The sequence below is a fragment of the Streptomyces albireticuli genome, assembly GCF_021228125.1.
GTDB lineage: Bacteria > Actinomycetota > Actinomycetes > Streptomycetales > Streptomycetaceae > Streptomyces > Streptomyces albireticuli.
Window position 1 is genome coordinate 1 of sequence record NZ_JAJQQS010000021.1, and the last position, 114,624, is coordinate 114,624.

Sequence of the window (114,624 nt, forward strand, 5' to 3'; positions counted from 1 at the left end):
CGACTGCACTCAAGTCTGGGCATGACCAGTCCCACCGAGTACGAAGCAGCACACTACGCTGACACAGAACCAGTAGCCGGCTGATCACCGGCCAACAAACCACCGGCAGGAAAGTCGGAACGGTTCATCCCGCTGGTGGGCACGCTCTGGCCACCGCCGCCGCCACCCGCCGGGGCGCCGGCCGTGTCGACACCCTTCATCGTTGCGGCGATCTCCGCGTCCGTGGCACCGGTGGAACGGTGCGTCAGGACCACGGCTTCGCGGACCTGGTCGACGAGGCGACGCACACGGTCGTGGTCGTCGTTCAGGTCCATCTGAGCCTTGCGGAAGGCACGGTGGGCGTCACCCTTCCAGGAACCGCCGTCGAGCGTGGCGATGACGTTCGCGAGCTTGCGGAGGTTCGCGGAGAAGTGGCCGGTGGTCAGGTCCATGGCGTCCGTGAATGCCTTGAACGCCTTGTCATCGACCTTTTGGTTGCTTGTCATGTTCCACCTTTCCCCACAAGGGGTTTTTCTTGGTGCGTGGTTGGTGCCGGACCGTGTTCAGCGGTTTGCCGCCGTTGACGGGCCAGACGTCCGATGAAGTATTACTGCCCGCAGCCCGGGCCGTACGGGGGTGGGGGCGGCGCTGTGGGGGAGTACGGGTCCGCGTACATCGCCTGAGCCGCCGCGCGCTTTCGCTGCCGCACGAGCGCGGCTGTCGCCGCCCCTGCCACCACCACTGCGGCTCCTGCGCCGATACCGATCCAGAGGCCGGTGTTGCCGCTGCTTCCGCTCGCGTTTTCCGTCTTTTCGGGGGCCGGGGCGTGGGCCTTGGAGTCGCTCTTCTTTTCCTGGGACGGCTGGGGGGACGGCTGCTTCGACGTGGACGCGCCGGCGGCCGCGAGGAGAGGATTCACGTCGGCGGGGCCCGGGTCGCCCTCGCCGTCCACGAGGACCTTGCGTGGGCGGACGATGCCGTAGCCGATATAGATGCTGGGCACCTTTCCCGTGGTGGGCTTACCCGCCGTGTCCATCATGACCCGGAGGACCTGGTTGTTGGTCCAGCCGGGGTGCTTGGCCCAGATGAGGGCTGCGCTGGCTGAGACGATGGCGGTGGCGGCGCTGGTTCCAGTCGTGGCACAGAACCCTTCGCTCTTCCTGCAACGGCCCGGAATCTCATCACCAGGGGCCGCGAGTGCCACGTTACTGGCGCTGTTCGACCACTTGGTCACGGTGCCCGACTGATCGATCGCTCCTACCGAAACAACGCCGGGAATGGCTGCGGGAAAGTTCGTGAGGTTTCCGTCTTCCCCGTCATTTCCGGAACCTGCAAAGATCAGGCTTCCCTTGCTCAGGGCGTACTTCACCGCCGCCTCGGTCAGCGGTGAGTTTTCGAGATTTCCTGGCCCAGCCATCGAGATATTGATTACTCGCGCACCGTTGTCCACCGCGTACCGAATCGCCTTACCCCACAGACGATCAGTGGTATCGGGGGCAGTCCTCACAGGGAGGATCTTGACACCCGGCGCCAACCCGTGGATGCCCTCGCCAACCGCCTTGCCGGCGATCAGGGCGGCCATGCCCGTTCCGTGACCGTCCTGATCCTGATTGGCGTCCAGCGGCCTGACGGACATATCAACACCCTTCAGTACCTGGCCGTTCAGCTCGGGGACGGATGAGTCCACACCCGAGTCGAGAACCGCGACGGTCACGCCTTCTCCGCGACTGACCTTCCAAATGTCATCGGCTCGCATTGAGTCCAGGTACCACTGCCTCGCCCTCATGTCCTCCGCCGCAGCGGGAGTCGTGAAGCCCCCAGCCAAGACGGCAAGGGCGCCGAGCAGCGGCAGGGCACTGTGCAGCGCTCTACGGACCGGACGGGGCATAAGGGCGAGGTCTCCTTAGAATCTCGATGGTGCCGACAACAGAGTTACCCGATGACGGGTGGGACGGTATCGCGGCGTCCTTCTGTCCACGTTTCCTCGTCTTCGACGAGGTAATCAGGCCTCTTGCCGTTACGGTGACGGGCGTCGTTACCCGAAGGGACGCCAGTGGGCGGCAACATTCCCATTCCCTGATTCCCCCGCACGAGGCCTGTACCGCCCGGGGTGAACTCCCCAGGCCCTCCACGTGGGGCACGAGGAGCACCAGCAGTGCCTCCCGGTTCGGTGGCCAGCCTGCGACCGGCAGCAGGAACCCGGTGACCTGGAGCCCCTCCGCCAGGGAGCCCGGAGAAGCCGCCCATTCCCATGGGGCCGCGGTTCATCGAGCCGCGCTCCTCTCCGATGACTGTGCCTCGAGGCAGCCTTGGCGCGACGGACCCGGCGACGGGACGGGACGGCGTACCGCCCACAATCCCGTCACGCGCGCCGACGGGAGGCGTCGCACCAGGCCGAGGGCTCGGCAGTCCCCTCTCAGGGCGTGCTCCCGAATCGAAGCGGTGCGCCCCGCCCTCGGACGGAACACGGGGCAGAGCGAGGTTCGGCCCAAGCGTCACCGGTGGTGCGAGGGGACTGATGGATTGCCGCGAGGCGTCCAGTGGCGGCGTGGGGAGGTCCGGTCTGAGGATGCTCTCCGGCGGTGGTGCGATGCCTACTGAATCGATCCTCGTTTCCGGCGCCCGGCGGGGCCCTGAGCCCACAGCGCCAGAATCAGGTGCGCCCGGGTCCGGGTGCACCTCGATGCCAGAGCGCCCAGCCGTCCCTCCTGGCCCCTGGGGCAACAGAACCTCGTGTGTCCCATTTGATCCGACGGAGTTGGAGAAAGAGACTCCACGCGCTCCACCACCTACGCCGTCACCGGCAGAGCTGCCACCGCCGCCAGCCGACGTGCCGTAAGACCGCTCTGAACCGGTGATGGAGTTGTCTACGCCCGGCGGCGGCACGAACGTCGGCTCCTCCAGCTTCCTGAGGTCCTCGTTAACGATGCCGTAGTAGTTGTCCAGCCCGACCAGCAGATCCGCGGCCTCGTCGCGCTTCTTCAGCCGCGCCTTGTCCTTCTCCGGATCCGCGTAACACATCATGTCCGGCTTCGGCATGGCGGACTTGGCCTTGGCGAGACCCTCGCCGGCCTTCTTCATCGCTTCGCCGGCGGATGACACGTAGTGGGCCAGCTTCGCGGTCTGCATGACCGTCTTCTCGCCCCACGTGTGGAACGCCTTGCCGCCCTCGCCCTCCAGCTTGACCTGGGTGAAGTACACCTTCAGGTCATTACTGATGGAGTCGAGCGCGCCGAATGCCTCCTCCAGCGCGTGCGCGACATCGCTCAGCCGGTCAGGGTTGGAGTTCGCCACCATCGCGTAGAGCTGATCGTGGCTGTAGTGGTCGAACTTGCCCTTGCTCTTGTCGTCGCTCATCTACTGATCCCCTAGAACCCGCCGTTGCCTCCGCTGGTGCCCTGTCCCCCTGGGGCACTCGCTTTCTGCGCGGCGGCCCGGTCACGCTCGTACTCCTGCGCACGCTTCTGAATGGCCCGCAGCTTCTCCGCCTCTTCGGCGTCGATGCCGTCGTAGCCGCGCTCGGCGATCACTGCCGCGAGACCTGTCGCCTCCAGCTGATCGCCGAATACCTTGGACAGCGCCAGCAGTCGCTCGTGGACCTTGTCGTAGAGGCCGGCCAGATCCTTCGCCGACCCGAATCCGGTGCCGAAGGCTTCCGTCGACACCTTCTGGTCGCCCATGGACTTCGACGACGCCTTCGACTTCTCCAGCTTGTCGAGGACGTCCTCGATACGGTCCTGGAACGACTTCAGCGTCTCGGGCTCCTTGGCGAGCTTGCCTGCCCCCGAAGGCGTGTACCCGCTGCCCTGATCCTGCCCTGTCACCCCGACCCCCTACCCGTGTAGCCCCCAAGGAGCGCCACAGTAACTGTAGTCACTGACATCCAGGGGCCCAACTGGATACCCGTCAAGACCGTTTGACGGGCGGGCGTCACCCGCTCCGGGAAGCCCGTCGGCGGTGGTCGCGGAGTACCACGGCCGTTCCGGCGATCACCGCTACGAGTACTCCGGCGCCGCCCAGCACGTACGTCGCCAGGCGCTCCTGGCGTTGCTGGGGGGTCTCGCCCAGGGGCAGGGCGGCGGCCTCGGGGGCTCGGACGTTTCGGGCGGCGGCCTTGTCGGGGGTGACCTTGTCGATGGGGTGGGCGTCCTCGGTGAGGGCGCGGACCGGGTCGACGACGCCCCAGCCGACGTAGCGGTCGTGACCGTTGACGGCGCGTTCGGCGGTCTGCTCGATCTGGGCGACGACCTGGTGCTGCTTCCAGTCCGGGTGCTTGGCACGGATGAGGGCCGCGACCCCGGCGACGTAGGGGGCGGAGAAGCTGGTGCCGTTGTCGACGCACTGGCCGCCGAGCGGGACGGTGGAGACCATCTCGACGCCGGGCGCGGCCACGCCGATGAACTCGCCGGGCTGGGAGAAGACGGCGCGCTCGTTGTTGCGGTCCGAGGCGGCCACGGCCAGGACGCCCTTGTACGCGGCGGGGTACGTCTCCTTGACGTTGCCGTCCAGCCCGTCGTTGCCCGCGGAGGCCACGACGACGACGTCCTTCGCCAGCGCGTCCTTCACCGCCAGTTCGAGGTCGGAGTCGGGAAGCAGCGGTTTCGAGGTGTCCTGCGAGATGTTGATGACGCGGGCCCCCGCCGCCACGGCGTGGGTGATCCCCTGCGCGAGGGTCCGGGACGTACCCGTGCCCTTCTCGTCGTTCTGCCGGATCGGGATGATGACGGATTCGGGGGCGATGCCGACGAATCCGCTGCCGGACGACGGGCGGGCGGCGATGATGCCGGCGACCTTCGTTCCGTGGCCCACGAGGTCGAGCGTGGGGTCGGTCTTCACCTCCGGGACCTGCTTTTCCTTCTCTTTCTCCTTCTGCCTCTCTTTCTCCTTCTCCTTCTCCTTTTCCCGCTCCTTCTCCTTCCGGCGCTCTTCCTCCTTCTTCCTCTCCTCCTCCCTCTTTCGTTCCTCTTCCTTGCTCTTCTCCGACGCCTTCGGCGACGGGCTGCCCGAGGGCTTCTTCTCCGGTGTCTTCTTCGCCGGGCTCGTCGGGTCGTCCTGCGGCCCGTCCTTCGTCGCCGCCCTGACGCTCGCCGCGCCCTCCTGGGGCGCTTCCTTCATCCCCGCGAGCAGGTCCACCCCACTCTTGGCGTCGACAGCGTCCTTGAGCTGCGGGTTCCTGACGTCGACACCCGTGTCGATGACGGCGATCCGCACCGGGTTGCCCTGGCTGTCACGGCCCTTGGTGTCCTGCCAGAGGCGGTCGAGGAGCACCCGCTGGAGTGACCAGGGCGTGCCCTTGATGGTCTTCGCCGGATAGCTCGTGCACTCGCCGCTGCCGTCCAGGGCCACGGGGACCCCCGAGGGCCCGGCCGACGCGACCGGCGCGACCGACGCGACCGGCCCTACGGAGGCGGCGGCAGCCATGGCCGGGGCGGACGACAGGGCGGTCAGCAAGGCGGCCGTCAGCGCGGCGGCCGAGGAGGTCGTGGTGCGCGGCATCGATGGCATCAGACGTCTCACGATCCCTGCGGCTGCCTGGCGCTGTTCGCGTCCAGTCGAGGCCCCGTCGGCAGGAACTGCGACCAGTTGGTCGGCACGGCCAGGGGGTTCACGTTCCGGTAGCCGAGCCTGATGCGGGCCTGGTCCGCCTCCGGCTGCGCGGCGGGCTGCGCCGGCTCCTGTGCCTCCGCCGTGCCCGGCGACGGCGCCGCGCTCTCGCCGATCTTCGACTTCCCGGCCGCGCTGTCGTTGTTGGACTGGACCGCGTAGCGCAGCCCGGTGTCCGTGACGAGGAAGACCGAGCCGCTGTTGGTCTGGCGGCCGGTGACCTGGCGGTAGAGGAGGCCCGAGCCGGGGGTGACGTACGCGCTGGTGGCGCCGTCGGGGATGGTGGCCGGGTACTCGGTGCCCGCCCAGGTGGCCAGTTCCGGGGTGCCGGAGGAGGACATGCCGCCGAAGATGCTGCACACGGTGTCCTTGGCCGCGGTGTTCGCGGTCGGGTTCACGCTGTTGACCTGCCGGGGGACCCGGGAGGGCCAGCGGTACTGCCCGTAGAAGTCCTGGTCGTGCGGGGTGAAGGCGGCGGCGCTCACCCGCTCGGGCACTCCGGCCTGGCCCAGTGTGGTCAGCTTCCGGCTGTTGAGGAGCAGCTTGGCGACGAGCTCGGAGACGCGCCGCACCTGGCCGGGCAGCACCACGTAGTGCTGGGTGCCCGTGCCCGTGGGCGCTTCGAGGACCATGCCGACCCGGTTGGCCCGCGGCGGCAGGCTGGCCACGCCCGCGTTCGCGCCGACCTCGTCGCGCATCTCGGGGAAGACGATGGGCGTGCCCTCGTGGAAGGTGTCGAGCCAGTCCTTGGTGACGCGCTGCGGCTGGGCGCCGTCGCTGAACAGGGAGCGGAGGAGCAGGTTCTGGTCGGCGGCGTCGGCGGACTTCCAGTCGTTGCCGCCGAGCAGGTACTTCACGCCCTGGGGGTCGACGAGGTAGCGGGCGTCGTCGGGGCCCTGGACGTACAGCGCCTGGTTGCCGCGCAACCGCTGGTCGCCGGTGAGCTTCTTCAGCTTGGGGTCGTGGCCGGCGAAGAGGAAGACCGCTTTCTGGGTGGTCCGGCCGCCGGCGCCGGGCTGTTCGCAGACGGCCCACTGCTTCTGCTTGCCCGCCTCGGTGGCGCTGGGCATCCGGTCGGGGGCGTACGGGATGCCGACCGTCGGGCCGCGCGGGATGTGGCCGTTGTCGAGCTCGGATTCCTTCACCTTGATGACGGTGGACTTGTCGGGGGTGAGGAGGAGCTTCGCGGACGCGAAGTTGAGCACCGGGTGCAGCTGCTTCTTGCCGTCGGTCTTCAGGACGACGTAACGGGTGGTCGACTGGCTGCCGACGATGACGTGCGCGGCCTCGTCGTCCCAGCCCTTCGGCGCGGTCGGCCTGAACATGCCCCACGCGCCGAAGCCGGCGACCAGCACCGCGCCGACGATGATGCCGGGCAGCACCGCGCGCAGCGGGCGTGGAGCGCCTTCCTCCGTGCCGCTGGGCGAGGGTTGCAGGAACGCCGCGACCGTGCGCTTCTTCGCGAAGGTGTAGGCATTGAGCTCATCCCGCCGTGATGCCATGTGTAGCCGCTTCTCCCCAAGTCGTCGGCGTCGGTGGACAGGCGCTGCCCGCGGTCCGGTTGTCGTACCGGCCCCCTACTATGCCGGTAGCGATCGGCGCGCCCGTCAGGGGATGCCGCTGATCCGGGATGACGGTCACGGGTGTCCGTGACGGGGACGAGGGCTTCGGCGCCGGGCCACGGAGGTGGCGGGGCGGCGGTCCGGTGACGATGGGGGCTTGACGGGCATGGGTGCCGCAACGCGCGTACGGAACCCGGGAGCCGCCGGCTCCGGGGCGGGCGTGGTCGCGCCACGGCCCGTGGCACGGGCGGTGAGCGTGGGGCCCGTGCGGCTCCAGCAGTTGGTCCTGGTCGAGGTGGCCGCCGCCCTGGTGCTGGCCGCGTGGGTCTCCGGGCAGCCGCTGCTGATGGCGCCCGCGGTGGCCGCCGCCGCGCTGCTGGTGCTGCTCGCGGTGGTGCAGCTCGGTCAGCGGCCGGTCGCGGAGTGGCTGGTGGCGGCGGTGACGTTGCGGGGGCGCGCGCGGCGCGTGGCACCCGCGGGCGCGGGCACGGATCCGGGGATCGCCCCGGTCGTGGAGTGCGAACCGGCCTTGCGGACCCTTTCCTTCACCGACCGCGAGCGCCGTGAGATCGGTCTGGTCGGCGACGGCACGTTCGTGACGGCCGTGCTCCGGCTCGACGCCGTGGACGCGCCGCTGCGGCCGCTGCGGGTGGAGAAGGCGCTGCCGCTGGCCCTGCTGCGGGACGCGATGGACGTCGACGGGATCCGGCTGGAGTCCGTCCAGGTGGTGCAGAGCACCCTGCCCTCGCCCGCGCCGCACCTGCCCGCCGAGTCCCTGGCCGCGCGGAACTACGCGCCGTTGCAGGCCCAGTCGGGCTCCCCGGCGGTGCGGATGACGTGGGTGGCGCTGAAGCTCGACCCGGAGCTGTGCCCGGAGGCCGTCGAGGCCCGGGGCGGCGGCCAAGAAGGCGCACGGCGCTGTGTGCTGCGGACGGCGGACCAGCTCGTCAGCCGGTTGCAGGGCGCGGGCTTCCGCGCGGCGCCGCTGTCCGAGGAGGAGCTGACGGCCGCGATATCCACCGCCGCGAACGTCAACCCGGTGGCCTCCGCGCAGGCCGGGCGGGCCGGCGCGCCCGTACGGCGGACGCTGGAGACCGTGCGGGCCTGGCGCTGCGACGACCGCTGGCACACGACGTATTGGGTGGCGCGCTGGCCGCAGCTGGGCCCGACGGCCACTCCCCTGCCGCAGCTGGCCGCGCTGCTCACCTCGCTGCCCGCGCTGGCGACGACGCTCAGCCTCACACTCGGCCGCGGCGGCACCCGGGACGGACGGCACGCGCCGACGATGACGGCACACGTCCGGGTGACCGGCCGCAGCTCCGACGAACTGGCCGCGACGCGGCGGGACCTGGAGCGGGCGGCGCGGGCCGTACGGGCCGGGCTGATCCGGCTCGACCACGAGCAGGTGCCCGGAGTCCTCGCCACGCTGCCCCTGGGAGGTACGCGCTGATGTCCACCGCCTCACCGACGACCGGACCCGCGACGGGACCGGTGCCCGGCACCGGGCCCGCGACCGCTCCCGTCCCCGCGCCCGGGCGGCGGCGCTTCGGGCTCGGCCTGCTCGGCCCCCGGCGCGGGCGGCACGAACTGTCGCCCGAACAGTTCGAGGCGCTGGCCCTGCCTGTCGGGGACGACGGCGTGGTCATCGGCGCCGATCCGCGCGAAGCGCCCGCCGTCCTCGGCCTCGCCCGGTCCACGCCGTTCGACGCGGTGCTGATCGGCGGCGCGTGGACGGCGCAGGTCATCGCCCTGCGTACGGTCGGCACGGGCGCCCGGGTGGCCGTCGAGACCGCCCGCCGCCAGCTGTGGACCGGGCTCGCCCAGGCCGCCAACGGCGGTCAGCAGTGCGTGACCCTGCACGACGTCGGCCGGGTGCCGCCGCAGGGGCCGACGGTGCACAGCCCCGTGCTGGTGGTGCGCGACTGCGGTGTGCGCCCGCCGCGCGGCCGGGTCGTCGCCGCCCCCTGGCAGCCCGTCCTGACCCTTCTCCCCTATCTGGGGCCCGAGGCCCCCCGGTTGATGGACAGCGCGGACCTCGTCGGCGTCCAGCGGGTCTCCCCGGAGGAGGCGCGCCATCTGGGCCGGCTCCTCGGGCTCCCGCAGGAGGACGTCGACGCCCTGCCCACCTTGCGGGACGGGCTCACGCTCTGGTGCGCGGGCGGCACGCGGATGTACGTGGACACCCGCGCGACCGAGCCGGAGACGGGGCTGCTGGGCGCCGCGCGCCGGATGGACTGAGCGGATCGGTGGGCTGACGGATCGGTGGGCTGACGGGCTGGTGGACTGGCGGGCCGGTGCGCTCACGGGCCGCCGAGATGCCGGACCGGTGGGCTGACGGATCGCCGGGACGTCGGCCCGACGGGCGGCTCTGCCCGGCATCGGGCAGGCATCGGGCAGGCATGTCGCGGCCGGTCCTGCCCCTGCCACGGCATGGCCGCAGGTGACGGAGGGTACGGCCGGTGGGCTCGGGACGGGCCTGCCGCGACGATGCGTATGACGATTAGTCTTGGTGGGTGTACGTACTGGAGACCCCATACCGGGCCTCTCCCGTCGCACAAGGGGGAACCCCGGGCGGTCGGACGACGGGAACGGTCGGGCCCGACAGGCAATTCATGGGCGCTAGACCACACCAGCAGGAGGCAATGTGAGCAGCGATCGGGACGCGATCCGCGCGGGCGGGACAGCAGCCGGCGAGGAACGGTCCGACGCGGGCCACGAGAACGAGCCCGAGCAGACGGGCGAGTTCACGATCGACTACACCCCGCCTGCCTGGTACACGCAGAACGCGGCGGCGCCTGCGGCGGGCCCGGACGGCGGTGCCGCGAGCGGCATGGACGTGGCGGCTCCGCCGCCGCCTTCGGGTGAACCCCTCGCGGCGTTCGCCGTGCCGGCGGACCCCGAGCCCGCGGCCGCCCCTGCCCCCTCCTCGCCCTTCTCCGGTTCCGTTCCCGGCGCTGGTGCGGACTCCGCCGGCGCCGAGCCGGTCGCCGGGCCGGACCTGACCGTGGGCCAGGTCGCGGATGCCGATGGGGCGGCCCCGGCGGCTCCTTCGGTTCCGGTGGCTCCGGCCGAGGAGCCGGTGCAGGTTCACGGTGCCGCGTCCGACGCGTCCGTCGATGCCCCGGGCCTGGTCACGGACATCGCCGCGGACGCGTCCGCCGGTGCGGTGACGGACTCCGCCACCGGTTCGGCCCCGGCCGTGGAGCCCGGCCCCGCCGGGGACTCCGTGGACGCCCCGGTCCCGGCCCCCGCCACCGACGCATTCGCGGACTCGGCGTCGGCCGTGGCGCAGGACCCCGCCGACACGGCGAGCGGTGACGCGCGTCGCGAGGGCACCATGCGGTTCTCCGCGGCCGCCCTGCACGAAGAGATCGCGAACCGCGCGTCCGACGAACCGACGAGTGCTCCGGAGGCCCTTGTCCTTCCGGACGCTCCCGACGCCCCGGAGGCCCCGGACACCGCAGAGGCCCCTACTCCAGAGGCCCTCGCTCCGGAGGTCCCGGACGCGCGGGCGCAGTGGACCCCTCCGGCGCCACCCGCGCTGCCCCCGCTGCCCCCGGACTTCCAGCCCGCCGTCGCGCCGCGGCCCGAGGCCGCTGCGGACCCCCAGGGTGGCTACGGCTATCCGCGCCCGGACACGCAGGAAGCTCCCCCGGCGGCTCCGGCGACGACACCGGCACCGGCACCGGCACCGCAAGGCGGCTACGGCTTCCCGAACCCGGACGCACAGGAAGCCCCCGCAGCGCCCCCCGTTCAGGCTCCCGCCCCGGCATCGCAAGGCGGCTACGGCTACCCCGGCCCGGACGCACCGGCGGTCCCCACACCCGCTCCCGCCCCCGCCCCGGTTCCGCAGGGCGGCTACGGCTACCCGCGCCCCGAACTCCACGGCGCACCGGCCTCGCAGGGCGAGCCCGTACCCGGCACCGCCACGCCCGCCACCGGCTACGGCTACCCCGGCCCCGGGCAGCACACCGCGCCCGCGCCCCAGGACGCCCCGCAGCCCACGGCCCCCGCGCCGGCGGCACAGGGCGGCTACGGCTACCCCGCCCCCGAGGCGACCGGCTTCCCGGCACCGCACACCGGTCAGCCCCTGAGCGGCCCCGGCGTTCCCGATGCCCAGGGCTTCCCGCCGCCCGCCTCGCAGGAGGCTCCCACCGCACCGAGCGAGCCCGGTCCGGCGCAGGCGGCGGCCGGCTACGGCCATCCCCGTCCCGAGCTGCCGGCTCCGCACGCCGCCACCGATGGCCCCGGCACCGGCACCGGGGCACCCGGCGGCTACGGCTATCCGCGCCCCGACGCGCAGGCCGCTCCCCCGGCCGCCGCCCACCCGCAGGCGGCGGCGCACGGCGCGCCCGCGCCCCTGCCCGCGCTCGGCCCCGTCCCCGGCGCGGCACCCGCGCCGCAGGCCGTCCCGCCGACCGGCTATCCGCAGGCCGGTCACCCCCAGGCCGGCTATCCGCAGGCCGCCCCGGCGCCCCTCCCGCCCGCCCTCGACGGCTTCGCCGCGCAGAGCGGGCACCCGCTGCCCGGCCAGCCGACCGGTCAGGCGCACCCCGCCGCCGCGGCCCTGCCCCCGGCCGTCGGGCCCGACGCGCACGCCGCTCAGGCGCCCGCGCCGCTCCCGCCGCTCGCCGAGGCCCCGCAGGACCGGGCGTACGACCCGCGGGCCGACGCGGCCCAGGCCGCTCCCCAGGCGACCCCGCAGGCCGACGCGCACCCCGGGATGCCCGTCGACCCGCGCGCCGGCGGCTGGCCGACCGTCTCGCCCGAGCAGCGGCAGCGGTCCGTGCACGGCGCGCCGCTCGGCTTCACCGCCTCCATGGAGCTGTCGTCGGAGCGGCTGCTGCGCAGCAAGCCCAAGCCGAAGAAGCAGATCAGCACCAACCGCTTCAAGTTCGGCGGCAAGAAGGAGGAGGCGGAGCGGCAGCGGAAGCTGGAGCTGATCCGTACGCCGGTCCTCTCCTGCTACCGCATCGCCGTCATCAGCCTCAAGGGCGGCGTCGGCAAGACGACCACGACGACGGCCCTCGGCGCGACGCTCGCGAGCGAGCGCCAGGACAAGATCCTGGCCATCGACGCCAACCCGGACGCGGGCACGCTCGGCCGCCGCGTACGCCGTGAGACCGGCGCGACGATCCGCGACCTCGTCTCCGCGATCCCCAGCCTGCACAGCTACATGGACATCCGCCGCTACACCTCGCAGGCGCCCTCCGGACTGGAGATCATCGCCAACGACGTGGACCCGGCGGTCTCCACCACCTTCAACGACGAGGACTACCGGCGGGCGATAGACCTCCTCGGCAAGCAGTACCCGATCATCCTCACCGACTCGGGGACGGGCCTGCTCTACAGCGCCATGCGCGGCGTCCTGGACCTCGCCGACCAGCTGATCATCGTCTCGACGCCGTCCGTCGACGGCGCGAGCAGCGCCAGCACCACGCTCGACTGGCTGCACGCGCACGGCTACGCCGACCTCGTCTCGCGCAGTGTCACCGTCATCTCGGGGGTCCGCGAGACCGGCAAGATGATCAAGGTGGAGGACATCGTCTCCCACTTCGAGACGCGCTGCCGCGGGGTCGTCGTCGTGCCGTTCGACGAGCACCTGGCCACGGGTGCGGAGGTCGATCTGGAGATGATGCGGCCGAAGACGCGGGAGGCGTACTTCAACCTGTCCACGCTGGTCGCGGAGGACTTCACGCGGGCGCAGCAGCAGCGTGGGCTGTGGACCGGGGAGAATCCGCCTGCGCATCAGGCGCCGCCGGTGCCGGGGGCGTACGCGCCGGAGCAGGCGGCTCAGCCGGGGACGTACGCGCCTGAGCACGCCGCTCAGCCGGGGCCCGCGGTGTACGGGTACGACCCGTACACGGGGCAGCCGTTGACCCAGCCGCAGCCGGGGGCCTATCCGGCGCCCGGGCAAGGCGGGTGGCCTCAGCAGTACCCGCCGCAGCAGTGACGGTGAGGGGGCGGATGTGAGGGGGCGGGGTGGGGATTTTTCCCCACCCCGCCCCTTCCCGCCGCATCCGATGCGCGGCTCCGCCGCGTGAGGGGCTCCGCCCCGACCCCGGTCCTCAAACGCCGGACAGGCTGAAATCAGCCCGCCCGGCGTCGGTCACCTCAAGAGCGGTGCGCTACCGCGCGACCACCTGCGACTCGTGTGCCGTCACCAGGTCGCGCGCCCGCTTCACATCGCCCGCCATGCACAGCAGCAGCGCCTCGATGGACTCGAACTTCTCCATGCCGCGCAGGTAGGCGAGGAAGTCCACGGCCACGTGGAGGCCGTACAGGTCGAGGTCCGTGCGGTCGATGGCGTAGGCCTCGACCGTGCGCTCGGTCGCGTCGAACTGGACGTTCGTGCCGACGGAGATCGCCGCGGGCATGGCCTCCTCGCCGACGACGAGCCAGCCGGCGTAGACGCCGTCGGCCGGGATCGCGGTGTGCGGGAGGGTCTCCACGTTGGCCGTGGGGTAGCCGAGCTCGCGGCCGCGCTGCGCGCCCTGGACGACGACGCCCTCGACGCGGTGCGGGCGGCCGAGGATCTCCATGGCGCCCGCGACGTCGCCCTCGGCGACCAGCCGGCGGGTCAGCGTGGACGAGAACGGCAGCCCGCCGCCCGCCTCACCGGTCACGTACAGGTCGATGACCTCGACGCCGTAGTCGTAGGTGGCGCCGAGCTCCTTGAGGAACTCCACGTCACCGGCGGCGCGGTGGCCGAAGCGGAAGTTGGGGCCCTCGACGACCAGCTTGGCGTGCAGCTTGTCGACCAGCACCTTCACCACGAAGTCGGCGGGCGAGAGCTTCGAGAACTCCGCCGTGAACGGCAGGATCAGCACCGCGTCCACGCCCAGCTCCGCCATCAGCTCCGCACGCCGGTGGTGCGGGGCCAGCAGCGGCGGGTGGCTGCCCGGCCGGACGACCTCGCTGGGGTGCGGGTCGAAGGTCACGACGACCGAGGGCACGCCGAGCTCCCGCGCCCGCTCCACCGCGCGGCCGATGATCAGCTGGTGCCCCCGGTGCACCCCGTCGTACGAGCCGATGGTGACGACGCTGCGCCCCCAGTCCTGGGGGATGTCCTCCAAGCCACGCCAGCGCTGCACTGTGCCCGCTCCTCGCCCGAACCCGAACTTTTGTCTGTCGATTACGCAGGTCTAAGAGTGCCATGCCGGTTCGCGCCGCTCAGCATCGGCCGGTCCACCGACTGTCAGATCTTCGTCATCTTCTTCCGCGGTCAGCCTGATCCGCGCCTGCGGGCCCACCACGACGGCCCACTGCGCGGGCGCGGAGCGCAGCCAGCCGCGCACCTGGCCGCCGAACACGGGGGCCTCACGGGCCAGCTGGGTCAGCCTCCGGTCGAAGCACGCCGCCCCTTCCGCGCTGCGGGCCATGAGCAGGCCGATGCGGTGCACCAGGTCGCGGGTGCGGGCCTCGGCCCGCTCGGCCGCGCCCGTGGCCACCGCGCGCAGCAGGGCGTCGAGGACGGTGATGTCCCGCTCGAAGGGGCCGTACTGCTCGCGCTCCAGCAGCACCTCCAGGAGCTCCTGGCGCAGGGGCCGCGAGAGGGGGGTGCCGGGGGCGGCGAGGACGGGCGCGAGGGCACGGCGGACCTGGGCGGAGCGGTTGCCCAGCAGCTGGACGACGAGCGGGAAGAGGACGGACCGTGCGGCGGGGCCCGCCTCCAGGCGCCGGTCCACGAAGGCCGCCGCGTGGCCGGCGCCCTCGGGGCGGTGCTCGACGTGCTCCCGGACGAGCGAGGCGGCGCGGCGGGCCAGGGCGGGGGTGGTGACGTCGGCGAGGGCGGCGAGGACCTCGCCGGGGCCGTCCCCCGGCTCGTACAGCCGGGCCCGGAAGACGGCGAGGACGGGCTCGGGGTGGGTGGAGAGCGCGGCGGCGAGCGCGCGGGCGGGGACGTGGGCGTCGCCGGCGGCGAAGCGGACGAGGGCCTGCGGGAGGTATTTGCCGCGGGTCTCGTCGTCGCGGACGAGGAGGCAGAGCGCCGTGCCGTGCAGGGCGCCCTCGGCGGGCCGGGCCAGCAGGGCCAGCGCGGAGTAGCGCAGCAGCTCGCGGTCGGCGGTGGTGGTGACGTGGGGGGCCGTCTTGAGGGCGTAGGCGGCCGCGGCGACATGGCGTTCGACGCGGTCGTCGTGCGCCCAGCGGTCGACGGCCCGGCAGATCGCGGACGGCTCGTCCTCGGCGAGGGCGACCAGGAGCTCGTCGGCCCGGGGGTGGCCCGCGTCGACGAGGGACTCGGCGAGGTCGTCGACGGCGTGGTGGCGGTGGGTGTGCAGGAGGACCTGGGCGGCGGTGGAGACCGTGGGGCGCACGCAGTCGCCGTAGGGCGGGCCCTGGAGGGGGCGCTCGTCGGCGAACCAGCGGCACAGGAGGGTCTGCGCGGCGCAGGGGTCCTCGGCGAGGACGGTGGCCACGGTGGGCAGGAAGCGGTCGCTCTGCGGCGGGTGGGCGGCGTGGTGCGCCTGCGGTTCGAGCTGCTGGGTCTGGGCGGCGCCGGGCGGCGGGCCGTCGGCGGGCACCAGCAGCCGGAGCAGGTCCAGGCGGTCGGCGAGGCCGAGGGGCAGCCGGAGCCAGAACCAGGGGCCGAACTCGGCGAGGCCGCCGAGGGAGCCCGCGGGGTCGCTGTCGAAGCCGCCGATGGCGAGCGAGCGGGTGGTCAGCCGCTCGGCCAGCAGCCGCAGGGTGTCCAGGTAAGGGGTGGCGTCGGGGACCCGCAGCAGCGTTTCGCCGAGGAGGTGCGCGGCCCACCAGGCGGGGTCGGGGAGCGCCGGGACGTGCTCGTCGGCCTCGGCGGACGGGCGGGGCGCGAGGGAGAGGGCCTCGGCGGCGTGGATCAGCCCGTCGAGGCGGGTGGCGAGCTCCTCGGGGCCGGAGCGGCGGCCGAGGAGCAGCAGCGCCTGAAGGACGGGGCCGATGCGGTGGCGCGGTACGGGCACGGGCTTGGGCCGCTCCTTGCCGCGCGCCCCGGCGCGGGTGCGGCGGCGGGCGGCCGCCGTTCTGGGCGGCCTGCTGGAGCCGGGCGGCGGCGGGACGTGGCCCTCGGGCGCGGGGCCGCCGCCCGGCCGGGACGGCAGCCGGGGCTCCGTCTCGGCGGGCGGGCCCTCCGGCTCGTACCAGCGGTGGACGAGGGTGTGCAGGGCGGCGTCGAGGTCGAGGTGCGCGCCTTGCAGCCAGTCGGCGAACTCCTCGTGACCGAAGCGGTAGCCCGTGCCGGCCGGGACGAGCATCCCTTCGGTGAGGACGGCGGAGGCCCAGCCGTTGCGCCAGGGGAACAGCTCCTCGAACGCCTCGCGGTCCAGCTCTCCCTGGCCCGGCCCCAGGCACCGCCGGGCGGCTTCGTGGAGCTGGCCCGCCACCCGGGCGGCCAGCCGGCGAACGGCGGTGCCGCGCAGCGGCGGCCTGCGGTCCGCCGAGAGCCTTACGGCGATCCGGAGGCAGATCAGGTCGAGGTAGGCGGCGAAGACACCCCAGCGGTCGGGGGGCGGGGCGGAGCCGTCCTCGCTCCCGTCGGGGACGTCTCCCCCGGCCGCCCAGGCCCGTCCCCCGTGGACCGGGAGGGCCGCCCGGACCTCGGCGAGGAGGCGCAGGGCGAGCGGGTGGGCGGCGTCGGCCTCCTGGATCGCCTCGGCGGGGACGCCGTAGACGGCGCGGGCCTGGGCGGCCTGGCAGGGCGTGAGGTCGGTGAGCCGGACGCAGGCCGGCAGGCCGCGGTGGACGGCCGTGTCCAGGGGGGTGTGGAGGGCGGCGCGCGGGAAGAGGGCTCCGGCGGTCTCCCAGTGCTCCGGGCGGCAGGCGACGACGAGCCGGGCCGCCGTACTGTCCAGCCATTCGGCCGTCGCCGCCGTCCACGACGGCAGGGCGTGGGCGAGGACGGGCGGCACCTCCTCGGGGCCGTCGAGGACGACGAGGAGCGGCCGGCCGACCCGCTGGGCGAGGGCGGCGACGGCTTCCGGGGTGGCCTCCGCCGGGTCGCCGACCGTGCCCGCGGCGCCCGCCGAGGCGGTGACGATCCGGCCGGCCGCCTCCAGGGCACGGGCCACGGCGTCCCGCACGCTCTCGTCGCCGTCCTCCAGGTCGGCGCCGCGCAGCCAGATCGTGGGCGCGGGCTCCGGGCCCCGGGCGCGGCGGGTGGCGAGCGCGCCGAGCTCGGTGGTGCGGCCCGTGCCGGGGCCGCCGACGAGGCCGAGGACCCGGGCCCCGGGCGGGCGGCCTCCCTCCGGGTCCTCCGCGCTCTCCGCTCCCGCCCCGTCCTCCTCCGGTGCGTCGTCCGGGGGGACCTCGCCGGGCGTGGCGCCCGTGTCGCCCTGTACGGGGCTTCCGGGGGCGTACGAGGCGTCGGCGCCGCGCCCGTACGGCTCCTCCGGCTCGTACGGCCCCTCAGCACCGTACGAGCCCTCCGAGCCGTACGGGCCTGCCACCCCGTACGGCCCCTCAGCGCCGTACGCAGCGGCGTCGGGGCCGCCGCAGGTCTCCGCGGGCAGGCCGGGCGCCGGGCCCGCCGCGACGGTCACCTCGCCGTGGACGTCGTGGTCGAGCCCGCAGGGCACCCGCTCGCGCGGGCGCCGGCCGGTGTCCAGGAAACGGGCGAATTCGCGGGCGACCTCGGGGCGGTCGACGGGGTCGCGCCAGACGCGGGAGGTGGTGACGGGGCCGAGCGAGGTCGCCGTGAGCTGGAGGGCGCCCGCGAGGTTGAGGTCGGGGCCGTAGGCCGGGACGGTGGCGCCGTTGTGTTCCAGGAGGCGGGCCAGGGGGCCGTCCGGGCAGGCCAGGGCGGCGGCCCGGAGGGGGATGGCGAAGCCGCCGGAGCGGCGCTCGGCGTGCAGCGCGGTACCGAGGACGGCGACGACGGTGCCGGTGCGGGCGTCGAGGACGGGGCCGCCCGTGGCCTCCTCGCCCAGGCGCAGGCCGTCCCGCTCGCCGACGGAGAGCTCCACGGCGGCGTCGAGCAGATGGAAGCGGTCGGTGGCGGTGTACGTGACCAGGGCCTCGCCGACGATCCGGGCGTTCTGCCAGCGGCCGGCCCGCAGCCGGACCTCCGCGCCGTCCTCCAGATACTCCGCGGCGGCGACGGGGAGCGGCTGGACGCCGAGGCCCTCGGTCCGCACCAGCGCGAGATCGGATCCCGGCAGCGGGGTGACGGCCTCGGCCCCGACGAGGCAGGTGCGCTCCCCGGGCGCGAGCAGGACCAGGCGGGCGAGGCCGTCGACCGCCTCATGGCTTGTGATCATGGTGCCGCGGTCGTCCGCGAGGAAACCCGTGCCGCGCGGACGCCCGGCGAGGTCTCTGATGCGCACCAAGTTCTCGTCCGCATCGGTCCGTCGACCGCTCATCCGCCGAACCTCCCCGCCGTGCACTTACTGCGACGGTAGGCAGCGGATGATCGGCAGGACAGATCGCACCAGGAACGCGCCCCCTTCCACCCCCTCGGTTCACTCCGAGCGCCTGCCCAATGGGGTGAATCCTCAGCACGGGATGGATAGAGAACCGGAGGGAGGGGGATCGTGGGGCGGGAGCGTGTCGCGAAGCGGGCTCCCGCCCCACGGTGAGGCCGGCGCCGCCAAGATCACAGCCCCGGTTGCCCGGCCCACCGCCTGGCCCCGCCGTTGAACGCCTCAGGCGCGGCGGAGCGCCCGGAGACAGCGGAACGGAGACAGCGGAACGCCCCCGGGCGGTCGGAAGACCGCCCGGGGGCGTCCGGACATCGTGTGGTGCCGCCGGCCGGCTCAGCCGAAGACGGCCAGGCTCTTGGCCCGCCCGCCCTGGTTCTCGATCAGCACCAGGAAGCGCCCGTCCGGACCGAAGACCGCTATCGGGCCCTTGGTCTCGAAGAGCGGCATCCTGACCCGGACGCCGTTGGCGAGCAGGCGCGCCTGCTCCTCCGTGACGTCCCAGCGCGTGAAGGCCGCCTCGGCCGCCTCCGCCACGGGCATGATCGTCAGCTCCTCCTGGAGCTGGTCCAGCGTGCGGGCCTCGCCCAGCCCGTACGGGCCGACGCGGGTGCGCCGCAGCGCCGTCAGATGGCCGCCGACGCCCGTGTCCGCGCCCAGGTCGCGGGCGAGGGCACGGACGTACGTACCGGAGGAGCAGACGACGGAGACCAGCAGGTCCTGCACCGGGGTGCCGTCCGCCGCCTCCGCCGGGTGCACCGCGTGCACGGCGAAGGAGGAGACCGTCACCGGACGGGCCGGGATCTCGAAGTCCTCGCCCTCACGGGCCCGCGCGTACGACCGCTTGCCGTCGATCTTGATCGCGCTGACCTTCGACGGCACCTGCATGATGTCGCCGGTGAGCTTGGCCACGCCCGCGTCGATCGCCTCGCGGGTGACGCCGGAGGCGTCGGCGGACGAGGTGATCTCGCCCTCCGCGTCGTCCGTCACGGTGTTCTGGCCGAGCCGGATCGTCGCGACGTACTCCTTCTCGGTCAGCGCGAGGTGACCGAGCAGCTTGGTCGCCCGCTCGATCCCGAGGACGAGCACACCGGTCGCCATCGGGTCGAGCGTCCCCGCGTGGCCGACGCGCCGGGTCCGCGCGATGCCGCGCATCTTCGCGACGACGTCGTGCGAGGTGAAACCGGCCGGCTTGTCGACGATGACCAGGCCGTCCGGCGGGGTCTCCTTGTGCTTCATTCGGCGGCGGCGTCCTTCTCGTCCTCGTCGCCCGGCTTGCGGTACGGGTCGGCGTCGCCCGCGTACGTGGCGCCCGAGGACGCCTCGCGCACCTGCTGGTCCGATGCGCGCGCCTTGTCGAGCAGGTCCTCGATCGTCCGGGCGGTGTCCGGGAGGGCGTCGGCCACGAACGTCAGCGTCGGCGTGAACTTGATGCCGGCGGCACGGCCGACCTCGGAGCGCAGGATGCCCTTGGCGCTCTCCAGGCCGGCGGCGGCGCTGGCACGGTCCTCGTCGTCGCCGTAGACCGTGTAGAAGACCGTAGCCTCCCGCAGGTCGCCGGTGACCCGGGTGTCCGTGATGGTCACGTGCGTACCGAGCCGCGGGTCCTTGATGCCGCGCTGAAGCTTCTGGGCGATCACCTCGCGGATGAGGTCCGCCAGCCTCTTCGCCCGCGCGTTGTCGGCCACTGGTCCGTCTCCTTCTTGTTGTCCATTGTGCTTGTGACGCCCCTGCCGCGCTCAGTCGTCATGGGCGCCGTGGAACCGCCGCCTGACCGAGAGCAGCTCCACTTCGGGCCGCCCGGCGACAAAGCGCTCGCAGCGGTCCAGCAGGTCGGTGAGGTGCCCCGGATCCCCGGAGACCGCCGCCAGGCCGATCTCGGCCCGGCGGTAGAGGTCCTGGTCGCCCACCTCCGCCACACTGACCGCGAACTTGCGGTGCAGCTCGGCGACGATCGGTCGGACGACGGAGCGCTTCTCCTTCAGCGACCGTACGTCGCCGAGGAGGAGGTCGAAGGACAGCGTCCCTACATACATGCGTGACGGGTGAAGCCCACCCGGGAGGCGTGAGGTGTACAGCGTGTACGTGGTGTACGAGCTCTTCGAACCGTACACGTAACGGCCGGGGCCGATCGACGGAAATTACTCCCCGCCGACCGGCCCCGAAACGTTCTGCGCAGATCAGCCGCGCGGCTTCTCCCGCATCTCGTACGTCGCGATGACGTCGTCGATCTTGATGTCGTTGAAGTTTCCGAGGTTGATACCACCCTCGTAGCCTTCGCGGATCTCGGTGACGTCGTCCTTGAAGCGGCGCAGACCCTGGATCGTGAGGTCCTCCGCGATGACCTTGCCGTCGCGGATGAGGCGCGCCTTGGTGTTGCGCTTGACCTCGCCCGAGCGGATGAGGACACCCGCGATGTTGCCCAGCTTGGACGAGCGGTAGATCTCGCGGATCTCCGCCGTACCGAGCTCGACCTCTTCGTACTCGGGCTTCAGCATGCCCTTGAGGGCCGCCTCGATCTCCTCGATCGCCTGGTAGATGACCGAGTAGTACCGGACGTCGACACCCTCGCGGTCGGCCATCTGCGTGGCACGGCCTTCCGCACGGACGTTGAAGCCGATGACGATCGCGTCGGAGCCGGACGCCAGGTTGATGTCGGACTCGGTGACCGCACCCACGCCACGGTGCAGCACGCGGATGTCGACCTCCTCGCCCACATCGAGCTGGAGCAGCGAGGACTCGAGAGCCTCGACCGAACCGGACGCGTCACCCTTGATGATGAGGTTGAGCTGCTGGATCTCGCCGGCCTTGAGCACCTTGTCGAGGTCCTCGAGGGACACCCGGCGGGTGCGCTTGGCGAAGGCGGCGTTGCGCTCGCGCGCCGCGCGCTTCTCGGCGATCTGGCGGGCCGTGCGGTCCTCGTCGACGACGAGGAAGTTGTCGCCGGCGCCCGGGACGTTGGTCAGACCGAGGACGAGGACCGGGGTCGACGGACCCGCCTCTTCCACGTTCTGGCCCTTGTCGTCGAGCATCGCGCGGACACGGCCGTAGGCGTCACCGGCGACCATCGTGTCACCGACGCGGAGGGTACCGCGCTGGACGAGCACGGTGGCCACGGCGCCGCGGCCACGGTCGAGGTGGGCCTCGATGGCGATACCCTGCGCGTCCTGCTCCGCGTTGGCGCGCAGGTCGAGCGAGGCGTCCGCGGTGAGGACCACGGCCTCCAGCAGGCTGTCGATGTGCAGACCCTGCTTGGCGGAGATGTCGACGAACATGGTGTCGCCGCCGTACTCCTCGGCCACCAGACCGAACTCGGTGAGCTGTCCGCGCACCTTGGTCGGGTCGGCGCCCTCGACGTCGATCTTGTTGACCGCGACCACGATCGGCACGTCGGCCGCCTTGGCGTGGTTCAGCGCCTCGATCGTCTGCGGCATGACACCGTCGTTGGCCGCCACCACGAGGATCGCGATGTCGGTCGACTTGGCACCACGGGCACGCATGGCGGTGAACGCCTCGTGACCCGGGGTGTCGATGAAGGTGATCGCGCGCTCTTCGCCGTTGACCTCGGTGGCGACCTGGTACGCACCGATGTGCTGCGTGATACCGCCGGCCTCGCCCGCGATGACGTTCGTCTTGCGGATGGCGTCGAGCAGTCGGGTCTTACCGTGGTCGACGTGACCCATGACGGTGACGACCGGGGGACGGGAGACGAGCATCTCCTCGCCGCCCTCGTTCTCACCGAACTCGATGGAGAACGACTCGAGCAGCTCGCGGTCCTCCTCCTCGGGGCTGACGATCTGAACGGTGTAGTTCATCTCGTCGCCGAGGAGCTGCAGGGTCTCGTCGGAGACCGACTGCGTGGCCGTGACCATCTCGCCGAGGTTCATCATCACGGCGACGAGCGACGCCGGGTTGGCGCCGATCTTCTCCGCGAAGTCGGTGAGGGAGGCACCACGGGACAGGCGAATGGTCTCGCCGCCACCGCGGGGCAGCATCACGCCGCCGACGGACGGGGCCTGCATGGCCTCGTACTCCTGGCGCCTCTGCCGCTTCGACTTGCGGCCACGACGCGCCGGACCGCCGGGACGGCCGAACGCGCCCTGCGTGCCACCACGGGCACCGGGACCGCCGGGACGGCCACCGAAGCCGGGACGACCGCCGAAGCCGCCGCCACCGCCGGGAGCGCCACCGCCACCGGGACGACCGGCGAAGCCGCCGCCGCCACCGGGACGACCGCCGCCACCGGGACCGGCCGGACGGCCGGCGAAGCCGCCGCCGGGACGACCGGCACCGCCGGGACGACCCGCGCCGCCGCCGGGACCGCGACCGCCGCCACCGGGGCCCGGACGCGGGCCGGCAGCCGGACGCTGCGGCATCATGCCCGGGTTCGGGCGGTTACCCGCGGGACCGCCGCCGGGACGCGGAGCGCCACCGGGACCGCCCTGCGGACGAGGCATGCCACCGGGGGTCGGACGGGCGCCGCCCTGACCCTGGGGACGCGGGGCACCACCCGGGCCGCCCTGCGGACGCGGAGCGCCCGGGGCACCCTGGCCGCCGGGGCGCGGCGCGCCACCGGGACGAGGGGCCTGCGGACGGGCCATGCCCGTGGAGCCACCGGAGGTGAAGGGGTTGTTGCCCGGACGGGGACCGGCCGGACGGGCGCCACCGGGGCGCGGGGCACCCTGGCCCTGGCCGCCGGGGCGCGGACCGCGCTCGGGACGGCCGCCGTCACGCTGACCGCCGTCACGACCGGCGGGCGCCGGACGGGCCGGACGCGGGCCGGGGGTGGCGCCGGGGCGCGGGCCGGAGGGGGCCTGCTGGGCCGGGGCGGCCGGAGCCGGCGCGGAGAACTCCGCGGCGGGCACCGGGGTGACCGGCGCGGGCTTGGCCGGAGCCGCCGGAGCGGGCTTCGGGCCGGGGCGCGGGCCGGGGGTCGGCGCGGCACCTGCCGGCTTGGGGGTGCTGGGGGTCTCCGCCGCCGGCTTCGGGGCCGGTGCGGCGGGACGGGGGGCGCCCGGAGTGGGGGCACCCGGCTTGGCGGGCGCGGCCTTGCGCGGCGCCGCCGGCTTCGCAGCGGACTTGGCGTTGCCGCCCGGCCCCTGCAATGCGTCAGTCAACTTGCGGACGACCGGCGCCTCGATGGTCGAGGACGCCGAACGGACGAATTCACCAAGTTCTTGGAGCTTGGCCATGACGACCTTGCTCTCCACTCCGAACTCCTTGGCGAGTTCGTATACCCGGACCTTAGCCACTTCGCTCCTTCTAGGTCCGGGTGTCCACCGGACCGTCGCTACTTCATGGGCGTACTCATCGCGTACTCATCGAGTGCTCATCGCAATCTCGACCTACTTCCAACTCGCGAGGTACCTGACCGCACGGTTTCCCGTGACGTTCTTACTTACGGTGGGGCCATCCCCGCATGCGCGGGGATCTATTCCTCGGCCCGTTCGATGTACTGGCGCAGTTCCGCGGTGCCGAGCGGACCCGGGCTTTTGAAGGCCCGGGGGAACGCCCGACGGCGGACCGCCAGGTCGAGACAGACCAGTGTGGGGTGCACGGAGGCACCCCGGCCGGGCAGCGTACCGCGAGGATCGGGGACGCACTCGCCCTCGATCTTCACGATCCGCAACAGATCGCCCTTGGCCGCTCGCTCCCGGCATCCCACGCAGGTTCGCTCAGGGCATGCGCGGGCATGCGTCCGGCCAGACACTGATTAAGTCTACCTCCCCGCACCGACCCCACCCCTGGGGGGCAGTGATCGGGCACGTATACGTTTCGGCCACTCTGCGCGGCCCGGTCGGGGCCCGCCGTGGCGGGCCCGCCGTGGATCATGCGGGATCCCGGCCCCGGCCCGGTGGGATTCCCCGGGCCGGGCCCTGGTTCCGGCCCTGATCACAGGGTCGGAACCAGGGTGGGATCAGTCCTGTTCCGGCTGCTCGGTGTCCGGCCGGATGTCGATGCGCCAGCCGGTGAGGCGGGCGGCGAGACGAGCGTTCTGGCCTTCCTTGCCGATGGCGAGGGAGAGCTGGTAGTCCGGCACCGTCACCCGTGCGGAGCGCGCGCCGAAGTCCACGACCTCGACCTTGCTCACCCGCGCGGGGGACAGCGCGTGCGCCACCAGCTCGGCCGGGTCGTCCGACCAGTCGACGATGTCGATCTTCTCGCCGTGCAGCTCGGCCATGACGGCGCGGACGCGGCCGCCCATCGGGCCGATGCAGGCGCCCTTGGCGTTGAGCCCGGAGCGGGTCGACCGCACCGCGATCTTGGTGCGGTGGCCTGCCTCGCGGGCGATGGCGGCGATCTCCACCGAACCGTCGGCGATCTCCGGCACCTCCATGGCGAAGAGCTTCTTCACCAGGCTGGGGTGCGTGCGCGACAGCGTCACGGACGGGCCGCGGACGCCCTTGGCCACCCGGACGACGTACGTGCGCAGGCGGGTGCCGTGCTTGTACTCCTCGCCGGGGACCTGCTCCTGCACCGGCAGGATGGCCTCCAGCTTGCCGATGTCGACCAGGACGTTCTTGGGGTCCTTGCCCTGCTGGACGATGCCCGCGACGACGTCACCCTCGCGACCCGCGAACTCACCGAAAGTGATCTCGTCCTCGGCGTCGCGCAGACGCTGGAGGATGACCTGCTTGGCGGTGGTCGCGGCGATCCGGCCGAAACCGGACGGCGTGTCGTCGAACTCGCGGGCCTCCTCGCCCTCCTCCAGGTCCTGCGGGTCCTCCTTGGCCCAGACCGTCACATGGCCGGAGGCCCGGTCCAGCTCGACCCGCGCGCGGCGGCGGCTTCCCTCGGTGCGGTGGTACGCGATGAGGAGGGCCGACTCGATCGCCTCGACCAACAGGTCGAAGGAGATCTCCTTCTCTCGCACCAGACCCCGCAGGGCACTCATGTCGATGTCCACGGCTACGCCTCCTCTTGGCTCTCGTCGGATTCGTCAGCGGCCTTCTCGGCCTTCTCGACGGACTTACGGTTGAACTCGATCTCCACACGCGCCTTGGCGATCTCGCCGAAGGCCAGCCGGCGGGCGGTGGGCTTGCGCCCCTTCACGCCGGGCACCTCCAGGTCGAGCCCCTCGTCGTCCACCGCGACGATGCGGGCGACGAGCTCGCCGCCCTCGGTCAGCTGCGCCTTGAGCAGGCGGCCGGTGGCCCGGACGTAGTGCCGGTGCTCGGTCAGGGGGCGGTCCGCGCCGGGGGAGGTGACCTCCAGGACGTACGGGGCGCCGCCCATGGCGTCGGTCTCGTCGAGCTTCTCGGAGACGGCGCGGCTGACCTCGGCGCACTCGTCCAGCTCCACGCCCGCGTCGGAGTCCACCACGATGCGCAGCACTCGCCGCTTGCCCGCGGTGGTCACGTCGACCTCTTCCAGATCCAGCTCTCGCGCGCTGACGAGAGGGGCCAGCAGCTCGCGCAGCCTCTCGCTCTGGGTGGTGCTCATCCGGGTGACTCCTCGGCCGCGTGTGCTGTTGTGGGAAAGTCGCGTGTCAGGTCAAAGCCTATCTGTTCCGGCAGGCGACTGACGATTCGGTGCCTGGTCCCCGGCCGTGGTGCCGCGCGCCGGTACGCTCGCGTGCGGTGATCATGACCGGACCTGGCGGAACCTGGCGGAAAGAGGATCGTGGCGCGCACGACGACGACGCGGGGCGCTGCCGGCCCGCGCAGACGCAGCGTACTGGCAGGGGGCGCGGCGGCCCTCACGGCGGGTGCGGCGACGCTGCTGACCGGGTGCTCGGACGGCGCCGCCGGACGGGACGGTGCGGCGGACGCCGAGCGCGGCGCCACGGCGGAGCGGCTGCGGGCCGCCGCAGGACGTGACTCGGTGGCCCTGCTGGAGCGGTACGACGCGACGGTCCGCGCGCACGACGGGCTCGCGGAGCGGCTCCGGCCGCTGCGGGACGGTACCGCACGCCACGCGGAGGCGTTCGGGGTGACGGCGCCGGGGCCGGCCCGCTCCGGGGGGACGGCCGGTGCGCCCGCCTCCTCCGGGGCAACGGCCGGCGTGCCCGGCGACGAGAAGGCCGCCCTGGCCGCGCTCGCCGCGGCCGAGCGGCGCACCGCCGACGCCCGGACGGCCGCCCTGACCGGGGCACCGCCCGAACTGGCCCGGCTGCTCGCCTCCGTCGCGGCCGCGGGCGCGGCCCACGCCTACCTGCTCGGCGGTGACGCGTGAGCGCCGCCGTGCGAGCGGCGGGCGCCCGGGCGCTGGAGGCGGCGCAGGCCGCGCTCGGGGCCGAGCACGCGACCGTGTACGGGTACGGGGTCGTCGGCGCCCGGGTCGGCGAGGAGCGCGCGGCGGAGGCCCGCGAGGCGTTCGACGCGCACCGGGCCCGGCGCGACGCGATGCGCCGCGCGGTCCGCGAGCTGGGCGGCGAGCCGGAGGCCGGGGCCGCCGGGTACGCGCTGCCGTTCCCGGTGCCGGACGAGGCGGCGGCGGTGCGGCTGGCGGCGGAGCTGGAGAGCCGGGCCGCGGGGGTCTACGCGGATCTCGTACGGGCCGCGACGGGCGCCCTGCGCCGGGACGCGGCGGCGGCGCTGCGGGACGCGGCGGTGCGGTCGGTGCGGTGGCGCGGCGACGGCGTAGCCTTCCCTGGGCTCGCCGAGCGGGCCGCGGCGGCCGGGCCGGACGCCTCGCCGAGCGGTTCGCCGGACCGGTCCTGACCAGCGGAAGAAGAAAAGGACAGCGCAGGGATGAACAACGCGAACTACCGCCTCGAACCGCCGGAGCGGCTGGTGCGCACCCTGAGCTCGCGGCCCGCGGACGGGGTGGCCCGCCGGTGGCTGGCGACGCTGCCGGAGACCGTCCAGGAGTACCTCACCCGTTGGGAGCTGACGCCCGAAAGGGTGCAGACGCCGGGTGGGCGGACCAGCGTCGTGATCCTGGTGCGCCGGGCCGACGGCACGCCCGCCGCGCTCAAGCTCTGCCCTCCCGACGGCACGGCCGCGCTCGAACACGCGGCGCTGGAGCGGTGGGACGGCCGGTGCGCGGTGCGGGTGCTGCGGGCGGACGCGGGGGCGCTGCTCCTGGAGCGGCTGCACGGTGACATCAGCCTGCGCTCGCTGGCCGAGGCGAAGGCCCAGCTGGAGGCCGCGGCGGTGCTCCAGCGGCTGTGGGTGCCGCCTGTCGGTGCTGCCGGTGCTGCCGGTGCTGCCGGTGCTGCCGATGGGCACCCGTTCCCCGAGGTGACCGCGCACGCCGCCGGCCTGGTGGAGACCCTGCGCGAGCGCCGCGACGCGCCCGCGGCGGCGGACGCGCGGGCGCTGGTCGACGAGGCGCTGGAGCTGGCGTCCGGCCTGGTCGGGAGCGCCGGCGCGGGCGGTGACGCGGTGCTGCTGCACGGCGAGTACCACCAGGGCACGGTCCTGGCCGGCGACCGCGCGCCGTGGCTGGCGGTCGCCCCCCGCCCGCTGGTCGGCGAGCGCGCGTACGACCTGGCCTGGCTGGTCCGCGACCGTGCCGACACCCTCCTCGCCTCCCCCGGCGCGGCGGCCGCGGCGCGGCGGCGGGTCGCCAAGCTGGCGGACTCGCTGGAGGTGGACGCGGAACGGTTGCGGGGGTGGGCGGTGTTCCGGGCGGTGTCGGAGGGGGTCGGGGAGTTGTCGGTGGGGTCGCGTGGGCGGGGTGAGCTTTTGCTGGAGTTCGCGGGTTTGTTGTGACGGGTGCGGGTGCGGGTGGGGCGGGGCGGGGTGCCGCTGCGCGGGGCTTTTTCCCCTACCCGCCCCTTCCCGGAACCGGGGGCTTCGCCCCCGGGCCCCCTTTTCCGCGCTCCGCGCGGTGGCCTCAAACGCCGGCCGGGCTGATTTCAGCCCGTCCGGCGCTTGAGGACATTCGGGAAGGGGCGGGTCGGGGAAAGACCCGCCGTCAGGCGCCCGGCGCCTCAGACCCGCGCCGTCAGCCGCTCCACCGCCTCCGCCACCGTCAGTTCCTCCCGCTCCCCCGTCCGGCGGTCCTTCAGCTCCACCACTCCGGAAGCCGCCCCACGGCCCACCACCAGAATCGTCGGCACACCGATCAGCTCCGCGTCCGTGAACTTCACGCCCGGGGAGACCCCGGCCCGGTCGTCGACCAGTACGCGCACGCCCGCCGCGCCCAGCTTCTCCGCGAGTTCCAGGGCGAGTTCGGTCTGGAGGGCCTTGCCGGCCGCGACGACGTGGACGTCCGCCGGGGCGACCTCGCGGGGCCAGCACAGGCCCGAGGCGTCGTGGGTCTGCTCGGCGAGGGCGGCCACGGCGCGCGAGACGCCGATGCCGTACGAGCCCATGGTGACCCGGACCGGCTTGCCCTGGGGGCCGAGGACGTCGAGGCCGAACGCGTCCGCGTACTTGCGGCCGAGCTGGAAGATGTGGCCGATCTCGATCGCGCGGCCGATCTCCAGGCCGGCGCCGCAGCGGGGGCAGGGGTCGCCCTGCTCGACCACGACGACGTCGAGGTACTGGTCGACCTCGAAGTCGCGGCCGCAGACCACGTTCCGGGCGTGTGTGTCGGGCTTGTTGGCGCCGGTGACCCAGGCCGTGCCGGGGGCCACGCGCGGGTCGGCGAGGTAACGCAGCTTCAGGCCCTGCGGGCCGACGTAGCCGCGGACGAGGTCGGGCCGGCCGGCGAAGTCCTCGGCCGTCACCAACTCGACGACGGCGGGCGCCAGGTGCTCGCCCAGCTTGCCGAGGTCGACCTCGCGGTCGCCGGGCACGCCGATGGCCGTGATCTCGCCGTCGATCTTGACGAGGAGGTTCTTCAGGGTGGCCGAGGCGGGCACGCCGAGGTGCTCGGCGAGGGACTCGATGGTCGGGGTGTCGGGGGTGTCGAGCTCCTCGACGGGGCCGTGCTCCGCGGCGTCCGCGGGGGCGACGACGGCGGTGACGGCCTCCGTGTTGGCCGCGTAGTCGCACGCGGGGCAGTCGACGAAGGTGTCCTCGCCGGCCGCGGCCGGGGCGAGGAACTCCTCGGAGGCGGAGCCGCCCATCGCGCCCGAGACGGCGGAGACGACGCGGTAGTCGAGGCCGAGCCGCTCGAAGATCCGGGTGTACGCCTCGCGGTGCAGGCGGTAGGACTCGGCGAGGCCCTCGTCCGTGGTGTCGAAGGAGTAGGAGTCCTTCATCTGGAACTCGCGGCCGCGCAGAACGCCCGAGCGGGGGCGCGCCTCGTCCCGGTACTTGGTCTGGATCTGATAGAGCATCACGGGCAGGTCCTTGTAGGACGTGCACTGGTCCTTGACCGTGAGGGTGAAGATCTCCTCGTGGGTCGGCCCGAGCAGGTACTCGGCGCCCTTGCGGTCCTTGAGGCGGAAGAGGAGGTCGCCGTACTCCTCCCAGCGGCCGCTCGTCTCGTAGGGCTCCTTGGGCAGCAGGGCGGGGAGGAGGACCTCCTGGCCGCCGATGGCGTCCATCTCCTCGCGGACGACGCGGGAGACGTTCTCCAGCACCTTCTTGCCCATCGGGAGCCAGGTCCAGACCCCCGCGGAGGTGCGGCGGACGTACCCGGCGCGGACCAGCAGCTTGTGGCTCGCGGTCTCGGCGTCGGCCGGGTCGTCACGCAGGGTTTTCAGCATGGTCGTGGACATGCGCTGGACGGGGGCCATCAGATCTCCTGCGGGCTCGGTGGGAATCCCAGGAGATTATCGGCAGCCGCCGGTGGGACGAAAACGGGTTCTCACGGCCGCTCGCGGAGCGGCAGCGGCGCCCCCATCACCACATACGGGCTCGGCGCGCTGGGGAAGATCACCGGGCGTGCGAGGTCGCGGTAGCCGAGGGTGCGGTAGAGGGCGCGGGCCGGGCTCTCCACGTCGATGGCGGAGAGGATGCTGCGCGGCTCGGTCGCGCTCCCGGTGATCGTGGTGATGAGGGCCCGGCCGATGCCCCGCTTCTGGAAGTCGGGGTGGACGTGCAGCTCGGTGATGACGAAGGCGTTGTCGAGCCAGCCGTCGGAGCCGGTGGCGCGCAGATACGGTTCGACGACGCCGGACCACCAGTGGGTGCGGTCGTTGGGCATGCCGTAGACGAAGCCGACGAGCCGGCCGGCCGCCGTGGTGGCCCCGAGGGCCCGTGCGCCCGGTGAGGCGAGGTGCCGGAGCACGATGTGGCGCCGTACCGCGATCTCTTCGTCGCTGAGCCCGAAGGCCAGTGCCTGCACGGCCAGCGCGTCGTCCACCCGCGCGGCGAGGTCGAGGGTCCCGACCGCGATGTCATCCATGCCGGGAGGCTACCCGGGCGGGGCCGCCGAGCGGCGGTCCGGTCAGAACAGGACGCTCATGAACGCGCCGACTTCCCGGAAGCCGACGCGGCGGTAGGCGGCGCGGGCCGCGGTGTTGTAGTCGTTCACATAGAGGCTGGCCACCGGGGAGACCTCGCGCAGGGCGTACCGCAGCACGGCGGCCATGCCGGTCTCGGAGAGGCCGCGGCCGCGGTACTCGGGGGCGACCCAGACGCCCTGGATCTGGCAGGCGTGGGTGGTGGCGGCGCCGATCTCGGCCTTGAAGACGACCCGGCCGTCCTCGATCCGGGCGAAGGAGCGGCCGGCGCCGACGAGCTCGGCGACGCGGGCCTGGTAGAGGAGCCCGCCGTCACCGGCGAGCGGGGAGACCCCGACCTCCTCGGTGAACATCGCCACGCAGGCCGGCATGATCACGTCCATCTCGTCCTTGCGGATGCGGCGGACGTGCGGGTCGGGCCGGATGTCCGCGGGCACGGCGTGCGCGACCATCAGCGGCTGGTGGGCGCGGACCTCGCGGGCGGGGCCCCAGTGCGGTTCGAGCAGGGACCACAGCTCGGCGGTGGCCTCGGCCGGGCCGACGATGGAGGAGCAGCGGCGGCCGGCGCGGCGGGCGCGGTCGGCGAAGGCGCGGACGGCCTCGGGGCCGGCGCAGATGGGGACGAGGTTGGCTCCGGCGTAGCACAGGGATTCGAGGCGGCCGCCGGCGTACCAGCCCCACATCTCGCCGCCGAGCCGCCAGGGGTCGAGGCCCGCGACCTGGACACGCGCGGCGACGAAGGCGTTGGCGACGGGCTCGCGGTCGAGGACGGCGAGAGCGGCGTCGAGTTCGCCGGGCTCCAGGACCTTGGTGGTGGTCGTCGTCAACACGTGTGGGTAAGCCTCACCGTCGCGGGCCGGTGGCCATGGGAACAGGTCTTGGAACTGTACCTCTCCGGGTCCGCGCACACCTCCCCCGCCGGATGCGGACACATCCGGACACGACGATGCCCCGCCGGTGGGGCGGGGCATCGTGATGTCCGGAAGGGGACGGGGCTCAGCCGCTGACGCTGATCTCGGGCTCGCCGGAGGCGACGCCGTCCTTCTCCATCTGCTCGGCCAGCTTGAGGGCCTCCTCGATGAGGGTCTCGACGATCTTGGACTCGGGGACGGTCTTGATGACCTCGCCCTTGACGAAGATCTGGCCCTTGCCGTTGCCGGACGCGACACCGAGGTCGGCCTCACGGGCCTCACCCGGACCGTTCACGACACAGCCCATGACCGCCACGCGCAGCGGCACCTCCATGCCCTCCAGACCGGCGGAGACCTGGTCGGCGAGCTTGTAGACGTCGACCTGGGCGCGGCCGCAGGACGGGCAGGAGACGATCTCCAGACGGCGCTGGCGCAGCCCCAGGGACTCCAGGATCTGCATGCCGACCTTGATCTCCTCGGCCGGCGGGGCCGACAGGGAGACGCGGATGGTGTCGCCGATACCCTCGGACAGCAGCGCGCCGAAGGCCACGGCGGACTTGATCGTGCCCTGGAAGGCCGGGCCCGCCTCGGTGACACCGAGGTGCAGGGGGTAGTCGCACTGAGCGGCCAGCTGGCGGTAGGCGTTGACCATCACGACCGGGTCGTTGTGCTTGACCGAGATCTTGATGTCACGGAAACCGTGCTCCTCGAAGAGCGACGCCTCCCAGAGGGCGGACTCGACGAGCGCCTCCGGAGTGGCCTTGCCGTACTTGGCCAGCAGGCGGGCGTCGAGGGAGCCGGCGTTGACGCCGATGCGGATCGGGGTGCCGGTCTCGCCGGCGGCCTTCGCGATCTCCTTGACCTTGTCGTCGAACTGCTTGATATTGCCCGGGTTCACCCGGACCGCGGCGCAGCCGGCGTCGATGGCGGCGAAGACGTACTTCGGCTGGAAGTGGATGTCGGCGATCACCGGGATCTGCGACTTCTTCGCGATGACCGGCAGCGCGTCGGCGTCGTCCTGGGTCGGGCAGGCCACCCGGACGATCTGGCAGCCGGAGGCGGTGAGCTCGGCGATCTGCTGGAGCGTCGCGCCGATGTCCGAGGTCCTGGTCGTCGTCATCGACTGCACCGACACGGGTGCGTCGCCTCCGACGGCCACGGAACCGACCTGGATCTTGCGGCTGACCCTGCGGTCGGCGAGCTTGATCGGAACGGAAGGCATTCCAAGCGAAATCGCAGTCATCTGGCGAGCAACCCCAAGGTGTGAATCAAGGTCCCGAGATCGGCGGGCTCCGGCCTTCGAGGTTACGGCACCCGGCCCCTTCGGGGCACATTGCGCTGTGGGGACCGGGGTGGTCCCGGGCGTGAACGGTGGGTCTTCGGCCGCGGCCGGTCATTGCCGGCCGTGGCGGCGGGCGTCCCGCGGACGCGTCCTCAAGCTCCCCCGGCTACCGCTGGGAGGTGCCCCCGGACGGGCTGGAATCAGCCCGTCCGGCGCACCCACGCGCCCCGCCGGCCAGGTGTTACGTCAGCCGCACCGGGTTCACCACGTCCGCGATGAGGACCAGCAGCGTGAAGCAGATGAAGATGCCGGCCACCACATAGGCGACGGGCATCAGCTTCGCCACGTCGAACGGGCCCGGGTCGGGCCGGCGGAAGACCTTGGCGAAGGCCCGCCGCACGGACTCCCACAGCGCCCCCGCGATGTGCCCGCCGTCCAGCGGCAGCAGCGGCAGCATGTTGAAGAGGAACAGGGAGAGGTTGAAGCCCGCGACCAGGAAGAGCATGGTCGCGATCTGCTGCGACGGCGGGATGTCGAGGTTGAAGACCTCGCCGCCGACGCGGGCGGCGCCGACCACGCCCATCGGGGAGTCCGCCTTGCGCTCGCCGCCGTCGAAGGCTGCGTTCCACAGGTCGGGGATCTTGCTGGGCAGGGCGATCAGCGACTCCACGCCCGACTGGACCATGTCACCCATACGGTCGACCGACTGCCCGAAGGACTGGGGGACGACGCCGGTGGCCGGGGTGAAGCCCAGGAAGCCCGCGGTGACGTACTCGCCCTTGAGGGGGGTGCCCTTGCCGTCGTACTTCTGGACCTGGTTGGAGATCAGGTTCGCGTGGAGGGTCTTGCGGGTGCCGTCCCGCTCGACGGTGAGGGTGGCGGGGCCGGTGGTCCTGCGGATGTCCTTCTGGAGGGTGGACCAGTCGTCGACCTTGTGGCCGTTGAAGGCGACGATCTTGTCGCGCGGCTGGAGTCCGGCGGCCTTGGCCGGGGAGTCCTTGGCGCCCGGGGAGCACTTGTCCGTCTTGTCCGTGGCCTTGACCACACAGTCCGAGACCGTGGAGACCTGGGTCGTCTGCGTGTTGATGCCGAAGGACATCATCACACCGAGGAAGATCACCACGGCCAGGACCAGGTTCATAAACGGTCCGGCGAACATCACGATCACGCGCTTCCAGGGCTTGCGCGTGTAGAAGAGCCGGGACTCGTCGCCGGGCTGGAGCTCCTCGAAGGCCGCCGAGCGGGCGTCCTCGATCATGCCTCGCCAGGGCGAGGTGGAGCGTGCGGCGATCTTCCCGTCCGCGCCGGGCGGGAACATGCCGATCATGCGGATGTAGCCGCCGAGCGGGATGGCCTTGATGCCGTACTCGGTGTCGCCCTTGCGCCGCGAGAACAGCGTCGGCCCGAAGCCGACCATGTACTGCGGCACCCGGATGCCGAAGAGCTTCGCGGTGGACAGGTGTCCCAGTTCGTGCCAGGCGATCGAGAAGAGCAGGCCCACCACGAAGACGACTATCCCGAGGACCGTCATCAGTGTTGTCATGCGCGGGCCTCCGAGGTTGTCTTCACCGTACGGGCCGCCTTGCGGGCGGCCAGTTCACGGGCCCGGGCGCGGGCCCAGGTCTCCGCTTGCAGGACGTCCGGGACCGTCAGCCGGGTTCCCGAGGCGGGGGTGCCGTGTTCCGCCACCACCTCGGCGACGGTATCGACAATCCCATTGAACGGCAGCGCGCCGGCCAGGAAGGCGTCGACGCACTCCTCGTTGGCCGCGTTGAAGACGGCGGGCGCCGTGCCGCCGAGGCCGCCGACGTGCCGGGCGAGGCCGACGGAGGGGAACGCCTCCTCGTCGAGCGGGAAGAACTCCCAGGTGGAGGCCTTGGACCAGTCGAAGGCCGGGGCCGCGTCCGGGATCCGCTCGGGCCAGCCGAGGCCGATGGCGATGGGGCCGCGCATATCGGGCGGGGTCGCCTGGGCGAGCGTGGAGCCGTCCGTGAACTCCACCATCGAGTGGACGTAGGACTGCGGGTGGACGACGACCTCGATGCGGTCGAAGGGGATGTCGTAGAGCAGGTGCGCCTCGATCACCTCCAGACCCTTGTTGACCAGGGTGGCGGAGTTGATCGTGATCACCGGGCCCATGGACCAGGTCGGGTGCGCGAGGGCGTCCGAAGGGGTGACGGAGGCCAGCTCCGCCTTCGTCCGGCCGCGGAAGGGGCCGCCCGAGGCGGTGACGACCAGCTTGCGGACCTCGGCGCGGGTGCCGCCGAGCAGGGCCTGGAAGAGCGCGGCGTGCTCGGAGTCGACCGGGATGATCTGCCCCGGCTTGGCCAGCGCCTTGACCAGCGGGCCGCCGACGATCAGCGACTCCTTGTTGGCCAGTGCCAGGGTGCGGCCCGCTTCCAGGGCGGCGAGGGTCGGCGCGAGGCCGATGGAGCCGGTGATGCCGTTGAGGACGGTGTGGCACTCGCTGCGGGCGAGCTCGGTGGCCGCCTCGGGGCCCGCGAGGATCTCGGGCAGCGGCTCGGTCCCGTACTGCGCGGCCAGCGCCTCGCGCAGCGCGGGCACCTTGTCGGCCTGCGCGACGGCGACGGCGCGGACCCGCAGCCGCCGGGCCTGCTCGGCCAGGAGCCCCACCCGGCCGCCGGCGGCGGACAGGGCCGTCACCGTGAAGCGGCCGGGGTTGCGGAGCACGAGGTCGATGGCCTGGGTGCCGATCGAGCCGGTCGAGCCGAGGATCACGATCTCGCGCGGCGCCCCGGGGGCGGTGGGGGCGGAGTAGCGCAGATGCGGGTCAGCGAGGGAGTCCGTCATGGGCTCCATTGTTACGTCTTCCGGCCGGTGGGCGGACAGGGATCCCCCCGCCCGCCCGCTGTGGCGGAACTTTTACGTCCGGCGGGCGCCCCGGTCTGCTACCGGGGCCCCGCCGGGTCTCAGCGGATGGGCCGGTGGACGTTGTCGGTGGTGGCGGGGCCCGGGGTGGCGTCCGCGATCCAGGGACCGTCGCCGGAGGGGTCGACGATGCCCGCCTCCAGCCATTCGTACGACCCCGAGAGCACTCCGGAGACGAGCTTGCGGTCGAGGTCGTCGGTGTTGGTCCACAGCCGTCCGAAGAGCTCCTCGACGCGGATCCTGGCCTGCCGGCAGAAGACGTCGGCCAGCTCATACGCCTCGTGGCCGTGCTCGCCCTCGGTGCGCAGCCGCTCGGCGCGCACGCACGCGGCGCTCATGGCGAAGAGCTCGGCGCCGATGTCGACGACGCGGCCGAGGAAGCCTTGCTTGGTCTCCATCCGGCCCTGCCAGCGCGACATGGCGTAGAAGGTCGAGCGGGCGAGCTTGCGCGAGGAGCGCTCGACGTAGCGCAGGTGGCCGGCCAGGTCGCGGTGGCCGGCCGGGCGGAATTCGGCGTACGTGGTGGGCAGCTGGCCGGGGCCCGCCACGAGCTTGGGCAGCCAGCGGGCGTAGAAGCCGCCGGCGCGGGCTCCGGCGCGGGCCTTGTCGCCGAGGGACTTCTCGGGGTCGATGAGGTCACCGGCGACCGAGAGGTGGGCGTCGACGGCCTCGCGGGCGATGAGCAGGTGCATGATCTCGGTGGAGCCCTCGAAGATGCGGTTGATGCGGGAGTCGCGCAGCATCTGCTCGGCGGGGACGGCGCGCTCGCCGCGGGCGGCCAGCGAGGCGGCGGTCTCGTAACCCCGGCCGCCGCGGATCTGGACCAGCTCGTCCATCATCAGCCAGGCCATCTCGCTGGAGTAGAGCTTGGCGAGGGCGGCCTCGATGCGGATGTCGTTGCGGTTCTCGTCGGCCATCTGGCCGGAGAGGTCGAGGACCGCCTCCAGGGCGAAGGTCGTCGCGGCGATGAAGGAGATCTTGGCGCCCACGGCCTCGTGCCGGGCGATGGACTTGCCCCACTGCTCGCGCGTCTCCGACCACTCGCGGGCGATCTTCAGCGCCCACTTGCCGCCGGCGACGCACATGGCGGGGATGGAGAGGCGGCCGGTGTTGAGCGTGGTCAGGGCGATCTTCAGGCCGGCGCCCTCGGGGCCGATGCGGTGCGCCGCGGGCACGCGGACCCGGTGGAAGCGGGTGACGCCGTTCTCGATGCCGCGCAGGCCCATGAAGGCGTTGCGGTGCTCGACGGTGACGCCCTCGGCGGCGGCCTCGACGACGAAGGCCGTGATGCCGCCCTTGTGGCCCTCGCTCTTCGGGACCCTGGCCATCACGACGAGGAGGTCGGCGACGACGCCGTTGGTGGTCCAGAGCTTGACGCCGTCCAGGACGTAGTCGTCGCCGTCGGGGACGGCGGAGGTGGCCAGCCGCGCGGGGTCGGAGCCCACGTCCGGCTCGGTCAGCAGGAAGGCCGTGATGTCGGTGCGGGCGCAGCGCGGCAGGAAGGCGTCCTTCTGCTCCTGGGTGCCGAAGAGCTTCAGCGGCTGGGGGACGCCGATGGACTGGTGCGCGGAGAGCAGCGCGCCGACGGCGGGGCTGACGGAGCCGACCAGGGCGAGGGCCTTGTTGTAGTAGACGGAGGTGAGGCCCAGCCCGCCGTACTTGGTGTCGATCTTCATGCCGAGGGCGCCGAGCTCCTTGAGCCCGTTCACCGTCTCGTCCGGGATCTTCGCCTCGCGCTCGATGCGGGCGCCGTCGATGCGGGTCTCGCAGAAGTCGCGGAGCTTGGTGAGGAACTCCTCGCCGCGCCGGACGTCCTCCAGCGCGGGCGTGGGGTGCGGGTGGATCAGGTCGAGGCGGAACCGGCCGAGGAAGAGCTCCTTGGCGAAACTGGGCTTCTTCCAGTCCTGTTCCCGGGCCGCTTCGGCGACCTGTCGTGCTTCGCGTTCGGAGACCGGTCGTACGGATGGTGCGGTCATGAGGCACCTCGCCGCGTGAGTCGGGGCCGTCCCGGTCGGCTACCGACCGGTGCTACTCGACCGTATCTACCCGATTCGACGTACCTCTACCAGTCCTCGCGCAACGATCCGGCCCCTCACCCGATCAGGCGATCGAGTGAGGGGCCGGATCGCGGCTCCCCGTGCCGTCAGTCGACGGACAGGACGATCTTTCCGGTGGTGCGGCCGGTCTCCCCCAGCCGGTGGGCCTCGGCCGCGTCGGCCAGCGGCAGGACGGTGGCGACCTCGGTCCGCAGCCGGCCGGACTCGACCAGCTCGGTGATGCCGCGCAGGCCGCCGAGGTCGGGCTCGACCATGATGCGGGTGGCGCGCACCCCGCGCTCACGGGCCGCCGCGAGCACCGGCTCGGCCAGGGGCAGCAGGGAGACGAGGGTGCCGCCGGGGCGCAGGGTGGTCAGGGAACGGAGGGGGTAGTCACCGCTGATGGCCTCCAGGACGACATCGACGTCGGCCACGGCCTCGGCGAAGTCCCGCTCGCGGTAGTCGATCAGCTCGTCGGCGCCCAGGCCGCGCAGGAAGTCGTGCTTGGCGGTGCTCGCCGTGCCGATGACGTACGCGCCGCGGGCCTTGGCGATCTGCACGGCCAGGTGGCCGACCCCGCCGGCCGCCGCGTGGATCAGGACGCGCTGCCCCTCGGACACCCCGGCCGTGTCGACGAGCGCCTGCCAGGCCGTCAGCGCGGCCAGCGGCAGGGCGGCGGCCCGGACGTGGTCGAGGCCGCGCGGCCGGGGCGCGAAGTGCCGGGCGGGAGCGGTGACGTACTGGGCGTACGCTCCGGCCGGGTGCGGGAAGCGGGGCATGCCGTAGACCTCGTCGCCCGGCGCGTGGACGGTCACGCCGTCGCCGACCGCCTCGACCGTGCCGGAGACGTCGTAGCCGAGACCGAACGGCGGGGTCTGGCCGGTGTAGTAGAAGCCGCGGGCCCGGGTCTTCCAGTCGACCGGGTTGACCCCGGCGGCACGCACCCGCACCAGGACCTCGCCCACGTTGGGCACGGGGCGGTCGGTCTCGACCAGCTTCAGCACCTCGGGGCCGCCGGCGGTCTCCTGGCGGACGGCGAGCATGCGGGCGGGGGCGGCGGTGTCGTTCATGAGGGGTGGCTCCTTGCGGTCCGGACCGTTCGATGGCTCCAGACTTCCGGAGGCGGCACCGGCCGACGAGTGGCCTGACTGCCATGTAGCGCAAGGATCGGGCCACGTCCCGAAGGTGCCGCGGGAAACGCGGACGGCCGGTTCGGCACCCACCCGGGGTGCCGAACCGGCCGTCCTGCTCATGCTCCCGTGCCGTCCGGCGCGGGCTCCTACAGGGTCAGAGGGCCAGGCCCGTCAGGACCAGCACCCGCTCGTAGGTGTAGTCGTCCATCGCGTAGCGGACGCCCTCGCGGCCGACGCCGGACTGCTTGGCACCGCCGTAAGGCATCTGGTCGGCGCGGTAGGAGGGCACATCGCCGATGATCACGCCGCCGGTCTCCAGCGCGCGGTGGGCGCGGAAGGCCGTCTGGAGGTCGTGCGTGAAGACGCCGGCCTGGAGACCGTAAGGCGAGTCGTTGACGGCGGCGAAGGCGGCCGCCTCGCCGTCCACGCGGGAGAGGGTGAGGACCGGTCCGAAGACCTCCTCGCACGCGATGGTCACGCCGGCCGGGACGTCCGCGAGGACGGTCGGGGCGTAGGTGGCGCCGTCGCGCTTGCCGCCCGCGAGCAGCGTGGCACCGGCGGCGACCGCCTCGTCAACCCAGGACTCGACGCGCTTGGCGGCGTCCTCGCTGACCAGCGGGCCGACGTCGGTGGCCGCGTCGGACGGGTCACCGGTGACCTGCGCCTCGACGGCCGCGACGACCTTCGGGACCAGGCGCTCGTACAGCGAGGCGTCGGCGATGACGCGCTGCACGGAGATGCAGGACTGGCCGCCCTGGTAGTTGGAGAAGGTGGCGATGCGCTGTGCCGCCCAGTCGAGGTCTTCCTCGGAGGACCAGTCGGCGAGGACGACGGCCGCGCCGTTGCCGCCGAGCTCCAGGGTGACGTGCTTGCGCGGCGCGGAGTCGAGGATCGACCAGCCGACGGGGCCGGAGCCGGTGAAGGAGATGACCGGCAGGCGCTCGTCCTGGACCAGGGCGGGCATCCGGTCGTTCGGGACCGGCAGCACGCTCCAGGAACCGGCCGGCAGGTCGGTCTCGGCGAGGATCTCGCCCAGGACCAGGGAGGAGATCGGCGTCGCCGGCGCGGGCTTGAGGATGATCGGGGCGCCGACGGCGATGGCCGGGGCGACCTTGTGCGCGCTCAGGTTGAGCGGGAAGTTGAAGGGCGCGATGCCGAGGACGGTGCCGCGCGGGAAGCGGCGCGTCAGGGCGAGGCGGCCGGTGCCGCCGGCGTCGGTGTCCAGGCGCTGGGCGTCGCCGGCGTTGAACCGGCGGGCCTCCTCGGCGGCCCAGCGGAAGACGGAGACGGCGCGGCCGACCTCACCGCGCGCCCACTTGATGGGCTTGCCGTTCTCGGCGGAGATCAGCTGGGCGATCTCCTCGGTGCGCTCGGTGAGCCGTGCGGCGACATGGTCGAGGGCGGCGGTGCGGACGTGCGCGGGCGTGGCGGCGAACTCGTCACGGACGGCGTGCGCGGCGGCGACGGCCTCCTCGACCTGCGCCTCGGTGGGCACGCTCACGGTGCCGACGAGACGGCCGTCCCAGGAGTTCGTGACGTCGAAGGTCTCCTCGCCGGTGGCCTCGCGGCCGGCCAGCCAGAACGCGTGGGGAGCAGTCACGGTTTTCCCTCCCGGGAGGTGTGGGTGATTACGGCTCCCTCACCGTAGAGGGGGCGGGTCTCGGGGGCCGTTGTCCGGGATGGAGTACGGGTGGGGGTGGGCGCGCCGCAATGGCGGGGTGGGATTGGGTTTTTTTCCCCGCCCCGCCCCTTCCCGATACCGGGGCTCCGCCCCGGGCCCCCTTCGGCGCTCCGCGCGGTGGCCTCGAACTCCCCCGGCTACCGCTGGGAGGTGCCCCCAGCCGGGCTGGATTTCGCCCCTGCCCGAGGCCCGCCTTTCCGGCCCGGTTCCGGGCGGCAACTCAGTCCGTCCGGCGTTTGAGGACCGGGGTCCGGGGCGGAGCCCCGCCACGCGGCGGAGCCACACATCCAGCGCGGCGGAAGGGAGCGGGGCCGGGGCGAAGCCCCTACTGCTGCTGCCCCGATGTCGTCTTCAAGGCCAGCCACAGCTCCATCCGCGCATCCGGGTCGTCCAGCGACCGGCCCAGGATCTCCTCCACCCTCCGCATCCGGTAGCGCAGCGTATGGCGGTGGACGCCCAGGTCCGCCGCCGCCGCGTCCCACTGGCCGTGGCGGGAGAGCCAGGCCCGGAGGGAGGCGACCAGGTCGCCGCGGCCCGTGGCGTCGTGCTCGTACAGGGCGCGCAGCAGGCCGTCGGCGAAGGCGCGGACCGCGTCGTCGGCGAGGAGGGGGAGCACCGACCCGGCGGCGAGCTCCTCGTGCTCCACGAGGACGCGGCCGCGGCGGCGGGCCACCGACAGGGCCTGTTCGGCCTGCCGGTAGGCGGCCGCGGCGGCGATCGGCCCGGCGGGGGCCGACAGACCGACGACGAGGTCGCAGGGGGGCGCCGCCGCGCTGCGGTCCCGCGGCCGGGACTTGGTCCCCCGGCGGGCCTCTATCCCGCGCGCGTGCTCCGCGCAGGCCGCGACCGCCGCGCCGCCGTCGGGCGCGAGGACGATGAGCCGCTCGCCGTCCGGCACGGTCAGCACCGCCTCGGCCACCCGGCCCGCGGCCGTCTCGACCGCGTCCGCGAGGAGGCCCAGCGGGTCGGCCGGGGGCGGCGCGGCCTCGCCCGCCGGCTCGGCGGTCTCCTCGGCGGCGGGCGGCTCGGTCACGGCCTCGGCGACCAGCACGCGGAACGGCGCGTCCAGCAGTCCGCCGTAGAGGTCGCCGGCGACGGCCCGCGCGTGGTCCGGCTCGCCGGCCAGCAGCATCCGCAGCACCGCCGCGCCGAGGCGCTGCTCGGCGTCCTGGAGGGCGCGGGAGCGCTCGGTGGTGAGGGTGAGGAGGGCGATCGCCGACTGGACGGCGTAGCGCTCGGCGGTGCCCAGGGGGGCGGCCGTACCGACGGCGAGGACGCCCCTGGCCCGGCGGCCGGAGCCGAGGGACTGGAGCTCGACGCGGTCCGCGCCCTCCTCGGCGGGGTCGCTGCCCAGGACGGCGGTCGCGGGCGCGGGGCGCTCGCGGAGCCGCTCGACGTCCCGGCCCAGCCGGGCGGCGCGGCGGGCCGCCCAGTCCGGGGCGGCCGCGACGACGGCGCCGGACGCGTCGTAGAGCGCGGCCCAGCCGTCCAGGTGCGCGGCGAGCCGGGCCAGCAGCGCGGCCGGGCCCTCGGCGCCGACGGCCGCCCGGGTCAGTTCGCGCTGGGCCTCGAAGCCCGCGGTGACCGCGCGGTACTGGTCGGCGGCGATGGCGGCCGACACGGCCTTGCTGATGGCGAGGAACGGTGTGCGGCGCGGCACCTCCAGCAGCGGCAGCCCCTCCGCCGCGGCGGCCTCGATCAGCGCCTCGGGCACCTGCTCGTAGTTGACGCCGACGGCGAACCCGAGCCCCACGACACCGGCGCGGACCAGCCGGCGCACGTACCGGCGCATCTCCTGCCGGTCCTCCGCGTCGATCTTCATCGCGGTGATCAGCAGGAGTTCCCCGCCGTCCATCCACGGCACGGGGTCGGCCAGCTCGCTGACGTGCGCCCAGCGGACGGGGGTGTCCAGCCGGTCCTCCCCCGCGAGCACGGCGAGCTTGAGCGCGGAGTGGTGGACGAGGGAGGCGAGCGTAGGAGGCATGACACCTTCGGGAGGGCCGACGACTGCGCCGTCCCGTATGAACGGCTGCTCCCGATTCTGCCTCAGTGGAGGATTCACCGGGCACGCGAACGCGCCCTGACGGCCCGGCCCCGAGGAGCCGGGCGGGGCCGTCAGCGCATCAGGTCGACCAGCACCGGCGGCGCGCTCGCGCCGCGCACGGACGTCACGGACAGCACGGCGTGCCCGGGGGGCACCATGTGGGCCAGCTCCGAGGCGGACCAGCGCTCCCGCTCGACCTTGCGGACGGTCACGGACTGGGCGGTGACGGCCCGGCCGGTGACGGCGCGGCGGAGCAGGTGCGTGGCCCGGGTCAGCGGTTCATGGGCGATGACCTGGCGATCGGTGATGTCACGGGCCTCCACCCACTCCTTGCCCCAGACCTCCGCGAAGCGGGCGCCGTCCCAGGTGGTGACACCGGAGAACGCCATCCGGCAGCCGACGGAGCCGAGCAGGGCGCTGCGCAGCGACTCCGGCACGTCGTCGAGCGTGCGCAGGGTGAGGACGGCCCCGGCGTTGGCCGAGCGCAGCCGGCCGAGGCCGCGGACGGCCTCGGGCGTGACGGCGTGGGTGGCGTCGTCGAGGACGAGGCAGGCGAAGAGCGAGCGGTCGGCGCGGGCGACGGTGGACTCGGTGAACTGGGCGAGGACGAGCCGGGCGAGCATCCGGGACGCCTCGGCGTGGCCGCGCTCGGGCAGGTCGATGCGGACGCGCAGCGGGTGTTCGAGGGTGCGGAGGGAGAAGGTGCGGCCGGGCCGGGTGGTGTCGAAGAAGCGGGCGAAGGCGGGCCGGTCGAGGAGCGCGAGCCGGTCGGCGAGGAGGGGGCCCGCGTCGCCGGGGCGGTGCGCCTGCCGTTCGCGCGCGTCGAGCTCCCGGGCGAGCGCGTCGTGGCCGCCGGCGGCGAGCCCGGCGCGCAGCGCGGCGACGGCCTCGGCCGAGCCGTCGAGGAGCTCCCGAAGCTCCGGCACGGACGGGAAGCGTCCGTGGACCGCGTGGTACGGGCCGAGGATCTGGGCCAGCGCCATCGCGGCCCGCCGGGAGCCCTCCCCGGGCAGGCCGGCGGCGACGTCGCCGATGAGGCCCTCGGCGAGGACGGCGGCGGCCTCGTCGGGGTCCTCCGTGCCGCCGTACAGGTCCAGGTCGTAGGCGGAGTCCGGGCGTCCGATCTTCACCACGATGTCGAACGCCTCGTCCGGGGCGAGCCCCTCCCCCGCCGCGCCGACGGCGACGACGGCCGTGCGGCCGGCGAGCGCCTGGAGGCAGAGCGACTCCAGCACGGGCCGCACCAGGCGGTCCGTCTTCCCGGAGCCGGGCGGCCCGACGGCCAGCAGGGAGGTGCCGAGCAGCCCGGGGTCGAGGGCGCAGCCCGCGCCGCGGTGCTCGTGGGGGTTGCGGTCGTCGTCGGCGGCGGTGCCGATCCGCACCTGGCGGGTGACGAGGTCGTGCCGGGCGACGCGGACGGGCAGGTCGCGGGCGCCGGAGGGGTGCGCGCAGGCGGCGGCGCCGTGGCGCAGCACGGTCTCGGTGAACGCGGCCAGCCGGCCCGGCCGGGTGTGCACCGACTGCCAGGCGCGCTCGATGCGGGAGTGGTCGACGTCGTTCATGGCGCCGGCGTGTGCCTCGGCCGCCAGCCGTTCGGCGGCGTCGTGGGCTCCGGCGGCGCGCAGCTGGGGCCAGTCGGCGGGGTCGCCCTGCGGCTCGGGGGCGCCTGTTCCCAGGGGCCCGGGGGCGTCCGGGGCACCGGGCGGTACGGGGCCGGGCCGCTCGGCGGCGGCGCGGCCGGCCGGTCCGTAGCGGCGCCGGAGCTCCGGCCAGCAGCCGACGCGGCCGGCCACGGCGAGGAGGAAGCCGGCGAAGAGGACGTAGTAGGTGTAGGTGGCGTAGAACGACTCGGGGATCTGCCCCTGCCAGGACTCCGGGGTCAGGTGGAAGAGCGGCCACAGCCACACCCCGCCGAACGCGCCGTTCCAGCACAGCGTCCACACGGTCACGGCGCCGGCCGCGGCCAGGGCGCCGCGGCGGACCAGCACGGGTGCCGGGAGGCGTTCCGGCTCGGGCGGGCGGAGGAAGGCGGGGGCCGGGCGCCAGAGCCGGTCCCACAAGGGCGCGCCGTAGCGGCGCCAGAGCTCCGGCCACCGGCCGATCCGGCCGAAGCCGACCGCGAGGGCGCCCACGCAGAGGGCGTAGTAGATGTACGAGGCCGCGAGCCACTCCTGGGTGCCTTCGGGCCACACGTCGAGGAACATGGCGCGCAGCGGCCAGCGCCAGTACGGCCCGAGGTAGCCGTGCCACAGCAGGGACCACAGGAGCCAGCCGCACAGGAACGCGATCATGGCGCCGACCAGCAGCTGCCGGGTCGGCACCCGGCTGTGGTCCTCGGGCGTCCGGGGCCGGTGGCCGAAGGCCCAGACGCCCGGCCGGGTGGCGGGGCGGGGGGTGCGCAGCCAGGTGACGAAGGGCGCTTCCCGGCCGCCGTCGCGGGCCGGAGCCGCGGGTGGGGCGGCCGCCGGTACGGGGGGTGCGACGAACCGCGGCGGTTCGGCGGGGCGGGGGGGCACGGCCCCGTGGCCCGGCGGTCCCCCCTGTCCCCCCGCACCCCATGTCCCGGGTGCGTCGTACGTGCCCTCTGCGTCCATCGCTGCCCCTTGCCCCCACCAGCCGCGGTCGTCGGCGCCACGCCTGCGCGCCGCCGCTCAATGTAGTGGCGGGAGCCCCGCCATGTCCGGTACGGACAAGGCGGCACGCGCACTTCTCCCTTCCGGAACATGCCGGGGGCGTGATTTCGCCCCTAGCCTGCGACTAAAAGTCCGAATGCCGCACCGTTCCCCCCTGGAGCCCACTCATGACCGAACTGACCGGAGGCCCGTCCCTCCCCCAGGAGCGCCGCATCGTCACGGCGATCCCCGGCCCCAAGTCGCTTGAGCTTCAGGCCCGCCGGACGGCGACGGTCGCGGCGGGCGTGGGCTCGACGCTCCCGGTGTTCACCGCGCGCGCCGGCGGCGGCGTGATCGAGGACATCGACGGCAACTCCCTCATCGACTTCGGCTCGGGCATCGCCGTGACCTCGGTGGGCTCCAGCGCGGAGGCCGTCGTGCGCCGCGCGTCCGCGCAGCTCGCCGACTTCACCCACACCTGTTTCATGGTGACCCCGTACGAGGGCTACGTGGAGGTCTGTGAGCAGCTCGCCGAGCTGACCCCGGGCGACCACGCCAAGAAGTCCGCGCTCTTCAACTCGGGCGCCGAGGCCGTCGAGAACGCCGTCAAGATCGCCCGCGCGTACACCAAGCGCCAGGCCGTCGTCGTCTTCGACCACGGCTACCACGGCCGCACCAACCTGACGATGGCGCTGACGGCGAAGAACATGCCGTACAAGCAGGGCTTCGGGCCGTTCGCGCCCGAGGTCTACCGGGTGCCGGTGGCCTACGGCTACCGCTGGCCGACCGGTCCGGAGAACTGTGGCGCCGAGGCGTCCGCCCAGGCCATCGACCAGATCACCAAGCAGATCGGCGCGGAGAACGTCGCCGCGATCATCATCGAGCCGGTGCTCGGCGAGGGCGGCTTCATCGAGCCGGCCAAGGGCTTCCTGCCCGCCATCGCGCAGTTCGCGAAGGACAACGGCATCGTCTTCGTCGCCGACGAGATCCAGTCCGGCTTCTGCCGTACGGGCCAGTGGTTCGCGTGCGAGGACGAGGGCATCGTCCCGGACCTGATCACGACGGCCAAGGGCATCGCGGGCGGTCTGCCGCTCGCCGCCGTCACGGGCCGCGCGGAGATCATGGACGCCCCGCACGCGGGTGGCCTCGGCGGCACCTACGGCGGTAACCCGGTGGCGTGCGCCGCGGCGCTCGGCTCCATCGAGACCATGCGCGAGATGGACCTCAACGCCAAGGCGAAGCGCATCGAGGAGGTCATGAAGGGCCGCCTCGCCGAGATGCAGGCCAAGCTGGACAACGGCGCGATCATCGGTGACATCCGCGGTCGTGGCGCGATGATCGCGATCGAGCTGGTCGAGCCGGGCACCAAGACCCCGAACGCGGCCGCCGCCGGCGCGCTCGCCAAGGCCTGCCACGCGGAGGGTCTGCTCGTCCTCACCTGCGGCACCTACGGCAACGTGCTGCGCTTCCTGCCGCCGCTGGTCATCGGCGAGGACCTGCTGAACGAGGGCCTGGACATCATCGAGGCCGCGTTCGCCCGGCTGTGACCCCTTTCGCCGTAACCCCGGGTATCGGTTACCGCAGGTAAGGGATGCGCGGAGTGAAGAACCTGTGCGGGGCGGGTGGTGGACGAGTGATCCGGCTGTTCGGGGCGCTCGACCTGCCGTACGGTTTCTTCAGATGAACGCAACACCCCGTCCGCAGGCGACTGCGGACACCGCCGCGCCGGCGCGTCCCCAGCTCCGGTCCGGCCGTGCCTTCGCGCACACCACTGGAGCCTCCGGCTCCGGACATCCTCACCGATCGGATGGCCGCTCGCCCCATACCCCCCGGGGCGCGCGGCACCCCGGTCCCCACGGCGGCCCCGGAACCACCCCCCCTGTTCCGGGGCCGCCGGCATGGACCCGGCCCCGTCGCGGGCTCTTCCCGGCGCTGTGCGTCCTGCTCCTCGCCCTCCTCACCTGGCAGACCGCCGCCCACGGCCCGCTGCGCGCCCTCGACGAGCGGCTCGGCCGTACGGTCGCGGGCTCCGGCTTCCCCGGCGGCCTCGCCCGCTTCCTCTCCGACCTCGGCAACGTCACGGTCGCCCTGCCCGTATTGCTGGCGGCGATCGCCGTGTCCGCGGTCACCACGGCGCGGGCCCGCCGCGTCCGCCGGTGGTGGGCGCCGGCGCTCGGAGCCGCCCTCGCGATGGCCGCCGTGCCGGCCCTGGTCGTCCCCCTCAAGTCCTGGGTCGGCCGCCCGGGGCCGCCCGAGACGGCGGCCTCCGGCGCGCACGACGGCTTCTTCCCCTCCGGGCACACCGCCACGGCCGCCGTCGCCTACGGCGCCGCGACGCTGCTCGTCCTGACCGCCTGCCGCCCCGGCCGCCGCCCGCGTGTCCTGGCCCTCTGCGCGTACGTACTGCTCAACGCCGGTGTGGGCATCGGCCTGGTGCGGTGCGGATACCACTGGCCGCTGGACGTCATGGGCGCCTGGTGCCTGTCCGGCGTGGTGCTGTGGGCCCTGGCCCTCGCGGTCGCCCGCGTCACCCGGGCGGATCCGCCTCCCGGACCGTGAAGTCCCCGGGGCGGTCCGCGCCGGCGAGGTTCGCGGCCGCCTCGTGCATCGCCAGCTCCAGCGCCGCCGGGTCCGTCAGCGTCCCCGTACCGTCGGGCGGCACGACCCAGCGGACCCCGGAGGTGTGCCGGCCGGGGTGCGGCACCACCACCCAGCTGCCGAGGCCCGCGCCCCGGACGCCGGTGGCGAGCCAGCCCGCCGCGGTGCCCGGCGGCACGAAGAACCCCATGCGGCTGTCGCCGAAGTCGGCGAGGACCGGGCCCAGCCGGTCGGTGCACCGGCTCAGCACGTCCAGGGTCGGATAGCCGAGGCCGCTGGAGAGGACGAGGACGTCCCAGACCCGGCCCGCGGGCAGGAGCGCCACCCCGAGGGGGTTGCGCTCCCACTCCCACCGGCACGTTCCGGGGTCGGGTGCCGCCGACGCCAGCCACTCCACCGCGCTCCTCCTCGCGTGGTTCCCGGTATCGCCATTCATGTGCGTTCCTCCGTTCCGTGTGCGCTCGTTCTGCGTTCACGGATGAGAGGCCGCGGGCGGCGGATCATTACGCGGGTTCCCGGCACTGGGGGCGTGCGTAGGTGTGGCGGGGGCGCGGGGGCGCGCTCACGGCCCGTCGGCCGTGGCACACCGCCGGGCGTCAGCTGTCGAAGCCGAGCCCGACCTTGTCCATGGCCTTGAGCCAGAGGTTGCGGCGGCCGCCGTTCTCGTCGGCGCGGGTCATCGACCACTGGGTGATGCCGATGCCCATGGACCGCACGGGCTCGGGCGGGAACGGCAGCGGCCTGCTGCGCACCATGTCCAGCTCGGTCCGCTCGGTGCGCTCCCCGGCGAGCAGGTCGAGCATGACGTCCGCGCCGAAGCGGCTGGCTCCGACGCCGAGGCCGGTGTAGCCGAGCGCGTAGGCGACGCGCCCGCCGTGCGCGGTGCCGAAGAAGGCCGAGAACCGGGAGCAGGTGTCGATGGCGCCGCCCCAGTTGTGGGTGAAGCGCAGGCCCTCCAACTGGGGGAAGCAGTGGAAGAAGTGCTCGGCGAGCTTGCGGTAGGTCGCCGGGTGGTGGTCGTACTCGGACCGGACGCCGCCGCCGTAGTGGTGGACGATGTCGTATCCGCCCCACAGGATGCGGTGGTCGGGCGTGATCCGGAAGTAGTGGAAGTGGTTGGCGGCGTCGCCGAGCCCCTGCCGGCGCCGCCAGCCGACGGCGTCGCGCTGCTCGGGGCTGAGCGGCTCGGTCATCAGGGCGTAGTCGTAGACCGGGGCGATGTACGGGCGTACGCGCTTGACCAGCGAGGGGAAGGCGTTGGTGCCGAGCGCGGCGTGCCGGGCGAAGATCCGCCCGTAGGGGGTGCGGACGGCGACGCCCGGGCCCTGTGCGGACAGTTCGGTGCCGGGCGTGTGCTCGTAGATCCGCACGCCGAGGTCGAGGCAGGCCCGCTTGAGGCCCCAGGCGAGCCGGGCGGGGTGCAGCATGGCGACGCCGGTGCGGTCCCAGAGTCCGGCGAGGAAGGTCGGGGAGTCGACCTCGGCGCGCAGGGCGTCCTGGTCGAGGTACTCGTAGTCGGGGAGGCCGAGCCCGGCCACCTCGTCGGCGGCCTCGCGCAGCTCGGCGACCTGGTGCGGGGCGGTGGCGATGTCGATCTCGCCGGTGCGCTCGAAGCCGCAGTCGATGCCGTGTCGGGCCACGGTGGCCTCGATCGCGTCGAGGTTGCGGCGGCCGAGCCGCTCCAGGGCGGCCAGCTCCTGGGGCCAGCGGGACAGGCCGTTGGCCCAGCCGTGGGTGAGGGAGGAGGAGCAGAAGCCTCCGTTGCGGCCGGAGGCGGCCCAGCCGGTCTCCTGGGCCTCGATGAGGACGACGTCGCGGGCGGGGTCGCGCTCCTTGGCCAGGAGCGCGGTCCACAGTCCGGAGTAGCCGCCGCCGACGACGAGCAGTTCGCACCGCTCGTCGCCGACGAGGGCGGGGAGGGCCGCCGGGCGGCCGGGGTCGTCGAGCCAGTAGGGCCGGGGTGCGGCGTCGGAGAGTGATTTGGCAGGGTTCATGGCACGAGCGGCCATGGTCTCAGCTCCTTTTACGGCGCCCGCCGACCAGCTGACCGACGAGGACGCACAGCACGGCGATGCCGAACATCGCCGTTCCGATGACATTGATTTGAACGGGTGTGCCCCGTTGTGCGGCTCCCCAGACGAACATGGGGAAGGTCACAGTCGAGCCCGCGTTGAAGTTCGTGATGATGAAGTCGTCGAACGACAGCGCGAAGGCGAGCAGGGCGCCCGCCGCGATGCCGGGGGCGGCGATCGGGAGGGTCACCCGCAGGAAGGTCTGGAGCGGGGTGGCGTAGAGGTCCTGGGCGGCCTGTTCCAGGCGGGGGTCCATGGACATGACCCGGGCCTTGACCGCCGTGACCACGAAGCTCAGGCAGAACATGATGTGGGCGATCAGCACGGTCCAGAAGCCGAAGGTGACGCCCATGTTGAGGAAGAGGGTGGCCAGCGAGGCGGCCATGACGACCTCGGGCATGGCCATCGGCAGGAAGAGCAGGGTGCTCACCGAGGAACGGGCGCGGAAGCGGTAGCGGGCGAGCGCGAAGGCGATCATCGTGCCGAGGACGGTCGCGCCGACGGTGGACCAGAAGGCGATCTCCAGGCTCAGGGAGAGCGAGCCGCACAGGTCGGCGACGCCGCAGGGGTCGGTCCAGGCGTCGGTGGAGAAGCGCTGCCACTCGTAGTTGAAGCGGCCGTTGGGCTTGTTGAAGGAGAAGACCGTGACGACGGCGTTGGGCAGGATCAGATAGCCGAGGGTGGCCAGGCCCGCGAGGACGACGAGGTTGCGGCGCAGCCAGCGCGACGTCCTGCCGGGCGCCCTGGTGGGCTTCCCCGCGGGCGTCCCCGCGGGCTTCTTGGTGAGGGCGGCCATCAGACCAGGTCCTCCGTTCCGGACTTGCGGATATAGAGGGTGACCATGGCGAGGATGGCGGCCATGAGGATGAAGGAGAGGGCGGCGGCCGTCGGGTAGTCCAGGACGCGCAGGAACTGCGACTGGATGACGTTGCCGATCATCTTCTGGTCGGTGGAGCCGAGCAGCTCGGCGTTGATGTAGTCACCGGTGGCCGGGATGAAGGTGAGCAGGGTGCCGGCCACGACACCGGGCATGGAGAGCGGGAAGGTCACCTTGCGGAAGGTGGTGAGGGGCCTCGCGTAGAGGTCTCCGGCCGCCTCGTGGAGCCTGGGGTCGATGCGTTCGAGGGAACCGTAGAGCGGCAGGATCATGAAGGGCAGGAAGTTGTAGGTCAGGCCGCAGACGACGGCGAGCGGGGTGGCGAGGACGCGCTGTCCCTCGGTGACGCCGAGCGCGTCGGTGAGGTCGAGGACGTGCAGGGCGCCCAGGGCGGAGACGACGGGGCCGCCGTCGGACAGGATCGTCTTCCAGGCGAGGGTGCGGATCAGGAAGCTGGTGAAGAACGGCGCGATGACGAGGACCATCAGGACGTGGCGCCAGCGGCCGGCCCGGAAGGCGATGAGGTAGGCGAGCGGGTAGCCGAGGGCGAGGCAGAGCGCGGTGGCGGTCGCGGCGTAGGCGACGGAGCGCAGGAACTGCGGGTAGTACTCGGTCAGCGCGTCCCAGTAGGTGGCGAGGTGCCAGGTGACCCGGAATCCCTCTTCGAGGGAGCCGGTCTGCACGGACGTGGACGCCTGGTAGACGAGGGGGGCCGCGAAGAAGACGAGCAGCCAGAGGATGCCGGGGAGCAGCAGCCAGTAGGGGGTGAGCTTTCCGCGGCGGCCGGCGGCGGCCGGCGCGGGGGTGACGGCGGGGGGTTCTTCCTGGGTGCCGATCAGTGCCATCAGGTGCCCTCCCCCGCGTCCGTGCCGGCCTCGATGCTCTGCGCGGCGTCCAGGCCGAAGCTGTGGCCCGGGTTCCAGTGCAGGACGACGTCGGCGCCGGGGACGAGGCGGCCGTCGCGCTCGATGTTCTGCTCGTAGACGGACAGACCGGTGCCCACGGGGCCGTCGACGAGGTACTGGGTGGAGACGCCGGTGAACCCGGCCTCGGTGATGCGGCCGCGGACGCGGTTGCGGCCGTCAGGGATGGTGCCCGCGTCGTCGGCGTGGGTCAGGGTGATCTTCTCGGGCCGTATCCCGACGATGAGTTTCTCGCCCGTCCGGGCGGTGGCGGTACATCGGTGCGCGGGCAGGGCGAGTTTGGAGTCGGCCGCGCGCAGGACGATGTCGTCGCCGGAGGTGTCCAGGACGTCGGCGGTGATGAGGTTGGAGGTGCCCAGGAAGTTGGCGACGAAGGTGGTACGGGGGGTGTCGTAGAGGTCGGCGGGGGCGCCCATCTGCTCGACCCGGCCGCCGTTCATGACCGCGACCGTGTCGGCCATGGTCATGGCCTCCTCCTGGTCGTGGGTGACGTGCACGAAGGTGATGCCGACCTCGGTCTGGATGCGCTTGAGCTCCAGTTGCATCTGGCGGCGCAGCTTGAGGTCGAGGGCGCCGAGGGGCTCGTCGAGGAGGAGCACCTGGGGGTGGTTGATCAGGGCGCGGGCGACGGCGACGCGCTGCTGCTGGCCGCCGGAGAGCTGCTGGGGCTTGCGGCGGGCGAAGTCGCCGAGCTGGACGAGGTCGAGCATGTCGCCGACCTGCTTCTTGACGGACTTCACCCCGCGGCGGCGCAGGCCGAAGGCGACGTTCTCGTAGATGTCGAGGTGCGGGAAGAGCGCGTAGCTCTGGAAGACCGTGTTGACGGGCCGCTTGTACGGGGGCAGACCGGTGACGTCCTTGCCGCCGAGCCGGACGGTGCCGGTGCTGGGGTCCTCCAGGCCGGCGATCATGCGCAGGGTGGTGGTCTTGCCGCAGCCGGAGGCACCGAGGAGGGCGAAGAAGGAGCCGCCGGGGACGGCCAGGTCGAGCGGGTGCACGGCGGTGAAGGCGCCGTAGCGCTTGCTGATGCCGGTGAGGCGGACGTCCGTGCCGCTGCTGTCGCTGCTCGGGGTGCCGGTCGGGGCGGTTGTTGTCATGGGTCTGGTCCAGGGGTGTCGGGGGCGTGAGCACGTACGGCACGTACAGCCGCGTACGTTCTCATATGTCCGGGGTCGGGCGCCGCGCCGGTGGCCCGTTCGGCGGGGACCAGAAGATTGTCGCTAATGCGGGGGTGCTCAGCGCCCACCGAAGACGGTGCGGTGCCAGTCCTTCCGGGCGACCGCGGTGTTGTCGGACATCACATGCTTGACCTGCGTGTACTCCTCGAAGGAGTAGGCCGACATGTCCTTGCCGTAGCCGGAGGCGCGGTAGCCGCCGTGCGGCATCTCGCTGACGATCGGGATGTGGTCGTTGACCCAGACGCAGCCGGCCCTGAGTTCCCTGGTGGCGCGGCCGGTGCGGTAGACGTCCCGGCTCCAGACGGAGGCGGCCAGGCCGTAGGGGGTGTCGCCGGCGAGCGCCAGGCCCTCGTCGTCGCCGTCGAAGGGCAGCACGACCAGGACGGGGCCGAAGATCTCCCGCTGGACGGCCTCGCTGTCCTGCGGGGCGCCGGTGAGGAGGGTGGGGAGGTAGTAGGCGCCCTCGGCGAGCGCGCCGGCGGGGGCCGCGCCGCCGGTGACGACGGTGGCGTAGGAGCGGGCGCGGTCGACGAAGTCGGCGACGCGGTCGCGGTGGGCGTGGGAGATGAGGGGGCCGAGGTCGGTGGCGGGGTCGAAGGGGTCGCCGGGACGGACGGTGGTCATGAGGTCGGCGACCCCGGCCACGAACGCCTCGTAGAGGGGTCGCTGGACATAGGCGCGGGTCGCGGCGGTGCAGTCCTGGCCGGCGTTGATGAGCGAACCGGCGACGGCGCCGTGGACGGCGGCCTCCAGGTCGGCGTCGTCGAAGACGAGGAAGGGGGCCTTCCCGCCGAGTTCGAGGTGGAGCCGCTTGACCGTGCGGGTGGCGATCTCCGCGACGCGCCTGCCGACGGGCGTGGAGCCGGTGAAGGAGGTCATGGCGACGGACGGATGGCCGACGAGGTGCTCCCCCGCGTCCTCGCCCGCGCCGCTGACGACGTTCACCACACCGTCGGGGACGCCCGCGTCGGAGGCGGCCTGGGCGAACATCAGGGAGGTGAGCGGGGTGAGCTCGGAGGGTTTGAGGACGATGGTGTTGCCGGCGGCGATCGCCGGCAGGACCTTCCAGGCGGCCATCTGGAGCGGGTAGTTCCAGGGCGCGATCGAGCCCACGACGCCGATCGGCTCGCGGCGGACGTACGAGGTGTGGTCGGCGCTGTACTCGCCGGCGGAGCGGCCCTCCAGGTGCCGGGCGGCGCCCGCGAAGAAGGAGGTGTTGTCGATCGTGCCCGGGACGTCGAACTCGGTGCTGAGCCGGATGGGCTTGCCGCACTGGGCGGTCTCGGTGCGTGCGAGGTCCCCGGCCCGTTCGGCCAGGACGTCCGCGAAGCGGTGCAGCGCGCCGGCGCGCTCGCCGGGGGTGGCCCCGGCCCAGCCGGGCAGGGCCCGCCGGGCGGCGGTCACCGCGGCGTCGACGTCGGCGGGCCCCGCCGGTTCGTAGCCGAGGAGTTCGGCTCCGGTGGCCGGGTCGACGACCGCGTGCCGACGGCCGGAGGTGCCGGCCCGCAACCGGCCGCCGATGTACTGCGCGCCGTCGGCGAACCGCTCCGTCACATCGAACCGCTGGGCCATCGCACACTCCTCGACCGATCGCGTTGGTTGCAGATCTTGGCAGAGGAGAGGGTCAGCAACAAGGGATTCCGTCGCGGTGTTTTGTCATCACGACGGATTCGGTGACTTAGCGGCCGGACCGTCACGCCCCCCAGGAACTGGCGGTGAGGAGGCTCGCGAAGAGCGCGACCCACAGGATGAGGATCACGAGGGCCGCGACGCCGAGCACGATTCCGGCGGTGGCGGCCTGGCGGTTGGTCGCCTCCCCCTTCGTCACCTTGGAGCGGCCGACGGCGCCGAAGATGATGCCGAGGATGCCCAGGACCAGGCCGAAGAACCACAGGAAGACCAGCAGACTGCAGACCGTGCCGACGATTCCGCAGACCAGACCGGCGGTGCCCGTGCCGTTGTTGGGCTGCATCGGTGCGGCGTAACCGACGGGGTAGGGCTGGACCGGGGGCGCGGTCGGGTAGCCGCCCTGCGCGGGGTAACCCTGGTTCTGACCCTGCGTGGGGTAGCCGTACCCCGGCGACTGCGGCTGCTGGGGCGCGCCGTAAGGATTCTGCTGGTAATCAGACATAAAGATGTCCCCTCCGTTGGACTGCGTCGGGCAATGCTATGGGGAAGATTTGACGGTCAGTAATTGAGTTCACTCTCGGTGTCCGGCTTGTCAGAATGGCCGGATGACGATCAATGGGGAGACCGGGACGGCGGGCCGCGCGGACGGGCCTCGCACGGTGGCGGAGCTGACGGCCGCCCTGGAGCAGGGCGAGCGGGTCAAGTACGTCTACTTCTGGGGGCACCGGCCGAGGCGCGACGGCGGCATCGGAGCGAGCTGTTTCAGCCAGTGGTGGCCGTCACCGTTCACGGTGGACGGCACCGCGTACGCCACGGCCGAACACTGGATGATGGCGGGCAAGGCCCGGCTGTTCGACGACGCCGAGGCGGAGGCCCGGGTCCTCGCGGCCACGCACCCCAAGCAGGCCAAGGACGCGGGCCGCACGGTGCGCGGCTTCGACGAGGAGCGCTGGCGCGCCCACCGCTTCGACCTGGTCGTCGAGGGCAGCGTGCACAAGTTCGGGCAGGACCCGGCGCTCCGCGACTACCTGCTGGGCACGGGCGGGAGGGTGCTCGTGGAGGCGAGCCCGCTGGACCGGATATGGGGCATCGGCCTCGCGGCCGACGACGAACGGGCGGGGGACCCGGAGCGGTGGCGCGGCGAGAACCTGCTGGGCTTCGCGCTGATGGCGGCACGGCAGCGGCTGGCGGAGGGGGCCTAGTTTCCCCTGCCCGCCCCTTCCCGTGACCGGAGGCTGCGCCCCCGGACCCCCGGTCGCGCTGACGCGCGGTGGCCCCGAGCGCCGGCCGGGCTGGATTTTTTTCCCGTTCGAGGCCGCCTTTCCCGCCCGGTTGCGGGCAACGACTCGGCCCGTCCGGGGGCGCCTCCTGGGGGCACCCCCAGCGGTAGCCGGGGTAGTTCGAGGACCGGGGTCCGGGGCGGAGCCCCCCGGTTTCAGGAAGGGGCGGGGCCGGGGAAAGGCCGCCCGCCGGGCACACCAGGCGGGGCTCAGCGGCCCGCGCCCGCGCCCCCGCCCCCCGGCCACAACGGCGCCGACACATACGCCCCGTACGTCGCCCCCGGATCCTCCTCCGGCACGTTCCCGTCCTCCTCGTCCGCCACGCTGATGTAGACGAAGAGCATCACCGCCGACAGCACGAACGCCAGCGCCCCGAGTATCAGCCCGGTCAGCGCCTGACCGCCGTTGAACGCCCGGCCGCTCTTCACCTTGGCCCGGCCTATCGCGCCGAAGACGACGCCGAGGATGCCGAGCAGCGCCCCGAAGAGCACCGTGACGGACATGACCGTGCCGACGATGCCGAGCACCAGGGCGGCTATGCCGAAGCCGCTGTCCGAACCCAGGGTGCGCGGGTCCTCGCCGTAGAACGGCACGGGGTAGCCGTACGAGCCCGGCTGGTACGGGATCTGACCGTAGGGCACGGGCCCGCCGTAGGGCGGTGCGCCGTAGGGGACCTGGCCGCCGGGGGCCGCGGGGTAGCCGTAGCCGGTCGTGGCGTAGGGGGCGTGAGGGTACCGAGGGTCCTGCGGGTGGACACCTTGGGCGTACGGGCCCGGCCCGTAGGGACCACCCGGATACGCGCTCGGCGTCCCGGGACCCGTCGGCGCGGGAGGCACCGGCGGCACCGCGGAGGACACCGGCGCGACCGGCGGCCCGGCACGGTGGGCGGGAGGCGCCGCGGCGTGCGGCGGCACCGAGTGGCCCGGTCGCGCCGGCGCGGCGGCCGTCCGCTGCTCGGGCACCGCCTCGGTCGTCGGTTTGTCCAGCGGCACCCGCCGCTCCGGCGGCGCCCAGGGGTCGCGGTCCCGCGACTCGGGCTGCTCGTCGGCCGTGGCGGCCCCGTCGGCGCGGTCGGCCCTCTCGGACATGGCCCTCCCCAGTCGGTACTCCGTCATGCTAAGGCCTGAGCACGGCCCCCGTACCCGCCGCGCATACGATGATCACCCCGTCGTCCGAGCAGCCCTGGAGGCGCGCATGTCCGTTCTCGACTCGTTCATCGCCGGGCTCCCCAAGGCGGAGCTGCACGTCCACCACGTCGGCTCCGCGTCCCCGCGGATCGTCGCCGAGCTGGCCGCCCGGCACCCGGACTCCCCGGTGCCCACCGACCCCGAGGCGCTCGCCGACTTCTTCACCTTCCGCGACTTCGCCCACTTCATCGAGGTCTACCTCTCGGTGGTCGACCTGATCCGCGACGCCCAGGACGTTCGGCTGCTGACGTACGAGGTCGCGCGCGACATGGCCCGGCAGAACATCCGCTACGCCGAGCTGACCGTGACCCCGTACAGCTCGACCCGGCGCGGCATCCCCGACGTCGCGTTCGTCGAGGCGATCGAGGACGCCCGCAAGGCGGCGGAGGCGGAGCTGGGCGTCGTGCTGCGCTGGTGCTTCGACATCCCCGGCGAGGCCGGGCTGGAGGCCGCCGAGGAGACGGCCCGGATCGCCTGCGAGCTCAAGCCGGAGGGCCTGGTCTCCTTCGGGCTGGGCGGCCCCGAGATCGGTGTGCCCCGGCCGCAGTTCAAGCCCTACTTCGACCGGGCGATCGCCGCCGGTCTGCACAGCGTCCCGCACGCCGGGGAGACCACGGGCCCGCAGACGATCTGGGACGCGCTGACCGAGCTGCGCGCGGAGCGCGTCGGGCACGGCACGAGCGCCACCCAGGACCCGGCGCTGCTGGCCCACCTCGCCGAGCACCGGATCCCGCTGGAGGTCTGCCCGACCTCCAACCTCGCCACCCGGGCCGTGACCGACCTCGACGCGCACCCCCTCAAGGAGATGGTGGCCGCGGGCGTACTGGTCACGATCAACAGCGACGACCCGCCGATGTTCGGCACCGACCTCAACCGGGAGTACGGGGTCGCGGCCCGGCTGCTGGACCTCGACGCCCGGGGCGTCGCCGAGCTCGCCAAGAACGCGGTCGAGGCGTCCTTCATGGACGAGGCGGGCAAGAGGGCGCTGCGCGCGGAGATCGACGAGTACACGGCGGCCTGGCGGGGCTGAGCGGTGCGGGGCGCGTCCGGGTCCGGGGCTGAGTCCGGGTCCGGGCCGGAGCGGCGCTGAACGAGGCGGCGCACGACCGGGGCAGGGCCCGACGGGGGCGGCGCGGGCCGGGACGGTGCGCGGCCGGGACGAGCCGGGGCGCGGCCTGGACGAGCCAGCGCGCGGCCGGGATCCCGGCGGGCCGCCCGGCGGGCCGCCCGCGGACCGGCGGCCCCTCCTTCCACCGGTCCTGACGCGGCCCCGGCGGGGACCGGCGGTGAGAATGGCCCCATGTCCTATCCGACGCGCGCAGGCGCGGCCGCGACCGCGGCCCCCGAGTTCACCGCCGTCGCCCACCGCGGCGACCCGTACGTACACCGTGAGAACACCCTCGCCTCCCTCGGCTCGGCGCTCCGGGCAGGGGCGGGCGCGGTGGAGGCCGACGTCCGGCTGACGCGGGACGGCGTGCCCGTCCTGCTGCACGACACGACACTGGAACGGCTGTGGGGCCGTACCCGGCTGCTGGACTCCCTGTCGGCCGGGGAGCTGGACGAGCTGACGGGTGGTGGGGTGCCCACCCTGCGCGAGGCGCTCGCGCTGTTCGAGGACGGCGGGGCGACGGCTCCGGCGCCACGTCTGTTCGTCGACCTTCCCGATCCCGCCGCCACGGAGGCGGCGGTCGCCGAGGTCCACGCGAGCGGCGCGGCCGGGCGGGTGTACTACTGCGGCGGCCCCACGGCGATGCTCGCCGTGCGCCGCGCGGACCCCGACGCCGAGATCGCGCTCACCTGGACGACGCTCGTGCCGCCCCGCGCGGAGCTGCTCGCCGCGGTCCGGCCGCGCTGGATGAACTACCGCTTCGGGCTGGTGAGCCCGGAGCTGGTCGCCCGCGACCACGCCGCGGGCATGCTGGTCTCCGCGTGGACGGCGGACACCCGCTTCACCATGCGGCGGCTGCTCGCCGCGGGCGTCGACGCGATCACCACGAACCGCATCGACGCCCTGCGGTCACTGCTGCCCCGCTGACCTCCCGGTGGGGACGGCGGCACCGTCCCCGCTCAGCGGTTTCTCCGCGTCCTCCGGCGTGGCGTCCCCTTCCGTCGTGGAGAACACCACGACCGCTCCGACGATCAGCACGGCGCCGGCGAGTGCCGCGCCCGTCAGCCGCTCGCCGAGGAGGACCACGGCGCAGGCGACGCCGAAGACGGGGATGAGGTTGAGGACCATCGCCGCCGTCGTGGCCCGTACGGCCTTGATCGCGTAGTTGTAGAGCAGGAAGCTGGCGGCGTAGCCGACGACTCCGGACAGCGCGGCCGCGGCCCAGGCCCCGGCCGAGGCGTCCGTGGGCAGGGACTCCGCGCCGGACGCCCAGCGCGTCACCGCGAACGGCAGGGTGAACAGCAGCCCGGAAGAGAACTGGTACGCCGTCATGGTCAGCGCGTCCACGTGCTCGGCGGTCCGCGCGGCCAGCATGACGTAGCTCGCCGCGCAGACCACCCCGGCGAGCACCAGTCCGTCCCCCGGGTGCGGCGCGAAGCCCGAGCCGAGCCCCTCCAGCGTGGCCACCCCCGCCAGGGCCAGGACCAGGGCAGCGCAGGCCCGGCCGGTGAGCTTCTCGCGCAGGAAGAGACAGGCCATGCCGATGGCGAAGAACGACTCCAGGCCGGTGAGCAGGGAGGCGTTGGACGCCGTGGTGCGGGTGAGTCCGAAGGTGAAGAACGCGTAGGCGAGGGCGGGTTCGAGCAGGCCCAGGAGGCCGAGGCGGACGACCCACTTCCGGCCGGGTGGGCGCCGTGGGCCGCGGATCAGGAGCACCGCCCAGAGCACGGCCGTCGCCGACGCCAGCTGGATCACCAGCAGCGTCAGCGGCGGCACCGCGTCCAGCGCGGACTTGGTGAAGGTGGCCGAGCCGCCCCAGAAGAGGGCGGCCGACACCAGCGCCACCTGGTGGCGCGAGAGCCGGGCGAGGCGCGCGGGCAGCGGAGGGTTCACCGGCCCGGGGTACCCATCCGCCACAGCGCGCTGTCCGCCCAGGCGCCGACGATGGCCTCGTCGGGGTCCTGGCCGCGCAGGGCGGCGTAGCGGTCGGCCAGCAGCTGGAGGCGTACGGTCATGGGGATCTGGGCGAGGAGCGGCGGCAGCGGGTCACCGCCGGGCGCCTCCAGGGTGGCGGTCGCGATGCCCTCGCGCCGGGCGGCGTCCGCGAGGGCCGCGGTCAGCCCGTCGGGGTCGGCGGCCGGTTCGAGGACGACGAGGCCGTCGGCGGCGGTGTAGGGCACGGCCGAACCGTGCAGGAAGCGGTCGGAGTCGAAGCCCTCCGCGAGGATCCGGGCCCCCTCGCGGATCTTCAGGGCGCCCTCGCGGGCGGTGACGCCCCAGGGGCCGCAGCCGATGACCGCGAGGCTGCGCGCGGGGACGGCGATGTGGCCGACGCCAGGCTCGGCGCAGACGGCGCGCACCTGCTCCGCCGTGCGGCGGAGGTCGTCGGCGGAGCCCTCGGGGGCGCCGGCGAGGTGGGCGAGGCGGGCGAGGACGCCCAGCGCGGAGGTGTAGCTGACGGTGTAGGTCTCGGACTCCTCGGGGGCGACCGTCCCGATCGCCTCCGGCCAGCTCCGGCCCGTGCCGGTGACGGAGACGACGGGCACCCCGGCCTCCTGGGCCGCGGCCCGCGCGCGGACCGCGAAGGCGGTCTCCGCGGTGTGGGTGATGACCAGGAGGACGTCACCGGGCCGGTGGCCCGCGCTCCAGCGGGACCACTGGACGGCGGGCACCCAGCGGGCGTCGAGGCCGGCCCGCTCCAGCATCGCGGCACCGAGCTCGGCGGCGTGCTGGCTGGTTCCGGTGCCGGTGACGACGACCCGGCGGGCGGCGGCGAGGACGGCGGCCCGCTCGGCCAGGTCGAGGCCCGCGACGTGCTCGAGGGCGGCGGCCTGCTGGTTGATCATGCGGTGGAGTGCGGTCGGCATGGTGATCGGATCGCCAATCGTGAGGTGAGGTGACGTCAGGGGCGTGACGTCCGAGGGAGACGTCAGAGGGTCTGACGTCAGGGGGTGTGACGTCAGGGGTGTGCGGCCTTGAGAGGGATTCCGGGGCTCACGGGACTTCCGGGACTTCCCGGACTCAGGGGTTTCAGAGGGCGGGTGGGGCCGAGGCGAGGACGACGACGCTGGGCGCGTGGACGGTGAACGGCGAGCGGTCGTAGTCCCCGTGCACCGCCTCCACACGGAGCCCGGCGGCCCGCAGCATGCCCACGAGCTCGTGGGCGCTGAAGACGCGGTAGTCGGCGGTGGACGAGCGCCCGGTGGCGGGCTCGGTCACGGTCCAGCGGATGCGGCTGGTCAGCGGGTCGAAGACCTCCTCGTGGAGGAACGTCCGGCCGGTGGAGCTGTCGAAGTTGCGGATGACGTACTGGTCCTCGGGGACGCCGAAGACCTCGCTGGTCTGCCGGAGGAAGGCGTCCCGGTTGACGACGTCGAGCAGGAAGCGGCCACCGGGCGCCAGCACCCGGCGCACCTCGTGGAGGACGCGCATGTCCTCGGCGCCGTCGTGGAAGAAGCCGAAGCTCGTGTGGAGGTTGGTCACGGCGTCGAAGGAGCCGTCGGGGAAGGCGCCGAGGTCCCGCATGTCGGCCCGTACGAAGGCGACGTCGCGCCCGGCGGCCGCGGCGCGGCGGCGCGCCTGACCGAGATAGTCGGCCGACAGGTCGGCCCCGGTGACGCGGTAGCCGGCGCCCGCGAGCGGCACGGCGTGGCGGCCGGTGCCGCAGGCGAGGTCGAGCAGGCGGTGGTGGGTGGCGGGCGGCACCAGCGCGGTGACGCAGTCGACCATGGCGCGGGTGAGGCCCGGGTCCTGCTGTTCGATGTCGGAGTCGGTGTAGATGTCGCCGAAGAAGGCGGTCCACCAGTCGCCGGGCTCCGCGGTCCCGCCGGCCTCTCCGGCCCCTTCGTCCTCTCCGGACCCGTCCTCAAGGGCCTCCGCGCCGCCCAACGGTGTCCCGACACCCACGAGCCAGGGTCCTTCCGGGCTGAAGCGGGCCGCGGCGACCCGCCCTTCCGGGCCCTCGTACTCACGGTGGACCAGGCGGCCGGCGGCCGGCAGGTCCAGGCCGAACCGGCCCTCCGTCACATAGCGGGCCGCACCGCGCGCCGTCTCGGTCAGGACCGCGCCGCGCAGCGTGGCGGACGCGAGGTCGAAGCCCGCCGTGGTCGCCTCGGAGCGCCGCCAGAGCGAGAGGCGGGGGTCGCCGCCCAGGGTCTCGACGGCCAGCCAGGACGTCTCCGAACCGTCTTCCAGCAGGACTTCGAGCCAGGTCTCCTCGTGATCGGTGGCCACCACCCGGCCGGCGACCCGCCACTTCCGGCCCCGTACGGCCACGTCGGCGCCGGGCGTCAGCCGGTCGGCGACGGCGGCGCAGACGGGTGTCCAGGGGTGCCGGGGGTATTCCCGCTCCCGCCCGTCCTCCCGCCGGGTTTCGCCCGCGATTTCGCCTGCGTGCGAGGGCTCGTACGCGGCCTCGTACAGCCGCTCGTCTGGGTGTCGCTGCTCGCTCATGACTGTTCTCCCGGTGGTTCTCGGTGTGCCCCCGGCGCCGCGGGGGCCCCGCGCAGGGCGAAGCGCGGGAGCGGCTCGGCCGTCCCGTCGAGGACGTCGGCCACATGACGGGCCCAGGCCGGCCCGTGTTTGAAGCCGTGTCCGGAGTCGCCGCCGACCAGCCAGCCGGCGCGGGTGCCGGGCAGGCGGTCGAGGATGAAGTGCTCGTCGGGCGACCAGGCATACGCGCACTCCTCGCGCCGCTCGACGGGCGCCTCGGCGAGGGCGGGGAAGCGGGTCGTGACGTAGCGCCGCGCGTGCGCGGGGAGTTCGGCGGCGGCCGCGGAGGCGTCGAGGCGCGCGGGATCCGCCGTGGCACCGTCCGGCACGAGGCGTGCGGGATCCGGCACGACGCCGTACGGCACGAGGTGCGCGGCATCCGGCACCACGCCGTCCGGCACGATCTTCACGGTGGCCGCGCCGCCGAGCGCCGGCACGCCGTACATCTCCGCCGAGCGGTCGATCCAGGCGGGCCCGCCGCCCGTCGCCCAGGGGCCGCGCGCGGTGAGCCAGTAGCTGTCCTGCCGTTCGGAGACGACCCCGGTGAGGCCGGGGAAGAGCGTGGGCAGGGCGGGGCCCACGGCCCAGACGACCAGGTCGGCGGTGTACGTCCGGCCGTCGACGCGGGCGCCGTCGCCGTCGGGCACGGCGGTGCCCACGGTGGTGCGGACGCCGCGCCGCGCGGCGGAGGCGGCGAGGGCGCGCATGGCCGTACGGGCCGCGAGCACGGCGCCGCCGGGTTCGTGGACGGCGAAGGAGACATCGTGGGCGGTGAACCCGGGGAAGCGGCCGGGCAGGGCGGCGGCCGGCACGTGTTCCACGGGGATGCCGAGGTCGCGCAGGGTGTCGAGGCCCGCGCGCTCCCAGCCGGTGTCGGGTCCGGTGGCGAGCAGCAGCGCTCCGGTGGGGTGGAGGAACCGCTCGCCGGTCTCGGCCTCCAGCTCCCGCCAGAGCGTCCGGGCCCGCCAGGCGGAGCGGGCGTAGAAGCGGTCGGGGCCGTGGGCGCAGCGCAGGATGCGGGTGTCGGCGTAGGAGGGGCCGCTGCCCGCGCCGGCCGGGCAGGGGTCGACGAGGTGGACGGAACGGCCCCGGCCCGCGAGTTCGCGGGCGAGGGACAGGCCGAAGACCCCGGCGCCGATGACGAGTGCGCGGCTCATGCGCGGGTCCGGGTCATCCGCCCATCACCCGGGTGTCGATGTCGGCGGGCAGCGGGGTGAAGAAGGTGTGGGGGCCTGGGGCGACGGGGTGGGACCCGGTGCCGGGGAGCTCGGCCCGCGCGGCGTCCCGGGTGGGCTCGTCGGGCAGGCCGAGGGCGTGCCAGAGCTGCCGGGCGAAGTCCGGCATGAGGGGGTGGGCGCAGGCGGCCAGGGTGCGGGCCGCGCGTGCTTCGAGGGCGACGGCCGTGCGGGCGCGGTCGTCGGCGGGGCGGGCGGCGAGCAGGCGGGACTGTCCGGCGGCGAAGGCGGTGGCGAGGCGGACGAGTTCGCCGAGGCAGCGGGTGGCCCGTTGCGGGGAAAACGTTTCGGCGGCGAAGGCGGCGAAGCACGCGTCGGCGAGCGCGTCGACGGCGGAGGCGAAGGCGGCCTGGGAGGGGGTGGGTGTGCCGGGCTCGGGGACCCGGCCGCCGCCGACGGTGGCGACGCGCCGGAAGAGGCCGTCGAGCCAGCCCTGCCAGGCGCCGGCCAGTTCCTCGTCGGCCAGGCGACGGAAGCGGTCCCAGGTGAAGGAGGTGCGGGCGGTCTCCGGGCGGTCGTGGGCGAGCGCGAAACGGACGACGCTGCCGGGCACCTCGGCGAGCAGGGCGTCGGCCCAGATGGCGTGGCCGCGGCTCTTGGAGAACTTGGCGTCGTCCAGCTGGAAGAACTCGTTGGTGACGAAGGCGTCCGGCAGGCGCAGTCCGTCGTCGTAGGCCATCATCAGGGCCGGGAAGAGGACGGTGTGGAAGTAGCCGTTGTCGAAGCCGAAGAACTGGACGATCCGGGAGGCGTTCCACTCCTCGCGCCAGCCGGCGGGGTCCGCCCCTTCGGCGCGCAGGGCCTCCTGGAGTTCGGCGAAGTAGCCGGGGACCATCTCGGCCCAGACGTAGACGCGCTGGCCCTCGAAGCCGGCCACGGGGACGGGCAGCCCCCAGTCGGTGGGGTGGGTGACGGGGATGTCGGGGAGCTCGCCGGCCAGCAGACCGGCGCAGAGTTCCTCCAGCTGGGGGCTCATCGCGGTGCCGGCGTGCAGGGCGCGCAGCCGGTCGGTGTACTGGCCCAGGGGGAAGACGAGGCGTTCGTAGGTGCGCGTGACCGGTGTGGCGCCACAGGTGTTGCAGACGGGGTCGACGAGGTCGGTGCAGACGTTGGGCCAGGCGCACTCCTCGCAGGAGTTGCCGTCGCTGTCGGCGCCGCAGCGGGGGCAGCCGCCGCTGACGTGCCCCTCGAAGAGGTAGCGGTCGCAGGCGGCGCAGTGGAGGCCCTCGGCGGTGCGGGGCACGATCCGGCCCGCGCGGTGGAGGGTGGTGACGAAGTCCCGTACGGCTTCCCGGTGGAGGCGGGAGTGCTGGGGGCGGACGTAGGTGTCGGCCTCGAAGGCGGCCGAGGCGAAGATGGCGGCGACGACGTCCGCGTACCGGTCGGCGAGCGCGAGGGGGTCCTCGCCCAGGGCGCGGGCCTTGAGGGGGACATAGCTCTGGTGGACGTCCGAGCCGGTGAGGTAGCGGACCGGCGTGCCCTGGAGGCGGAGCGCCCGGGTGTGGATGTCGGCCCCGGAGTAGGGGCCGGAGAGGTGGCCGAGGTGCAGGTCGCCGTTGGGGGTGGGTGGTGCCGCGGTGACGAGGGTGCGCGTGAGCATGTGCGGGATCTCCGGGGTGGGGAGCGCGGGCCGGTGGAGCGCGGGTCAGAGGTCGAGCGGGCCCATGGCGGGCGGCCAGTAGAGCGAGAGGAAGACGAGCGGCTCGGTGTCGCTGGCGTTCCTCAGCTGGTGGCGGGAGCCGTTGGGGATGAGCACGGCCGAGGGCGCGGAGACGGGCCGCGTCTCGTCGTCGATGACCATGACCCCGCTGCCCGAGAGGAGGACGAACGCCTCGTGCTCCTCGTGGTGGTCGTGCGGCTCGGTCTCGCCGCCGGGCGGAATGACGGCCCGGCCCAGGCCCCAGTCGGCGAGGTCCTCGCCGCCGTGGGGATAGACCTGCTGGTAGCGGATGCCGTAGGCGTCGGTGAGCCGGCTGTCACTCATGTCCCTGATGAGCATGGAGGTCTCCGTCCCGGCGGGGCCCGCCGCGGGTGGTCAGTAGTTGAAGTCGGGGGTGTTGGCGGCGACGACGGGCTCCCAGGGGTTGGTGAGCAGGGCGTCGGGCTCGATGGGCAGGCCGTTGGCCCAGCCGTGGTCGGGGTCGCCGACGGAGAAGTCCTTCGCCGTGAGGTAGTCCAGCCGCAGTGAGGGCCAGATCTCGTCCTCGCGGTGGGCGCCCAGGCGCAGGGTGTCGTCGCCGACGACGTCCTTCTGAACGAGGACGTCGATCTGGTAGGTGGCGGAGAAGGTGTCGGCGGGGCAGCCGGGGCCGGCGGGGTTGTGCCAGCTGCTGGTGAGGCGGGCCGGATGACCGATGCCGCCGTTGCCGATGGTGCGGTGGGCGCTGTCCCGGACGAAGTCCATGGCCGCGCCGAGGTCGGACATCAGGCCGCGGGTGACGAGCGAATGGGCGTAGTGGCCCGGGGCGTTGACCGAGATGACCACGCCGCCGGGGATCCTGCGGTCGTGGTTACGGCGCTGGTGGGCGCCGGTGTAGAAGAGCTGGGTGCTGGCCTTGAAGAGGACCAGGGAGCCGTCGGGCTGCTCCAGCGGCACGGCCTCGGCGTAGACGGTGTCGAAGACGAGGGGTGCCCATTCGGAGAGGTAGGTGTCGGCCAGGCTCCGGCACAGGTCGGCGAACTCGGGGCCGGGCAGGGCCCGGGCGAGCCGCTCGTCGTTGAAGACGATCAGGAAGGCGCTGCTCTGGCCGGTGACCGCCCGCCGCTTCCAGGCCGCCCGCGCGGTCCAGATCCGGGCCGCGAGGTGCGCGTGGCCCCGGGCCAGGTCCTCCGGGCCGAACCAGCAGATGTCGACGCCGAGTCCCTTGGAGGCGCCCGGCCCCTGCCAGGACCTGGCGGCGAGGCGCCCGAAGAGGCAGGGCTGCGACCGGCGCAGCCAGCCGAGCAGGGCGGTCTCCCGCTCCTCGGCCGTGGCGTCGGGAGCCAGCAGCACCTCGTGCGCCGCGTCGATGTCCGCTCCGAAGCCGGCCGCGCCGGTGTCCTGCGGCAGGGCCGCCAGGGCCTCGGAGAGGGCGGCCCTCGCGGGCAGGCTTGTCTTGCCGTCCAGTGCGATCACTCCCCCGTAGTGGTCTGCACGCCGATGGCTCGTCGGCGACGGCGACAGTCTGACGATGCACAAGATCGCCGGTCAAGACCTTGACTTACGACGGAATCCGTAGTGCGGGGGCATGGCGAGCATGGATTCGGGCAGCCTCAACGGTCTTTCACAGAGGCCGCCTTGGGGAAGACGGCGGCCGCGCCGCTCAGAGGCCGACGATCTCGTTCCACTCCTTGGCGAAGGCGGGGCGCTCCCTGGAGGTCATGTCGCGGGCGGTCCCGAGGCGCTTGCGCATGTCGTCGCTCGGGAAGATCAGGGGGTTCTCGGCGAGCTCGGCGACCTCCTTGTCCCGGGAGGAGGCGAGGACGTCCCGCGCGGCGGGCACGGGGCAGACGTAGTTGACCGCGGTGGCGAGCCGGGCCGCGACCTCGGGCTGGTAGTAGTGGTCGATGAGCCGCTCGGCGTTGCTCTTGTGGCGGGCGAGGTTGGGGATCATCAGGCTCTCCGCCCACAGCTCGGCGCCCTCCTCCGGGACGACGAACTCGATGTCGGGGTTGTCGGCCTGGAGCTGGATGATGTCGCCGGAGTAGGCCTGGCAGGCCAGGACGTCGCCGGAGGAGAGGTCCTTGATGTAGTCGTTGCCGGTGAAGCGACGGATGTGGCGCTTGCTCACGAGCCGGCGCAGCTGGTCGGTCATGGTGTGGAAGTCGTCCGCGGTCCAGCGGGTGACGTCCGCGCCGTTGCCCTGCATGAGCAGGCAGAACGCCTCGTCCAGCCCGGCCAGCAGGGTGACCCGCCCGCGCAGGTCGTCCTTCCACAGCTCGGAGGTGCGCCGGATCTCGCGGCCGAGCTTCTTGCGGTTGTAGGCGATGCCGGTGATGCCGGACTGCCAGGGGACGGTGTGCCGGCGGCCGGGGTCGAAGGGCGGCTTGCGCAGCAGCGGGTCGAGGTTGCGGGCGACGTTCGGCTGCCGGGAGCGGTCCATCTCCTGGACCCAGCCCAGGTGTACGTAGCGGGCGCACATCCAGTCGCTGACGACGACGAGATCCCGGCCGGTGTCCTGATGGTTCATCAGGGCTGGGCTGATCTTCCCGAAGAACTCGTCGTTGTCGTTGATCTCCTCGGTGTACTTCACCGAGATCCCGCCGGCCTTCTCGAACTCCGCCAGCGTCGGGCGGAGCTGCGCGTCCTCGTCGTCGGTGTCGATGTAGAGCGGCCAGTTGGCGAAGACGAGCTTCTTCTCCCGGGCGGAGCGGTCCTCGGCGGCCCGGTCGCCGGGCTCGACATAGGCGGCGGGGACTCCGCAGCCGGCGAGTGCGGCGGCGCCCGCGCCGGCGCCGAGCGCGCGCAGCAGGGACCGGCGGGACAGGCTCTTCACGGGGCTCACTCGCATTTCGGCAGCTTGACGGGTCAGATCTTCGCGGACAATGTACGGCCTGTCCGGGAGCTGTCCGCGCCTCCCGACACCTTGACGGGCCCGGCCGGGGCGAGCAGCAGGTGGACGGTGACCGCACCCAGGGCGCACAGGGCCGCGACCGACCAGAGGACGATGTGCCAGGCGTCGGTGAACTGCGCCGCGTGCAGCGCCTCGGCGGGTCCGGAGAGGTCACCGGCGGCGATCTTCCCGGCCAGCTCGGCCGAACCCGTACGGGCCTGGATCAAGCTGGTCAGCACCGCGCCGACCACGGCCACCACCAGGGCGTTGGCGCCGCCCTTGACGGTGTTGAGGAATCCGGCCGCCATGCCGACCCGGGCAGGCTCCACCAGGCTCATCGCCTGGGCATCGATGATACCGACCACCAGGCCGTTGCCGACGCCGATGGTGAGGAGGGGGCCGAGCAGGGCGAGGGCCGATATGCCGGGGTGGAGCACGGTGAGCCAGGCATTGCCGCCGGCGAGGAGCACCAGGGCCAGGCCCGCCAGGAGGCGGGCGGGTATCCCCCGGTTGACCAGGCGGCCGCCGGCGGCGGGGAGGAAGAGCACAGGAGCGGTCAGCATCAGCATGCTCAGTCCGGCGTCCCGGGCGGAGAGGCCGTTCACACCCTGGAGGTAGGTCGGCAGGAAGACCAGCACCCCGGAGGAGCCCACGGGCACCGCGAGGGCGGCCAGGCTCCAGCCCATGAAGCGCCGGTCACGGACCAGGGTCAGGTCGAGCACCGGGTGGGCGCTGCGCCGCTCGACGGCCGCGAACACCACCAGCAGCAGGATCCCGGCGCCGACGGGACCGAGCACCCGCGGGCTGCCCCAGCCGGCCTGCGCCCCCTGGGTGATGCCGAACATCAGCAGCGCCAGGCCGCCGATGAAGCTGGCCACGCCCGGCCGGTCGACCTTCGGACTGCGGTCGGCCCGCGACTCGCCGATGAAGACGGTGCCCAGGAGGATCACCAGTCCGGCCGCCGCGAAGACCCCGAAGGTGGTGCGCCAGCCCAGACCGCCGACCATCCACCCGGAGAACGTCGGGCCGATCGCGAGACCGATGCCGCCCATGGTGCCCATGGCGGCGAAGGCCCGGGTCCTGGCCGCGCCCTGGAAGGCGGAGGCGAGGATCGCACCGCCGCCCGCCATCACGCCGGCCGCGCCCGCGCCGGAGAGCGTACGGGCCAGGTCCAGCAGCAGGATGTCGTTCACGACGGCGCTGCCGAGGGCCCCGGCGGTGTAGACCGCGGCGCCTATGGAGAAGATCCGGCGACGGCCGAAGAGGTCACCGAGCGAGCCGGAGACGAGCATGAGGGAGGAGGCCGTGAGGAAATAGCCGGTCACGACCCATTGCAGGGAGGCGCCGGAGGCGTGCAGGTCCTCACCGATGCGGGGGATCGCGACGGTCGTGCCGGACATGGACATGGGCAGCGTGAGGAAACCCAGCAGGACCACGAGCACCGTCATGACGGGGCTGGGCCGCCGGGTCCGCGGGGACTCGGAAGGCATACAGGTAAACTACACCGTGCAGTGCAACAGGTAAACCGAACAGTGCAATTTTTCGCGAGGCGCGCTTCGCGACCCTTGGAGAGGAGCGGCGATGCCCGCAGCACAGGAGCCCGCGGCCGGACGTCCCCGCCGCGGCATGGCGGAGAAGCGGCAGGCCATCACGCGCGCCGCCCGGACGGTCTTCGCCCGGGACGGCTTCAGCCGGGCCAGCGTGGACGCCATCGCCGCCGAGGCCGGGGTGTCGAAGCGCACGATCTACAACCACTTCCAGGACAAGGAGGAGCTCTTCCGCTCCGTCGTCATCGAGAGCGCGGGCTCCGTCACCGCCTGGCACCGGACCATGGTCGAGCGCCACCTCGGCAAGATCACCGACCTGGAGCGGGACCTCACCTCCTTCGCCTTCGACTGGGCCTCGCCGCCGCCCGAGTTCGCCGACCACTTCGCGCTCGTACGCCAGATCCACGCGGAGGCGTCCCATCTGGAGCCCGCCGTCATCGAGGCGTGGCAGGAGGCCGGCCCGCGGCCCGCGTTCCGGCAGCTGGCCCACCGGCTGGGCGAGCTGGCGGAGGAGGGGCTGCTCGACATCGACGACGCCGGCGTGGCCGCCCGCCACTTCGCCCTGCTGGCCGTCTCGGACGTCAGCCAGGGCTCCCTCTTCGGTGCCGTGAAGATGCCCGAGACCGAGGTCGACACCATCGTCAGCGGCGGCGTGCGCGCCTTCCTGCGCCTCTACGGCCCGCCCGGCACAGCCCGGCGCACACCCTGACCCGCCCCGGGTCGCCTCGTCCGCGGCGAGCCGCAGCGGCCCGCCGGTGCCGGTGCCCGAGGGAACGGCGGTGGCCCCGCCGGAGGATCCGGCGGGGCCACCGCTGCGCTGCCGTCGGGTCTCAGCCGAGCGACGTCATCACGTGCTTGATGCGCGTGTAGTCCTCGAAGCCGTACGCCGAGAGGTCCTTGCCGTAGCCGGACTGCTTGAAGCCGCCGTGGGGCATCTCGGCGACCAGCGGGATGTGGGTGTTGATCCACACGCAGCCGAAGTCGAGCCGCTTGGACATCCGCATGGCGCGGGCGTGGTCCTTGGTCCACACCGACGAGGCCAGGGCGTACTCGACGCCGTTGGCGTAGCCGACGGCCTGCTCCTCGTCCGAGAAGGACTGGACGGTGATGACCGGGCCGAAGACCTCGTGCTGGATGATCTCGTCGTCCTGCCGGAGGCCGGAGACGACGGTCGGGGCGAAGAAGTAGCCCTTCTCGCCGACCCGGTGACCGCCCGCCTCGACCTTGGCGTGCGAGGGCAGCCGCTCGATGAAGCCCGACACCTGCTGGAGCTGGTTGGCGTTGTTGAGCGGGCCGTAGAGCACGTCCTCGTCGTCCGGCTGGCCGGTCTTGGTGTCGGCGGCGGCCTTGGCCAGCGCGGTCACGAACTCGTCGTGGATCGACTCGTGCACGAGGACCCGGGTCGCGGCCGTACAGTCCTGACCGGCGTTGAAGAAGCCCGCGACCGAGATGTCCTCGACGGCCTGGGCGATGTCGGCGTCCTCGAAGACGACGACCGGGGCCTTGCCGCCGAGCTCCAGGTGGACCCGCTTGACGTCCTTGGAGGCGGACGCGGCGACCTGGATGCCCGCCCGCACGGAGCCGGTGATCGAGGCCATGGCCGGCACGGAGTGCTCCACCATCAGACGGCCGGTCTCGCGGTCACCGCACAGGACGTTGAAGACGCCCTTGGGGTGGCCGAGCTCCTCCAGCACACCGCCGATGATCTCGGCCATGAGCAGCGTGGAGGCCGGGGTGGTGTCCGAGGGCTTGAGGACGACGGTGTTGCCCGCGGCGAGCGCCGGGGCGAACTTCCACGTGGCCATCATCATGGGGTAGTTCCACGGCGCGACCTGCGCGCAGACGCCGATCGGCTCGCGCCGGATGATGGAGGTCATGCCCTCCATGTACTCACCGGCGGAGCGGCCCTCCAGCATCCGGGCGGCGCCCGCGAAGAAGCGGATCTGATCCACCATCGGCGGGATCTCTTCGCTGCGGGTGAGCGCCAGGGGCTTGCCGGTGTTCTCGGACTCGGCGGCGATCAGCTCCTCGGCCCGCGCCTCGAAGGCGTCGGCGATCTTGAGGAGCACCTTCTGACGCTCGGCGGGCACCAGATCGCGCCAGGCCGGGAACGCCGCCTGGGCCGCGGCCATGGCCGCATCGACATCGGCGGGGCCGGACAGGGCGGCGACGGCGTACGCCTCACCGGTGGCCGGGTTGACCACCTCCGTGGTCCGCCCGTCAGCGGCCTCCCGGAACTCTCCGTCGATGTAGTTGCGAAGACGACGCAGCTCGGTGGTCACGTGCGCCACCCCTTCTTTCAGGTCCATTGGGTGAGACGCCCAGCCTAGTCAGTAAGGCAACGCTTTCGACATACCCACTACCCATGAACAACGGAATCAGTTCTTCAAAAGGTTCCTCGCAACGAATTTCATCGATTCAGGGTTGCCACACGGACGAGTCCCATGCACAGTGGACTCCGTGGCCACTCGTAGTGCAGACCCCAAGAGCGTGCAGGGCACGCAGTCGATCGACGCCGTCTCCCTGGCGATCATCGAGCAACTCCAGGAGGACGGCCGCCGCCCCTACGCGGCGATCGGCAAAGCGGTCGGTCTGTCCGAGGCGGCCGTCCGGCAGCGCGTGCAGAAGCTGCTCGACCAGGGCGTGATGCAGATCGTCGCCGTCACGGACCCGCTCACCGTGGGATTCCGGCGCCAGGCGATGGTCGGGATCAACGTCGACGGCGACCTCGACCCCGTCGCCGACGCCCTGACCGCGATGGACGAGGTGGAGTACGTCGTGGTGACGGCCGGCTCCTTCGATCTCCTCATCGAGATCGTCTGCGAGGACGACGACCACCTCCTGGAAACGATCAACAAGCGCGTCCGGACCCTCCCCGGCGTGCGCTCCACCGAAAGCTTCGTCTACCTCAAGCTCCGCAAGCAGACCTACACATGGGGAACCCGATAGCCGTGAGCAAGGACCTCTCCCAGACGGCGTACGACCACCTGTGGATGCACTTCACCCGCATGTCGTCGTACGAGAACGCCCCCGTGCCGACCATCGTGCGCGGTGAGGGCACCTACATCTACGACGACAAGGGCAAGCGCTACCTCGACGGTCTCGCCGGCCTGTTCGTGGTCCAGGCCGGCCACGGCCGCGCCGAGCTGGCCGAGGCCGCCAACAAGCAGGCGCAGGAGCTGGCCTTCTTCCCGGTGTGGAGCTACGCCCACCCCAGGGCCGTCGAGCTGGCCGAGCGGCTGGCCCACTACGCACCCGGCGACCTCAACAAGGTCTTCTTCACCACCGGCGGTGCCGAGGCCGTCGAGACGGCGTGGAAGCTGGCGAAGCAGTACCACCAGCTGACCGGCAACCACCGGAAGTACAAGGTCATATCGCGGTCGGTCGCCTACCACGGCACCACCCAGGGCGCCCTGTCCATCACCGGCCTGCCGGCCCTCAAGGCCCCCTTCGAGCCGCTGGTACCCGGCGCGCACAAGGTCGCCAACACCAACATCTACCGCGCCCCGGTCCACGGCGACGACCCGGAGGCCTTCGGCCGCTGGGCCGCCGACCAGATCGAGCAGCAGATCCTCTTCGAGGGCCCCGACACCGTCGCCGCCGTCTTCCTGGAGCCCGTGCAGAACGCGGGCGGCTGCTTCCCGCCGCCGCCCGGCTACTTCCAGCGGGTCCGCGAGATCTGCGACAAGTACAACGTCCTGCTGGTGTCGGACGAGGTCATCTGCGCCTTCGGCCGCCTCGGCACGATGTTCGCCTGCGACAAGTTCGGCTACGTCCCGGACATCATCACCTGCGCCAAGGGCATGACCTCCGGCTACTCCCCCATCGGCGCGGCCGTCATCTCCGACCGGATCGCCGAGCCGTTCTTCAAGGGCGACGCGACCTTCCTGCACGGCTACACCTTCGGCGGCCACCCGGTCTCCGCCGCCGTAGCGCTGGCAAACCTCGACATCTTCGAGCGCGAGGGCCTCAACCAGCACGTGCTGGACAACGAGTCGGCGTTCCTGTCGACCCTGTCCAAGCTGCACGACCTGCCGATCGTCGGCGACGTCCGCGGCAACGGCTTCTTCTACGGCATCGAGCTGGTGAAGGACAAGGCCACCAAGGAGTCCTTCACGCCCGAGGACTGCGAGCGGCTGCTCTACGGCTTCGTGTCGAAGAAGCTGTTCGAGAACGGGCTGTACTGCCGGGCCGACGACCGCGGCGACCCGGTCATCCAGGTCGCGCCCCCGCTGATCGCCGACCGGTCCACTTTCGACGAGATCGAGCAGATCCTCCGCGGCGTCCTTACGGAGGCCTGGACGAAGATCTGATCCTTACGGTCCGAGCGACGGCCCCACCGGCCGCCCGCACCGACCCGGACGGCGACCGGCCCGCCGCCGGCACCGTCCCGCCGCCGTGGCCCCGCGCGACCCCCTTCGCAGTACGCGCGCGTGGGCCACGGCTTTCACCATGTCCACCCGCTTTCACCAGGTCCGCCCGCGCCCCTGCCGCGCATCCGCTCCCCGGCCGTGCGCGTACGCGCTCCGACGCTTGGGCGACGGCCGGGGATGAGGCCGACCGGAGGAAAGTGAGGCACTCCAGCGCCGAGCCTGGGAGAGGGCTAGGATCCCGGTTCCGTACGGTGCCAGTGACCCAATGGCCTCCGGTTCGTTCAGCCGGTCAGGGGAACGGACCCTTCAGCGACCCGAGGTGCTCGATATGGTGGCCCCGCCGGACAACGACGTGCTCTGGGCACGCGGCCTGCATTACGCATACAGCGGTTCCCCCGCACTCGCCGGAGTCTCCCTCGGCGTGCGCGAAGGCGAGATCCTCGCCGTCACCGGACCACGCGGCTCCGGGAAGTCCACCCTGCTCAAGTGCCTGTCGGGACAGCTCGTACCCGCACCCGGCGAGGTGTGGTTCAACAGCGCGCCCGTGCACACCCTCTCGCGCTCCGCGCGCGAGCGGCTGCGCCGGGAGCGGTTCGGCTGGATCGACAGCGAGCCCCACCTCGTACCGGAGCTGTCCGCCTGGGAGAACGCGGCCCTGCCGCTGCTGCTGCGCGGCATCAGCCACCGGGCCGCCAAGCGGACGGCCGGCGAGTGGCTGGAGCGCCTCGACGTCGGCGACTGCGCCCGCAAGCGGCCCGGCTCGCTGCTCATGGCCCAGCGTCAGCGGGTCGCCATCGCACGGGCGCTGACCACCGAACCGACGGTGATCTTCGCGGACGAGCCGACCGCCCCGCTGCACAACGCCGACCGGGCCCAGGTGCTGCGCACCCTCACCACGGCCGCGCGCTCGCACCAGATCACCGTCGTCGTCGCCGGCCTGGACGAAGAGGTCGCCACCCTGGCGGACCGCTCCGTCACCCTGGTCGACGGCCGCCGCACGAGCGGGATCCCGTCTCCCGAGGCGTCCGCGGGCGAGGGCAGGGCCGCGTGCTCAGTCTCCGCCTAGCGCGCGGCGCGCATCCGCTCGTCCTGCTGCGGCGGCTGCTGGTCGTGGCCGCCGCGGCGGGCGTCGGATTCCTGCTGCTGTGCACGCTCGGATACGCGGTGGCCCATCCCAAGGCCACCGGGGAGTCACTCGTCCGGCTGGTGTGGTGCGCCGTGCCGCTGGCCGCCGTCGTGCAGTTCGCCCTCGCCGTGGCCCGTACGGACCCCGCCACCCGGCCCCGCGACGGCCTGGACGCCATCGGCCTCGGCCCGGTGCGGCTGTCCCTGCTCGCGGCGGCCTCCACGGCCCTCTCCTGTTCCGTCGGCAGCGGCATCGCCCTGCTGGTCTACCTGGAGCTCCGCGGCGACCTCGGCGGCACCCCGCTGAGCGGTTCCGCCTCCCACCTGCTGGACGGGAACGCCTCCCTGCCCTGGGGCGGCACGCTGACCCTGCTGGGCCTGCTGCCGGCGCTCGCCGCCGGCACCTGCGCCCTCGCCCTGCGGCCGGGCGCGGGCGGCGAGCGGCGCGCCAGGACCGCACAGGACACCGCTGACACCGCCGGCACCGCCGAGGCCACCCAGGACTCCGCGGACGCTGTCGCCGCCCCCGTCCCTCCCGTCGTCCCCGCACCACCGCCCGCCCCCAAGCCCACCTACACCGGCCTCCCCTGGGGCATCACGATCATCACGGTCGGCCTCGCCATGGAGGCGTATGTGGCCCGTGGCCCGGCCCCGGCACCCGACGCCCTTCTCGCCCTGCCCGGTTCGGACGGCGCCTCCCCCGGCGTCATCGGCGGCTGGCTGCTGGCCTCTCTGGGGCTCGTCCTGGCCGGGCCCGGACTGACCCACTGGTGCGGGGTCCTGCTGGCGGCCGGACGGCCGGGAGCCGTACGGCTCCTCGCCGGGCGCATACTGCAGGACGCCGCCACCCGGATCGGCCGGCCGCTCGGGGTGCTGTGCGCGGTGGCCTCGGCGTCGCTCGCCGCCGCCCAGCTCTACGGCGCGGCGTGGGAGGCCGACGGATCGCGGCCGTTCGGCCCGCTCACCGGGCTCGGCGCGGGCCTGGTGATGTCCTGTGTCACCGCCACCGCCATCACCGCGGCCCTCGACAGCCGCCAGAGCCGCGCCGGCACCACCTCGGCGCTGAACCGCCTGGGCATCCCCCACTCGCTGCTCCGTGGCGCGGCCGTGCTGCGCACCGGCGTACTGCTGGCCGTGCTGACCCCGCTGACCTGGGCGATCGCCGAGCTGGCGGCCCTGCCGATGACGCGGTGACGGCCGATGGCCGCCCCCGGTGCCACGGAGGAGATCGAGTCGCTGGAGGAGTTCGACCGGGTCGTCTCCACCACCGGCTCGCTCGCCGGACACCGGGTGCAGTCCGTCGACCTGACGGCCCGTACCGCCGCCCTGCTGGCCGTCGACACGTCCGGGACGGTGTTCCTGGGCTGCCCGATGGAGCGGGAGGCGGCGGCGAAGGTGCGGGCCGGCGGCGCGTTGGTCTTCCCACCGGTGCCGCATCTGCCGTTCGACCCTTACCGGGGCACGCTCTACCGGCCCGAGGAGCTCTACGAGGGCCTGGAGAAGGGCTACGGGAACACGCCCGACGCGCTCGCGTACGCGTGGTACGAACAGACCAGGGCGAACGGCGACGTCGTCGCCTCGATGCTGCGCGGCATCCATGACGACGCGGTCTCCGACGCCCTGGACGAGCTGCTGGTCGGGGAGCGCGTCGTGGGCGTCATGGGCGGCCACGGCGTCCGCCGCGACGCGCCGGAGTACGCGGGCGCGGCCCGGCTCGGCCGGGCGCTGGCGCGCTCCGGGCTGATGGTCGCCACGGGCGGCGGGCCGGGCGCGATGGAAGCCGCGAACCTCGGCGCGTACGCCGCGCCGTTCGAGGACGGCATGCTGGACCGCGCGCTGGCCGACCTCCGTGGCGTCCCCGGCTTCACCCCGTCGGTGGGCGCCTGGGCCGGGGCGGCTCTCGCCGTAAGGGCGACGCGGCCCGACGGCGGCCCCTCGGTCGGCATCCCCACCTGGTTCTACGGGCACGAGCCGTCCAACGCCTTCGCCGGGCACATCGCGAAGTACTTCGCCAACGCCATCCGCGAGGACGGGCTCCTCGCCCGCGCCGACGCCGGGGTGATCTTCCTTCCGGGCGCCGCGGGAACCGTCCAGGAGATCTTCGGCAACGCCACCCCCAACTTCTACGGTTCGCGGGGCGCGGCGAGACCCATGGTTCTCGTGGGGCGCGCCCACTGGACGTCCACGCTGCCCGCCTGGCCGCTCCTGGAGGCCCTGGCCAGGGGACGGCCGATGGCCGGGCGCATCGCGCTGGTGGACACCGTGGAGGAGGTGCCGGCCGCGCTGACCCGGCTGGCGGGGCATCTCGGCGGGTGACCGGTCGGCACCCCGGTTTTTGACCTTTTCTTGACCCAAGGCAACTTCCACGCCGAAAACCGCGTCTGGCTTTGGAGCACGACGGTTTATCAGGCGAACGGAGCTATTGGTGATCATCGGCCTTCTGACGGCTGTCGCGGCCTCGGCCTGTTATGGAACAGGTTCGGTCCTGCAAGCCGTGGGATCGCGCAAATCGGCCCGCCGGGAGGCCGAGGCGGCCTCCACCACGGGCACCACCCAGCACGGCGGGCCGAGCCTCTCGTCCACCGCCAAGGCCGCGGTGACGTGGGAGTTCATGGTCGGTACGGTCCTGGACTTCGTCGGCTTCGCCCTCGGCGCCCTGGCCGCCCGGATGCTGCCGCTCTTCCTCTCCCAGACGGTCATCAGCGCCAACCTCATCGTCACCGCGCTGCTGAGCATCAAGCTGCTCGGCATCCGGCTGACCAGGAAGGAGTGGATGTCGATCGGCGTCGTCTGCTCCGCGCTGATCCTGCTGGCGACCGCCGCGGGCCACGAGGGCAGCGGCGAGGCCGCCCGCTCCACGCACTGGTGGCTGCTGATCATCTCCGTCGTGCTGATGGGCGGCGGCTGGGTGGCCGTCCACTTCCTCGGGGCGAGGGCCGCCATCCTGGCCGGTCTGCTGTCCGGCCTCGGCTTCGGCGCGATCGGCGTGGGCGTCCGCATCCTCGACGGCATCGACCCGTTCGACCTGCCCACGATGCTCGCGGACCCGGCGCTGTACGCGATCCTCATATCCGGCAGCGTCGGCATGTACCTGCACACCGTCGCTCTCCAGATCGGCTCGGTCAACGGCGCCACCGCCGCGCTCGTCGTCGGTGAGACGGTGCTGCCCGGCATCATCGGCGTGGTCTGGCTCGGCGACACCTCCCGGTCCGGCTTCGCCTGGATGGCGATCCTCGGCTTCCTGCTGGCCGTGGCGGGAGCGGTGGCGGTCGCCTGGTTCGGCGAGCCCGAGGGCGCCCCGGAGGCCGAGCCGGAGGCGAAGAAACTCGCACCGACCGCCACGGGCTGACGCCCGGCGCGCGTACGAAGGGCCCGCCGCCCCGTCCTCCGTGGACGGGGCGGCGGGCCCGTCTCGTTCTCCTCAGGGACCGTCCGTTCACCCTCGGGCGCCGTCCGGCCCCCTCGGAGAGACCCCTCAGGGGCCGTCCAGCACCACGACCTCGCCGGCGTCGAACACGACGCCCACCCGGTCCCCCACCTCGGGCGCGCCCCGCAGGCCGCACGCCGCCTCCAGCTGCGGCCCGTCGGCCGGCCGCAGCAGCACCACGACGTGGTCGCCCCGGAACGTCCGGCCGGTCACCGTGCACGGCAGCCCGCCCTCTTCCCTCGCGTCCGGCACCAGCAGCACCCCCGCCGGTCGTACGAGCAGCCGGTGCTCGCCCCCGGACGTACCGGCGGGCACCGGGACCCTGCCCCACACCGTGTCGGCGCTCCCCCCGCTCACGCGCGCAGCGACCACGTTGTCGAAGCCGAGGAACCGGGCCACGAACTCCGACGCCGGCCGCTGCCACACCTCCAGGGGCGTCCCCGTCTGGGCGACGCGTCCGTCGCGCATCACCACCACCCGGTCGGCGAGCGCGAACGCCTCGCCCTGGTCGTGGGTGACGGCCAGCACGGTGGTGCCCAGCCGGCCGAAGAGCTCGCGCAACTCGGCCACCAGCCGCTCGCGCAGCCCGCGGTCGAGCTGGCCGAGCGGCTCGTCGAGCATCAGCAGCCGGGGGCGGGGCGCGAGCGCGCGCGCGAGCGCCACCCGTTGCTGCTCACCGCCGGACAGCGCCGCGACGGCGCGCCGCCCGGCGCCCGGCAGTCCCACGAGCTCCAGCAGCTCGGCGACCCGGCGCTCCGTCTCGGCGCGGCCCGTCTTCCGCATGCGCAGGCCGAAGGCGACGTTGCCGCCGACGTCCCGCTGCGGGAAGAGCTGGTGGTCCTGGAACATCAGGCCCACCTCACGCCGGTGCGTGGGCACGCCGTCCTGGTCGTTCCCGGAGAGGAGCACCCGCCCGGCGTCCGCCCTCTGGAGCCCGGCGACGACCCTCAGCAGCGTGGACTTGCCGCTGCCGCTCGGGCCGAGCACACAGACCGTCTCGTGCTCGGCGACCTCCAGGTCCACCGCGTCCAGGGCGGCGCGCTCCCCGAAGCGGACCGTGACGCCGTCCAGTCGCAGCAAGGACATCAGAACTCTCCCGAACGGTCGGTGCGGATGCGCTCCAGAACCAGCAGCGCCGCCGCGCACACCAGCATCAGGATCGTGCTGAGGGCCATGGCCTGCCCGTAATTGAGCTCACCGGCGCGGCCCAGCAGCCGGGACACCGCCACCGGCAGGGTCGGGCTGTCGGGGCGGGCGATGAACACGGTCGCGCCGAACTCTCCCAGGGACACCGCGAACGCGAAGCCCGCGGCGACCGCCAGCGCCCGGCCGACCAGCGGCAGGTCCACCTCGCGCCACGCACGCAGCGGGGACGCGCCGAGCACCGCGGCGGCCTCGCGCAGCCGGTCGTCCACGGCGCGCAGCACGGGCAGCATGGTCCGGACGACGAAGGGCACGCCCACCAGCGCCTGCGCCAGCGGCACCAGGATCCAGGACGCGCGCAGGTCCAGCGGCGGCTCGTCCAGGGTGATCAGGAAGCCGAAGCCGACGGTCACGGCGGAGGTGCCCAGCGGCAGCATCAGCAGCGCGTCGAAGCCCCGGACGAGCCTGCCCGCGCGCCGGGTCAGCGCGGCGGCGGCCAGTCCGCCGACGAGCAGGGCGATCCCGGTGGCGGCCAGCGCGTACGCCAGGGAGTTGCCGATGGCCTCCAGGGGGGCGACGGTGAACGTGCCGCCGCTGCCGCCGGCGGAGGCCAGGGCACGGTAGAAGGTCAGCCCGTAGCCGTCGGGCCCGTCGAAGGAGCGCAGGACGAGCACGACCAGCGGCACCAGGACCAGCAGGGCGATCACCGTGAGCACGCCGCCCAGGAGCGCCCACTGGGCGGCCCCGCGCGGACGGCGCGCGGTGTGCGCGGCGTCGACCAGCTTCAGGGCGGACTCACGGCGGCGTACGGTCCAGGCGTGCACGCCCAGCAGCACGGCGACCGCGACGAACTGGACGAGCGTGAGCACCGCGGCCGTCGGCAGGTCCAGCAGCTGCGCGGTCTGCTGGTAGATCTCCACTTCCAGGGTGGCGTAGCGGGGTCCGCCGAGGATCTGGACGGCGCCGAAGGAGGTGAAGGTGAAGAGGAAGACCATCAGGGAAGCGGCGGCCACGGCCGGCGCGAGGGCCGGCAGGGTGACCCGCCGCCAGGCGGCGAAGCGCCCGGCGCCCAGCACCCGGGCGGCCTCCTCCTGGCGGGGGTCGAGCTGTGCCCACAGGCCGCCGACGGTCCGGACGACCACGGCGTAGTTGAAGAACACGTGCGCGAGCAGGATCGCCCAGACGGTGGTGTCCAGCCGGACGCCCCAGAGCTCGTCCAGCAGCCCGCCCCGGCCGAGCAGCGCCAGGAAGGCCGAGCCCACGACGACGGTGGGCAGCACGAAGGGGACCGTCACCACCGCCCGCAGCAGCCGCTTCCCGGGGAAGTCGAAGCGCGCGAAGACGTACGCGCCGGGGAGGGCGAGGGCGAGCGTCAGGGCCGTGGAGGCCGCCGCCTGCCAGGTGGTGAACCACAGGACGTGGCCGATCGCGGGGTCGGTGAGCACCTCGCCCAGCCGCCCGAAGTGCCACCGGCCGTCGTCCTTGAGACCGCGGAGGACGATGGCGGAGACGGGATAGGCGAAGAAGACGCCGAAGAAGGCGAGCGGCAGGACCATCAGGCCGAACCGCACCGCCGTCTGCCGGAGCGCCGGCCGGGAGCCCGGCCGGCGGGGTGTCCGGAGGGCGTCTACTTCAGGACGATCGAGGACCATGCCTTGACCCACTGCTCCCGGTTCTTGGCGATCTTCTCCGGGTCGAGGGTGTGGGGATCCGTGACCTTCACGCCGTACTTGGTGAACAGCTCGGGAAGCGCGGCGTCCTGGCTGGCGGGCCGGACGAACATCTGGAGGGGCATGTCCTCCTGGAACTTCTTGCTCAGCAGGAAGTCGATCAGGGCCTTGCCGCCCTCGGTGTTCTTCGCGCCCTTGAGCAGGCCGGCGAACTCCGTCTGCCGGAAGCAGGTGCCGGTCGCGACGCCCGTGGGGGCCTCCTTCGGCTCCGGCTTCACGCCCATCACCTCGGCGGGCGGGCTGGAGGCGTAGGAGACGACCAGCGGCTTGTCGCCCTTGGCCTTCTTGCCGCCGGCCGAGCCGGAGAAGCGCTCGCTGTACGCCTGCTCCCAGCCGCTCACCACCTCCACGCCGTTGGCCTTGAGCTTCTTCCAGTAGTCCTGCCAGCCGTCGTCGCCGTACTCGGCGACGGTGGCGAGCTGGAAGGCGAGGCCGGGCGAGGACGTGGCGGCGTTCTCGGTGACGAGGAGGTTCTTGTACTCCGGCTTGATCAGGTCGTCGAGGGACCGCGGCGGTGCCAGCTTGTGGTCGGCGAAGTACGCGCGGTCGTAGTTGACGCAGATGTCGCCGGTGTCGACCGGGGTGACCCGGTGCCGGGCTGCGTCGGCCTGGAGGTCCTTCGGCACCCGGTCGAGGCCCTTGGCCTCGTAAGGCGTGAAGAGGTCCTGGTCCAGCGCCCGGGAGAGCAGGGTGTTGTCGACGCCGAAGAAGACGTCGCCCTGCGGGTGGCTCTTGGAGAGGATCGCCTGGTTGACGGCCGAGCCGGCGTCGCCGCTCTTGATCACCTTGACGGTGTAGCCGCTCTCCTTCTCGAAGTCCTTCAGGACGCCGTCCGAGACGACGAAGGAGTCGTGCGAGACGAGGGTGACGGTCTTGCCGCCCTCGCCTTCCGTGCCGCCCGAGCCGCCGCAGGCGGCCAGCACGGGCAGGCCGAGCGCGGCGACGACGGCCGCCCCGAGGGCACGCCGGAGATTGGTGTTCATGATGATGCTGACTCCCTACGCCGGTATGACCCGGATCAGGTCCGAGGGTCTGCGGCCTGTGCCGCACTCTCAGCGCTCGCGCGCTCCCCTGTCGGATTGTTCATTTGTGCGAAGGCACAGTATCAGTGCGCCTCCGGCGGGCCGAGCTCAGCGCTCGGCGGCCGCCAGCTGCCCGCAGGCGCCGTCGATCTCCTGGCCCCGGGTGTCCCGGACGGTGACCGGCACGCCGTGGGCGGCGATCGCCTCGACGAAGGCCCGCTCGTCCTCCGGACGGGAGGCCGTCCACTTGGAGCCCGGGGTGGGGTTCAGCGGGATGAGGTTGACGTGCACCCGCTTGCCCTTGAGGAGCCGGCCGAGGAGGTCGCCACGCCACGCCTGGTCGTTGATGTCCCGGATCAGGGCGTACTCGATGGAGATCCGGCGGCCGGACTTCTCGGCGTACTCCCACGCGGCGTCGAGGACCTCGCGGACCTTCCAGCGGGTGTTCACGGGCACCAGGGTGTCGCGCAGCTCGTCGTCCGGGGCGTGCAGCGAGACGGCGAGGCGGCACTTGAAGCCCTCGTCGGCGAAGCGGTGCATCGCCGGGACCAGACCGACGGTGGAGACCGTGATGCCGCGCTGGGACAGGCCGAGACCGTCCGGCTCGGGGTCGGTGAGGCGGCGGATGGCGCCGACGACCCGCTTGTAGTTGGCGAGGGGCTCGCCCATGCCCATGAAGACGATGTTGGACAGGCGGGCGGGGCCGCCCGGGACCTCGCCGTCGCGCAGGGCGCGCATGCCGTCCACGATCTGGTGGACGATCTCGGCGGTCGACAGGTTACGGTCCAGACCCGCCTGGCCGGTGGCGCAGAACGGGCAGTTCATGCCGCAGCCCGCCTGGGAGCTGATGCACATGGTGACCCGGTCGGGGTAGCGCATGAGCACGGACTCCACCAGCTTGCCGTCGTGCAGCCGCCAGAGGGTCTTACGGGTGGTGTCGTCGTCGCACGAGATGTGCCGGACGACGTTCATCAGCTCCGGCAGCAGCTCGGCCGCGAGCTTCTCGCGGGCCGCCGCCGGGATGTCCGTCCACGCCGCGGGGTCGTGCGCGTACCGGGCGAAATAGTGCTGCGACAGCTGCTTGGCGCGGAACGGCTTCTCGCCGATCGCGGCGACCGCCTCACGGCGCTCGGCGGGCGAGAGGTCGGCAAGGTGCCGCGGGGGCTTCTTGGCCCCACGGGGGGCGACGAACGTCAGTTCTCCAGGCGCGGGGGCCATGAGCGGAAACTCCTCGTTGACGACTGCGGATGATCTCCGCGATCGCGGAGCCGGCGGCACGGCGGAGCCGGAACCCGGAGACCTCACGGGAGCACCCCCGCGGGCGCGGGACCGGAAAAGGGCCCGCCGCGCAGCGACGAGCCCTTCCAGGGTACCTGGCCCGGCTCAGGAGCCGACGAAGACGACCATCAGCAGCCACACCACCGGTGCGGTCGGCAGCAGGGAGTCCAGCCGGTCCATGATCCCGCCGTGGCCGGGCAGCAGCGCGCCCATGTCCTTGATGCCGAGATCACGCTTGATCATGGACTCACCGAGGTCGCCCAGCGTGGCGCTGGCCGCGACGGCGAGACCGAGCAGCAGACCCTGCCACCACGCCCCGTCGTCGATCAGGAAGTGCATGCACAGAGCGCCCGCCACCATGGCGAACGCCACCGCTCCGAACAGACCCTCGCGGGTCTTGCCGGGGCTGATGCGCGGCGCCAGCTTGCGCTTGCCGAACTTCCAGCCCACCGCGTACGCGCCGGTGTCGCTGACCACCGTGAGGATCAGGAAGGTCAGCACCCGCCACGCGCCGTCGTCCGCGGCCAGCATCAGCGCCACGAAGGTGGCGAGGAAGGGCACGTAGAACGCCGCGAAGATGCCCGCCGTGACGTCCTTGAGGTAGTCGTCCGGCGGCTCCGTCATACGCCATACGAGCACGGCCAGCGCGGTGAAGGCCATGGCCACCCACGCGCCCTCGGCGCCGTTCACATAGCCCGCGATGACCATCGCGGCACCACCGAGCGCCAGCGGCACCAGGGGGGCCCGTACGGCCTTCTTCTCCGCGAGCCGGGAGGTCAGCTCCCACAGCCCGACGACGACGGCGAGCACGATGACGCCGAGGAAGACGGGCTTGTAGATGAACAGGGAGGCGAGGATGACCGCGCCGAGGCCCAGTCCCACCCCTATCGCGGCCCGCAGATCGCGGCCCGCGCTCTTCTTCCCCGTCTTCGGGGCCTGCGGGGAGGCGGGCACCGGGGGCGGGTCCTGGGGCCGGATGTCGGGCTCCTGTTCATCGCGGAACAGGGGGCCGCGAAGGTGGGCGGCCCCCTGGTCACGGTCGTCCTGGTCTCCGCCTGCGGCGGGCACGATGGGCATGGGGCGAGTCTGCGCCGCGTCGCCCGCCTCGCGCACAGGACCCGCCGAGGGGGCCGCGGAGGAGGGCCCCCGGTCGGTGGACCCCCAGTACGCGGCGCCCTGCGGGGTCCCCCAGGATGTCTCGTTCATCAGACCTCGAGGAGCTCGGCTTCCTTGTGCTTGAGCAGCTCGTCCACCTGCGCGACGTACTTCGCGGTGGTGTCGTCGAGCTCCTTCTCCGCGCGGCGCACCTCGTCCTCGCCGGACTCCTTGTCCTTGACCAGCTTGTCCAGGGCGTCCTTGGCCTTGCGGCGGATGGAGCGGATCGAGACCTTGGCGTCCTCGGCCTTGGTCTTGGCGACCTTGACGTAGTCCCTGCGGCGCTGCTCGGTCAGCTCCGGGAACGTCACCCGGATGATGTTGCCGTCGTTGCTCGGGTTGACGCCGAGGTCCGAGTCACGGATCGCCTGCTCGATGTTGCGCAGCGCGGTCTTGTCGAACGGCGTCACCACGGCCATGCGCGGCTCCGGCACCGAGAAGGACGCCAGCTGGTTGATCGGCGTCAGCGCACCGTAGTAGTCCGCCACGATCTTGTTGAACATCGCCGGGTGCGCACGCCCGGTGCGGATCGCCGCGAAGTCCTCCTTGGCGACCACAACGGCCTTCTCCATCTTCTCCTCGGCCTCGAGGAGGATCTCTTCGATCACCACTTGCTCCTGGTGTTATCAGTAAGCAGAGCCTCGCCCCTGCGCGCGTCTTCTCCTGCACGGTGTCCGACCGGCAGGCCGTTGTCCATCCCCGTGCCGAGGTCTTCCCACGGCACGGAGTTGCCGTCCGCATCGGGCCCGGGAGCCACGGACGGCGGTGCGGGCCGTCAGGCCCGCGTGCTCTCGTCGCTCACGAGCGTGCCGATCTTCTCACCCTTGACCGCACGGGCGATGTTGCCCTCGGCCAGCAGCTCGAAGACCAGGATCGGGAGCTTGTTGTCCATGCACAGGGAGATGGCGGTGGCGTCGGCGACCTTGAGGCCGCGGGAGAGCACCTCGCCGTACTCGAGGGCGTCGAACTTCACCGCGTCGGGGTTCTTCTTCGGGTCGGAGTCGTAGACCCCGTCGACGCCGTTCTTGCCCATCAGGATCGCCTCGGCGTGGATCTCCAGGGCGCGCTGGGCGGCGGTGGTGTCGGTGGAGAAGTAGGGCATGCCCATGCCGGCGCCGAAGATGACGACGCGGCCCTTCTCCAGGTGGCGCACCGCGCGCAGCGGGATGAACGGCTCCGCGACCTGGCCCATGGTGATGCCGGTCTGCACCCGCGTCTCGATGCCTTCCTTGACCAGGAAGTCCTGGAGGGCGAGGCAGTTCATGACGGTGCCGAGCATGCCCATGTAGTCCGACCGGGCCCGGTCCATGCCGCGCTGCTGGAGCTCGGCGCCGCGGAAGAAGTTGCCGCCGCCGATCACGACGGCGATCTCGTACCCGTCGCGGACGACCGCCGCGATCTCGCGGGCGATCGCGTGCACGACATCGGGGTCGACACCGAGGCCCCCGCCGCCGGCGAATGCCTCGCCGGACAGTTTCAGCATAAACCGGCGGCGTTTGCCGTGGTCAGCGCTCTTGTCGTCGGCGGTCTGCCGGGCGTCCGCACCCTGATTCATTGGAGATCTCCTCGTGCACATACGAAGAAGGCCATTGCCGGACGGGTCCTTATCAGATCCCTCTGCGGCAATGGCCTCCTCGTCACATCAGCGGCCGACCGGTGACGGGCCGGCTGCATACGACCCTAGCGGGTCGCAGGTCAATCGCTGCCCTGCTACAGGCTCAGGCGCCGACGCGGATGCGCGCGAAGCGCTTCAGCGTGACACCGGCCTCGTCCAGGATCTTCTGGACGGTCTTCTTGTTGTCCTTCGCGAAGGGCTGGTCCAGGAGGACCTGCTCCTTGAAGAAGCCGGTGACGCGACCCTCGACGATCTTCGGCAGGGCGGCCTCGGGCTTACCCTCCTCGCGAGCGGTGGCCTCGGCGACGCGGCGCTCGTTCTCGACGACGTCGGCCGGGATGGCGTCACGGGTCAGGAACTTCGGCGCGAAGGCGGCGATGTGCTGCGCGACGTCCTTGGCGACCTCGGCGTTCTCCTTGTCCAGCTCGACCAGCACGCCGACCTGCGGGGGCAGGTCCGCGGCGGTGCGGTGCATGTAGGAGTAGACCTTGCCGTCGGCGTACTGCGCGAAGCGGTCCACGACGATCTTCTCGCCGAGGGTGGCGTTGGCCTCGTCCACGAAAGCCTGGACGGTCTTGCCGGCCTCGATCTCGGACGCCATGAGCGCCTCGAGGTCGGCCGGGGCGCTCTTGGCGATGTGGGCGGCCAGAGCGTCGGCGACGGTGATGAACTTGTCGCCCTTGGCGACGAAGTCCGTCTCGCACTTCAGCTCGACGATGACACCGGAGGTGTTGTCGTCGGCGATGGAGGTGACGACGGCGCCGTTCTCGGTGGTGCGGCTCTCGCGCTTGGCCACACCCTTCAGGCCCTTGACGCGGACGATCTCGACGGCCTTCTCCAGGTCGCCGGCAGCCTCGTCCAGCGCCTTCTTGCAGTCCATCATGCCGGCGCCGGTGAGCTCACGGAGCTTCTTGACGTCAGCGGCGGTGAAGTTCGCCATGGTGAATCTCTCTCGAAAGTCGTTGACTACGGGTGCACGGCGGGGGGCGGCGCTGTACGCGCCGACCCCCGCCGTTCAACTACCGGGACTGAGGTGTCAGGCCTGCTCGGCGTCGGCCGCCGGAGCCTCGGCCGGGGCCTCGGCGGGCTTCTCGGCCTCGTCGTCGGCCTTCTTCTCGCCCTCGAGCAGGTCGCGCTCCCACTCGGCGAGCGGCTCGCCGGCGGCCTTGTCGGCCTTGGCGTCACCGGTGGCGGCACCGGAACGGGCGATGAGGCCCTCGGCGACGGCGTCGGCGATCACGCGGGTCAGCAGGGTGACGGAGCGGATCGCGTCGTCGTTGCCCGGGATCTTGTAGTCGACCTCGTCGGGGTCGCAGTTGGTGTCGAGGATCGCGACGACCGGGATGCGCAGCTTGCGCGCCTCACCGACGGCGATGTGCTCCTTCTTGGTGTCCACGATCCAGACGGCGCTGGGCACCTTCTGCATCTCGCGGATACCGCCGAGGGTCTTCTCCAGCTTGCTCTTCTCGCGGGAGAGGACGAGCAGCTCCTTCTTGGTGAGACCGGAGGCGGCCACATCCTCGAAGTCGATGAGCTCGAGCTCCTTCAGGCGCTGGAGGCGCTTGTAGACGGTCGAGAAGTTGGTGAGCATGCCGCCCAGCCAGCGCTGGTTGACGTAGGGCATGCCGACGCGCGTCGCCTGCTCGGCGATGGCCTCCTGGGCCTGCTTCTTCGTACCGACGAACATGATGGAGCCACCGTGCGCGACGGTCTCCTTGACGAACTCGTAGGCGCGGTCGATGTACGACAGCGACTGGAGCAGGTCGATGATGTAGATGCCGTTGCGCTCCGTGAAGATGAAACGCTTCATCTTCGGGTTCCAACGACGGGTCTGGTGACCGAAGTGGACGCCGCTCTCCAGCAGCTCCCGCATCGTGACGACGGCCATGGCCGCGCTCCTTGAAATACTCGGTTCCACGGCGGCCGGGCGGCCGCCGCTCCTGACGCCCCGACGTGCCCGCCGCGGTAGGTGCCTTTGCGAGGAACCGTTCCGCGGACCGAGTGACACGGCCACCGGGCTGCCCGAAAGGGACTGACGCGCCGGTAGCGGGGCGTGCGAAGTCGATCCGGTCACCCGGATCGCCATGAGAAGTGTACGGGACCGGGGAAGGCCCGGGTGACGGCGTTGTCCACAACCCGCGAGTAGTCCACCGGTCACGGACAAGATCCCCGCGGCTCGGCGGAGTGCGCGACGGTGCTGTCATGACCTTCGCACCGCTCCTCCCACGCCCCGCCCGAAGAGATCCACGGCGGCCCGCCCGGGCGCCCGGCCGTCTCTTACGAGCGGTCACTCTCCGTGTATTACCGCTGGTCATCGCATGCGTCGCATCTGTCACAGGGCTCACGCAGGCCACAGGACTCCCTGCGGTGAGCGCCTCGGCCGCCAGGCTTCCGGTGGAGCCCGACCGGGCCACGGGCGAGCGTTCCTGGCCGGTGGGCGGGGCCCGCGGGCCCCGGCCGGTGATCGTCCGGGCATGGGACCCGCCACCGGTCCCCTGGGCCTCGGGACACCGCGGCGTGGATCTCGACGCCCGCGCGGGTCAGCCCGTCAGGGCGGCCGCCCCGGGGACGGTGTCCTTCGCCGGCACGGTCGCCGGGCGCGGTGTGGTCGCCGTGGAGCTGGCGGGGAGCGGTGAGCCACCGCTGCGCATCACCTACGAGCCGGTGCGGCCGTCGGTACGGAAGGGCGACGCCGTGTCCGCGGGGACGCCGGTCGGCGGTCTCCAGGCGGGGCTCTCCCACTGTCCGGCGGGGTGTCTGCACTGGGGGCTGCTCCGGGGCGGAACGTACCTCGACCCCTTGAGCCTGCTGCCACCGTGGATGCTGCGCCGGCCGCCGTCCCGGCTGCTGCCGCTCACCGGCCCGCTGGGGACACCGTCAGGGGCGGCGTCGTGGCCCGGGTCCTGGCCCGTCTCCTGGCCCGGGTCCTGGAAGGCGCCGTGGGGAGTATCAGCCGCGGACGCCGCGCAAGGCCATGGCGACGGCCGCCTCGGTGATCCGCTCCGGCTCCTCGGCCGCGCCGAGCTCGATGCGGCGGACGGCGGCGTCCACGACGCCCTGGAGGAGCATGGCCGCCAGCCGGGGCTGGTCGTGGCCGAGGCCGACGAGGGCCTCGACGACCATGGCGATCAGACCGCCGTGGGCCGCGCGGATCTTCTCGCGGGCGCCCGCGTCCAGTTCGCCGGCGGAGATGGCGACCACGGCCCGGTGCCGGCGGTCGCCGACGAGCGCGAGCTGCCGTCGCACATACGCCTCGATCTTCGCCTCGGGCGTGTCCTCCCGCTCCATGGCGGCCTCGACCTCCGCCGCCCAGACGGGGAAGTCGACGGCGCACAGCTCCTCGACCACGGCCGCCCGGGAGCGGAAGTACTCATAGACCGAGGACCGGGCGAGGCCGGTGCGCTCGGCCAGCGCGGGGAAGGTCAACGCCTCCGTACCGCCTTCGGACAGCAGGGAGCGGGCAGCGTCCAGCAGGGCGTCGCGCTGCATAGTCCGGTGCTCGGCCACTGAGGCCGCTCGAATCCTGGGCACGGCTCCACTTTACGGATATCCCCTGGCCGGGACGACGCTGGTGGGAGGTTTCTCTCGCCGTCAGCGCCCGATGTCCGCGAGCTTCGCCCTCAGCTGAAGCACGGACTTGGTGTGGATCTGGCTGACCCGGCTCTCCGTGACGCCGAGCACATGACCGATCTCGGCGAGCGTGAGGCCCTCGTAGTAGTAGAGGGTGACCACGGTCTTCTCCCGCTCGGGGAGGGTATTGATGGCGCGGGCGAGCAGCCTGCGCAGCTCGCGGTCCTCGGCGACCTCCACCGGGTCGTCCGCGGCGGTGTCCTCCAGGGTGTCCATCAGGCTCAGCCGCTCGCCGCCGTCCACGCCGACGTGCAGCAGATCCTCCAGGGCCACCACGTTGGCCAGCGACAACTGGCTGAAGACGGCGTGCAGTTCCTCGACGGCGATGCCCATCTCGGCCGCCACCTCGGTCTCGGAGGGCGTGCGCCGCAGCGCCGCCTCCAAGGTGGCGTAGGCGCGCTCGACGGCCCGGGCCTTCTGGCGGACCGAACGCGGGATCCAGTCCAGCGCCCGCAGCTCGTCGATCATCGCCCCGCGGATACGGGTGATGGCGTAGGTCTCGAACTTGATCTCCCGCGCGGGGTCGAACTTCTCGATGGCGTCGATGAGTCCGAAGACCCCGGAGGACACGAAGTCCGCCTGCTCGACATTGGGCGGCAGGCCGACGCTGACCCGGCCCGCCACGTACTTCACGAGCGGCGAGTAGTGGAGGATCAGCTGCTCCCGCAGCCGCTCGTCGCCCGAAGCCTTGTACGACCGCCACAGCTCATCGAGGGTCGAGGGAGCGGGAGGGCGCACGGGGCCGCGCGCCGCGGGTGGCGCCGCCGCGCGATCGGACCCGGAGGTGTGCTGGGGCATTCGTCGTCTTGAGCCGTTCTGCTGTGACGTGAAGGGAGGGGTACGAATGGCTGGATTCCCGTGAGCGTAGCGTGACTATGGCGCTGCGGTGCGCGAGGAGGGCCCCTTCGGTTGATATGCAGATACGTTCCACTGTCCGTGCCCCCGGTGTACGGCGGCCAGGGGGTTCGCTGACCGTGCCGGGCCCGCCGTATCGGTTCCCACGGTCGTCCTCTTAACCCTTTCACCCGATCGCCCCAGGTCAAGAACCGCCTCGCCGCGTGGTGGGGCGCCGTCCGAGGGGCTTGGGGGTGCCGAATGTTGACGGCGGTCCGGCCAACTTCCATTGATCACCTCGGCGTTCGACGAAGCCCAGGGCCTGGAGTTCGTAGAGGCCGCCGAGGGTGCGATCCCTGCTCAGACCGGCGTTCCGGGCGATGAGGGCGGGGTCGCCACCGGGTCCCCCGGGGACCGCTTCGAGGACGGTGGCCGCCGCGGGCGGCAGCAGGTCGCGTGCCACGACGGGGCCTCGCCGCTCGGGGGCGAGCTCGCCCACACCGCCGACGAGCTCCACGATCTCGTCGGCGTCGGTCACCAGATGGGCCTCCTCGCGCAGCAATTCATGGACCCCCGCCGAGAGCCCCGAGGTGACCGGCCCGGGGATGCCCATCGTCTGCCGCCCCAGCCGCCGGGCGCACCGCGCCGTGACCAGCGATCCGCTGCGGTACTGGGCCTCGACGACCACCGTTCCCCTGGTCAGGGCGGCGATGACGCGGTTGCGGAGGATGAAACGGCTGCGGGTGGGGTGGCCGCCGGGTGGCAACTCCGCGAGCACCAGACCCTGTTCCGTGATGCGGTCGATCAACTCGGCGTGTCCGCGTGGGTAGGGCACGTCCACCCCCGAGGCCAGCACGGCCACGGTGGCCCCGCCGGCGGCGAGGGCTCCTCTGTGCGCCGCCCCGTCGACCCCGAAGGCGGCGCCGGAGACCACCACCCAGCCGCGCTCGGCGAGGCCGGCGCCGAGGGTGGCCGCCACGTGCGAGCCGTAGTCGGTGCAGGCCCGGGCACCGACCACGGCGACCGAACGCAGGGCCCAGAGCCTGAGGTCGGCGATGCCGCGCACCCAGAGGCCGAGGGGGCGGGCGTCGCCGAGGTCGTCGAGCTGCCGGGGCCACTCGGGGTCACCGGGGACGAGGAAGCGGCCGCCCAGCCGGGCGACGGCGTCGAGGTCGCCGTGGGGGTTGAGCGCGGCGGCCCTCGCCCGGCACCCCGCGAGCCGCTCCTCCCCCGCGCCCGGCGGCGCGGGCCCGGACCCAGCCAGCCCCCGCGCCAGTGCCTCGGGCCCCATCTCGCGCAGCCACCGCCCGACCCGCTCGTCCCCCGGCTCGGTCAGCCGCGTGAGCGCGGCCCGCGCCAGGCGGTCCGGGGCGGGGGCGGTCACGACGGCCCCTCCGCCCGCGCCGTGCCCCGGCTCCCGCGCCCGTCCGCGACGGTCATCAGCGCGCCCCCGCCTCGGCCGGCACACCGCGGCTGACACCGGTGCGCAATTGCAGGGCCTGTGCCACGTCGTCCGCGTCCGGCCGGGGGTGCCCGGCCAGGTCGGCCACGGTCCAGGCGACCCGGAGCACGCGGTCGAGCCCACGGGCGGTCAGCAGGCCGCACTCCATGTCGCGCTCCGCCTCCGCGAGCGCTCCGGGCAGCGGGTGCCACCGGGTCCGCAGCTCATGGCCGGGCACCTCGGCGTTGGTCTTCCAGGGCGTGGCGCCGAGTCGGGCCGCCGCCCGCTCCCGTGCCTCGCGCACCCGCGCGGCGACCGTCGCGGTGTCCTCCACCGCGCCGTCCCGGCCGGTGAGTTCGGCACGGGTGACGGCCTCGACGCGGACCCGCAGGTCGACCCGGTCCAGCAGGGGCCCCGAGAGCCTTCCCTGATAGCGGCGGACGGCCGCCGGAGGGCAGTCGCACCCCTCCCCGAACTGTGAGTGGCGGCCGCAAGGGCAGGGATTCGCCGCGAGCATCAGCAGGAAGCGGGCGGGCATCCGCATCATCCCGGCGGAGCGGGCCACCACGACGCTGCCGGACTCCAGCGGCTGCCGCAGGGCGTCCAGCGCCCGCCCGCTGAATTCGGGCGCTTCGTCCAGAAAAAGTACGCCTCGATGAGCCAGGGACACCGCGCCGGGCCTCGGCTGGCCGTTCCCCCCGCCCACCAGGGAGGCCATCGTCGCCGAGTGGTGGGGCGCGCAGTACGGCGGGGCGTCCACCAGCGGCTTGCCGGGTGGCAGGACTCCCGCGACGGAGTGCACCGCCGTGACCTCCAGGGCCTCCTGCCGTGTCAGCGGCGGCAGCAGGCCGGGCAGCCGCTCCGCCAGCAGGGTCTTGCCCGCTCCGGGCGGGCCCTTGAGATAGAGGTGATGGCCGCCCGCGGCCGCGATCTCCAGGGCCTTGCGGGCCTGCCGCTGGCCCGCGACCTCCGCCAGATCGGGCACCCGGGAGGCGCCGTCCGCGCCGCAGAGGATGCCCGCGCCCAGGCCCAGCCCGGGCACCGACAACCCCGCCAGCATCGGGTCCGGCCGCCCCTCCTGAGGCGGGTCCTCCTCCTCTTCGGGGACCGGTTCATCGGTCAGGACGGCGATGAGCTGACGCAGGCTGCGCACGCCGAGGACCGAGACACCGGGGACGAGAGCGGCCTCCGCCGCCGTGCGCTCGGGGACGACGACCTGGCGGTACCCCGCGTCGGCGGCGGCCAGGACGGCGGGGAGGACCCCTCGGACGGGGCGGACCCGGCCGTCGAGACCCAGCTCGCCGATCATCATCAGGTCGGCGATCTCGCGCGGGTCGACGCGCTCGGCGGCGGCGAGCACCGCGCAGGCCACCGCCAGGTCGAAGCCGCTGCCGCCCTTGGGGACGGAGGCCGGACTCAGACCCACCGTCAGCTTCTTCTGGGGCCACTCGGCCCCGGAGTTCACCACCGCCGCGCGGACCCGGTCACGGCTCTCCGAGAGGCTTTTGTCGGGGAGGCCGACCAGGGTGAAGGCCGCGACGCCCGGCTCCAGATCGGCCTGGACCTCCACGACCACGCCCTCGACGCCGACCAGGGCCACCGAGCACGTACGGGCGAAGCCCATCAGGCCACCCCCTTGACGTGCTCGACGGCGGGAGCGCCCCGGTCGGGGACGACCACACCCACCACGTCGATGCGGACCCCGCCCGGCGGCGGGCCGCCGTTCCGCTCCAGCCAGCGCTCGGCCAGCAGCCGCAGCCGGTCGGCCTTGGCCGGGGTGACGGCCGCCATAGGGTGTTCGTACGCACCGGAGCGGCGGGTCTTGACCTCGCACACGACCAGGGTGTCCGCGTCGAGGGCGACCAGATCGATCTCGCCCTCCCGGCACCGCCAGTTCCGCTCCAGGATGACGATCCCGGACTCGGCGAGCAGCCGGGCGGCCAGTTTCTCGCCGTAGCGACCGAGGGCTCCTCGGGCGTTCATCGGCACCACCTCCGGCACCGACTCTGCCGCCACCGCCCCGATCTATTGGATCTTGGTGGACAACCCGGCGGTTGTGGACAACTCAGCCACCCGGAAGGTCGAGGTCGCTCTTGTTGAGCTCCTCGATGTTCACGTCCTTGAAGGTGAGCACCCGCACCTGCTTCACGAAGCGGGCCGGCCGGTACATGTCCCACACCCAGGCGTCGGCCATCGAGACCTCGAAGAAGACCTCACCCTGCACCGAGTGCACCTGCATCTCGTAGTCGTTGGTGAGGTAGAAGCGCCGCTCGGTCTCGATCACGTATTTGAACAGTCCGACGACGTCGCGGTACTCCCGGTAGAGCTTCAGCTCCATCTCGGTCTCGTACTTCTCGAGGTCCTCGGCGCTCATGGCATGTTCCCCTTCAGCCGTGCGTCCCCCTATTGTGCGTCAGGCGCGCTCCGTCTCCAGAAGCACCGGCGTACGCGGGGGCCCCTCGTCGAGCAGCGTACGCAGCAGCCCGGCGAGCTTGGTCGGATACACCGTCTCACGGGTCGCGAGAAGTTCCTCGCACGTCCACCAGCGCAGGCCCGTGACACTGCGCCGCTCCAGTTCCGTCTCCCCGCCGGTCCACACGGCCGGCTGCCGGGTGCGCGCCAGGTAGTAGCACTCGTCCTGGTCCCAGTGGCGGCCGTCGAACGGGAAGGAACAGGCGCGCCGCCACAGCAGCGGACCCAGTTCGATCTCCGTGACGCCCGTCTCCTCGGCCAGCTCCCGACGGGCCGCCTGCTCCCAGCTCTCACCTGCCTCCAGGCCGCCGCCCGGGGTGAACCACCAGGTGTTCGAGGGATCCTCCGGCTCGAAGCCGTGCATCAGCAGGACGCGGTCGTCGGGGTCGAGGAGGACGACCCGCGAGGCCTTGCGAGGACTCTCATCGCACACGTTCCGCGGTCCCTTCCTTCCTTTTCCCGCCGCTCCCCCCGGTCGCGCGCCGGGGCCCTAGGCGGGTCGCGACCGGTCCGTACGCCGCGCCGCCCAGGATGAGCACCGCGCCGCCGGCGACCGCGGCCAGCACCAGCGGCAGCGGTCCCGGCCGGGACGTACCGCCCGGCAGGGCGGCGAACGACTCCGGCCTGTCCATCATGCCCCAGCCGTCCATCGGCCAGGCCGTGGCGTCCACCCGCCCCTTGACGGCCTCGCGCGGCACCGAGCCGTGGGAGGCGTCGGTCAGGCGGGAGCGGGAGTCGACCGAGGTCATGCGGTGGTCGCCGATGAGGAAGAGCTGCCCCTCGGGCACCTCGGCGGAGAACTCGGTGGGCGAGGCCGGGCCACCGCCCGGCAGATACGGTTCCTCGACCGGCTTCCCGCCGATCGTCAGCCGCCCCCGGTCGTCACAGCACCGGACGCTGTCGCCACCCACGCCCACCACGCGCTTGATCATGGGCGCGTCGCCCCATGCCTTGTCCTTGAAGACGACGATGTCGCCCCGCCGCACCTCGTCGCCGCCGACGCGCTCGGCGAGCACCCGCGCGCCCTGCCCGATGGTCGGCGTCATCGAGTCGGTGGGAACGGTGTACGGCTGGTACAGCAGCGCCCCCCAGACGAATCCCCCCAGGAAGAGCACACAGCCGACGGCCACGGCCAGCCCGGACAGCACCCTGCCCGCGCGGCCGTGACCGTCGCCCGTACGTCCCGCTCCGCTCATCCCCCAGCTCCCGCCCGCCTCGAAAAGACCGGATCCCCCGCCCGAGGGCGGGGGATCGCACACTACCGGGCGGTACGGACGCCGGTCAGCCCTTCGACGAGGTCCTGTCCGCGGCGCTCTTCACGGCCGCGACGGACGTGGTCCGGCCGAGCAGCCGGCGCCGGCGCCACAGGACCAGCGGCACGGCGCCCGCGAGGCCGAGCGCCGAGGGGGCGGCGGCTGCCGCGGCGTTCAGCCCCGGCTGGTCGAAGGTGCCCGGGACGGGCAGGAAGGACCAGCGGTTGACCGGCCAGGCGACGACGATGGCACGGCCGACGACCTCGCTGACCGGCACCGTGCCCTCGTACAGGGTGGGGTGGTAGCGCGAGTCCAGGGAGTCCTGGCGGTGGTCGCCCATCACCCAGATGTGGTCCTTGGGCACCTTGATCGGGCCGAAGGGCTTGTCGTCGCAGGGCGAGTTGCCCGGGAAGATGTAGGACTTCTCGTCGAGGGCCTTGCCGTTGACCTTCACCGGGCCGCCGGCGCCCTGGCACTCCACGGTGTCGCCACCGACGGCGATGACCCGCTTGATGAGGTCGCGCTCCTCGGCGGAGGGCATCAGCCCGATGAAGCTGAGGACCTTCTGGACGCCGCCGCCCAGCGGACCGGTCTCCTGCGGCCCGGTCTCGGGGCCGAGCCAGCTCTCGCTGCCCTTGCCCGGATCGTGGAAGACCACCACCTCGCCCCGCTCGGGCTTCGCCCCGAACCACGGCGTCAGCTTGTCGACCAGCACGCGGTCGCCCCGCTGGAGGGTGTCCTGCATCGAGTCGGAGGGGATGGAGAACGCCTGGACCAGGAAGGTCTTGATGATCAGCGCGAGTACCAGGGCGATGCCGACCAGGATCGGCAGTTCCTTCCAGAAGGATCGTTGCTTCTTCGGCCGGGTCGCGCTCGGGCCCTCGCCGTCCTCGTCGGGCGCCACGCCGCCGCTCCCCGTGTCCTTCGGCCCGTCCGGGCCCTCCACCGCGTCACCGGATGCCTGGGCCGTCACGGGCGCCTGGGACAAGGCCGCTTCAGGCGCTTCGCCACCGGGCGTCCCGCCGCTCCCCTCAGCCCCTGCGGGCCCCTCGGGTCGCTTCTCGGGCTCTCCGTGACCGGAACGTGCGCCGACCGCCAAGTCCCCCACATCCGCTCCTCTCTCCACTCTGCTGCCTGTCGCACATACGACGCAGGCCCACCACTCCCATAACGAGCGGGAGTTCCGCAGGGGTCGGGAGCCGGATCGATCCGTTCTGATCCATGGAGGACACACTATTCGGCGAATCATCCGCCCGCGCCCCCGCGCGCGGCGCGTCCCCCACGGAAACAAAGGTGTCCGGTTCCGACAGGCTCCGCCAGTGGCCCAGCGGCCAGGCGATCACCGCGGCCCGTCCGACCACCAGCTTCTCCGGTACGGTGCCCTGACCCGGACCGTCCAGGTGATAGCGCGAATCAGCGGAATTCGAGCGGTGGTCCCCCATCACGAACAACCGCCCTTCCGGAACCCGCACGGTGAACTCCAGCTTCGACGGCGGATTTCCCGGATTGATATACGGCTCGTCGAGCGGGGTTCCGTTGACGGTGATTTTGCCGTTCCTGTCACAGCACTTGACGGTGTCCCCGCCCGTACCGATGACCCTCTTGATCAAATCCTGCTCGTCGGCCGACGGCAGCAGTCCGATGAACGTCAGGGCCTGCTTCACCTGCTTGATCCCCACCGGGTCCGGCCCGGCCTTGGTCTCCTCGCCCTCGAGCCAGCCGCCCGGGTCCTTGAAGACCACCACGTCGCCCCGCGCCGGCCGGGAGCCGAACCAGGGCGTCAGCTTGTCCACCAGCACCCGGTCGCCGATGCGGATCGTCTGCTCCATCGAGCCGGACGGAATCACAAAGGCCTGCACCAGGAACGTCTTCAGCACCAGCGCGATCAGCAGGGCCACCGCTATGAGGATCGGCACCTCCTTGACCACGGACCGGCGCCTACGGCGCTCGACCCGCCGCGCCGCCTTCCGGCGCGCCGCGCGGCCGGCCCCGCGACCTGGGCCCGCGCCGTGCCGGCCACCCGGCGGAGCGCCCGGCCAGCCGGCCGGCCCGGCCACCCCGGGGGCATCGGCGGCGCCCGTACGCCCGTGGCTACCCATGCGGCCGGGGCCCCGCCCCCGCGGAGTGCCCCGAACCCGGGGGCGGTACGCCGTCGAAGGCATCGGGGTGGCCCAGCGAGGACATCCGGCCGAACGGCCAGCCGATCCAGTCGGCCCGCCCGATCACCTTGCCGACCGGAACCGTGCCGCCACCCGGCTCGCCGAGGTGGTCACGGGAGTCCCGGGAATCGCCGCGATGGTCGCCCATCACCCACAGCCGCCCCTGCGGCACCACGATGTCGAAGGGCACCTCCGAGGGATCGTCACCCGGGTGGAGGTAGTCCTCGCTCACCGGCCGGCCGTTCACCATGAGCCTGCCCCGCGCGTCGCAGCAGGTGACCCGGTCACCGCCCACGCCCACGACCCGCTTGACGTAGTCGGTCTGCGCCGGGCGCATCAGGCCGACGGACGAAGCGCCCTTGCGGATCATCGCCGCCACCGGGTTCTCGGCGGGCGCCTCCTGGACGAAGGAGCCCCGGCCGTCGAAGACCACGACATCGCCGCGCCGCGGCTCGTCACCGAAGCGGTAGGCGAGCTTGTTGACCAGCACGCGGTCCCCGATCCGCAGCGTGTTCTCCATCGAGCCGCTGGGGATCAGGAAGGGCTGGACGACGAAATTGCTGAGCAGGAGCAGAAAGACCAGGCAGGCCGTGAGCAGCAGGCCCGCCCGGCGCAGCGCCCCGCCGCCCCTGAGCCAGGCCCCGGCGGCGCGCGCCGCGGAGCCCGGGGAAAAACGCGAGGAGCGCGACCCCTGCTCCTCCCCCTCAACGGGTTCTGGAGAGCGGTCGCGCTCCGAAAGCTGTACGTCGGTGTCCATCGAGCCGAAAGCCTATCCGGCCACGGCCGGGCCCGGACAACGACCTCAGGCTCAGTTGTCGCGCTTCTCCTTGATCTTCGCGGCCTTGCCGCGCAGCTCACGGAGGTAGTACAGCTTGGCGCGACGGACGTCACCGCGGGTCACGAGCTCGATCTTCTCGACGATCGGGGTGTGCACCGGGAAGGTACGCTCCACGCCGACGGAGAAGGAGACCTTGCGGACCGTGAAGGTCTCGCGCACGCCGTCGCCCTGACGGCGGATGACGACACCCTTGAACTGCTGCACACGGGAGCGGTTGCCCTCGATGACGCGAACGTGGACGTTCACGGTGTCGCCGGGGCGGAAGGACGGGACATCGGTGCGCAGCGAAGCGGCGTCGACGTTGTCGAGAAGGTTCATGACCGTCTGCTCTCCTCGCTGATGCCACAGGTCATCAGCGGAAAATCGAAATGATGATGGGGGTGGTGCGTCACACCGGGCGGACGTCGTTCCCCCTGTGGCAGGGGCGCGCGCCGGGCGCAAGGCAACGGCTTATTCTTCCACGTCCGGGGCCACTCGCCAAAATCGGCCGTCGGGGCCCGGGCCCCAGCCCAGGATCGAGAGCATCTCGCGGTCCTTCTTGTCGAAGACCGACGGGTCCGCGCGCTCGATCAGGTCGGGCCGGTTCGCGACCGTGCGCCGGAAGGCCTCGTCGCGGCGCCAGCGGGCGATCTTGCCGTGGTGGCCGCTGAGCAGGACGTCCGGGATGCCCCGGCCGCGCCACTCCGGCGGCTTGGTGTAGACGGGGCCCTCCAGCAGATCGGCCATGGCGCCGGGCGCGAAGGAGTCGTCGCGGTGCGACTCGGCGTTGCCGAGGACACCGGGCAGCAGCCGGGCGATGGCCTCGACCATCACCAGGACGGGGGCCTCGCCGCCGGCCAGCACGTAGTCGCCGATGGAGACCTCGCGGACGTCCAGCCGGTCGCCGTACTCCTCGATGACACGGCGGTCGATGCCCTCGTAGCGGGCGGGCGTGAAGACCAGCCACGGCTTCTCGGACAGCTCCACGGCGAGCGCCTGGGTGAAGGGCCGGCCGCTGGGCGTGGGCACGACGAGGACGGGCCTGTCCTCACCGGTGCCGGACTCGATGACCGCGTCCAGCGCCTCGCCCCAGGGCTCGGGCTTCATGACCATGCCGGGGCCGCCGCCGTACGGGGTGTCGTCGACGGTGTTGTGCTTGTCGTGGGTCCATTCCCGCAGGTCGTGGATGCGGACATCCAGCTGGCCACGGGCCCGCGCCTTGCCCACGAGCGAGACGTTCAGCGGCTCCAGGTACTCCGGGAAGATGGTGACGACATCGAGTCGCATCAGGCGTCACCCTTCTCACCGGTCGTGTCGGCCGTGTCGGCCTTCTCACCGGTCGCGTCGGCCGGGTCGGCGCCCTCGGCCTCGCGCGCGCTCGCGACGACGGCCTCGGCGCTGTTGATCAGACCGGGCGGCGGGTCGATGACCGCGCGCTGCCGCTCCAGGTCGATCTCCGTGACGATCTCCTCCACGAAGGGGATCATCACCTCGGCGCCGTCGGGGCGCTCGACGATGAACAGGTCCTGCGCGGGCAGGTGCGCGATCTCCGTGATCCGGCCGATCTCCTCGCCGTCGACGGTGACGACGTCCAGGTCGATCAGCTGGTGGTCGTAGAACTCCTCGGGGTCCTCGGGACCCTCCTCGGGGTCGACCTCGGCGATCAGGAGGATGTTGCGGAGCGCCTCGGCGGCCGTGCGGTCCTTGACGCCCGCGAAGCGCAGCAGCAGCCGGCCGCTGTGGACCCGGCCGGTCTCGATGGTCAGCGGACCCGCACCGGCGGGGTCCGTGGCCAGGACTGCGCCGGGGCCGAGCCGGAGCTCGGGCTCGTCCGTACGCACCTCGATGCTGACCTCGCCCTTGATCCCATGGGCGCGGCCGATCCTGCCGACGACAAGCTGCACTTTCTGTACCTCTGCTTTTCCGTACGAACGCGACAACGGGCCGGGAAGGGCCGTAACCCTTCCCGGCCCGTGCCGGTGCTCAATCGCTTCTCAGCGGACCTGGTCGACGTCGACGAGGTCGACGCGGACGCCACGGCCGCCGATGGCGCCCACGACGGTGCGCAGTGCGCGCGCGGTGCGGCCGTTACGGCCGATCACCTTGCCGAGGTCGTCGGGGTGGACCCGGACCTCCAGCACACGCCCGCGCCGCAGGTTGCGGGACGCGACCTGCACTTCGTCGGGGTTGTCGACGATGCCCTTCACGAGGTGCTCAAGGGCCTCCTCGAGCATCCTCAGGCCTCGGTCGACTCAGCGGACTCGGCCGCGGCGGCCTCGTCCTTCTTCTCCGACTTCTTGGCCTTCGGGGTGATGGCCTCACCCTTCGCGGCGCCGGCCTCGAGACCCTTGGTGAACTCGTCGAACGCGCGACGCTTGTCCTCCTTGGTCGCGGGGAGGAGCATCGGGGCCGGGGCCGGCAGACCCTTGAACTTCTGCCAGTCGCCGGTGACCTTGAGGATGGCCAGAACGGGCTCGGTCGGCTGCGCGCCGACGCTCAGCCAGTACTGGGCACGCTCGGAGTCGACCTCGATGCGCGAGGGGTTCTGCACCGGGTGGTACAGACCGATCTCCTCGATGGCCCGGCCGTCACGGCGGGTGCGGGAGTCGGCGACGACGATGCGGTAGTGAGGCGAACGGATCTTGCCCAGACGCTTCAGCTTGATCTTGACTGCCACTGGAGTGGTGTCTCCTGGTCTTGACGTGGTTGGGCACAACGGGATGCCACGTGGGGTTGCGGCACTCGGAGTGCCCGATGGACGCGTCAGCCGGAGGAGAGAGGGGTCCTGTGCGACTGTCGAGTACAGCGACCCATTGTGCCACACCGCTCCAGGTCAGCCGACCGATACCGCCTCGGGGATCCGGAAAGGCTGACCGCACCCACCGCACATGATCGGCGCCTGCGCGAGCACGGAGGGCACGACCCGGACATTACGGCCGCAGTCGCACACCGCCTTGACGCGCACCCCTCCACCGGACGACCCGTGCCGCGCGGCGGGGCCGCGGAACGTGCGCGAGGTGTCGGCCGCCGTGGTGGCGACCGTGTGCGCCTTCAGGGCCCGCTGGAGTCTGTCGATGGTCGGGCGGTAGCGCTTGCGCGCCTCCGGATTGAGTACGACCAGCGAGAAGCCGCTGCTGGGATGCGGCTCCTCGCTGTGGTCGAGCCCCAGCTCCTCGGCGATCGCCAGGAACCGGCGATTGTGGTAGCGGCCGGCTCGCGAGGTGTCACGGACACCGCGGGCGGCCGCGATGCCGTGCACTGCCTCGTGCAGCAGCCGTTCGAAGGAGAGCTCGGCGCCGCATGCGGACGACGACTCCCCGATCAAGGATTCGGGCGCGGCAAGATCCGGCAGCTCGGGGTGGTACCGCTGAATGTCGGCCCACGCCTGCGCCAGCTCTGCGGCGAGAACAGGTGGTGTCGTGCTCACGTCGTGACAACGAGCGGGGGTGGCCCGGTGTTCCGATACCGGGCCATCCCAAATATTTTGCACGTACCAGTCAGTTTCACGCTCATGCGTCGCGACGAGGGCGGGTGCGCAGATCTATGGAGAACCCGCGCACCCGTTCGCAAGCCGGGACGTACTGACTCCCCGGTAAGCGCGCATCACGGGGGCGTACCGATGGGGGGACGCCCCCGCGCGCGGGGGCGTCAGTAGGCGCGGGCCACGATGGCGATGGTGCCCGGCGCGTCGTCCGCGTCCGGCACGGAGCCGTCCTCGCCGACCAGGCAGCGCACGGACACGGCCTGCTCGGCCAGCTTGGCCTCGCCCTCCGGGCCGAGGTCGGCCCACGGGATACGCGCCCAGCCGCCGGCCACGGCGGCCTCGGCGGCCTCCTCGATGGTCGCCACGTCGGTCGTACGGGCCTCACGGCGCTCGCGCGACTCCGCCAGCAGCGTGGCCTGGTCCTCCTCCAGGACCTTCGGCAGCAGCGCGACGAGCTCGTCGAGGCGGACCGGCGCCTTGCCGCCCGGGATGCGGCGGGCCAGCATCGCGGTGCCGTTCTCCAGGTCGCGCGGACCGACCTCGATGCGCACCGGTACGCCCTTGAGCTCCCAGTCCACGGCACGGCGGCCGAAGGGGGTGTCGGTGCGGTCGTCGACCTGCACGCGGATGCCCGCGGCCTTGAGCTGGTCGCCGATCTCGCGGACCTTGGCGATCACGGCGTCGTCGCCCTTGATCGCGAGGACCACGGCCTGGACGGAGGCCAGGCGCGGCGGGACCCGCAGGCCGCTGTCGTCGCCGTGGGACATGATCAGACCGCCGACCATCCGGGTCGAGACGCCCCAGGAGGTCTGCCAGACCATCTCCTGCTGCCCGTCCTTCGACAGGTAGGAGGTGTTGAACGCCTTGGCGAAGTTCTGGCCCAGCTCGTGGCTGGTGCCCATCTGGAGGGCCTTGCCGTCACCCATCATGCCCTCGAGGGTGAGGGTGTTGATGGCGCCCGCGAAGCGCTCCTTGGCCGTCTTGCGACCCAGGACGACGTCGATGCCCAGGACGTTGACCATGAAGTCGTAGTAGACGTCGCGGTGGATCCGGGCGGCGTAGTCGCGGGCGTCCTCGTACGTGGCGTGGGCGGTGTGGCCCTCCTGCCAGAGGAACTCGCTGGTGCGCAGGAAGACGCGCGGGCGCATCTCCCAACGGACCACGTTGGCCCACTGGTTGATCAGCAGGGGCAGGTCGCGGTAGCTCTGCACCCACTTGGAGAAGTACTCGTTGATGATCGTCTCGGAGGTGGGCCGGACGACGACCGGCTCGTCCAGCTCCTTGCCGCCGCCGTGCGTGACGACCGCGAGCTCGGGCGCGAAGCCCTCGACGTGCTCGGCCTCCCGCGTCAGGTAGGACTGCGGGATGAAGAGGGGGAAGTACGCGTTGGAGGCGCCCGCGTCCTTGATGCGCGCGTCCATCTCCTGCTGCATGCGCTCCCAGAGCCCGTACCCGTACGGGCGGATGACCATGGTGCCGCGCACCGGGCCGTTGTCGGCCAGCTCGGCCTTGTTGATCAAGTCCTGGTACCAGCGCGGGAAGTCGTCCGCCTGGGGGGTGAGAATGGGAGCCTTTGCCATGGTGCGAATGGTACGGGGCCGATCCGTCCGAGCGTGAATCCTCTCCTCACCCACCCCCGCGGCGGACCGCCCGCCGGGGCGCGCGCCACCCCCGGCTTCCCGTGCGCGGGCACGCGGCACATGCCATCGTGGGCATACGGGCAGTGTTCTCGCGCCACCCTCTGGACTCGGGGACGGAAGCGGAGTTCTCTGGCAATACGGGGGTGCTTCACAGCAGCGCGCACGGCAGCACATGGGGGCGGGGCAGATTCGGGCACGCACACGTCTCTCGGCGGATTGGGGCGCTTTCGATGACACCAACGCTCGTGCGGCGGCACCTGCCGTCCTCTTCGTCGCCCGGGTCCATGACCCGGGCCCGCGACTGGGCGGAGATCCAGGAACGGATGCTGGTGCCGCTCTACGAAGCGGTGTACGAACGGCTGGAGGTCGGCGCCGGCACCCGGCTGCTCAGCCTGGGCTGCGGTTCCGGGCTGGCCCTCCTGATGGCGGCGGGCCGCGGCGCCTCGGTCCGCGGGGTCGACGCCGACGAGCGGCGGCTGACACTGGCCCGTGAGCGCCTGGTGCCGGAGGGCGCCCGCGAGGACGGCGCCCGCCTGGGGCACGGCGGCCCCGAGTCCGTCGTGGACCCCGGCGGTCCGGCGTTCAACCTCGTCACCGCCTTCGACCCGCTGTACTGCGCGGGCGGCAGCGCCCGCGGCATGGCCGGGGCACTCGCCCGGGCGGCCGACTTCGCCGAGCACGGCGCCCCCGTCGTCCTGGCCGGCTGGGGCCCCCAGGAGCGCTGCGCGGCCTCCGGAGCGCTCAGGGTCGCGGCCCGGCTCGCGGACCCCATGTGCGCCCCCGCGCGCTGGCGCCCGAGCGGGCGCGACGACCTGGAGGAGCTCGCCCAGCGGGCCGGACTGCGCCCCGACGGCTCGGGCCGGGTGGCGTGCCCGTACGGCTACGCCGACATGGGCAGCGCGGTGCGCGGCATGCTCTCCACGGGCGCGTTCGACGCGGCGGCGCGGGCCACGGACGAGGAGCAGGTCACCAAGGAGCTGGCCGAGGCGCTCCACCCGTACCTGCGCCGTGACGGCACGGTATGGATGCCCAACGTCTTCCGCTACCTCATAGCCCGGGTCTGACGCACACCGTTCCCGGCACACACCGTAAGGACGCGCGCGAGCCTTACGGCACGAGTGGACGCGCGCCCGGTCACCCACCGCGCCGTACGACGGAAGCCCCCCGCGGCCGACCGCGAGGGGCTTCCGGCTGTCCGTAAGGTCAGCCCATGAACTTCTTGAACTCGTCCGGCAGTTCGAAGTTCTGCGCGGGCTGGCCGCCCTGCGGCAGGCCCAGCGGGTTCTCCGCCTGCTGCTCGCGGCGCGCGGCCGCGGCCTGCTCCTCGGCCTTGCGCTTCATCGGGTTACCGCTCTTGCGCTTGCCCTTGGCCTGCTTGACCTGCTTCTTCTTACGGGCCGCACCGCCACCCATGCCCGGCATACCGGGCATCCCGGGCATGCCGCCGCCCTGGGCCATGCGGGACATCATCTTGCGGGCGTCGAAGAAGCGCTCCACCAGGTTCTTCACGGCGCTGACGTCCACGCCGGAGCCCTTGGCGATACGGGCGCGACGGGAACCGTTGATGATCGTCGGGTCCTGGCGCTCGGCCGGGGTCATCGACTTGATGATCGCGGCGGTGCGGTCGACGTCGCGCTCGTCGAGGTTGTTGATCTGGTCCTTGATCTGACCCATGCCGGGCAGCATCCCGAGCAGCTTGCTGATGCTGCCCATCTTGCGGACCTGCTCCATCTGGGACAGGAAGTCGTCGAGCGTGAACTCCTTCGGCCCCTTCGCCAGCTTGGCCGCCATCTTCTCGGCCTCGTCCTGGCTGAAGGTCTGCTCGGCCTTCTCGATGAGGCTGAGCATGTCGCCCATGCCGAGGATGCGGGACGCCATGCGGTCCGGGTGGAACGCGTCGAAGTCGTCCAGCTTCTCGCCGTTGGAGGCGAACATGACCTGCTTGCCGGTCACGTGCGCGACCGACAGCGCGGCACCACCGCGGGCGTCGCCGTCGAGCTTGGAGAGCACCACGCCGTCGAAGCCGACGCCGTCGCGGAAGGCCTCGGCGGTGTTGACCGCGTCCTGACCGATCATCGCGTCGACGACGAAGAGGACCTCGTCCGGGCTGACGGCGTCGCGGATGTCCGCGGCCTGCCGCATCAGCTCCTGGTCGATGCCGAGGCGGCCGGCGGTGTCGACGATCACGACGTCGTGCTGCTTGGAGCGGGCGAACTCGACGGAGTCCTTGGCGACCTGGACCGGGTCACCGACGCCGTTGCCCGGCTCCGGGGCGTAGATCGCGACACCGGCGCGCTCGGCGACGACCGCGAGCTGGTTGACGGCGTTGGGGCGCTGGAGGTCACAGGCGACGAGCAGCGGGGCGTGGCCCTGGCCCTTGAGCCAGTGGCCGAGCTTTCCGGCCAGCGTCGTCTTACCGGCACCCTGGAGACCGGCGAGCATGATGACGGTCGGCGCGGTCTTGGCGAAGCGCAGGCGCCGGGTCTCGCCTCCGAGGATGCCGATGAGCTCCTCGTTGACGATCTTGATGACCTGCTGGGCGGGGTTGAGCGCCTGGGAGACCTCGGCGCCGAGGGCCCGCTCCTTGACCTGCTTGATGAACGAGCGGACGACGGGCAGGGCGACGTCGGCCTCGAGCAGGGCGATGCGGATCTCGCGTGCGGTGGCGTCGATGTCCGCCTCTGACAGGCGGCCCTTGCCCCGGAGGTTCTTGAACGTCGCTGCGAGGCGGTCGGAGAGGGTATCGAACACGGTGGTCGCGGATCCTTCTTGTCGGGTCTCAAGTCGGCGGCTGACCCCCAAGGGTATCCGCACACTCCTGGTGCGGTCAGCCGCCCAGTACCTGCTCCACCTCCAAGGCCACGGAAGCGGCCGCTCCGGACGTCAGCGGAACCCCCTCCCCCGTCGTCACGTAGAACGCGTCCACGGCATTGGAACCCAGCGTCGAGACGTGCGCGCTGCGCACCCACACCCCCGCCGCCTCCAGGGCACGGCCGATGCGGTGCAGCAGGCCGGGGGCGTCCTGGGCGCGCACCTCCAGCACCGTCGCGTCCCGCGATCCGCCGGTGGCGACGGTCACCCGGGGCGGCGCGTGCGTGATTCCCCTGCGCCGGTCGCTGTACGCGGCCTCGCGCTCGGCCAGCCGCGCCACGGCGTCGAGCGAGCCGTCCAGCACGCGCACGAGGTCGTTGCGCAACTGCGCGGGCTCCGGCAGGGAGCCGAACTCCGTCGCCACCCGCCAGTTCATGAGCAGCGCGCCGTCGACGGCCCGCAGTTCCGCCGCGCGGACGGTGAGGCGGTGCAGGGCCAGCAGCCCGGCCGTCGCGGGCAGCACCCCGGGCTGTTCCGGGACGGCGATCGTCAGCTCGACGCCGACCGGGACGGCCTCGTCGTCCGGGGCCGTGCCCTCCGGGCGCGAGCGCAGCCGGACGGCCGGGCCGCCGGTGCGCAGCGCCTCGGCGACGACGCGGGCGTCCTCGGCGGAGGGCGGGCCCGGCGCGGGGCGGTCCGGGGCGGCGCCGTCCGCGAGGGCCGCCGCCGCGCGCCGCGCCAGGTCCGCCACCAGCGAGGCGCGCCAGGCGCTCCAGGCCGCGGGGCCGGTGGCGAGGGCGTCGGCCTCGGTGAGGGCGTGCAGCAGCTCCAGGGTGCCGGGGTGCGCGACGGCGTCGGTGACGGCGCGGACCGTCGCGGGGTCGTCGAGGTCGCGGCGGGTGGCGGTCTCGACGAGCAGCAGGTGGTGGCGGACGAGCGTGGCCAGGACCTCGGTGTCGGCGGGGCCGAAGCCGATCCGGGCGGCCGCCTCCCGGGTGAGGGCCTCACCGGCCGTGGAGTGGTCGCCGGGCCGGCCCTTGCCGATGTCGTGCAGCAGAGCGGCGACGAGCAGCAGGTCGGGGCGACCGACGCCGCGCGCGAGGGCCGCCGCGCGGACGGCCGTCTCCACGAGGTGGCGGTCGACGGTCCAGCGGTGCACGGGGTTGCGCTGCGGGCGCGAGCGCACGTGCTCCCACTCCGGCAGCAGCCGGGAGACGAGGCCCTCGGCGTCGAGGGCCTCCCAGACCGCGACGGCCGGCTCGCCCGCGCCGAGCAGCGTGACGAGCGCCTCGCGGGCCTCGGCCGGCCAGGGCACCGGCAACGGGCCCGCGGTGGCGGCGAGCCGGCGCGCGGCGTGCGGGGACAGCGGCAGGCCCGCCTGCGCCGCGGCCGCGGCGGCGCGGAGCGGCAGCACGGGGTCGCGCTCGGGCCGGGCCGTGCGGGCCAGCACGGCCTCGCCGTCCTGCTCGACGACGCCCTCGGCCAGCGGCACCCGCTCGGGCTCCACGAACCCGCCCCGGCCCCCGCGCCCGCCGAGGATCCGCCGCAGCCGGGGCCGGCCGGAGCGGGCGCGCAGCACGCGGCCGACCTCGCGCCAGGTCACGTCGGCGGCGTACGAGACGGTGCGCGCGGCCTCGTAGACCTCGCGCAGGAGGGCGTCGGCACCGGACAGGCCGAGGGCCGTGGCGATCTGGTCCTGTTCCTGGAGGGCGAGCCGATCGGTGGCCCTGCCGGTGACCAGGTGGAGGGCGTCACGGGTGTCGAGCAGCAGGCCGCGGGCCCGCTCCAGGCCCTCGCGCGGGGCGTCCGCCAGCCAGGAGGCGGCGACGGCGCGCAGGGCGGTGGCGTCGCGGAGCCCGCCGCGCGCCTCCTTGAGGTCGGGCTCCAGCAGGAACCGCAGCTCGCCCTGGCGCCGGGCCCGGTCCTCGCCGAGTTCGCGCAGCTCCGGCAGTCTGAGCGGTGCCTGGGCCCGCCAGTCGGCGTAGGCGGTGGCGCGCAGGGCGGCGGTGAGCCGTTCGTCGCCGCCGAGGTGACGGGCGTCGAGCAGGCCGAGGTGGACCTTGAGGTCACCGGCCGCGGTCTTGCGGGCCTCGGCCGGGGTGCGCACGGAGTGGTCGAGCGCGAGGCCCATGTCCCACACCGGGTACCAGACGCGGTCGGCGATCGCGGCGATCTTCGAGGCGTCCGCGGAGCCGTCGTGCAGCAGCATGACGTCGAGGTCGCTGCGCGGGGACAGCTCCCCGCGCCCGTAGCCGCCGACGGCCACGAGGGCGACGCCGTGCGCCTCGCCGAGCAGCGCGGCCAGCCACTGGTCGGTGAGCCGGGCGAGCGCCGCGCGGCGGGGCGGCCCGGTCAGCGCGCCCTGGTGCAGGAGGCGCAGCCGGGCCGCCGCGTAACCGTCGGGGCGGGAGTCGCTCGCCGTGGTGGCCGGGGTGTCCGTCAACACAGGCTCCCTCCTGGGTTCACAGCGCGTCGGGTCCGCGCTCGCCGGTCCGGACGCGGACGACGGTCTCGACCGGGACCACCCAGACCTTGCCGTCACCGATCTTTCCCTGGTCCCCCGAGCGGGCGGCGCGGACGATGATGTCGACGACGCTGTCGGCGTCGCCGTCCTCGGCGAGGACCTCTATGCGGATCTTCGGTACGAGGTCGACGGTGTACTCGGCGCCGCGGTAGACCTCGGTGTGGCCGCGCTGGCGGCCCGAACCGCTGGCCTCGCTGACGGTCATGCCCCGGACGCCGTAGGTCCGCAGTGCGGCCTTGATCTCGTCGACCATGTGCGGCTTGACGACCGCGGTGATGAGCTTCATGCGTCCACCTTCTTGTTCGCCTTCTTGTCCTGCGTCCCGCCCTGATCGTCCCGGTCCCCGTCCCGGTCGGTGCGGCCGGGACCCGCGGGGTGTCCGCCGCCGCGGGTGGCGGAGACGCCGCCGACCGCGCTGAAGTCGTAGGCGGTCTCGGCGTGGAACGCCTGGTCGATGCCGCCGAGCTCGTCGTCCTCGTCGGCCCGGAGGCCGATCGTCTTGTCGACGAGCTTGGCCAGGAGCCAGGAGGCGACGAAGGAGTAGGCCATCACCGCGAACGCCCCGGCGGCCTGCCGGCCGAGCTGGGTGAGGCCGCCGACGCCGCCGGTGGCCAGGAGGCCGACGAGCAGGGTGCCGATGACGCCGCCGACGAGGTGCACGCCGACCACGTCGAGGGAGTCGTCGAAGCCGAGCTTGAACTTGATCCCGACGGCCCAGGCGCAGACGGATCCGGCCACGAGGCCGATGAGGACGGCCCCGAAGGCGTTCACGGCCGCGCCCGCCGGGGTGATGGCGACGAGGCCCGCGACGGCTCCGGAGGCGGCGCCGAGCGTGGTGAACGCGCCGTGCCGGACGCGCTCGTAGGCGAGCCAGCCGAGCATCGCGGCGCCGGTCGCCACCTGGGTGTTCAGCGCCATGTTGGCGGCGGTGCCGTTGGCGGCGAGCGCCGAGCCGGCGTTGAAGCCGAACCAGCCGAACCACAGCAGGCCCGCGCCGAGCATCACCAGCGGCAGGCTGTGCGGGCGCATCGGGTCCTTCTTGAAGCCGATGCGCTTGCCGACGACGAGGACCGCGGCGAGGGCGCCGACTCCGGCGTTGATGTGGACGGCCGTGCCTCCGGCGAAGTCGATCACCTTGAGCTTGAAGAGCCAGCCGTCGGCCTGCCAGACCCAGTGGGCGACGGGGAAGTAGACGATGCTCACCCAGAGGGTGATGAAGACCGCCCAGGCGCTGAACTTCACCCGGTCCGCCAGCGCCCCGCTCATCAGCGCGGGGGTGATGACCGCGAACATCAGCTGGAAGAGGGCGAAGGCGAAGACCGGGATGCCTTCCTTGCCGCCGGTCAGGGTCTCCGGGCTGATGCCCTTGAGGCCGACGTGGTCGAAGCCGCCCAGCAGGCCGGCGCCGATGTCGTCGCCGAAGGCGAGGGAGTAGCCGTAGAGGACCCACAGCACGGTGACGATGCCGAGCGAGACGAAGGACATCATCAGCATGTTGAGGGCGCTCTTGACCCGCACCATGCCGCCGTAGAAGAAGGCCAGTCCCGGTGTCATCAGCATGACGAGCGCGGCACTGATCAATACGAAAGCGGTATCTGCGCCATTCACGGTCGCGTCCCCTCACAGCGGCGGCCCGTACGGGCAGGATCTCAGCGGGCCGGTTTTCGCCATGAGGTTCGCGCAGCGGGATTTCAGTCGATGCGGCCGGTTGTTTCGCGTCAGTGACGATGGCTCCGCGCGTGTTACGCCCGGATGAACCGCGGGGGTGCGGGGTTCCGCTCGCCGTCGCCCCCGTGTCATCGGACGACCGACCGCGACGACCGCCCTGTGTGACCTGGCGTGGGGGAGCCGAGTCGGGCTGTACGGGAAGTCGCCGCGGCCGGGATCAGGGGCCGGAGGAAGCTCAGACCGCGTGCACGGCCTCCGCCGATTCCGGCAGGTGGACGCCCAGCTGTTCGGTGAGTGCGATGACCTCGGCGACTTCGCCGAAGTCCCGGACGGCGTTGTCCACGGTCTTGCGGAGGCGGTTGTTGACCCGCTCCGAGCGGACCTGCTTGGCGATCTTCAGGGCCTTCCCGGCGAGGACCGTGGACTGCTCGGGCTCGCGCTCCATCAGGTGCACGGTGGCCATGCCGATGAGGTTGAGCGCATACGACCGGTGGTGCTCGGTGTCGTGCTCGAAGAGCTCGACGGCCCGCTCCATCTTGGGGCGCGCGAGGGAGGCGTAGGTCGGGCTGCGGCCGGCCACATAGGCGAGGTCGCGGTAGGAGTGGGCGTTCTCGGCGTTGAGCTCGGCCTCGGAGAAGAAGCGGATCCAGTCGGGGTCGCCGTCACCCGCCGCGCAGTCGGAGAAGCAGTCCTCCGCCATGTTCACCGCGCGCTTGCACTTGGCGGGCTGGCCCATGTTGGCGTAGGCGCGGGCCTCGACGGCGTAGAGCATCGCCTGGGTGCGGGAGGTGGCCGTCTCGCGGGAGCCGTACTGCCCGAGGTGGATCAGCTCCAGGGCGTCGTCCGGCCGGCCGAGGTGGATCATCTGGCGGCTCATGCTGGAGAGGATGTACGAACCGAGGGGGCGGTCTCCCGCCTCCTTGGCGGCGTGCAGGGCCAGGACGAAGTACTTCTGCGCGGTGGGGTGGAGGCCGATGTCGTAACTCATCCAGCCGGCCAGCTCGGCCAGCTCGGCGGCGGCCCGGAAGAGCCGCTTGGAGGTGGCCTCCGGCTGGGGCTCCTGGAGCAGGTCGGTGACCTCGTGGAGCTGGCCGACGACGGCCTTGCGGCGCAGGCCGCCGCCGCACTGGGCGTCCCACTGCCGGAACATCATGGTCGTGGACTCGAGGAGATCCAGCTCGGGCGCGGAAAGGCGGGACGCGCGCGTGGCGGACTGCCCGTCGCGGAGGTCGCGGCCGGAGAGGCCGGGGGCCAGCCAGCGCTGCATGGGCTCGATCAGCGCGGGGCCCGCGGAGAGGGCGAGCGAGGCGCCGAGGAAGCCCCGGCGGGCCAGCATCAGGTCGCTGCGGGAGAACTCGCTGATGAGCTCGACGGTCTGGGGGCCCGCCCAGGGCAGGTCGACCCCCGAGACGGAGGGCGACTGATGGGCGGTGCGCAGGCCGATGTCCTCGATGCCGACGACGCAGCCGAAGCGCTCGGAGAACAGCTCGGAGAGGATCTTGGGGATCGGCTCGCGCGGCTGCTCGCCGTCGAGCCAGCGGCGGACGCGTGAGGTGTCCGTGCTGATGTGGTGGGCACCGAGCTGTCGTGCTCTGCGGTTGACCTGACGCGCCAGCTCGCCCTTCGACCAGCCGCTGCGCAGGAACCAGGAGCCCAACTGCTCGTTGGGACGCTTCTCGGGCCGATCCGACCTGTCGGCCTTGTCGGCCCTCTCGGCACCTTCGGTGCCGCTGCCGTTGCCGCCCACCTGGAAGCCCCCATCCCGAACTCTGCTCTGTGCGTGAACCGCGGACAGCCCGCCGTCCGTCGTGGCGGCGCGTCCGGCGATGCAACACCCCGGTCAGGGGTAGTAACGACCGAGCGGTGGAACGGGCCACGCCCTCCGGCGTACCCGTCCGTGGGTGCATCTCCTTGGCTCCGTGCACCGAAAGTAATCCTACGATCACCGCTCCCGCGAGTGCAGTCCAGTAAACGCCACCATTCGCCACCCCAAGGAATGAACTCAACCGCACCTCTACGCGATTGACTTGACACATGGCGATCAGGGCGGGGGCGGACCGGAGCACGTCATGGCGCGCGGCCTGTTCCGCACCACCGGTCGCGCACCGTCACGCCGCCACGGAAAGGGATTCGGCAACCGTCCGTGTTCGAGACACTCCGAGTCGTAACCATCGGCGAGCACGACCCGTTGGAGGGGGCATGGGCTTCACAATCGGCGGCATCCGGGACCTGCGCTCGAGCTCTCGGCGCCGCGGACGCGCGTCGGAGTACGCGACCACGGTGGCGGAGTACACCGGCCTGTGGGGATGGGACGTGGTCCCGGGCGCCCGCGCCACCCGCGGCGGGGGCGTGATGTGTTCGTGCGGCGCCGCCGACTGCCCCTCCCCCGGCGCGCACCCGTTGTCCTTCGCGCCGCCGGTCCCCGCGGGCGCCACGCTCGACGCCGCGGCGGCCGCGTGGGCCGAGGTGCCGGGCGCCGCCGTGCTGCTGCCCGTGGGCCGCTCGTTCGACGTCCTGGAGGTCGCCGAGCCGGTCGCCCGGCACGCGCTGGCCCGGCTGGAGCGGATGGGTCTGCCGCTGGGCCCGGTGGCGCTGACGCCGCACGGCCGGGCGCTGTTCTTCGTGGCGCCCGGCGCCGCCGCCGAACTCCCCCAGCTCCTCTACCGCATGGGCTGGGACGACGCCCGGCTCGATCTGCGCTGCCTGGGCCCCGGCGACCACATCACGGCCCCGCCCTCCGACCACGCGGGTCTGGGCCCCATGCGCTGGCTGCGCCCGCCGACCCTGGACACGGCGGGCCGCCCCCCGCAGGCCCGGCTGCTGCTGGGCACCCTGGCGTACGTCTGCCACCGCACGCCGTCCCGCGGTTGAGCTTCCCGGGAGCCGAGGGCGGAGCGCCGCCCGCACAGACGTCGGGGCCCCGCCGCAGCTGCACCTGCGGCGGGGCCCCGACATGGTCCGGGAGGGTGTGTCCCTCCGGATGATCCGGCGGC

At 72.8% G+C, this 114,624-nt stretch carries 96 protein-coding genes, 1 pseudogene and 1 riboswitch; of the genes and pseudogenes, 21 read left to right on the forward strand and 76 right to left on the reverse strand.

What is annotated here, in order from left to right:
• Positions 1 to 53: 53 nt before the first annotated feature.
• The 6 genes from LUZ64_RS30320 to eccB all read right to left on the reverse strand — a co-directional run bounded on the left by LUZ64_RS30320 (position 54) and on the right by eccB (position 7,085).
• Positions 54 to 485: a WXG100 family type VII secretion target gene (locus LUZ64_RS30320; protein WP_095583635.1), complete on the reverse strand. Its 432-nt coding sequence runs from the start codon at positions 483 to 485 to the stop codon at positions 54 to 56.
• A gap of 101 nt (positions 486 to 586) precedes the next feature.
• Positions 587 to 1,693, reverse strand: a complete 1,107-nt coding sequence (locus tag LUZ64_RS30325; RefSeq protein WP_232389977.1) for a S8 family serine peptidase — start codon at positions 1,691 to 1,693, stop codon at positions 587 to 589.
• Between the two features lie 218 nt (positions 1,694 to 1,911).
• On the reverse strand, positions 1,912 to 3,336 hold the full coding sequence (locus LUZ64_RS30330) for a hypothetical protein (RefSeq protein ID WP_143593391.1): 1,425 nt from the start codon (positions 3,334 to 3,336) through the stop codon (positions 1,912 to 1,914).
• A gap of 11 nt (positions 3,337 to 3,347) precedes the next feature.
• Positions 3,348 to 3,803, reverse strand: a complete 456-nt coding sequence (locus LUZ64_RS30335) for a DUF2563 family protein (protein ID WP_095583633.1) — start codon at positions 3,801 to 3,803, stop codon at positions 3,348 to 3,350.
• Positions 3,804 to 3,909: 106 nt separating this feature from the next.
• Positions 3,910 to 5,475, reverse strand: coding sequence for a type VII secretion-associated serine protease mycosin (gene mycP, locus LUZ64_RS30340; protein ID WP_095583632.1), 1,566 nt, complete (start codon positions 5,473 to 5,475; stop codon positions 3,910 to 3,912).
• A gap of 17 nt (positions 5,476 to 5,492) precedes the next feature.
• Positions 5,493 to 7,085, reverse strand: a complete 1,593-nt coding sequence (eccB, locus tag LUZ64_RS30345; RefSeq protein WP_095583631.1) for a type VII secretion protein EccB — start codon at positions 7,083 to 7,085, stop codon at positions 5,493 to 5,495.
• Positions 7,086 to 7,311: 226 nt separating this feature from the next.
• On the opposite strand from eccB, the gene eccE reads away from it, so the two are divergent.
• The 3 genes from eccE to LUZ64_RS30360 all read left to right on the forward strand — a co-directional run bounded on the left by eccE (position 7,312) and on the right by LUZ64_RS30360 (position 13,098).
• A complete protein-coding gene (eccE, locus tag LUZ64_RS30350; RefSeq protein ID WP_095583636.1) occupies positions 7,312 to 8,595 on the forward strand; it encodes a type VII secretion protein EccE in 1,284 nt (427 codons plus the stop codon).
• Positions 8,595 to 9,383, forward strand: coding sequence for a hypothetical protein (locus LUZ64_RS30355; RefSeq protein WP_095583630.1), 789 nt, complete (start codon positions 8,595 to 8,597; stop codon positions 9,381 to 9,383). The genes eccE and LUZ64_RS30355 overlap by 1 nt, the downstream gene beginning before the upstream one ends.
• A gap of 406 nt (positions 9,384 to 9,789) precedes the next feature.
• A complete protein-coding gene (locus LUZ64_RS30360; protein WP_232389976.1) occupies positions 9,790 to 13,098 on the forward strand; it encodes an SCO5717 family growth-regulating ATPase in 3,309 nt (1,102 codons plus the stop codon).
• 175 nt (positions 13,099 to 13,273) lie between these two features.
• On the opposite strand, the gene LUZ64_RS30365 is transcribed toward LUZ64_RS30360, so the two are convergent.
• The 9 genes from LUZ64_RS30365 to rimP form a co-directional block, all read right to left on the reverse strand.
• Positions 13,274 to 14,239 (reverse strand): bifunctional riboflavin kinase/FAD synthetase, encoded by a 966-nt coding sequence (locus LUZ64_RS30365; RefSeq protein ID WP_087925985.1) that lies wholly within the window; start codon positions 14,237 to 14,239, stop codon positions 13,274 to 13,276.
• A 51-nt stretch (positions 14,240 to 14,290) separates the two neighbouring features.
• Complete coding sequence (locus LUZ64_RS30370) at positions 14,291 to 18,481, reverse strand: trypsin-like peptidase domain-containing protein (protein ID WP_170116676.1); 4,191 nt, start codon at positions 18,479 to 18,481, stop codon at positions 14,291 to 14,293.
• Positions 18,482 to 18,874: 393 nt separating this feature from the next.
• Positions 18,875 to 19,777, reverse strand: a complete 903-nt coding sequence (gene truB / locus LUZ64_RS30375; RefSeq protein WP_095579424.1) for a tRNA pseudouridine(55) synthase TruB — start codon at positions 19,775 to 19,777, stop codon at positions 18,875 to 18,877.
• Positions 19,774 to 20,226 (reverse strand): 30S ribosome-binding factor RbfA, encoded by a 453-nt coding sequence (rbfA, locus tag LUZ64_RS30380; RefSeq protein ID WP_095579425.1) that lies wholly within the window; start codon positions 20,224 to 20,226, stop codon positions 19,774 to 19,776. The genes truB and rbfA overlap by 4 nt, the downstream gene beginning before the upstream one ends.
• 51 nt (positions 20,227 to 20,277) lie before the next feature.
• A complete protein-coding gene (locus LUZ64_RS30385; RefSeq protein ID WP_095579426.1) occupies positions 20,278 to 20,574 on the reverse strand; it encodes a DUF503 domain-containing protein in 297 nt (98 codons plus the stop codon).
• 144 nt (positions 20,575 to 20,718) lie between these two features.
• Positions 20,719 to 23,790 (reverse strand): translation initiation factor IF-2, encoded by a 3,072-nt coding sequence (infB, locus tag LUZ64_RS37615; RefSeq protein WP_232389975.1) that lies wholly within the window; start codon positions 23,788 to 23,790, stop codon positions 20,719 to 20,721.
• A 179-nt stretch (positions 23,791 to 23,969) separates the two neighbouring features.
• Positions 23,970 to 24,248 (reverse strand): YlxR family protein, encoded by a 279-nt coding sequence (locus LUZ64_RS30395; RefSeq protein WP_087925990.1) that lies wholly within the window; start codon positions 24,246 to 24,248, stop codon positions 23,970 to 23,972.
• 207 nt (positions 24,249 to 24,455) lie between these two features.
• A complete protein-coding gene (nusA, locus tag LUZ64_RS30400; protein ID WP_095584909.1) occupies positions 24,456 to 25,445 on the reverse strand; it encodes a transcription termination factor NusA in 990 nt (329 codons plus the stop codon).
• 2 nt (positions 25,446 to 25,447) lie between these two features.
• On the reverse strand, positions 25,448 to 25,981 hold the full coding sequence (gene rimP / locus LUZ64_RS30405; RefSeq protein ID WP_095584908.1) for a ribosome maturation factor RimP: 534 nt from the start codon (positions 25,979 to 25,981) through the stop codon (positions 25,448 to 25,450).
• Between the two features lie 180 nt (positions 25,982 to 26,161).
• Between rimP and LUZ64_RS30410 the strand changes: the two genes are divergently transcribed.
• From LUZ64_RS30410 to LUZ64_RS30420, 3 genes are read left to right on the forward strand one after another with little or no spacing between them, the layout of a single operon-like run.
• On the forward strand, positions 26,162 to 26,713 hold the full coding sequence (locus tag LUZ64_RS30410; protein WP_095584907.1) for a hypothetical protein: 552 nt from the start codon (positions 26,162 to 26,164) through the stop codon (positions 26,711 to 26,713).
• On the forward strand, positions 26,710 to 27,201 hold the full coding sequence (locus LUZ64_RS30415; protein ID WP_095584906.1) for a DUF4439 domain-containing protein: 492 nt from the start codon (positions 26,710 to 26,712) through the stop codon (positions 27,199 to 27,201). The genes LUZ64_RS30410 and LUZ64_RS30415 overlap by 4 nt, the downstream gene beginning before the upstream one ends.
• Before the next feature lie 30 nt (positions 27,202 to 27,231).
• Positions 27,232 to 28,197 carry an aminoglycoside phosphotransferase family protein gene (locus LUZ64_RS30420; RefSeq protein WP_232389974.1) on the forward strand — a complete coding sequence of 322 codons (966 nt, stop codon included), beginning with the start codon at positions 27,232 to 27,234 and terminating at the stop codon, positions 28,195 to 28,197.
• 221 nt (positions 28,198 to 28,418) lie between these two features.
• On the opposite strand, the gene LUZ64_RS30425 is transcribed toward LUZ64_RS30420, so the two are convergent.
• The 11 genes from LUZ64_RS30425 to LUZ64_RS30475 form a co-directional block, all read right to left on the reverse strand.
• Positions 28,419 to 30,116: a proline--tRNA ligase gene (locus LUZ64_RS30425; protein ID WP_095583177.1), complete on the reverse strand. Its 1,698-nt coding sequence runs from the start codon at positions 30,114 to 30,116 to the stop codon at positions 28,419 to 28,421.
• A 71-nt stretch (positions 30,117 to 30,187) separates the two neighbouring features.
• Entirely contained in the window at positions 30,188 to 30,727 is a 540-nt protein-coding gene (locus tag LUZ64_RS30430; protein ID WP_095583176.1) for a GNAT family N-acetyltransferase, read from the reverse strand.
• A gap of 42 nt (positions 30,728 to 30,769) precedes the next feature.
• Positions 30,770 to 31,615, reverse strand: a complete 846-nt coding sequence (locus LUZ64_RS30435) for a GNAT family N-acetyltransferase (protein ID WP_095583175.1) — start codon at positions 31,613 to 31,615, stop codon at positions 30,770 to 30,772.
• A gap of 166 nt (positions 31,616 to 31,781) precedes the next feature.
• Positions 31,782 to 32,939, reverse strand: coding sequence for a flavodoxin-dependent (E)-4-hydroxy-3-methylbut-2-enyl-diphosphate synthase (ispG, locus tag LUZ64_RS30440; protein ID WP_087925999.1), 1,158 nt, complete (start codon positions 32,937 to 32,939; stop codon positions 31,782 to 31,784).
• A gap of 280 nt (positions 32,940 to 33,219) precedes the next feature.
• A complete protein-coding gene (locus LUZ64_RS30445) occupies positions 33,220 to 34,521 on the reverse strand; it encodes a M50 family metallopeptidase (protein ID WP_087926000.1) in 1,302 nt (433 codons plus the stop codon).
• A complete protein-coding gene (dxr, locus tag LUZ64_RS30450) occupies positions 34,518 to 35,789 on the reverse strand; it encodes a 1-deoxy-D-xylulose-5-phosphate reductoisomerase (protein WP_087930379.1) in 1,272 nt (423 codons plus the stop codon). Before dxr ends, LUZ64_RS30445 begins: the two co-directional genes overlap by 4 nt.
• 119 nt (positions 35,790 to 35,908) lie before the next feature.
• Complete coding sequence (locus LUZ64_RS30455; protein ID WP_095583174.1) at positions 35,909 to 37,843, reverse strand: acyl-CoA dehydrogenase family protein; 1,935 nt, start codon at positions 37,841 to 37,843, stop codon at positions 35,909 to 35,911.
• 167 nt (positions 37,844 to 38,010) lie between these two features.
• A complete protein-coding gene (locus LUZ64_RS30460; RefSeq protein ID WP_170116853.1) occupies positions 38,011 to 38,973 on the reverse strand; it encodes an NADP-dependent oxidoreductase in 963 nt (320 codons plus the stop codon).
• Positions 38,974 to 39,190: 217 nt separating this feature from the next.
• Entirely contained in the window at positions 39,191 to 40,636 is a 1,446-nt protein-coding gene (locus tag LUZ64_RS30465; protein ID WP_095583173.1) for an aldehyde dehydrogenase family protein, read from the reverse strand.
• Positions 40,637 to 41,042: 406 nt separating this feature from the next.
• On the reverse strand, positions 41,043 to 42,701 hold the full coding sequence (locus tag LUZ64_RS30470) for a PucR family transcriptional regulator (protein WP_095582327.1): 1,659 nt from the start codon (positions 42,699 to 42,701) through the stop codon (positions 41,043 to 41,045).
• A 131-nt stretch (positions 42,702 to 42,832) separates the two neighbouring features.
• Positions 42,833 to 45,355, reverse strand: coding sequence for an ATP/GTP-binding protein (locus tag LUZ64_RS30475; protein ID WP_232389973.1), 2,523 nt, complete (start codon positions 45,353 to 45,355; stop codon positions 42,833 to 42,835).
• 206 nt (positions 45,356 to 45,561) lie between these two features.
• Here LUZ64_RS30475 and gabT point away from each other — a divergent pair, with 206 nt between their 5' ends.
• Entirely contained in the window at positions 45,562 to 46,920 is a 1,359-nt protein-coding gene (gene gabT, locus LUZ64_RS30480) for a 4-aminobutyrate--2-oxoglutarate transaminase (RefSeq protein WP_095581387.1), read from the forward strand.
• A 133-nt stretch (positions 46,921 to 47,053) separates the two neighbouring features.
• A complete protein-coding gene (locus LUZ64_RS30485) occupies positions 47,054 to 47,932 on the forward strand; it encodes a phosphatase PAP2 family protein (RefSeq protein WP_095581388.1) in 879 nt (292 codons plus the stop codon).
• On the opposite strand, the gene LUZ64_RS30490 is transcribed toward LUZ64_RS30485, so the two are convergent.
• The 7 genes from LUZ64_RS30490 to LUZ64_RS30520 form a co-directional block, all read right to left on the reverse strand.
• On the reverse strand, positions 47,901 to 48,407 hold the full coding sequence (locus LUZ64_RS30490) for a hypothetical protein (RefSeq protein WP_095581389.1): 507 nt from the start codon (positions 48,405 to 48,407) through the stop codon (positions 47,901 to 47,903). The genes LUZ64_RS30485 and LUZ64_RS30490 overlap by 32 nt on opposite strands.
• A gap of 160 nt (positions 48,408 to 48,567) precedes the next feature.
• Positions 48,568 to 49,980 (reverse strand): NAD(P)/FAD-dependent oxidoreductase, encoded by a 1,413-nt coding sequence (locus LUZ64_RS30495; protein WP_232389972.1) that lies wholly within the window; start codon positions 49,978 to 49,980, stop codon positions 48,568 to 48,570.
• Positions 49,981 to 49,984: 4 nt separating this feature from the next.
• On the reverse strand, positions 49,985 to 50,839 hold the full coding sequence (locus LUZ64_RS30500; RefSeq protein ID WP_232389971.1) for an ABC transporter permease: 855 nt from the start codon (positions 50,837 to 50,839) through the stop codon (positions 49,985 to 49,987).
• Complete coding sequence (locus LUZ64_RS30505; RefSeq protein ID WP_095581391.1) at positions 50,839 to 51,765, reverse strand: ABC transporter permease; 927 nt, start codon at positions 51,763 to 51,765, stop codon at positions 50,839 to 50,841. The genes LUZ64_RS30500 and LUZ64_RS30505 overlap by 1 nt, the downstream gene beginning before the upstream one ends.
• A complete protein-coding gene (locus LUZ64_RS30510) occupies positions 51,765 to 52,940 on the reverse strand; it encodes an ABC transporter ATP-binding protein (RefSeq protein WP_095581392.1) in 1,176 nt (391 codons plus the stop codon). Before LUZ64_RS30510 ends, LUZ64_RS30505 begins: the two co-directional genes overlap by 1 nt.
• A 138-nt stretch (positions 52,941 to 53,078) precedes the next feature.
• Entirely contained in the window at positions 53,079 to 54,593 is a 1,515-nt protein-coding gene (locus LUZ64_RS30515) for a gamma-aminobutyraldehyde dehydrogenase (RefSeq protein ID WP_095581393.1), read from the reverse strand.
• A gap of 121 nt (positions 54,594 to 54,714) precedes the next feature.
• The gene (locus LUZ64_RS30520) at positions 54,715 to 55,152 is read right to left on the reverse strand and encodes a DUF4190 domain-containing protein (RefSeq protein ID WP_095581394.1); all 438 of its coding nucleotides are present in this window, start codon (positions 55,150 to 55,152) and stop codon (positions 54,715 to 54,717) included.
• Positions 55,153 to 55,255: 103 nt separating this feature from the next.
• Between LUZ64_RS30520 and ybiA the strand changes: the two genes are divergently transcribed.
• Positions 55,256 to 55,852 (forward strand): riboflavin biosynthesis intermediates N-glycosidase, encoded by a 597-nt coding sequence (ybiA, locus tag LUZ64_RS30525; RefSeq protein WP_095581395.1) that lies wholly within the window; start codon positions 55,256 to 55,258, stop codon positions 55,850 to 55,852.
• Between the two features lie 287 nt (positions 55,853 to 56,139).
• Here ybiA and LUZ64_RS30530 read toward each other — a convergent pair whose 3' ends face one another.
• Positions 56,140 to 57,018, reverse strand: a complete 879-nt coding sequence (locus LUZ64_RS30530) for a DUF4190 domain-containing protein (protein WP_095581396.1) — start codon at positions 57,016 to 57,018, stop codon at positions 56,140 to 56,142.
• Between the two features lie 106 nt (positions 57,019 to 57,124).
• On the opposite strand from LUZ64_RS30530, the gene LUZ64_RS30535 reads away from it, so the two are divergent.
• Together LUZ64_RS30535 and LUZ64_RS30540 are read left to right on the forward strand one after the other, a co-directional pair.
• On the forward strand, positions 57,125 to 58,147 hold the full coding sequence (locus LUZ64_RS30535) for an adenosine deaminase (RefSeq protein ID WP_095581397.1): 1,023 nt from the start codon (positions 57,125 to 57,127) through the stop codon (positions 58,145 to 58,147).
• A 270-nt stretch (positions 58,148 to 58,417) separates the two neighbouring features.
• The gene (locus LUZ64_RS30540; RefSeq protein ID WP_095581398.1) at positions 58,418 to 59,152 is read left to right on the forward strand and encodes a glycerophosphodiester phosphodiesterase; all 735 of its coding nucleotides are present in this window, start codon (positions 58,418 to 58,420) and stop codon (positions 59,150 to 59,152) included.
• On the opposite strand, the gene LUZ64_RS30545 is transcribed toward LUZ64_RS30540, so the two are convergent.
• The 9 genes from LUZ64_RS30545 to LUZ64_RS30585 all read right to left on the reverse strand — a co-directional run bounded on the left by LUZ64_RS30545 (position 59,135) and on the right by LUZ64_RS30585 (position 69,973).
• Positions 59,135 to 60,118 (reverse strand): DMT family transporter, encoded by a 984-nt coding sequence (locus tag LUZ64_RS30545; RefSeq protein ID WP_143593127.1) that lies wholly within the window; start codon positions 60,116 to 60,118, stop codon positions 59,135 to 59,137. The genes LUZ64_RS30540 and LUZ64_RS30545 overlap by 18 nt on opposite strands.
• A complete protein-coding gene (locus tag LUZ64_RS30550) occupies positions 60,115 to 61,092 on the reverse strand; it encodes an SIS domain-containing protein (RefSeq protein WP_095581400.1) in 978 nt (325 codons plus the stop codon). The genes LUZ64_RS30545 and LUZ64_RS30550 overlap by 4 nt, the downstream gene beginning before the upstream one ends.
• A gap of 163 nt (positions 61,093 to 61,255) precedes the next feature.
• A complete protein-coding gene (locus LUZ64_RS30555) occupies positions 61,256 to 62,677 on the reverse strand; it encodes a DUF4178 domain-containing protein (RefSeq protein WP_095581401.1) in 1,422 nt (473 codons plus the stop codon).
• Positions 62,674 to 63,873, reverse strand: coding sequence for an FAD-dependent oxidoreductase (locus LUZ64_RS30560; protein WP_095581402.1), 1,200 nt, complete (start codon positions 63,871 to 63,873; stop codon positions 62,674 to 62,676). The genes LUZ64_RS30555 and LUZ64_RS30560 overlap by 4 nt, the downstream gene beginning before the upstream one ends.
• Positions 63,874 to 63,886: 13 nt before the next feature.
• The gene (locus tag LUZ64_RS30565; protein ID WP_095581403.1) at positions 63,887 to 65,551 is read right to left on the reverse strand and encodes a methionine--tRNA ligase; all 1,665 of its coding nucleotides are present in this window, start codon (positions 65,549 to 65,551) and stop codon (positions 63,887 to 63,889) included.
• A 45-nt stretch (positions 65,552 to 65,596) separates the two neighbouring features.
• The gene (locus tag LUZ64_RS30570; protein ID WP_095581404.1) at positions 65,597 to 65,950 is read right to left on the reverse strand and encodes a cupin domain-containing protein; all 354 of its coding nucleotides are present in this window, start codon (positions 65,948 to 65,950) and stop codon (positions 65,597 to 65,599) included.
• A gap of 36 nt (positions 65,951 to 65,986) precedes the next feature.
• Entirely contained in the window at positions 65,987 to 67,066 is a 1,080-nt protein-coding gene (locus LUZ64_RS30575; RefSeq protein WP_095581405.1) for a hypothetical protein, read from the reverse strand.
• Positions 67,067 to 67,253: 187 nt separating this feature from the next.
• Positions 67,254 to 68,417: a polyamine ABC transporter substrate-binding protein gene (locus LUZ64_RS30580; RefSeq protein ID WP_095581412.1), complete on the reverse strand. Its 1,164-nt coding sequence runs from the start codon at positions 68,415 to 68,417 to the stop codon at positions 67,254 to 67,256.
• 41 nt (positions 68,418 to 68,458) lie between these two features.
• Positions 68,459 to 69,973 (reverse strand): MFS transporter, encoded by a 1,515-nt coding sequence (locus LUZ64_RS30585; protein WP_095581406.1) that lies wholly within the window; start codon positions 69,971 to 69,973, stop codon positions 68,459 to 68,461.
• Positions 69,974 to 70,064: 91 nt separating this feature from the next.
• Between LUZ64_RS30585 and LUZ64_RS30590 the strand changes: the two genes are divergently transcribed.
• Complete coding sequence (locus tag LUZ64_RS30590) at positions 70,065 to 70,739, forward strand: TetR/AcrR family transcriptional regulator (protein WP_232389969.1); 675 nt, start codon at positions 70,065 to 70,067, stop codon at positions 70,737 to 70,739.
• Between the two features lie 121 nt (positions 70,740 to 70,860).
• Here LUZ64_RS30590 and LUZ64_RS30595 read toward each other — a convergent pair whose 3' ends face one another.
• The gene (locus LUZ64_RS30595; protein ID WP_095581413.1) at positions 70,861 to 72,312 is read right to left on the reverse strand and encodes a gamma-aminobutyraldehyde dehydrogenase; all 1,452 of its coding nucleotides are present in this window, start codon (positions 72,310 to 72,312) and stop codon (positions 70,861 to 70,863) included.
• A gap of 169 nt (positions 72,313 to 72,481) precedes the next feature.
• Between LUZ64_RS30595 and LUZ64_RS30600 the strand changes: the two genes are divergently transcribed.
• The 6 genes from LUZ64_RS30600 (at position 72,482) to LUZ64_RS30625 (ending at position 78,877) form a co-directional block, all read left to right on the forward strand.
• Positions 72,482 to 72,979 carry an Lrp/AsnC family transcriptional regulator gene (locus LUZ64_RS30600; RefSeq protein ID WP_095581408.1) on the forward strand — a complete coding sequence of 166 codons (498 nt, stop codon included), beginning with the start codon at positions 72,482 to 72,484 and terminating at the stop codon, positions 72,977 to 72,979.
• Positions 72,964 to 74,343: an aspartate aminotransferase family protein gene (locus tag LUZ64_RS30605; RefSeq protein ID WP_095581409.1), complete on the forward strand. Its 1,380-nt coding sequence runs from the start codon at positions 72,964 to 72,966 to the stop codon at positions 74,341 to 74,343. The genes LUZ64_RS30600 and LUZ64_RS30605 overlap by 16 nt, the downstream gene beginning before the upstream one ends.
• A 388-nt stretch (positions 74,344 to 74,731) precedes the next feature.
• On the forward strand, positions 74,732 to 75,469 hold the full coding sequence (locus LUZ64_RS30610; RefSeq protein WP_095581410.1) for an ABC transporter ATP-binding protein: 738 nt from the start codon (positions 74,732 to 74,734) through the stop codon (positions 75,467 to 75,469).
• Complete coding sequence (locus LUZ64_RS30615) at positions 75,451 to 76,722, forward strand: hypothetical protein (RefSeq protein WP_232389968.1); 1,272 nt, start codon at positions 75,451 to 75,453, stop codon at positions 76,720 to 76,722. Before LUZ64_RS30610 ends, LUZ64_RS30615 begins: the two co-directional genes overlap by 19 nt.
• A gap of 6 nt (positions 76,723 to 76,728) precedes the next feature.
• The gene (locus LUZ64_RS30620) at positions 76,729 to 77,844 is read left to right on the forward strand and encodes an LOG family protein (RefSeq protein ID WP_095579132.1); all 1,116 of its coding nucleotides are present in this window, start codon (positions 76,729 to 76,731) and stop codon (positions 77,842 to 77,844) included.
• A 109-nt stretch (positions 77,845 to 77,953) separates the two neighbouring features.
• Positions 77,954 to 78,877: a DMT family protein gene (locus tag LUZ64_RS30625; protein WP_095579131.1), complete on the forward strand. Its 924-nt coding sequence runs from the start codon at positions 77,954 to 77,956 to the stop codon at positions 78,875 to 78,877.
• Positions 78,878 to 79,003: 126 nt separating this feature from the next.
• Here LUZ64_RS30625 and LUZ64_RS30630 read toward each other — a convergent pair whose 3' ends face one another.
• The 9 genes from LUZ64_RS30630 to rpsB all read right to left on the reverse strand — a co-directional run bounded on the left by LUZ64_RS30630 (position 79,004) and on the right by rpsB (position 88,786).
• Complete coding sequence (locus tag LUZ64_RS30630) at positions 79,004 to 80,041, reverse strand: ABC transporter ATP-binding protein (protein ID WP_095579130.1); 1,038 nt, start codon at positions 80,039 to 80,041, stop codon at positions 79,004 to 79,006.
• Entirely contained in the window at positions 80,041 to 81,654 is a 1,614-nt protein-coding gene (locus LUZ64_RS30635; protein WP_095579136.1) for an ABC transporter permease, read from the reverse strand. Before LUZ64_RS30635 ends, LUZ64_RS30630 begins: the two co-directional genes overlap by 1 nt.
• A 71-nt stretch (positions 81,655 to 81,725) precedes the next feature.
• Positions 81,726 to 82,811 carry a thiamine ABC transporter substrate-binding protein gene (locus LUZ64_RS30640; RefSeq protein ID WP_095579129.1) on the reverse strand — a complete coding sequence of 362 codons (1,086 nt, stop codon included), beginning with the start codon at positions 82,809 to 82,811 and terminating at the stop codon, positions 81,726 to 81,728.
• A riboswitch (TPP riboswitch) is annotated at positions 82,807 to 82,911 on the reverse strand. It overlaps the preceding gene by 5 nt.
• 47 nt (positions 82,912 to 82,958) lie before the next feature.
• On the reverse strand, positions 82,959 to 84,068 hold the full coding sequence (gene rlmN, locus LUZ64_RS30645; protein ID WP_095579128.1) for a dual-specificity RNA methyltransferase RlmN: 1,110 nt from the start codon (positions 84,066 to 84,068) through the stop codon (positions 82,959 to 82,961).
• Between the two features lie 165 nt (positions 84,069 to 84,233).
• Positions 84,234 to 85,334: a phosphatidate cytidylyltransferase gene (locus LUZ64_RS30650; RefSeq protein ID WP_095579127.1), complete on the reverse strand. Its 1,101-nt coding sequence runs from the start codon at positions 85,332 to 85,334 to the stop codon at positions 84,234 to 84,236.
• Complete coding sequence (frr, locus tag LUZ64_RS30655; RefSeq protein ID WP_087926038.1) at positions 85,334 to 85,891, reverse strand: ribosome recycling factor; 558 nt, start codon at positions 85,889 to 85,891, stop codon at positions 85,334 to 85,336. The genes LUZ64_RS30650 and frr overlap by 1 nt, the downstream gene beginning before the upstream one ends.
• Before the next feature lie 167 nt (positions 85,892 to 86,058).
• On the reverse strand, positions 86,059 to 86,838 hold the full coding sequence (gene pyrH, locus LUZ64_RS30660) for a UMP kinase (RefSeq protein ID WP_095579126.1): 780 nt from the start codon (positions 86,836 to 86,838) through the stop codon (positions 86,059 to 86,061).
• A gap of 163 nt (positions 86,839 to 87,001) precedes the next feature.
• Positions 87,002 to 87,838 (reverse strand): translation elongation factor Ts, encoded by an 837-nt coding sequence (tsf, locus tag LUZ64_RS30665; protein ID WP_095579125.1) that lies wholly within the window; start codon positions 87,836 to 87,838, stop codon positions 87,002 to 87,004.
• Positions 87,839 to 87,934: 96 nt separating this feature from the next.
• A complete protein-coding gene (gene rpsB / locus LUZ64_RS30670) occupies positions 87,935 to 88,786 on the reverse strand; it encodes a 30S ribosomal protein S2 (protein ID WP_087926041.1) in 852 nt (283 codons plus the stop codon).
• Positions 88,787 to 89,100: 314 nt separating this feature from the next.
• On the opposite strand from rpsB, the pseudogene LUZ64_RS30675 reads away from it, so the two are divergent.
• Positions 89,101 to 89,637: pseudogene (locus tag LUZ64_RS30675) on the forward strand (peptidoglycan DD-metalloendopeptidase family protein); the annotation flags it as partial.
• Positions 89,638 to 89,847: 210 nt separating this feature from the next.
• Here the strand turns inward: LUZ64_RS30675 and LUZ64_RS30680 are convergent.
• The 18 genes from LUZ64_RS30680 to proS form a co-directional block, all read right to left on the reverse strand.
• Positions 89,848 to 90,387, reverse strand: a complete 540-nt coding sequence (locus LUZ64_RS30680; RefSeq protein WP_170116659.1) for a TetR/AcrR family transcriptional regulator — start codon at positions 90,385 to 90,387, stop codon at positions 89,848 to 89,850.
• A 102-nt stretch (positions 90,388 to 90,489) separates the two neighbouring features.
• Entirely contained in the window at positions 90,490 to 91,326 is an 837-nt protein-coding gene (gene whiG, locus LUZ64_RS30685; protein WP_095579123.1) for an RNA polymerase sigma factor WhiG, read from the reverse strand.
• Between the two features lie 241 nt (positions 91,327 to 91,567).
• Positions 91,568 to 92,746, reverse strand: coding sequence for a DNA-processing protein DprA (dprA, locus tag LUZ64_RS30690; protein ID WP_095579122.1), 1,179 nt, complete (start codon positions 92,744 to 92,746; stop codon positions 91,568 to 91,570).
• A gap of 55 nt (positions 92,747 to 92,801) precedes the next feature.
• A complete protein-coding gene (locus tag LUZ64_RS30695; protein ID WP_095579121.1) occupies positions 92,802 to 94,427 on the reverse strand; it encodes a YifB family Mg chelatase-like AAA ATPase in 1,626 nt (541 codons plus the stop codon).
• Positions 94,427 to 94,786 carry a YraN family protein gene (locus LUZ64_RS30700; protein ID WP_095579120.1) on the reverse strand — a complete coding sequence of 120 codons (360 nt, stop codon included), beginning with the start codon at positions 94,784 to 94,786 and terminating at the stop codon, positions 94,427 to 94,429. Before LUZ64_RS30700 ends, LUZ64_RS30695 begins: the two co-directional genes overlap by 1 nt.
• Positions 94,787 to 94,868: 82 nt before the next feature.
• On the reverse strand, positions 94,869 to 95,177 hold the full coding sequence (locus LUZ64_RS30705) for a DUF2469 domain-containing protein (protein ID WP_009714730.1): 309 nt from the start codon (positions 95,175 to 95,177) through the stop codon (positions 94,869 to 94,871).
• Between the two features lie 39 nt (positions 95,178 to 95,216).
• Complete coding sequence (locus tag LUZ64_RS30710; RefSeq protein ID WP_095579119.1) at positions 95,217 to 95,708, reverse strand: NUDIX hydrolase; 492 nt, start codon at positions 95,706 to 95,708, stop codon at positions 95,217 to 95,219.
• Positions 95,698 to 96,471: a signal peptidase I gene (gene lepB / locus LUZ64_RS30715; RefSeq protein WP_095579118.1), complete on the reverse strand. Its 774-nt coding sequence runs from the start codon at positions 96,469 to 96,471 to the stop codon at positions 95,698 to 95,700. The genes LUZ64_RS30710 and lepB (LUZ64_RS30715) overlap by 11 nt, the downstream gene beginning before the upstream one ends.
• An 85-nt stretch (positions 96,472 to 96,556) precedes the next feature.
• A complete protein-coding gene (gene lepB / locus LUZ64_RS30720) occupies positions 96,557 to 97,636 on the reverse strand; it encodes a signal peptidase I (protein WP_372471970.1) in 1,080 nt (359 codons plus the stop codon).
• Positions 97,560 to 98,627 carry a signal peptidase I gene (lepB, locus tag LUZ64_RS30725; protein ID WP_095579134.1) on the reverse strand — a complete coding sequence of 356 codons (1,068 nt, stop codon included), beginning with the start codon at positions 98,625 to 98,627 and terminating at the stop codon, positions 97,560 to 97,562. The genes lepB (LUZ64_RS30720) and lepB (LUZ64_RS30725) overlap by 77 nt, the downstream gene beginning before the upstream one ends.
• On the reverse strand, positions 98,620 to 99,444 hold the full coding sequence (lepB, locus tag LUZ64_RS30730) for a signal peptidase I (RefSeq protein ID WP_095579117.1): 825 nt from the start codon (positions 99,442 to 99,444) through the stop codon (positions 98,620 to 98,622). The genes lepB (LUZ64_RS30725) and lepB (LUZ64_RS30730) overlap by 8 nt, the downstream gene beginning before the upstream one ends.
• A gap of 51 nt (positions 99,445 to 99,495) precedes the next feature.
• A complete protein-coding gene (rplS, locus tag LUZ64_RS30735) occupies positions 99,496 to 99,843 on the reverse strand; it encodes a 50S ribosomal protein L19 (protein WP_087926051.1) in 348 nt (115 codons plus the stop codon).
• A gap of 132 nt (positions 99,844 to 99,975) precedes the next feature.
• Positions 99,976 to 100,791, reverse strand: a complete 816-nt coding sequence (trmD, locus tag LUZ64_RS30740) for a tRNA (guanosine(37)-N1)-methyltransferase TrmD (RefSeq protein WP_095579116.1) — start codon at positions 100,789 to 100,791, stop codon at positions 99,976 to 99,978.
• Complete coding sequence (rimM, locus tag LUZ64_RS30745; protein ID WP_095579115.1) at positions 100,791 to 101,408, reverse strand: ribosome maturation factor RimM; 618 nt, start codon at positions 101,406 to 101,408, stop codon at positions 100,791 to 100,793. Before rimM ends, trmD begins: the two co-directional genes overlap by 1 nt.
• Before the next feature lie 90 nt (positions 101,409 to 101,498).
• Positions 101,499 to 101,738 (reverse strand): RNA-binding protein, encoded by a 240-nt coding sequence (locus LUZ64_RS30750; RefSeq protein ID WP_095579114.1) that lies wholly within the window; start codon positions 101,736 to 101,738, stop codon positions 101,499 to 101,501.
• Between the two features lie 2 nt (positions 101,739 to 101,740).
• The gene (rpsP, locus tag LUZ64_RS30755; RefSeq protein WP_095579113.1) at positions 101,741 to 102,181 is read right to left on the reverse strand and encodes a 30S ribosomal protein S16; all 441 of its coding nucleotides are present in this window, start codon (positions 102,179 to 102,181) and stop codon (positions 101,741 to 101,743) included.
• Between the two features lie 156 nt (positions 102,182 to 102,337).
• Complete coding sequence (locus tag LUZ64_RS30760; RefSeq protein ID WP_087926055.1) at positions 102,338 to 102,931, reverse strand: hypothetical protein; 594 nt, start codon at positions 102,929 to 102,931, stop codon at positions 102,338 to 102,340.
• Between the two features lie 221 nt (positions 102,932 to 103,152).
• Positions 103,153 to 104,568 carry a proline--tRNA ligase gene (proS, locus tag LUZ64_RS30765; RefSeq protein WP_095579112.1) on the reverse strand — a complete coding sequence of 472 codons (1,416 nt, stop codon included), beginning with the start codon at positions 104,566 to 104,568 and terminating at the stop codon, positions 103,153 to 103,155.
• 290 nt (positions 104,569 to 104,858) lie between these two features.
• On the opposite strand from proS, the gene LUZ64_RS30770 reads away from it, so the two are divergent.
• Entirely contained in the window at positions 104,859 to 105,692 is an 834-nt protein-coding gene (locus LUZ64_RS30770; RefSeq protein ID WP_095579111.1) for a class I SAM-dependent methyltransferase, read from the forward strand.
• A 139-nt stretch (positions 105,693 to 105,831) separates the two neighbouring features.
• Here LUZ64_RS30770 and ffh read toward each other — a convergent pair whose 3' ends face one another.
• The 5 genes from ffh to nsdA form a co-directional block, all read right to left on the reverse strand.
• Positions 105,832 to 107,379 carry a signal recognition particle protein gene (gene ffh, locus LUZ64_RS30775; RefSeq protein WP_095579110.1) on the reverse strand — a complete coding sequence of 516 codons (1,548 nt, stop codon included), beginning with the start codon at positions 107,377 to 107,379 and terminating at the stop codon, positions 105,832 to 105,834.
• Positions 107,380 to 107,455: 76 nt separating this feature from the next.
• Positions 107,456 to 109,882 (reverse strand): [protein-PII] uridylyltransferase, encoded by a 2,427-nt coding sequence (locus LUZ64_RS30780; RefSeq protein ID WP_095579109.1) that lies wholly within the window; start codon positions 109,880 to 109,882, stop codon positions 107,456 to 107,458.
• A 19-nt stretch (positions 109,883 to 109,901) separates the two neighbouring features.
• Positions 109,902 to 110,249 (reverse strand): P-II family nitrogen regulator, encoded by a 348-nt coding sequence (locus LUZ64_RS30785; protein WP_095579108.1) that lies wholly within the window; start codon positions 110,247 to 110,249, stop codon positions 109,902 to 109,904.
• A complete protein-coding gene (locus LUZ64_RS30790; RefSeq protein ID WP_232389967.1) occupies positions 110,246 to 111,571 on the reverse strand; it encodes an ammonium transporter in 1,326 nt (441 codons plus the stop codon). The genes LUZ64_RS30785 and LUZ64_RS30790 overlap by 4 nt, the downstream gene beginning before the upstream one ends.
• A 295-nt stretch (positions 111,572 to 111,866) precedes the next feature.
• Positions 111,867 to 113,378, reverse strand: a complete 1,512-nt coding sequence (gene nsdA, locus LUZ64_RS30795; RefSeq protein WP_372471969.1) for a transcriptional repressor NsdA — start codon at positions 113,376 to 113,378, stop codon at positions 111,867 to 111,869.
• 452 nt (positions 113,379 to 113,830) lie between these two features.
• On the opposite strand from nsdA, the gene LUZ64_RS30800 reads away from it, so the two are divergent.
• Entirely contained in the window at positions 113,831 to 114,502 is a 672-nt protein-coding gene (locus LUZ64_RS30800; protein WP_095579107.1) for a bifunctional DNA primase/polymerase, read from the forward strand.
• The last annotated feature ends 122 nt before the right edge of the window (positions 114,503 to 114,624 follow it).

What these genes read in the sequence shown, in the direction of transcription:
- LUZ64_RS30320 (WP_095583635.1), bottom strand. Translation starts at nt 485, where the DNA reads ATGACAAGCAACCAAAAGGTCGATGACAAGGCGTTCAAGGCATTCACG.
- LUZ64_RS30330 (WP_143593391.1), bottom strand. Translation starts at nt 3,336, where the DNA reads ATGAGCGACGACAAGAGCAAGGGCAAGTTCGACCACTACAGCCACGAT.
- mycP (WP_095583632.1), bottom strand. Translation starts at nt 5,475, where the DNA reads ATGCCGCGCACCACGACCTCCTCGGCCGCCGCGCTGACGGCCGCCTTG.
- eccB (WP_095583631.1), bottom strand. Translation starts at nt 7,085, where the DNA reads ATGGCATCACGGCGGGATGAGCTCAATGCCTACACCTTCGCGAAGAAG.
- eccE (WP_095583636.1), top strand. Translation starts at nt 7,312, where the DNA reads ATGGGTGCCGCAACGCGCGTACGGAACCCGGGAGCCGCCGGCTCCGGG.
- LUZ64_RS30355 (WP_095583630.1), top strand. Translation starts at nt 8,595, where the DNA reads ATGTCCACCGCCTCACCGACGACCGGACCCGCGACGGGACCGGTGCCC.
- LUZ64_RS30370 (WP_170116676.1), bottom strand. Translation starts at nt 18,481, where the DNA reads ATGAGCGGTCGACGGACCGATGCGGACGAGAACTTGGTGCGCATCAGA.
- truB (WP_095579424.1), bottom strand. Translation starts at nt 19,777, where the DNA reads ATGAAGCACAAGGAGACCCCGCCGGACGGCCTGGTCATCGTCGACAAG.
- LUZ64_RS30385 (WP_095579426.1), bottom strand. Translation starts at nt 20,574, where the DNA reads ATGTATGTAGGGACGCTGTCCTTCGACCTCCTCCTCGGCGACGTACGG.
- rimP (WP_095584908.1), bottom strand. Translation starts at nt 25,981, where the DNA reads ATGAGCACCACCCAGAGCGAGAGGCTGCGCGAGCTGCTGGCCCCTCTC.
- LUZ64_RS30420 (WP_232389974.1), top strand. Translation starts at nt 27,232, where the DNA reads ATGAACAACGCGAACTACCGCCTCGAACCGCCGGAGCGGCTGGTGCGC.
- LUZ64_RS30425 (WP_095583177.1), bottom strand. Translation starts at nt 30,116, where the DNA reads ATGGCCCCCGTCCAGCGCATGTCCACGACCATGCTGAAAACCCTGCGT.
- LUZ64_RS30430 (WP_095583176.1), bottom strand. Translation starts at nt 30,727, where the DNA reads ATGGATGACATCGCGGTCGGGACCCTCGACCTCGCCGCGCGGGTGGAC.
- ispG (WP_087925999.1), bottom strand. Translation starts at nt 32,939, where the DNA reads ATGACTGCGATTTCGCTTGGAATGCCTTCCGTTCCGATCAAGCTCGCC.
- LUZ64_RS30445 (WP_087926000.1), bottom strand. Translation starts at nt 34,521, where the DNA reads ATGACAACACTGATGACGGTCCTCGGGATAGTCGTCTTCGTGGTGGGC.
- dxr (WP_087930379.1), bottom strand. Translation starts at nt 35,789, where the DNA reads ATGACGGACTCCCTCGCTGACCCGCATCTGCGCTACTCCGCCCCCACC.
- LUZ64_RS30455 (WP_095583174.1), bottom strand. Translation starts at nt 37,843, where the DNA reads ATGACCGCACCATCCGTACGACCGGTCTCCGAACGCGAAGCACGACAG.
- LUZ64_RS30460 (WP_170116853.1), bottom strand. Translation starts at nt 38,973, where the DNA reads ATGAACGACACCGCCGCCCCCGCCCGCATGCTCGCCGTCCGCCAGGAG.
- LUZ64_RS30470 (WP_095582327.1), bottom strand. Translation starts at nt 42,701, where the DNA reads ATGCCTCCTACGCTCGCCTCCCTCGTCCACCACTCCGCGCTCAAGCTC.
- LUZ64_RS30475 (WP_232389973.1), bottom strand. Translation starts at nt 45,355, where the DNA reads ATGGACGCAGAGGGCACGTACGACGCACCCGGGACATGGGGTGCGGGG.
- gabT (WP_095581387.1), top strand. Translation starts at nt 45,562, where the DNA reads ATGACCGAACTGACCGGAGGCCCGTCCCTCCCCCAGGAGCGCCGCATC.
- LUZ64_RS30485 (WP_095581388.1), top strand. Translation starts at nt 47,054, where the DNA reads ATGAACGCAACACCCCGTCCGCAGGCGACTGCGGACACCGCCGCGCCG.
- LUZ64_RS30490 (WP_095581389.1), bottom strand. Translation starts at nt 48,407, where the DNA reads ATGAATGGCGATACCGGGAACCACGCGAGGAGGAGCGCGGTGGAGTGG.
- LUZ64_RS30495 (WP_232389972.1), bottom strand. Translation starts at nt 49,980, where the DNA reads ATGGCCGCTCGTGCCATGAACCCTGCCAAATCACTCTCCGACGCCGCA.
- LUZ64_RS30500 (WP_232389971.1), bottom strand. Translation starts at nt 50,839, where the DNA reads ATGGCCGCCCTCACCAAGAAGCCCGCGGGGACGCCCGCGGGGAAGCCC.
- LUZ64_RS30505 (WP_095581391.1), bottom strand. Translation starts at nt 51,765, where the DNA reads ATGGCACTGATCGGCACCCAGGAAGAACCCCCCGCCGTCACCCCCGCG.
- LUZ64_RS30510 (WP_095581392.1), bottom strand. Translation starts at nt 52,940, where the DNA reads ATGACAACAACCGCCCCGACCGGCACCCCGAGCAGCGACAGCAGCGGC.
- LUZ64_RS30515 (WP_095581393.1), bottom strand. Translation starts at nt 54,593, where the DNA reads ATGGCCCAGCGGTTCGATGTGACGGAGCGGTTCGCCGACGGCGCGCAG.
- LUZ64_RS30520 (WP_095581394.1), bottom strand. Translation starts at nt 55,152, where the DNA reads ATGTCTGATTACCAGCAGAATCCTTACGGCGCGCCCCAGCAGCCGCAG.
- ybiA (WP_095581395.1), top strand. Translation starts at nt 55,256, where the DNA reads ATGACGATCAATGGGGAGACCGGGACGGCGGGCCGCGCGGACGGGCCT.
- LUZ64_RS30530 (WP_095581396.1), bottom strand. Translation starts at nt 57,018, where the DNA reads ATGTCCGAGAGGGCCGACCGCGCCGACGGGGCCGCCACGGCCGACGAG.
- LUZ64_RS30535 (WP_095581397.1), top strand. Translation starts at nt 57,125, where the DNA reads ATGTCCGTTCTCGACTCGTTCATCGCCGGGCTCCCCAAGGCGGAGCTG.
- LUZ64_RS30540 (WP_095581398.1), top strand. Translation starts at nt 58,418, where the DNA reads ATGTCCTATCCGACGCGCGCAGGCGCGGCCGCGACCGCGGCCCCCGAG.
- LUZ64_RS30550 (WP_095581400.1), bottom strand. Translation starts at nt 61,092, where the DNA reads ATGCCGACCGCACTCCACCGCATGATCAACCAGCAGGCCGCCGCCCTC.
- LUZ64_RS30555 (WP_095581401.1), bottom strand. Translation starts at nt 62,677, where the DNA reads ATGAGCGAGCAGCGACACCCAGACGAGCGGCTGTACGAGGCCGCGTAC.
- LUZ64_RS30560 (WP_095581402.1), bottom strand. Translation starts at nt 63,873, where the DNA reads ATGAGCCGCGCACTCGTCATCGGCGCCGGGGTCTTCGGCCTGTCCCTC.
- LUZ64_RS30565 (WP_095581403.1), bottom strand. Translation starts at nt 65,551, where the DNA reads ATGCTCACGCGCACCCTCGTCACCGCGGCACCACCCACCCCCAACGGC.
- LUZ64_RS30570 (WP_095581404.1), bottom strand. Translation starts at nt 65,950, where the DNA reads ATGCTCATCAGGGACATGAGTGACAGCCGGCTCACCGACGCCTACGGC.
- LUZ64_RS30585 (WP_095581406.1), bottom strand. Translation starts at nt 69,973, where the DNA reads ATGCCTTCCGAGTCCCCGCGGACCCGGCGGCCCAGCCCCGTCATGACG.
- LUZ64_RS30590 (WP_232389969.1), top strand. Translation starts at nt 70,065, where the DNA reads ATGCCCGCAGCACAGGAGCCCGCGGCCGGACGTCCCCGCCGCGGCATG.
- LUZ64_RS30605 (WP_095581409.1), top strand. Translation starts at nt 72,964, where the DNA reads ATGGGGAACCCGATAGCCGTGAGCAAGGACCTCTCCCAGACGGCGTAC.
- LUZ64_RS30610 (WP_095581410.1), top strand. Translation starts at nt 74,732, where the DNA reads ATGGTGGCCCCGCCGGACAACGACGTGCTCTGGGCACGCGGCCTGCAT.
- LUZ64_RS30620 (WP_095579132.1), top strand. Translation starts at nt 76,729, where the DNA reads ATGGCCGCCCCCGGTGCCACGGAGGAGATCGAGTCGCTGGAGGAGTTC.
- LUZ64_RS30630 (WP_095579130.1), bottom strand. Translation starts at nt 80,041, where the DNA reads ATGTCCTTGCTGCGACTGGACGGCGTCACGGTCCGCTTCGGGGAGCGC.
- LUZ64_RS30635 (WP_095579136.1), bottom strand. Translation starts at nt 81,654, where the DNA reads ATGGTCCTGCCGCTCGCCTTCTTCGGCGTCTTCTTCGCCTATCCCGTC.
- LUZ64_RS30640 (WP_095579129.1), bottom strand. Translation starts at nt 82,811, where the DNA reads ATGAACACCAATCTCCGGCGTGCCCTCGGGGCGGCCGTCGTCGCCGCG.
- rlmN (WP_095579128.1), bottom strand. Translation starts at nt 84,068, where the DNA reads ATGGCCCCCGCGCCTGGAGAACTGACGTTCGTCGCCCCCCGTGGGGCC.
- LUZ64_RS30650 (WP_095579127.1), bottom strand. Translation starts at nt 85,334, where the DNA reads ATGAACGAGACATCCTGGGGGACCCCGCAGGGCGCCGCGTACTGGGGG.
- pyrH (WP_095579126.1), bottom strand. Translation starts at nt 86,838, where the DNA reads ATGAATCAGGGTGCGGACGCCCGGCAGACCGCCGACGACAAGAGCGCT.
- tsf (WP_095579125.1), bottom strand. Translation starts at nt 87,838, where the DNA reads ATGGCGAACTTCACCGCCGCTGACGTCAAGAAGCTCCGTGAGCTCACC.
- rpsB (WP_087926041.1), bottom strand. Translation starts at nt 88,786, where the DNA reads ATGGCCGTCGTCACGATGCGGGAGCTGCTGGAGAGCGGCGTCCACTTC.
- LUZ64_RS30680 (WP_170116659.1), bottom strand. Translation starts at nt 90,387, where the DNA reads ATGCAGCGCGACGCCCTGCTGGACGCTGCCCGCTCCCTGCTGTCCGAA.
- whiG (WP_095579123.1), bottom strand. Translation starts at nt 91,326, where the DNA reads ATGCCCCAGCACACCTCCGGGTCCGATCGCGCGGCGGCGCCACCCGCG.
- LUZ64_RS30695 (WP_095579121.1), bottom strand. Translation starts at nt 94,427, where the DNA reads ATGGGCTTCGCCCGTACGTGCTCGGTGGCCCTGGTCGGCGTCGAGGGC.
- LUZ64_RS30700 (WP_095579120.1), bottom strand. Translation starts at nt 94,786, where the DNA reads ATGAACGCCCGAGGAGCCCTCGGTCGCTACGGCGAGAAACTGGCCGCC.
- LUZ64_RS30705 (WP_009714730.1), bottom strand. Translation starts at nt 95,177, where the DNA reads ATGAGCGCCGAGGACCTCGAGAAGTACGAGACCGAGATGGAGCTGAAG.
- lepB (WP_095579118.1), bottom strand. Translation starts at nt 96,471, where the DNA reads ATGAGCGGAGCGGGACGTACGGGCGACGGTCACGGCCGCGCGGGCAGG.
- lepB (WP_095579134.1), bottom strand. Translation starts at nt 98,627, where the DNA reads ATGGGTAGCCACGGGCGTACGGGCGCCGCCGATGCCCCCGGGGTGGCC.
- lepB (WP_095579117.1), bottom strand. Translation starts at nt 99,444, where the DNA reads ATGGACACCGACGTACAGCTTTCGGAGCGCGACCGCTCTCCAGAACCC.
- rplS (WP_087926051.1), bottom strand. Translation starts at nt 99,843, where the DNA reads ATGAACCTTCTCGACAACGTCGACGCCGCTTCGCTGCGCACCGATGTC.
- trmD (WP_095579116.1), bottom strand. Translation starts at nt 100,791, where the DNA reads ATGCGACTCGATGTCGTCACCATCTTCCCGGAGTACCTGGAGCCGCTG.
- LUZ64_RS30750 (WP_095579114.1), bottom strand. Translation starts at nt 101,738, where the DNA reads ATGCTCGAGGAGGCCCTTGAGCACCTCGTGAAGGGCATCGTCGACAAC.
- proS (WP_095579112.1), bottom strand. Translation starts at nt 104,568, where the DNA reads ATGGCAAAGGCTCCCATTCTCACCCCCCAGGCGGACGACTTCCCGCGC.
- LUZ64_RS30770 (WP_095579111.1), top strand. Translation starts at nt 104,859, where the DNA reads ATGACACCAACGCTCGTGCGGCGGCACCTGCCGTCCTCTTCGTCGCCC.
- LUZ64_RS30785 (WP_095579108.1), bottom strand. Translation starts at nt 110,249, where the DNA reads ATGAAGCTCATCACCGCGGTCGTCAAGCCGCACATGGTCGACGAGATC.
- LUZ64_RS30800 (WP_095579107.1), top strand. Translation starts at nt 113,831, where the DNA reads ATGGGCTTCACAATCGGCGGCATCCGGGACCTGCGCTCGAGCTCTCGG.